Origin of the sequence: Sulfitobacter guttiformis, from assembly GCF_003610455.1 — a bacterium.
GTDB lineage: Bacteria > Pseudomonadota > Alphaproteobacteria > Rhodobacterales > Rhodobacteraceae > Sulfitobacter > Sulfitobacter guttiformis.
In genome coordinates, this window is sequence record NZ_RAQK01000002.1 from 747,732 (window position 1) to 863,074 (window position 115,343).

110 protein-coding genes, 2 tRNA genes and 3 pseudogenes (2 of these 115 cut by a window edge) are annotated in these 115,343 nt (G+C 55.7%); 71 read left to right on the forward strand and 44 right to left on the reverse strand.

Annotated elements, in window-relative coordinates:
- The 6 genes and pseudogenes from C8N30_RS16235 to C8N30_RS16260 all read left to right on the forward strand — a co-directional run.
- On the forward strand, positions 1-558 hold the final stretch of the coding sequence (locus C8N30_RS16235; RefSeq protein ID WP_025061743.1) for an ABC transporter substrate-binding protein. The gene continues 1,023 nt to the left of window position 1, outside the view; only the last 558 of its 1,581 coding nucleotides appear in the window; its start codon lies beyond the left edge, outside the window; its stop codon occupies positions 556-558.
- A gap of 87 nt (positions 559-645) precedes the next feature.
- Positions 646-2,211, forward strand: a pseudogene (locus C8N30_RS16240) (ABC transporter substrate-binding protein).
- Between the two features lie 65 nt (positions 2,212-2,276).
- Complete coding sequence (locus C8N30_RS16245; RefSeq protein WP_025061742.1) at positions 2,277-3,257, forward strand: ABC transporter permease; 981 nt, start codon at positions 2,277-2,279, stop codon at positions 3,255-3,257.
- Positions 3,257-4,201 carry an ABC transporter permease gene (locus tag C8N30_RS16250; RefSeq protein ID WP_025061741.1) on the forward strand — a complete coding sequence of 315 codons (945 nt, stop codon included), beginning with the start codon at positions 3,257-3,259 and terminating at the stop codon, positions 4,199-4,201. The genes C8N30_RS16245 and C8N30_RS16250 overlap by 1 nt, the downstream gene beginning before the upstream one ends.
- On the forward strand, positions 4,201-5,178 hold the full coding sequence (locus C8N30_RS16255; protein WP_025061740.1) for an ABC transporter ATP-binding protein: 978 nt from the start codon (positions 4,201-4,203) through the stop codon (positions 5,176-5,178). Before C8N30_RS16250 ends, C8N30_RS16255 begins: the two co-directional genes overlap by 1 nt.
- Positions 5,178-6,140 (forward strand): ABC transporter ATP-binding protein, encoded by a 963-nt coding sequence (locus tag C8N30_RS16260; RefSeq protein ID WP_025061739.1) that lies wholly within the window; start codon positions 5,178-5,180, stop codon positions 6,138-6,140. The genes C8N30_RS16255 and C8N30_RS16260 overlap by 1 nt, the downstream gene beginning before the upstream one ends.
- Positions 6,141-6,284: 144 nt before the next feature.
- Here C8N30_RS16260 and C8N30_RS16265 read toward each other — a convergent pair whose 3' ends face one another.
- The 4 genes from C8N30_RS16265 to C8N30_RS16280 form a co-directional block, all read right to left on the reverse strand.
- Positions 6,285-8,438, reverse strand: coding sequence for a calcium-binding protein (locus tag C8N30_RS16265; RefSeq protein ID WP_025061738.1), 2,154 nt, complete (start codon positions 8,436-8,438; stop codon positions 6,285-6,287).
- 288 nt (positions 8,439-8,726) lie between these two features.
- Positions 8,727-9,302 carry a TadE/TadG family type IV pilus assembly protein gene (locus C8N30_RS16270; RefSeq protein ID WP_025061737.1) on the reverse strand — a complete coding sequence of 192 codons (576 nt, stop codon included), beginning with the start codon at positions 9,300-9,302 and terminating at the stop codon, positions 8,727-8,729.
- The gene (locus tag C8N30_RS16275) at positions 9,302-9,829 is read right to left on the reverse strand and encodes a TadE/TadG family type IV pilus assembly protein (protein WP_232222799.1); all 528 of its coding nucleotides are present in this window, start codon (positions 9,827-9,829) and stop codon (positions 9,302-9,304) included. Before C8N30_RS16275 ends, C8N30_RS16270 begins: the two co-directional genes overlap by 1 nt.
- 8 nt (positions 9,830-9,837) lie before the next feature.
- On the reverse strand, positions 9,838-11,358 hold the full coding sequence (locus C8N30_RS16280) for a pilus assembly protein (protein WP_025061735.1): 1,521 nt from the start codon (positions 11,356-11,358) through the stop codon (positions 9,838-9,840).
- 609 nt (positions 11,359-11,967) lie between these two features.
- Between C8N30_RS16280 and C8N30_RS16285 the strand changes: the two genes are divergently transcribed.
- Entirely contained in the window at positions 11,968-14,343 is a 2,376-nt protein-coding gene (locus C8N30_RS16285; protein ID WP_025061734.1) for a 1-deoxy-D-xylulose-5-phosphate synthase N-terminal domain-containing protein, read from the forward strand.
- Positions 14,344-14,516: 173 nt separating this feature from the next.
- Positions 14,517-15,767 carry a GAF domain-containing sensor histidine kinase gene (locus C8N30_RS16290; RefSeq protein WP_025061733.1) on the forward strand — a complete coding sequence of 417 codons (1,251 nt, stop codon included), beginning with the start codon at positions 14,517-14,519 and terminating at the stop codon, positions 15,765-15,767.
- 38 nt (positions 15,768-15,805) lie between these two features.
- Here C8N30_RS16290 and C8N30_RS16295 read toward each other — a convergent pair whose 3' ends face one another.
- Together C8N30_RS16295 and C8N30_RS16300 are read right to left on the reverse strand one after the other, a co-directional pair.
- On the reverse strand, positions 15,806-16,387 hold the full coding sequence (locus C8N30_RS16295; protein ID WP_025061732.1) for a DUF1190 domain-containing protein: 582 nt from the start codon (positions 16,385-16,387) through the stop codon (positions 15,806-15,808).
- A 42-nt stretch (positions 16,388-16,429) separates the two neighbouring features.
- Positions 16,430-17,656 (reverse strand): glutathionylspermidine synthase family protein, encoded by a 1,227-nt coding sequence (locus C8N30_RS16300; RefSeq protein WP_025061731.1) that lies wholly within the window; start codon positions 17,654-17,656, stop codon positions 16,430-16,432.
- Positions 17,657-17,688: 32 nt separating this feature from the next.
- Between C8N30_RS16300 and C8N30_RS16305 the strand changes: the two genes are divergently transcribed.
- Together C8N30_RS16305 and C8N30_RS16310 are read left to right on the forward strand one after the other, a co-directional pair.
- Positions 17,689-18,060, forward strand: a complete 372-nt coding sequence (locus C8N30_RS16305) for a hypothetical protein (protein WP_025061730.1) — start codon at positions 17,689-17,691, stop codon at positions 18,058-18,060.
- 39 nt (positions 18,061-18,099) lie between these two features.
- Positions 18,100-19,743, forward strand: coding sequence for a BCCT family transporter (locus C8N30_RS16310; protein WP_025061729.1), 1,644 nt, complete (start codon positions 18,100-18,102; stop codon positions 19,741-19,743).
- Positions 19,744-19,902: 159 nt separating this feature from the next.
- On the opposite strand, the gene C8N30_RS16315 is transcribed toward C8N30_RS16310, so the two are convergent.
- On the reverse strand, positions 19,903-20,883 hold the full coding sequence (locus tag C8N30_RS16315; protein ID WP_232222798.1) for a YiiX/YebB-like N1pC/P60 family cysteine hydrolase: 981 nt from the start codon (positions 20,881-20,883) through the stop codon (positions 19,903-19,905).
- Between the two features lie 293 nt (positions 20,884-21,176).
- On the opposite strand from C8N30_RS16315, the gene C8N30_RS16320 reads away from it, so the two are divergent.
- The 4 genes from C8N30_RS16320 to C8N30_RS16335 all read left to right on the forward strand — a co-directional run bounded on the left by C8N30_RS16320 (position 21,177) and on the right by C8N30_RS16335 (position 27,183).
- Positions 21,177-23,678, forward strand: coding sequence for a cation:proton antiporter (locus C8N30_RS16320; RefSeq protein WP_025061727.1), 2,502 nt, complete (start codon positions 21,177-21,179; stop codon positions 23,676-23,678).
- A gap of 686 nt (positions 23,679-24,364) precedes the next feature.
- Complete coding sequence (locus tag C8N30_RS16325) at positions 24,365-25,348, forward strand: C4-dicarboxylate TRAP transporter substrate-binding protein (RefSeq protein ID WP_025061726.1); 984 nt, start codon at positions 24,365-24,367, stop codon at positions 25,346-25,348.
- 71 nt (positions 25,349-25,419) lie between these two features.
- On the forward strand, positions 25,420-25,884 hold the full coding sequence (locus tag C8N30_RS16330; protein WP_198021471.1) for a TRAP transporter small permease: 465 nt from the start codon (positions 25,420-25,422) through the stop codon (positions 25,882-25,884).
- A 15-nt stretch (positions 25,885-25,899) separates the two neighbouring features.
- Positions 25,900-27,183 (forward strand): TRAP transporter large permease, encoded by a 1,284-nt coding sequence (locus C8N30_RS16335; protein WP_025061724.1) that lies wholly within the window; start codon positions 25,900-25,902, stop codon positions 27,181-27,183.
- Positions 27,184-27,532: 349 nt separating this feature from the next.
- Here C8N30_RS16335 and C8N30_RS19865 read toward each other — a convergent pair whose 3' ends face one another.
- The 13 genes from C8N30_RS19865 to C8N30_RS16390 all read right to left on the reverse strand — a co-directional run bounded on the left by C8N30_RS19865 (position 27,533) and on the right by C8N30_RS16390 (position 38,167).
- The gene (locus tag C8N30_RS19865) at positions 27,533-27,658 is read right to left on the reverse strand and encodes a hypothetical protein (RefSeq protein ID WP_269667555.1); all 126 of its coding nucleotides are present in this window, start codon (positions 27,656-27,658) and stop codon (positions 27,533-27,535) included.
- Between the two features lie 36 nt (positions 27,659-27,694).
- Entirely contained in the window at positions 27,695-27,850 is a 156-nt protein-coding gene (locus C8N30_RS19435; protein ID WP_170151183.1) for a hypothetical protein, read from the reverse strand.
- A 3-nt stretch (positions 27,851-27,853) separates the two neighbouring features.
- Positions 27,854-28,957, reverse strand: a complete 1,104-nt coding sequence (locus tag C8N30_RS16340) for an Mrp/NBP35 family ATP-binding protein (protein WP_025061723.1) — start codon at positions 28,955-28,957, stop codon at positions 27,854-27,856.
- Positions 28,958-29,032: 75 nt separating this feature from the next.
- Positions 29,033-30,067: a formate dehydrogenase subunit gamma gene (locus tag C8N30_RS16345; RefSeq protein WP_025061722.1), complete on the reverse strand. Its 1,035-nt coding sequence runs from the start codon at positions 30,065-30,067 to the stop codon at positions 29,033-29,035.
- A gap of 21 nt (positions 30,068-30,088) precedes the next feature.
- Complete coding sequence (gene fdh3B, locus C8N30_RS16350) at positions 30,089-30,685, reverse strand: formate dehydrogenase FDH3 subunit beta (RefSeq protein WP_025061721.1); 597 nt, start codon at positions 30,683-30,685, stop codon at positions 30,089-30,091.
- Between the two features lie 14 nt (positions 30,686-30,699).
- A complete protein-coding gene (locus C8N30_RS16355; RefSeq protein ID WP_025061720.1) occupies positions 30,700-33,660 on the reverse strand; it encodes a formate dehydrogenase subunit alpha in 2,961 nt (986 codons plus the stop codon).
- A 3-nt stretch (positions 33,661-33,663) separates the two neighbouring features.
- Complete coding sequence (locus tag C8N30_RS16360; RefSeq protein WP_025061719.1) at positions 33,664-33,873, reverse strand: hypothetical protein; 210 nt, start codon at positions 33,871-33,873, stop codon at positions 33,664-33,666.
- A gap of 57 nt (positions 33,874-33,930) precedes the next feature.
- Positions 33,931-34,593 (reverse strand): TorD/DmsD family molecular chaperone, encoded by a 663-nt coding sequence (locus C8N30_RS16365; RefSeq protein ID WP_025061718.1) that lies wholly within the window; start codon positions 34,591-34,593, stop codon positions 33,931-33,933.
- A gap of 113 nt (positions 34,594-34,706) precedes the next feature.
- Positions 34,707-35,348 carry a DUF3306 domain-containing protein gene (locus C8N30_RS16370; RefSeq protein WP_025061717.1) on the reverse strand — a complete coding sequence of 214 codons (642 nt, stop codon included), beginning with the start codon at positions 35,346-35,348 and terminating at the stop codon, positions 34,707-34,709.
- Entirely contained in the window at positions 35,345-35,881 is a 537-nt protein-coding gene (locus C8N30_RS16375) for a DUF3305 domain-containing protein (RefSeq protein WP_025061716.1), read from the reverse strand. Before C8N30_RS16375 ends, C8N30_RS16370 begins: the two co-directional genes overlap by 4 nt.
- Positions 35,881-36,894 (reverse strand): DUF6352 family protein, encoded by a 1,014-nt coding sequence (locus tag C8N30_RS16380; RefSeq protein WP_025061715.1) that lies wholly within the window; start codon positions 36,892-36,894, stop codon positions 35,881-35,883. Before C8N30_RS16380 ends, C8N30_RS16375 begins: the two co-directional genes overlap by 1 nt.
- Positions 36,891-37,454, reverse strand: a complete 564-nt coding sequence (locus C8N30_RS16385) for a DUF6505 family protein (protein WP_025061714.1) — start codon at positions 37,452-37,454, stop codon at positions 36,891-36,893. Before C8N30_RS16385 ends, C8N30_RS16380 begins: the two co-directional genes overlap by 4 nt.
- Positions 37,451-38,167, reverse strand: coding sequence for a biotin/lipoate--protein ligase family protein (locus C8N30_RS16390; RefSeq protein ID WP_025061713.1), 717 nt, complete (start codon positions 38,165-38,167; stop codon positions 37,451-37,453). The genes C8N30_RS16385 and C8N30_RS16390 overlap by 4 nt, the downstream gene beginning before the upstream one ends.
- 110 nt (positions 38,168-38,277) lie before the next feature.
- Between C8N30_RS16390 and C8N30_RS16395 the strand changes: the two genes are divergently transcribed.
- Positions 38,278-40,281 carry a 4Fe-4S binding protein gene (locus C8N30_RS16395; protein ID WP_037967831.1) on the forward strand — a complete coding sequence of 668 codons (2,004 nt, stop codon included), beginning with the start codon at positions 38,278-38,280 and terminating at the stop codon, positions 40,279-40,281.
- A gap of 118 nt (positions 40,282-40,399) precedes the next feature.
- Here C8N30_RS16395 and C8N30_RS16400 read toward each other — a convergent pair whose 3' ends face one another.
- The gene (locus C8N30_RS16400; protein ID WP_170151184.1) at positions 40,400-40,738 is read right to left on the reverse strand and encodes a hypothetical protein; all 339 of its coding nucleotides are present in this window, start codon (positions 40,736-40,738) and stop codon (positions 40,400-40,402) included.
- 1,778 nt (positions 40,739-42,516) lie between these two features.
- Here C8N30_RS16400 and C8N30_RS16410 point away from each other — a divergent pair.
- Together C8N30_RS16410 and C8N30_RS16415 are read left to right on the forward strand one after the other, a co-directional pair.
- On the forward strand, positions 42,517-43,248 hold the full coding sequence (locus C8N30_RS16410) for a universal stress protein (protein ID WP_025061710.1): 732 nt from the start codon (positions 42,517-42,519) through the stop codon (positions 43,246-43,248).
- Positions 43,249-43,328: 80 nt separating this feature from the next.
- Positions 43,329-43,550, forward strand: coding sequence for a hypothetical protein (locus C8N30_RS16415; protein WP_025061709.1), 222 nt, complete (start codon positions 43,329-43,331; stop codon positions 43,548-43,550).
- A 540-nt stretch (positions 43,551-44,090) separates the two neighbouring features.
- Here C8N30_RS16415 and C8N30_RS16425 read toward each other — a convergent pair.
- The 5 genes from C8N30_RS16425 to C8N30_RS16445 all read right to left on the reverse strand — a co-directional run bounded on the left by C8N30_RS16425 (position 44,091) and on the right by C8N30_RS16445 (position 48,162).
- Positions 44,091-44,537 carry a universal stress protein gene (locus tag C8N30_RS16425; protein WP_025061707.1) on the reverse strand — a complete coding sequence of 149 codons (447 nt, stop codon included), beginning with the start codon at positions 44,535-44,537 and terminating at the stop codon, positions 44,091-44,093.
- A gap of 272 nt (positions 44,538-44,809) precedes the next feature.
- Positions 44,810-45,202 carry a DUF3775 domain-containing protein gene (locus C8N30_RS16430; protein WP_025061706.1) on the reverse strand — a complete coding sequence of 131 codons (393 nt, stop codon included), beginning with the start codon at positions 45,200-45,202 and terminating at the stop codon, positions 44,810-44,812.
- A gap of 218 nt (positions 45,203-45,420) precedes the next feature.
- On the reverse strand, positions 45,421-46,884 hold the full coding sequence (locus C8N30_RS16435) for a bifunctional ADP-dependent NAD(P)H-hydrate dehydratase/NAD(P)H-hydrate epimerase (RefSeq protein WP_025061705.1): 1,464 nt from the start codon (positions 46,882-46,884) through the stop codon (positions 45,421-45,423).
- A gap of 4 nt (positions 46,885-46,888) precedes the next feature.
- On the reverse strand, positions 46,889-47,218 hold the full coding sequence (locus tag C8N30_RS16440; RefSeq protein WP_025061704.1) for a chaperone modulator CbpM: 330 nt from the start codon (positions 47,216-47,218) through the stop codon (positions 46,889-46,891).
- Positions 47,215-48,162, reverse strand: coding sequence for a DnaJ C-terminal domain-containing protein (locus tag C8N30_RS16445; protein ID WP_025061703.1), 948 nt, complete (start codon positions 48,160-48,162; stop codon positions 47,215-47,217). Before C8N30_RS16445 ends, C8N30_RS16440 begins: the two co-directional genes overlap by 4 nt.
- Before the next feature lie 604 nt (positions 48,163-48,766).
- Here C8N30_RS16445 and C8N30_RS16455 point away from each other — a divergent pair.
- The 5 genes from C8N30_RS16455 to C8N30_RS16470 all read left to right on the forward strand — a co-directional run bounded on the left by C8N30_RS16455 (position 48,767) and on the right by C8N30_RS16470 (position 51,161).
- Positions 48,767-48,994, forward strand: coding sequence for a hypothetical protein (locus tag C8N30_RS16455; RefSeq protein ID WP_147419722.1), 228 nt, complete (start codon positions 48,767-48,769; stop codon positions 48,992-48,994).
- Positions 48,995-49,313: 319 nt separating this feature from the next.
- Positions 49,314-49,592 carry an ABC transporter permease family protein gene (locus C8N30_RS19740; protein WP_232222797.1) on the forward strand — a complete coding sequence of 93 codons (279 nt, stop codon included), beginning with the start codon at positions 49,314-49,316 and terminating at the stop codon, positions 49,590-49,592.
- Between the two features lie 69 nt (positions 49,593-49,661).
- Entirely contained in the window at positions 49,662-49,985 is a 324-nt protein-coding gene (locus tag C8N30_RS19745; protein WP_322787469.1) for an FtsX-like permease family protein, read from the forward strand.
- Positions 49,986-50,053: 68 nt separating this feature from the next.
- The gene (locus C8N30_RS16465; RefSeq protein WP_232222796.1) at positions 50,054-50,641 is read left to right on the forward strand and encodes an ABC transporter ATP-binding protein; all 588 of its coding nucleotides are present in this window, start codon (positions 50,054-50,056) and stop codon (positions 50,639-50,641) included.
- A gap of 340 nt (positions 50,642-50,981) precedes the next feature.
- Positions 50,982-51,161 (forward strand): hypothetical protein, encoded by a 180-nt coding sequence (locus tag C8N30_RS16470; protein WP_025061697.1) that lies wholly within the window; start codon positions 50,982-50,984, stop codon positions 51,159-51,161.
- Positions 51,162-51,653: 492 nt separating this feature from the next.
- Here C8N30_RS16470 and C8N30_RS16475 read toward each other — a convergent pair whose 3' ends face one another.
- A complete protein-coding gene (locus tag C8N30_RS16475) occupies positions 51,654-52,205 on the reverse strand; it encodes a CIA30 family protein (protein WP_025061696.1) in 552 nt (183 codons plus the stop codon).
- 222 nt (positions 52,206-52,427) lie between these two features.
- Here C8N30_RS16475 and C8N30_RS16480 point away from each other — a divergent pair, with 222 nt between their 5' ends.
- Together C8N30_RS16480 and cls are read left to right on the forward strand one after the other, a co-directional pair.
- The gene (locus tag C8N30_RS16480) at positions 52,428-53,015 is read left to right on the forward strand and encodes an HdeD family acid-resistance protein (protein ID WP_025061695.1); all 588 of its coding nucleotides are present in this window, start codon (positions 52,428-52,430) and stop codon (positions 53,013-53,015) included.
- Between the two features lie 624 nt (positions 53,016-53,639).
- Entirely contained in the window at positions 53,640-55,088 is a 1,449-nt protein-coding gene (cls, locus tag C8N30_RS16490; RefSeq protein ID WP_025061693.1) for a cardiolipin synthase, read from the forward strand.
- Here the strand turns inward: cls and C8N30_RS16495 are convergent.
- Complete coding sequence (locus C8N30_RS16495; RefSeq protein ID WP_025061692.1) at positions 55,085-55,783, reverse strand: endonuclease/exonuclease/phosphatase family protein; 699 nt, start codon at positions 55,781-55,783, stop codon at positions 55,085-55,087. The two genes, cls and C8N30_RS16495, sit on opposite strands and share 4 nt — an antisense overlap.
- 609 nt (positions 55,784-56,392) lie before the next feature.
- Positions 56,393-56,812 (reverse strand): cupin domain-containing protein, encoded by a 420-nt coding sequence (locus tag C8N30_RS16500; RefSeq protein ID WP_025061691.1) that lies wholly within the window; start codon positions 56,810-56,812, stop codon positions 56,393-56,395.
- 184 nt (positions 56,813-56,996) lie between these two features.
- On the opposite strand from C8N30_RS16500, the gene atpD reads away from it, so the two are divergent.
- From atpD to C8N30_RS16610, 22 genes are all read left to right on the forward strand, one after another.
- The gene (atpD, locus tag C8N30_RS16505; protein WP_025061690.1) at positions 56,997-58,460 is read left to right on the forward strand and encodes a F0F1 ATP synthase subunit beta; all 1,464 of its coding nucleotides are present in this window, start codon (positions 56,997-56,999) and stop codon (positions 58,458-58,460) included.
- On the forward strand, positions 58,457-58,864 hold the full coding sequence (locus tag C8N30_RS16510; protein ID WP_025061689.1) for an ATP synthase F0F1 subunit epsilon: 408 nt from the start codon (positions 58,457-58,459) through the stop codon (positions 58,862-58,864). Before atpD ends, C8N30_RS16510 begins: the two co-directional genes overlap by 4 nt.
- Positions 58,861-59,154, forward strand: coding sequence for an AtpZ/AtpI family protein (locus C8N30_RS16515; RefSeq protein ID WP_025061688.1), 294 nt, complete (start codon positions 58,861-58,863; stop codon positions 59,152-59,154). The genes C8N30_RS16510 and C8N30_RS16515 overlap by 4 nt, the downstream gene beginning before the upstream one ends.
- Complete coding sequence (locus C8N30_RS16520) at positions 59,130-59,441, forward strand: N-ATPase subunit AtpR (RefSeq protein ID WP_084273558.1); 312 nt, start codon at positions 59,130-59,132, stop codon at positions 59,439-59,441. The genes C8N30_RS16515 and C8N30_RS16520 overlap by 25 nt, the downstream gene beginning before the upstream one ends.
- On the forward strand, positions 59,438-60,142 hold the full coding sequence (locus C8N30_RS16525; protein ID WP_025061686.1) for a F0F1 ATP synthase subunit A: 705 nt from the start codon (positions 59,438-59,440) through the stop codon (positions 60,140-60,142). The genes C8N30_RS16520 and C8N30_RS16525 overlap by 4 nt, the downstream gene beginning before the upstream one ends.
- The gene (locus C8N30_RS16530; RefSeq protein ID WP_025061685.1) at positions 60,142-60,387 is read left to right on the forward strand and encodes a F0F1 ATP synthase subunit C; all 246 of its coding nucleotides are present in this window, start codon (positions 60,142-60,144) and stop codon (positions 60,385-60,387) included. The genes C8N30_RS16525 and C8N30_RS16530 overlap by 1 nt, the downstream gene beginning before the upstream one ends.
- A gap of 3 nt (positions 60,388-60,390) precedes the next feature.
- Positions 60,391-61,146 (forward strand): F0F1 ATP synthase subunit B family protein, encoded by a 756-nt coding sequence (locus C8N30_RS16535; RefSeq protein WP_025061684.1) that lies wholly within the window; start codon positions 60,391-60,393, stop codon positions 61,144-61,146.
- Positions 61,136-62,689, forward strand: coding sequence for a F0F1 ATP synthase subunit alpha (locus C8N30_RS16540; RefSeq protein WP_025061683.1), 1,554 nt, complete (start codon positions 61,136-61,138; stop codon positions 62,687-62,689). The genes C8N30_RS16535 and C8N30_RS16540 overlap by 11 nt, the downstream gene beginning before the upstream one ends.
- On the forward strand, positions 62,686-63,525 hold the full coding sequence (locus C8N30_RS16545) for a F0F1 ATP synthase subunit gamma (RefSeq protein ID WP_025061682.1): 840 nt from the start codon (positions 62,686-62,688) through the stop codon (positions 63,523-63,525). The genes C8N30_RS16540 and C8N30_RS16545 overlap by 4 nt, the downstream gene beginning before the upstream one ends.
- 296 nt (positions 63,526-63,821) lie before the next feature.
- Positions 63,822-65,513: a PHA/PHB synthase family protein gene (locus tag C8N30_RS16550; RefSeq protein ID WP_037968245.1), complete on the forward strand. Its 1,692-nt coding sequence runs from the start codon at positions 63,822-63,824 to the stop codon at positions 65,511-65,513.
- A complete protein-coding gene (fabI, locus tag C8N30_RS16555) occupies positions 65,510-66,274 on the forward strand; it encodes an enoyl-ACP reductase FabI (protein WP_025061680.1) in 765 nt (254 codons plus the stop codon). The genes C8N30_RS16550 and fabI overlap by 4 nt, the downstream gene beginning before the upstream one ends.
- Complete coding sequence (locus C8N30_RS16560) at positions 66,261-67,679, forward strand: bifunctional enoyl-CoA hydratase/phosphate acetyltransferase (RefSeq protein WP_025061679.1); 1,419 nt, start codon at positions 66,261-66,263, stop codon at positions 67,677-67,679. Before fabI ends, C8N30_RS16560 begins: the two co-directional genes overlap by 14 nt.
- Positions 67,676-68,899 carry an acetate/propionate family kinase gene (locus C8N30_RS16565; RefSeq protein WP_025061678.1) on the forward strand — a complete coding sequence of 408 codons (1,224 nt, stop codon included), beginning with the start codon at positions 67,676-67,678 and terminating at the stop codon, positions 68,897-68,899. The genes C8N30_RS16560 and C8N30_RS16565 overlap by 4 nt, the downstream gene beginning before the upstream one ends.
- Positions 68,900-69,103: 204 nt before the next feature.
- Positions 69,104-69,388: a hypothetical protein gene (locus C8N30_RS16570; protein WP_025061677.1), complete on the forward strand. Its 285-nt coding sequence runs from the start codon at positions 69,104-69,106 to the stop codon at positions 69,386-69,388.
- On the forward strand, positions 69,385-69,744 hold the full coding sequence (locus C8N30_RS16575; RefSeq protein WP_025061676.1) for a hypothetical protein: 360 nt from the start codon (positions 69,385-69,387) through the stop codon (positions 69,742-69,744). The genes C8N30_RS16570 and C8N30_RS16575 overlap by 4 nt, the downstream gene beginning before the upstream one ends.
- A 194-nt stretch (positions 69,745-69,938) precedes the next feature.
- On the forward strand, positions 69,939-71,387 hold the full coding sequence (locus C8N30_RS16580; RefSeq protein ID WP_025061675.1) for a YfcC family protein: 1,449 nt from the start codon (positions 69,939-69,941) through the stop codon (positions 71,385-71,387).
- Positions 71,384-72,607 (forward strand): arginine deiminase, encoded by a 1,224-nt coding sequence (locus C8N30_RS16585; RefSeq protein WP_025061674.1) that lies wholly within the window; start codon positions 71,384-71,386, stop codon positions 72,605-72,607. Before C8N30_RS16580 ends, C8N30_RS16585 begins: the two co-directional genes overlap by 4 nt.
- 10 nt (positions 72,608-72,617) lie before the next feature.
- A complete protein-coding gene (gene argF, locus C8N30_RS16590) occupies positions 72,618-73,619 on the forward strand; it encodes an ornithine carbamoyltransferase (protein WP_025061673.1) in 1,002 nt (333 codons plus the stop codon).
- Position 73,620: 1 nt separating this feature from the next.
- Positions 73,621-74,550, forward strand: coding sequence for a carbamate kinase (arcC, locus tag C8N30_RS16595; RefSeq protein ID WP_025061672.1), 930 nt, complete (start codon positions 73,621-73,623; stop codon positions 74,548-74,550).
- The gene (locus C8N30_RS16600; protein WP_025061671.1) at positions 74,547-75,212 is read left to right on the forward strand and encodes a GNAT family N-acetyltransferase; all 666 of its coding nucleotides are present in this window, start codon (positions 74,547-74,549) and stop codon (positions 75,210-75,212) included. Before arcC ends, C8N30_RS16600 begins: the two co-directional genes overlap by 4 nt.
- A gap of 129 nt (positions 75,213-75,341) precedes the next feature.
- Positions 75,342-75,539, forward strand: coding sequence for a hypothetical protein (locus tag C8N30_RS16605; protein WP_025061670.1), 198 nt, complete (start codon positions 75,342-75,344; stop codon positions 75,537-75,539).
- A 69-nt stretch (positions 75,540-75,608) separates the two neighbouring features.
- Positions 75,609-76,256 (forward strand): BON domain-containing protein, encoded by a 648-nt coding sequence (locus C8N30_RS16610; protein ID WP_025061669.1) that lies wholly within the window; start codon positions 75,609-75,611, stop codon positions 76,254-76,256.
- 74 nt (positions 76,257-76,330) lie between these two features.
- Here the strand turns inward: C8N30_RS16610 and C8N30_RS16615 are convergent, their stop codons facing one another.
- A complete protein-coding gene (locus C8N30_RS16615) occupies positions 76,331-77,047 on the reverse strand; it encodes a Crp/Fnr family transcriptional regulator (protein WP_025061668.1) in 717 nt (238 codons plus the stop codon).
- Positions 77,048-77,202: 155 nt separating this feature from the next.
- On the opposite strand from C8N30_RS16615, the gene C8N30_RS16620 reads away from it, so the two are divergent.
- Positions 77,203-77,451: a hypothetical protein gene (locus tag C8N30_RS16620; RefSeq protein WP_025061667.1), complete on the forward strand. Its 249-nt coding sequence runs from the start codon at positions 77,203-77,205 to the stop codon at positions 77,449-77,451.
- Between the two features lie 83 nt (positions 77,452-77,534).
- Entirely contained in the window at positions 77,535-77,672 is a 138-nt protein-coding gene (locus C8N30_RS19440; protein WP_170151186.1) for a hypothetical protein, read from the forward strand.
- 139 nt (positions 77,673-77,811) lie between these two features.
- Here C8N30_RS19440 and C8N30_RS16625 read toward each other — a convergent pair.
- Both C8N30_RS16625 and C8N30_RS16630 read right to left on the reverse strand, forming a co-directional pair.
- Positions 77,812-78,214, reverse strand: a pseudogene (locus C8N30_RS16625) (IS5/IS1182 family transposase); the annotation flags it as partial.
- 224 nt (positions 78,215-78,438) lie between these two features.
- On the reverse strand, positions 78,439-79,386 hold the full coding sequence (locus C8N30_RS16630) for a response regulator (protein ID WP_025061666.1): 948 nt from the start codon (positions 79,384-79,386) through the stop codon (positions 78,439-78,441).
- A gap of 522 nt (positions 79,387-79,908) precedes the next feature.
- Between C8N30_RS16630 and C8N30_RS16635 the strand changes: the two are divergent.
- From C8N30_RS16635 to C8N30_RS16655, 5 genes and pseudogenes are all read left to right on the forward strand, one after another.
- Positions 79,909-80,013, forward strand: a pseudogene (locus C8N30_RS16635) (DUF2924 domain-containing protein); the annotation flags it as partial.
- Entirely contained in the window at positions 80,010-81,332 is a 1,323-nt protein-coding gene (locus tag C8N30_RS16640) for a recombinase family protein (protein ID WP_025061665.1), read from the forward strand. The pseudogene C8N30_RS16635 and the gene C8N30_RS16640, both read left to right, overlap by 4 nt.
- A complete protein-coding gene (locus C8N30_RS16645) occupies positions 81,332-81,733 on the forward strand; it encodes a hypothetical protein (protein WP_025061664.1) in 402 nt (133 codons plus the stop codon). Before C8N30_RS16640 ends, C8N30_RS16645 begins: the two co-directional genes overlap by 1 nt.
- Positions 81,734-81,910: 177 nt before the next feature.
- Entirely contained in the window at positions 81,911-86,815 is a 4,905-nt protein-coding gene (locus C8N30_RS16650; protein WP_198021470.1) for an NACHT domain-containing protein, read from the forward strand.
- Positions 86,812-88,269: a hypothetical protein gene (locus C8N30_RS16655; RefSeq protein ID WP_025061662.1), complete on the forward strand. Its 1,458-nt coding sequence runs from the start codon at positions 86,812-86,814 to the stop codon at positions 88,267-88,269. Before C8N30_RS16650 ends, C8N30_RS16655 begins: the two co-directional genes overlap by 4 nt.
- Positions 88,270-88,668: 399 nt before the next feature.
- On the opposite strand, the gene C8N30_RS16660 is transcribed toward C8N30_RS16655, so the two are convergent.
- A tRNA-Ser gene (locus C8N30_RS16660) sits at positions 88,669-88,758 on the reverse strand.
- 211 nt (positions 88,759-88,969) lie between these two features.
- Between C8N30_RS16660 and C8N30_RS16665 the strand changes: the two genes are divergently transcribed.
- The 7 genes from C8N30_RS16665 to C8N30_RS16695 all read left to right on the forward strand — a co-directional run bounded on the left by C8N30_RS16665 (position 88,970) and on the right by C8N30_RS16695 (position 95,521).
- A complete protein-coding gene (locus tag C8N30_RS16665; RefSeq protein ID WP_232222795.1) occupies positions 88,970-89,860 on the forward strand; it encodes an SPOR domain-containing protein in 891 nt (296 codons plus the stop codon).
- Positions 89,861-89,877: 17 nt separating this feature from the next.
- Positions 89,878-91,038 (forward strand): D-alanyl-D-alanine carboxypeptidase family protein, encoded by a 1,161-nt coding sequence (locus tag C8N30_RS16670; protein WP_037967827.1) that lies wholly within the window; start codon positions 89,878-89,880, stop codon positions 91,036-91,038.
- The gene (gene tmk, locus C8N30_RS16675; RefSeq protein ID WP_025061659.1) at positions 91,035-91,676 is read left to right on the forward strand and encodes a dTMP kinase; all 642 of its coding nucleotides are present in this window, start codon (positions 91,035-91,037) and stop codon (positions 91,674-91,676) included. The genes C8N30_RS16670 and tmk overlap by 4 nt, the downstream gene beginning before the upstream one ends.
- Positions 91,677-91,792: 116 nt before the next feature.
- Positions 91,793-92,908 carry a DNA polymerase III subunit delta' gene (locus C8N30_RS16680; RefSeq protein WP_025061658.1) on the forward strand — a complete coding sequence of 372 codons (1,116 nt, stop codon included), beginning with the start codon at positions 91,793-91,795 and terminating at the stop codon, positions 92,906-92,908.
- Between the two features lie 28 nt (positions 92,909-92,936).
- On the forward strand, positions 92,937-93,743 hold the full coding sequence (locus C8N30_RS16685; protein WP_025061657.1) for a TatD family hydrolase: 807 nt from the start codon (positions 92,937-92,939) through the stop codon (positions 93,741-93,743).
- Positions 93,740-94,543, forward strand: coding sequence for an MBL fold metallo-hydrolase (locus tag C8N30_RS16690; RefSeq protein WP_025061656.1), 804 nt, complete (start codon positions 93,740-93,742; stop codon positions 94,541-94,543). Before C8N30_RS16685 ends, C8N30_RS16690 begins: the two co-directional genes overlap by 4 nt.
- Positions 94,544-94,591: 48 nt before the next feature.
- Positions 94,592-95,521 (forward strand): AEC family transporter, encoded by a 930-nt coding sequence (locus C8N30_RS16695; protein ID WP_025061655.1) that lies wholly within the window; start codon positions 94,592-94,594, stop codon positions 95,519-95,521.
- A gap of 132 nt (positions 95,522-95,653) precedes the next feature.
- On the opposite strand, the gene C8N30_RS16700 is transcribed toward C8N30_RS16695, so the two are convergent.
- Positions 95,654-95,737, reverse strand: a tRNA-Leu gene (locus C8N30_RS16700).
- Between the two features lie 152 nt (positions 95,738-95,889).
- On the opposite strand from C8N30_RS16700, the gene C8N30_RS16705 reads away from it, so the two are divergent.
- The 4 genes from C8N30_RS16705 (at position 95,890) to C8N30_RS16720 (ending at position 99,535) form a co-directional block, all read left to right on the forward strand.
- A complete protein-coding gene (locus C8N30_RS16705) occupies positions 95,890-96,411 on the forward strand; it encodes a Hint domain-containing protein (RefSeq protein WP_025061654.1) in 522 nt (173 codons plus the stop codon).
- A gap of 326 nt (positions 96,412-96,737) precedes the next feature.
- Complete coding sequence (locus C8N30_RS16710) at positions 96,738-97,076, forward strand: P-II family nitrogen regulator (protein WP_025061653.1); 339 nt, start codon at positions 96,738-96,740, stop codon at positions 97,074-97,076.
- A gap of 42 nt (positions 97,077-97,118) precedes the next feature.
- Complete coding sequence (glnA, locus tag C8N30_RS16715) at positions 97,119-98,528, forward strand: type I glutamate--ammonia ligase (protein ID WP_025061652.1); 1,410 nt, start codon at positions 97,119-97,121, stop codon at positions 98,526-98,528.
- A gap of 203 nt (positions 98,529-98,731) precedes the next feature.
- Positions 98,732-99,535 carry a lytic murein transglycosylase gene (locus C8N30_RS16720; RefSeq protein WP_025061651.1) on the forward strand — a complete coding sequence of 268 codons (804 nt, stop codon included), beginning with the start codon at positions 98,732-98,734 and terminating at the stop codon, positions 99,533-99,535.
- A 272-nt stretch (positions 99,536-99,807) separates the two neighbouring features.
- Here the strand turns inward: C8N30_RS16720 and C8N30_RS16725 are convergent, their stop codons facing one another.
- A complete protein-coding gene (locus tag C8N30_RS16725) occupies positions 99,808-100,962 on the reverse strand; it encodes a trans-sulfuration enzyme family protein (protein WP_025061650.1) in 1,155 nt (384 codons plus the stop codon).
- Positions 100,963-101,160: 198 nt separating this feature from the next.
- Here C8N30_RS16725 and C8N30_RS16730 point away from each other — a divergent pair, with 198 nt between their 5' ends.
- From C8N30_RS16730 to C8N30_RS16745, 5 genes are all read left to right on the forward strand, one after another.
- Positions 101,161-102,381: a bifunctional alpha/beta hydrolase/OsmC family protein gene (locus tag C8N30_RS16730; RefSeq protein ID WP_025061649.1), complete on the forward strand. Its 1,221-nt coding sequence runs from the start codon at positions 101,161-101,163 to the stop codon at positions 102,379-102,381.
- Between the two features lie 123 nt (positions 102,382-102,504).
- Positions 102,505-103,809, forward strand: coding sequence for an adenylosuccinate lyase (purB, locus tag C8N30_RS16735; RefSeq protein ID WP_025061648.1), 1,305 nt, complete (start codon positions 102,505-102,507; stop codon positions 103,807-103,809).
- A gap of 137 nt (positions 103,810-103,946) precedes the next feature.
- Positions 103,947-104,102, forward strand: coding sequence for a hypothetical protein (locus tag C8N30_RS19445; protein ID WP_156949537.1), 156 nt, complete (start codon positions 103,947-103,949; stop codon positions 104,100-104,102).
- 130 nt (positions 104,103-104,232) lie between these two features.
- Positions 104,233-104,751: a tetratricopeptide repeat protein gene (locus C8N30_RS16740; protein ID WP_025061647.1), complete on the forward strand. Its 519-nt coding sequence runs from the start codon at positions 104,233-104,235 to the stop codon at positions 104,749-104,751.
- 146 nt (positions 104,752-104,897) lie between these two features.
- The gene (locus C8N30_RS16745; protein WP_037968236.1) at positions 104,898-105,983 is read left to right on the forward strand and encodes a flagellar motor switch protein FliG; all 1,086 of its coding nucleotides are present in this window, start codon (positions 104,898-104,900) and stop codon (positions 105,981-105,983) included.
- 220 nt (positions 105,984-106,203) lie between these two features.
- On the opposite strand, the gene C8N30_RS16750 is transcribed toward C8N30_RS16745, so the two are convergent.
- Entirely contained in the window at positions 106,204-106,914 is a 711-nt protein-coding gene (locus tag C8N30_RS16750; protein ID WP_025061645.1) for a DUF1223 domain-containing protein, read from the reverse strand.
- A 271-nt stretch (positions 106,915-107,185) separates the two neighbouring features.
- Between C8N30_RS16750 and acnA the strand changes: the two genes are divergently transcribed.
- On the forward strand, positions 107,186-109,972 hold the full coding sequence (acnA, locus tag C8N30_RS16755) for an aconitate hydratase AcnA (protein ID WP_025061644.1): 2,787 nt from the start codon (positions 107,186-107,188) through the stop codon (positions 109,970-109,972).
- 155 nt (positions 109,973-110,127) lie between these two features.
- Positions 110,128-110,667, forward strand: a complete 540-nt coding sequence (locus tag C8N30_RS16760) for a CBS domain-containing protein (protein ID WP_025061643.1) — start codon at positions 110,128-110,130, stop codon at positions 110,665-110,667.
- A gap of 4 nt (positions 110,668-110,671) precedes the next feature.
- Here the strand turns inward: C8N30_RS16760 and C8N30_RS16765 are convergent, their stop codons facing one another.
- The 8 genes in view from C8N30_RS16765 to secF are tightly spaced (at most 50 nt apart) and all read right to left on the reverse strand, a layout consistent with a single transcriptional unit that may run on beyond the window.
- A complete protein-coding gene (locus tag C8N30_RS16765; protein WP_037967826.1) occupies positions 110,672-111,214 on the reverse strand; it encodes a DsbE family thiol:disulfide interchange protein in 543 nt (180 codons plus the stop codon).
- Positions 111,201-111,365: a heme exporter protein CcmD gene (gene ccmD, locus C8N30_RS16770; protein ID WP_037967825.1), complete on the reverse strand. Its 165-nt coding sequence runs from the start codon at positions 111,363-111,365 to the stop codon at positions 111,201-111,203. Before ccmD ends, C8N30_RS16765 begins: the two co-directional genes overlap by 14 nt.
- On the reverse strand, positions 111,362-112,093 hold the full coding sequence (locus C8N30_RS16775) for a heme ABC transporter permease (RefSeq protein WP_025061640.1): 732 nt from the start codon (positions 112,091-112,093) through the stop codon (positions 111,362-111,364). Before C8N30_RS16775 ends, ccmD begins: the two co-directional genes overlap by 4 nt.
- 50 nt (positions 112,094-112,143) lie before the next feature.
- Positions 112,144-112,800: a heme exporter protein CcmB gene (gene ccmB / locus C8N30_RS16780; protein WP_025061639.1), complete on the reverse strand. Its 657-nt coding sequence runs from the start codon at positions 112,798-112,800 to the stop codon at positions 112,144-112,146.
- Positions 112,797-113,414, reverse strand: coding sequence for a heme ABC exporter ATP-binding protein CcmA (gene ccmA, locus C8N30_RS16785; RefSeq protein WP_025061638.1), 618 nt, complete (start codon positions 113,412-113,414; stop codon positions 112,797-112,799). The genes ccmB and ccmA overlap by 4 nt, the downstream gene beginning before the upstream one ends.
- Before the next feature lie 5 nt (positions 113,415-113,419).
- Positions 113,420-113,773 (reverse strand): Mth938-like domain-containing protein, encoded by a 354-nt coding sequence (locus C8N30_RS16790; RefSeq protein ID WP_025061637.1) that lies wholly within the window; start codon positions 113,771-113,773, stop codon positions 113,420-113,422.
- A gap of 3 nt (positions 113,774-113,776) precedes the next feature.
- Complete coding sequence (locus C8N30_RS16795) at positions 113,777-114,532, reverse strand: sulfite exporter TauE/SafE family protein (RefSeq protein WP_025061636.1); 756 nt, start codon at positions 114,530-114,532, stop codon at positions 113,777-113,779.
- Positions 114,525-115,343, reverse strand: partial view of a protein translocase subunit SecF gene (gene secF, locus C8N30_RS16800; protein WP_025061635.1) — the 3' portion only. The gene runs 150 nt beyond the window's last position; the window shows 819 of its 969 coding nt (coding positions 151-969); its start codon lies beyond the right edge, outside the window; it ends in the stop codon at positions 114,525-114,527. Before secF ends, C8N30_RS16795 begins: the two co-directional genes overlap by 8 nt.

Consider the following 115,343-nt stretch of genomic DNA (forward strand, 5'->3'; position numbering starts at 1 on the left):
ATGGATGCGGAATCTGTCACGGATGTGGAAGGTGCCAAGGCGCTGATGGCTGAGGCAGGATACGCCGATGGCTTCTCGCTGCGCCTTGATTGCCCCAACGACCGTTATGTCAACGACGAAGGTATTTGTCAGGCGACAGTCGGCATGCTGGGTCAGATCGGAGTCAAAGTGAACCTCGATGCCAAGCCGAAGGCGCAGCACTTTCCGCTGATCACCGACGGCAAGACCGACTTTTACATGTTGGGCTGGGGCGTTCCGACCTACGATTCTGAATATGTATTCAACTTCCTTGTGCATGGCCGTGAAGCGGAAATCGGAACCTGGAACGGTACCGGCTATGACAACGACGAACTGGATGCAAAAATTCTGTCGCTAGCCTCCAACGTTGATCTGGAAGCACGTGATGCGGATATCGCTGACATCTGGCGCGTTGTGCAGGACGAACACCTGTATATCCCGATCCACCATCAGGTTCTGAACTGGGGCATGGCGGAAAATGTAGTCATGGAAGTCGATCCCGAGGACCAGCCCAAGGTCAAATACTTCACCATGAAGTAAACCCGTTTGCGGCGCGCCGGTTCGATACTGGCGCGCCGCGCTCAATGCCCCCTGCCCGTTTTCACCCTACCCAGCTTAGGAAATAGAATGTTACGCACATTAGGTTATGCCGCTGCTCTCGCTGCTTTTGCTTCTTCCGTTCACGCGGCTGAGTTTAAATGGGCCGTTACAACCGACCCCCAGACAATGGACCCGCATGCGGTAAACTCGACACCTGTCTTGGGTTTCCTCAACAACGTCTATGAGGGGCTCGTCCAGCGTGGTCAGGACATGACGATCCAGCCCTCCCTTGCCACCAGTTGGGAGCCAATAGAAAACGGGAGCGGCTGGCGCTTTAAACTGCGCGAAGGGGTTACGTTTCAGGACGGCGCGGCATTTACCGCGCAGGACGTCCTCTTCTCCTAACAGCGCGCATCGAGCCCCGAGGCCGACACCAGCAGCTGGTTTGCGCCAGTGTCCGAAGTCATCATTGTCGATGACTTCACTGTCGACATCATGACCAATGCGCCTGATCCGATTTTTCCAGACAGCATCGCCAACTGGATGATCATGGACAGCGGTTTGGCCGAGGCCAACGATGCCACCCGCCCCGACAAAGAAAGCGGTAATTACGCGACGCTCAACACAAACGGCACGGGCGCATTTGCAATCACAAGCCGCGAGCCGGGTCTGCGCACCGTGCTGGAGCCTTTTGCCGGATGGTGGGGCGAAGTCACCCATAACATCACCCGCGCCGAACTGACCCCGATCCAGAATGATGCCACCGCCTTGGCTGCGCTGCTAGCGGGCGATGTGGATTTCATCAATCCTGTGCCGGTGCAGGATGTGGCGCGCCTCAAGAATAACCCAGATGTAAAAATCATTCAGGGCGTTGAGGCGCGGGTCATCATGCTCGGCTTTGCGAATGATGCTGCGACCCTCAAATACTCGTCCGAGACAACTGATGCCAACCCCTTTGCCGATGCACGTGTGCGCCGTGCGGTGGCCCATGCGGTCAACGTTCCGGCAATTCTGCAAACGACGATGCGTGGCACGGCAGAGCAGGTGAACCAGTTGGTTGGCTCTGGCATACGCGGCTATACGGCTGGTCTGTCGAATGATGCGGCCTACGACCCAGATGCGGCGCGGGCCCTGCTGGCCGAGGCAGGATACCCCGAAGGGTTTTCCTTCGGGTTCAAATGCTCCAACGACCGGTATTTGAATGATGAGGCCGTCTGTCAGGCTATTACAGGGATGCTGGCACAGGTCGGCCTGCGCGCCACTTTGGATGCGATGCCGGTGCAAAACTACTGGCCCGAACTGCGCAGCGACAATTTCGACATGTTCCTGCTGGGTTGGTCCCCCGGAACGTTCGACGCGGAGCATCCGATTCGCTTCCTCGTTGCGACCCCGAACGAGGAAAAGCGTCTGGGCAGCTGGAACTTTGGCGGGTTCTCGAACGCCCGTATTGATGAACTGTTGCCTATGATCCAATCCGAGATTGACGATACAAAGCGCCAGTCGATGCTGGATGAAGTCGCACAGACGTTGCAGGACGAGATGGCATATGTGCCGCTTTATGTGCAGCCGCTAGTCTGGGGAGCGCGTGCAAATATAGATGTGGTTCAACGGACCGATGACTTCTTTATCTTGCGTTGGGTTACCGTTAACTAAGGCCTCTCGCGACAGGACCACGCGGGGGGCTGTACAGGCCCCCCGACCAATAGGAAATTCACCATATGCTTGCCTTTATCATCCGGCGCGTTTTGCAATCCGCGCTTGTTTTGCTCATTGTCGGCCTTACTGCGTTCTCTATGTTCCGCTTTGTCGGTGATCCGATTGACAACATGCTGGGGCAAGAACGCACTGCCATGGACATCGAGCGGCTGCGCGAGCAGCTTGGCCTCGACCAGTCATTTCCTGTGCAATACTATAAGTTCTTGCAAGAGGCCGCTCAGGGTAATTTCGGAGTGAGCTACCGTCAGGGGCGGCCTGTCGCAGAAATTTTGCTTGAACGGGCGCCTGCCACGCTTGAATTGGCGGCTGTGTCGGGGATTCTAGCCATTGCCTTCGGCATCGCTTTTGGCGTGTTCACTGCAATCAGGCGCGACGGATTTGTGGCCAATTTCATCATGTCGGCGTCGCTTATCGGGGTATCTTTGCCCACCTTTCTCATCGGAATTTTGCTGATCTATATCTTCTCGGTCGAGCTGGGATGGCTGCCCAGTTTTGGTCGTGGCGAGACGGTGAAAATCGGGAACTGGACCACAGGCCTGCTCACAGCATCCGGCCTGAAGGCGCTGATCCTGCCGTCTATTACGCTGGGGCTTTACCAGATGACGTTAATCATGCGACTGGTCCGTTCGGAAATGCTCGAAGTGTTGCGGCAGGACTATATCCGTTTTGCACGAGCCCGTGGCCTGCGCGACCGGACGATCAATTTCCGCCATGCGCTCAAAAACACAATGGTGCCAGTGATCACGGTGATTGGTTTACAAGTAGGCGCAATCATCGCATTCGCCATCATCACCGAGACGGTATTCCAGTGGCCCGGCGTTGGTCTGCTGTTTATCAACGCGGTTCAATTCGTCGACATTCCGGTCATGGCCGCCTATCTGATGCTGATCTCCGTCATGTTTGTCGGCATCAATCTGATCGTCGATATCCTTTACTTCTTTATTGATCCACGGTTGCGGGTTGACCGCACGGGAGGCCACTGATGACAGATATGCCTGTAAAACCAGCCGAGCAATCGCGCCTGCGCGTCTTCCTCGACAGTGATGTTTTCTACATGTTCAAGAAATCTCCAGTGGCAATCGTCTCGGCGGTTGTGTTCTCCGCGCTGGTCCTGTCTGCGGTGTTTGCGCCGCTCATCGCGCCGACGAATCCGTTCGATCCCGCCTCGCTCAATCTGATGAACGGGTTTACCGGGCCGATGACGCCGAATGCCTTCACGGGCGAAAGCTTCTTTCTTGGCACCGACGATCAGGGGCGCGATCTGTTCTCGACCATCCTTTATGGCATGCGCGTCTCACTGTTTGTGGGGGTGGCGGCGGTGATGCTGGCCATGCTGATCGGCATTACACTCGGCCTGATATCGGGCTACGTGGGCGGCTGGACCGAGACAATCATCATGCGTACGGCAGACGTGCAACTTACATTTCCCTCGATCCTTGTGGCGATGCTGATTTTTGGCGTGGCCAAGGGGATTACGCCGGTTGAATACCGTGACCAGATGGCGATCTGGGTGTTGATCCTCGCCATTGGTCTGAGCGATTGGGTACAGTTTGCACGCGTTGTGCGCGGGGCAACTATGGTCGAAAAGCGCAAAGAATACGTCGAGGCGGCGCGCCTGATTGGCCGTACGCCATTTTCGATTATGCTGCGTCATATCCTGCCCAATGTTTTGTCGCCTGTGTTGGTTATCGCAACCATCTCGCTGGCGCTCGCGATCATTGCAGAGGCCACGCTGAGCTTTCTGGGGGTCGGTGCGCCTGCAACACAACCCTCGCTTGGCACCCTCATCCGTATTGGCCAAGGGTTTCTCTTCTCCGGCGAATGGTGGATTTTATTATTCCCTGCTGTCACGCTTCTGACCCTAGCGCTCAGCGTCAACCTGCTCGGTGACTGGCTGCGCGATGCTCTGAACCCGAGGTTACGCTGATGTCCGATGTTGTTTTGTCAATCAGGGGGCTCTCTGTCGAGATCCCTACACGCGCAGGCATCGTGAAACCTGTGGACGGCGTGAGCTATGACATCCGCGCAGGCGAGATACTGGGCGTTGTAGGCGAAAGCGGTGCGGGCAAGTCGATGGCAGGCAATGCTGTCATCGGCCTGTTGACTGCGCCTGCGCATATCGCTGCAGGTGAAATCTGGCTCAACGGGACGCGGATTGACGCGCTCAAAGGCGAGCAGATGCGTCGCCTGCGGGGCAAGCAGATAGGCATGGTATTTCAGGATCCTTTGACCTCGCTCAATCCATTGCTGAGCATCGGCGACCAACTTACCGAAACGATGATGACCCATCTCGACATAAGCCGTGCACAGGCAAGAAAGCGGGCCATTGCAGCGCTCGAAGAGGTCGGCATACCCGGTGCATCCGAACGCATCGACAGCTTCCCCCACCAGTTCAGCGGGGGTATGCGCCAGCGGGTTGTTATCGCACTCGCGCTTTGCGCCGAGCCGTCGCTGATCATCGCGGACGAGCCCACGACCGCGCTGGACGTCTCTGTACAGGCGCAAATCATTGCACTGTTGAAGCGTCTGTGCCGCGACCGGGGCACTGCGGTTATGCTCATTACCCATGATATGGGCGTGATTGCAGAGGCCGCCGACCGTGTGGCGGTCATGTATGCAGGGCGTCTTGCAGAGTTGGGGGCGGTGCGTGATGTGCTCACGGCCCCTCGCCACCCCTATACGTTCGGTTTGATGGCCTCGACCCCGCTCGCCTCTGCGGGAAAAGCGCGTCTGCACCAGATCGAGGGTGCGATGCCACGCCTGAACAGAGTGCCCGAAGGCTGCCCCTTCAATCCCCGCTGCGCCTATGCGCAAGATAAATGTCGCATGGCCCCGAGCCCGCAGATCAATGAAGACGGCGATGCCGCCTGCTGGTTCCCCATCGACGCGCAAAAGGTATCGTAATGTCCCTAATTTCTGTTAAGTCCCTCACCCGCGTTTTTGACGTCTCTCGCCCGTGGCTCAACCGCGTACTGGAGCGTCGCGGAAAGTCTCTGCTGACCGCTGTTTCCGAAGTCGACTTTGAGGTGGCAGCGCGCAGCACCTATGCGCTGGTAGGAGAAAGCGGTTCGGGCAAATCCACAATCGGGCGGATGCTGGTCGGCCTGCTCACGCCGACATCTGGAACTGTAGAGATCAACGGCGTAAACCTCGCATCCGAGAAGGACGCAGCCAAAGTCGACGCTATCCGCTCTGATATCCAGATGATCTTTCAGGATCCGTTTGCCTCACTGAACCCGCGCTGGCGGGTGCGCGACATTATCGTGGAGCCGGTCGTTGCACGGGGCGGTGATGCGACTGGGCTGGCCGAAAAGCTGCTGGAGCAGGTCGGTCTGTCGGCACAGGACGCGGGAAAATTTCCGCATGAGTTTTCGGGTGGTCAGCGCCAGCGTATCTGCATCGCGCGCGCGCTGTCTTCGGAACCAAAGCTGATTGTCTGCGACGAGCCTACGTCCGCACTCGATGTCTCCGTGCAGGCGCAGGTTCTCAATTTGATGAGCGATCTTAAGGATAACTTCGGTCTGACCTATGTGCTGATCAGCCATGATCTTACTGTGGTTCAGCACATGGCTGACCGGATCGGCGTACTGTACCTAGGGCGTTTGGTCGAGGAGGCGAGCCCCGAGGATCTGTTTGCCAACACCAAACACCCCTACACAAAAATGCTGCTGGAAGCCGCACCACGGATGGATGGTTTCGGGCGTGAGGCGGTCCTGCCGGAAGGCGAGATCCCCGATCCGATCAATCCGCCTAGCGGCTGTGCGTTCCATCCGCGGTGCCCCGTTGCCGCAGACATCTGCAAGCGCGAGCGCCCTGTAATGCGCACGCTAAACGACACAAGAGTTGCCTGCCATCTGGCGGAATAAGCCTCCCCCCCCTCCGACGCACCGAATATTGTTTTCGCAGCACCGTTAAAAGCAGACAAAAGGGCCTGAACCGATGGTCTCAATAAAAAAGGGTGCACCCGTTAGCCGGATGCACCCTTTTTTTCTTATCGAAGGTTAATAGATCTAATCGAGCAAACTATCATTCACGATGAACAAGACATCATCGGCCAATGCATTTACATTCGTAAAGTTATTGAGCGTTAGCGACGTCTCGTCGCTAAAGGTCAAAACGAGATTGCCTTCAATTACCGCACTGACGGCGGCAAGATCATCAAAATTCGAGACCAGATCACTGTGGAAATGCAACGTATCAAGGTTGTTGCCAAAGTCGCGGATCACGTCGTGGCCGGCTTCCTGTGCAAAGACAAATACATCCGCACCCGAACCACCCCGCAGTAAATCATCGCCAACGCCACCAGCGAGATAATCATTGCCCGAATTGCCGTTAAGCTCGTCATCGCCGTCACCGCCGCGCAGTGTATCAAAACCGCTGTTACCGCTGAGGGTATCGTTCCCATCGCCCCCGAACAGCATATCAAAGGCCTGTCCGCCATTAATGACATCATCGCCGGCACCGCCGTAAATGTCGTCACCGCTTGCGTTGCCGTTAAGCGTGTCGTTGCCCTCGTCACCGAAAAGGGTATCGGCCCCGCCGAGACCGTCGAGAACATCGTTGTCCAAGCCACCATAAAGCAGGTCCGCGCCCTGGCCGCCGTTCAGCTCGTCATCGCCCTGCCCGCCATACAAGGTATCGTTACCTGCGTTCCCGGAAATAACGTCATCGCCGTCATCGCCATAAATCACGTCAAATCCCTGAAGACCGGTGATTGTATCGTTGCCGGCACCCGCAATAACGGTATCGAATCCGATGCCCCCGTTGATCATGTCGGCGCCGCGCCCGGCAGTGATCAGGTCACTGCCACCGCCCGCAGAAATAGTATCGGACCCATCTGTTCCGTCCAATGCATCGTTTGTTCCTGTGCCATTGACGATGGCACCGGGAACATCGGATTGCTCCTGCTCGAGATCGGATACCAGTTGAACATCCCCGCCGCGCAGATCACTTGCAAAAATGATCTCTTCTACTTCGAACAGGGTCGTTACAACCTCGCCTGTGGCATTGAACACGATGGTGTGGCTGCCATCATCCAGTGCGAATAACGAAAAGTAGTCATTGAACACTTCCAAAGTCAGTGCAGACGAGACCCCGCCCATCTCTGTAGCGGAAAAGTCAACTTCGACTCTGCTTACATCAAGCTGGTCCACGCCGCCGCCGCCAAAATACGTTAGCTGCGACCCGTCTTCTGAAGGTCTTACGATTTCGTCCGCGTCCGAGCCGATGAAAACAACTTCGGGCCGGTCAATGCTGATCAGATACTCCTCAAAACCGGCAAAACTAGTGGTGTATTCAGGTGTGTCATTAGCAAAACCATAGCCGGTGATCGTCCCAGCGGTGGTGTCGATCACAACCCGCCTGCTGTCCTCATCCTCAATATTGAGTGTGTCTTCATCCAGACCGCCGGTCACGTCTGAATTATCATTCCGGTTAATGGAAATATAATCCCTACCTTCGTCACCCTGAAGGGTCAGGTTTGCCAAACCTTCGGCGGCATAGATTTCGTCATTTTCGTCGCCACCCGAAACAGTAAGTTCGGCCTCAAGGTCATACCCGTCTGAGAAGACGTTGATCGTGTCATCACCCAATCCACCAAATACCGGCCTGTCGACGCTACCGGTTTCTATGTTGATTGTATCGTCCTCGTTGGAGAACTGGAAGCTGGCGGGGTCGGAGAAATCGATTTGCTGACCCGGTGCAAAAGGCCCTGATGTGATGGCCGTCAGATTTTGAACACTATCAACGAAGGCGGAGTATGCCGCAGGGGAGCTGAATTCGGGAATGGCACTCCCGCCCAGATACAGGATGAACAGTGTATTTCCATTGCCGTTATCGACTACGGAGTTGAACATTAAAACTTGTGTGGAACGCTGCTGGCCATTCTCGGCCCAAATCACATTGACGGCTGTCAAATAGGTTTCATCTGGATCAAGCGATACAACCAGATCGTTCATGGTTACCTGATAGGCATCGCTGTTAAGGTAGACTGTACCCACATCATCGTTTGGGCCTCCGGACGTATCTGTGACCAGCGAAAAGCTGGGAGAACCATCGGGCGCCACAACACTTAGAACACCAGCCTCGAGCGTGCGTTCTTCGGTATTCTCAACGTCGTTAAAGCTGACTGTTTCAAAAAGAACTTCATAATTATGGGTCGTCATTCGTAATTCCTGCCAAATATGTTTCGAAAAATTCTGGGCAAAGCACCTAAAAATACGTACTAAATCAGAGCATTAATAATCTAGTTGTTCTCGAAGTTTAGCAAGATAACCAAATTTGTAGCAAGGTTATTATTATTGGCAGACGCCGCGGGCCAACCCTCTCTGATCGCGGCGTCAGGTAAGCGCGCGAGGAGTGCCAACGGGCAAAGGCAGCCGGATCAAAGACGGAGAAAAAGTCAAAAGCGCCCGTAAGTTAAAACCTGCGGGCGCTTCTGCATTTGACCAAATTCAGGAATTCAGCTCATCCTGACCGTCATCGAATTCGATCTGTGGCGCATAGCGCGGACGGGTAAAAATGAAGTTTGTGACATCCTTTTCCCCCAAACCGATGCGGAAAGCAGGCGCATATCGGGACCAGGTCTCGACCACGATCATTTCCTCGCCGTCCACCATCTGCGGCAGCATTTCGATCCAGTCGGCAACCGAGGCGTTATCGCGGCTGGCCAGACCGCCGCGGCTCTCGGACCATTCGAGCACCATTTGGTTTTCTTCACCGTCAAAACGCACCACCGTAACGCGGACACTGCTTTGCTGGCGCGAGCGGGTCATCACCTCGAAAATCATTTGCGTGCCGTCGATATACGCATCATCAATCGCCATGGTTTCACGCGAGAGCATATCGCTGATCGTGTATGCCGCTTTCTGGTTCATCGCGTACTGGCGATAGGCGTCGAAGGTTGTGAACAGAGCCATGAAAGTCAAAAACATCAATGGCAGCATGATCATTGTTTCAATGGCGATAACCCCGTCTTCGCGGCGCACGAATTTTGACAGCAAAAGCTTTTGGAAGATGGACTTAAGCATTAGCTCGGCTCCTGTACAAAAGCGCTGATCGTCGACATTGCGGCTTTGCCATCGCTGTTTTTGGCATAGGCAAAGCCGAGCCCAGTTGTCGGAAAGATCGGGGAAAAGTTGTAGCAGGCACGCAGCATCATCAGGTTGTGGCGCTGTCCGGGGGTAAAGCCGCGGACGGGGCGAGGATCAAGCGCGGTATCAATGCAATCTGCACGCTCGGGCAGGCCTGCAAAATTGCGCGGATCCACGACGATCATTTCCAGACGTAATTGAGACGCACAATTCGTCAATCCGCCCGAGTTCTCGCAAATCATGTTTTTGATACTGTCGTGCGTGATATTTGCGCTGGTATTGATGCGGATTTCACGGGCTGTGCGGTCTACACTGCGGTCCAGCAGCATCTGGCGGATCGAATACATGCCCAGCTCCAGCGCCATAAAGAAAACTCCGAAGACAAGCGGCACCATAATCATGAATTCAAACACAATGGCCGAGCCGTCTTCTTTTTTGCCAAACTGACGCAGGGCTTTTTTCATTCGGGTGATCATTGTGTGAGCCTTAGCTGATTGATCTGGCGTGCAATGTTTCGGAACGTGTTGCTGATATTATTATTGTCGGCGTTAAAGAAATGGGCCGGTGATGAGGCACAATTCCGCATCTGGGTCTGGGCGGCGGAACTTGCACTGAATGCGATGGTAAACACGATGACTGGTCGCGGGGACTGCGCCTTTGCCAGCGCGCATTGGTCATAAAAGCTTTGAACATTTGTGGCAGCGTTCGTGATGGTCGTTTTGTCGGCAGCCCGCAGCGGGCTTACCAGATTTCGGGGTAAAAACGCGTTGATTGGACGGACCTGCTCGGTGATTGCACCATCAGTCATAAGGACGATGTATTTTGTCGTATCTTCGTCGTTGAAGGGCGCCGGACGATCCCTGAATGCTTCGGGTGCCACATTTGCGTCGATCATCGCATTCATCGCATCGACCGAGTTGGGGTCCAACAGCGCAAGCGCCCATTTCATTGCATAGTGGGTGCCAGTACCGTCATGCATCCGCATGTTCTGGATGGTGCTTTGCAGGGCATCCCGGTCGTTGGACATATATTTGATCGCATTGTGATCCTGTGGACACCAGCCCCATTCCATCTCTTCGCCGCCATGAAGATCATCAGCATTGCGGGAGATTTCCCAGTTCATGAAATGCGCGGTCTGCCCGAACAACCCTGCAGGCGGCAGACCCATGCCGCCAAAGTCACGCGGCGCGATATCCAGACACGAAGAGACATTGGGATATACATATGAGGCGGCGGGATTGGAGCCTGTGCCGCCTACAAAGCCTGCCGGCAAAGTGCCGTTGCTCTGACCGGAAGGTATTCCTCCTGCGCTTTGATCAAGTGCGGTAACATTCAAACGGGTGCCGCGCAGATAATGAAACATTTCGCGGCCGGGATTGGTTTGGCCTGCATAGGGGATGAAGTTGACTGAGGTCCGCTGTGCGGCCTCGCCTCGTAATACTGTCCCCACGAACTCCTGCGCCGCAGGCCGCAATTTGTCGATTTTCTCGTCAAATCGCATCGATCCTGAAATATCGAGCACAAGAGAAATTTCGATATTCGGCGCATCATCAATAGCAGCAGAGCGGGTCGGCACAGGCAAGGAACTGATGCCGATAAGCGGCATGAAATTGGTCGGTGTTGCGTTCATCAGATCAACCGATACCGTCCGCGAGCTGAGGCCAGGCGAGACGGTCACATCCTGCGCACTAATTAGATGCCCCAGCCCTGCCTTGTCGAAGTAATCAAGAACCACAGCAGTCTTGTCGCGCGACTGATCAAGATCAGTCGCCGCAAGCACGGCACGGTCGGCTGTGTTCTGTAACCGGACCCGTTCCATTTCGTTGCGCATCAGGTCCACACCGATCCCGCCCACAATCAACGAAAGCAGGATAACGGTAATCGCGAAAACGGTCATGGAGCCATCCTCGCGCCGGACGAACCTCTGTGGGAACAATGTTTCCGACTGGTCAGTGCAACGCACGCCCGGATGGGTCGAAACCATGATTTTCATCCCTGTCATCTTTCTGGCCTAAATGCGGCTACATCCAAATTTTACTAAATTCTTCATAATAATTGCTTCCAAATTAAGGCAAAAATAGGGCGCTGAATCCTAAAAATGACATAAATTACAATTACTTATCTACAATGTTCGCGATTTGACAGGAGTGTTTCCAAGCCCTCAACAGTGTCTTCGGGATGAAACGGTGCTTCGGGAGAAAGCGCATTGAAAAGCGGTCTACACAGGAAAAAACCGCATTTTGAGGTGGTGCCGATTCTCTTCCAGCAATCAGCAAACCGAGCCCGTGCCACGAGCAAATGTGGAAGGTCGCCCATTCAGGCGGGCACGTCTAAGAGAAGGTATTTCAAAGTTGGCGCTACGGATGCACCCTAAGCTGAAGCGCAAAGGCCAAATGGATTAAAGGTTTTATCACACGGCAACCCCGACGCACCCTGCCCTTCTTATCCAGATTTGCGTTGACCCCGCCGACCACCATCCACGGCAGCACCCAAAGCAATTTGCGATTGTCGATTGAGCTTGAAGGCCTGGCCGATGTGAATGCAAATACGGCACAAGCCCTGACCCAACTGTCTGCTCAGAACACGCCGAAGGAATAATGTCATGTCCACGCATCTCAAGTCGATCGAACAACGTCTTTTGTGGCTGTCCCATTGGATGATCCACAATGCCAACCACATTCGGCCCAAGGTGGACGGAATCAAGGTTGGCGGGCATCAGGCGTCCTCGGCCTCAATGGTGTCAATCATGACGGCGCTTTATTTTCAGGCGCTGAGACCCGAGGACCGTGTTGCGGTTAAACCCCACGCCTCGCCGATTTTTCATGCGATCCAATACCTGATGGGCAATCAGACGCGCGAAAAGATGGAGAACTTTCGTGGTTTTGGCGGCGTCCAGAGCTATCCGTCGCGGACCAAAGACATAGACGATGTGGATTTCTCGACGGGATCTGTTGGGCTTGGCGTCGCGGTGACCTCTTTTGCGTCCATCGTGCAGGATTATATTCAGGCCAAATCATGGGGCGCCGACCAAAAGATGGGCCGCATGATAGCGCTTGTTGGCGATGCGGAACTGGACGAGGGCAATATTTACGAAGCCTTGCAAGAAGGCTGGAAAAACGGGCTGCGCAATTGCTGGTGGATTATTGACTATAACCGCCAATCGCTGGACGGGGTTGTCAGGGAGGGTCTGTTCAAGCGTGTAGAGCAGATCTTCGACGCCTTCGGCTGGGATGTTGTGCGGGTGAAATATGGCCATTTGCAGCAGGCTGCGTTCGAAGAAGCTGGAGGGGAGAAGCTGCGCCAGTGGATCGACGACTGCCCGAACCAATTGTATTCGGCGCTGACCTTCATGGGTGGTGCTGTTTGGCGCAAACGCCTGATGGATGCGCTGGGGGATCAGGGCGATGTCACCGCGTTGATTGAAAGGCGTAGCGATGCAGAGCTTGCCGCGTTGATGGAAAACCTTGGCGGCAACTGCGTGCAGACAATGGCCGACACGTTTGCCGCGATCGACCACGACCGTCCCGTCTGCTTTCTTGCCTATACAATTAAAGGCTGGGGCACGCCAATTGCGGGTCATAAGGACAACCACGGAGGGTTGATGAACAAGACCCAGATGGGAGAATGGCAAGATTATATGGGCGTGCCACAAGGCGCGGAGTGGGACAAGTTCGCGACAATCGCTGATCCCGCTGCATTTGAGGCCAAACTTGCCAAGACACCCTTCTTCGCAAAAGGTGCGCGCCGCTACGGCGATGATGTCATCGATGTGCCAATGATTGAACTGACTTCCGATCGCGAGATCTCGACCCAGATGGCATTCGGGAAGATACTGGATAACCTGTCAAAAGGCGACAGCCCGTTGGCCGAGCGGATCGTGACCACATCGCCGGACGTAACCGGCACGACCAATCTTAGCCCTTGGGTGAACCGCCGCAAACTGTTCGCGCGCGACCAGCAAGAGGACACGTTCAAAACCGAGAATATTCCGTCCACCGCGAAATGGGAGTTTACACCCGAAGGTCAGCACATCGAGCTTGGTATTGCAGAAATGAACCTGTTCCTGCTTCTGGCCGCCGCTGGCCTGTCGCATTCGGTTTTCGGCAAGCGCCTTATCCCGATCGGCACCGTTTATGATCCGTTCGTGTCACGCGGTTTGGATGCATTGAATTATGCCTGCTATCAGGACGCGAGGTTCATGATCGTCGGCACCCCCTCGGGCGTGACATTATCCTATGAGGGCGGCGCGCATCAATCCATCGCGTCACCGCTCATCGGCATGTCGCAGGACGGGCTCGCCGCGTTTGAGCCCGCATTCGCTGACGAACTGGCTGTGATTATGGAGTGGTCATTTAAACACCTGCAAAAATCCGGCGAAAGCGATCCTGACGAGCGGACATGGTTGCGCGACGAGACCGGCGGCTCCGTCTATCTGCGTCTGACCACCAACCCCATCGAGCAACCCGGAAAACGTGTCGATGACGCCTTCCGCCAAGGTGCAATTGACGGCGCATACTGGCTTCGCGAGCCGGGGGCAAATTGTGAAGTCGTCATTGCATACCAGGGCGCAGTGGCACCCGAGGCGATCAAGGCGGCAGGTATGATTGGCCAGGGCCGCCGTGACGTTGGTGTTCTTGCTGTCACATCCGCAGATCGTTTGAACGCCGGCTGGACCGCTGCACAAAGGGCGCGGGCAAATGGCACGGAGGCCGCCAATTCGCATATCGAAACTCTGTTGCAGGGTCTGCCCCGCAATTGCGTCCTGATCACAGTCATCGACGGCCATCCCGCCACGCTGGCGTGGCTCGGCGGGGTATGGGGCCACCGGACGATCTCTCACGGAGTGGAGCATTTCGGGCAGACCGGCACCATCGCAGATCTGTATCGGCACTTCCGCATTGATGCCGAGGCGTTGGTACGGTCCGCAAGCGAGTTGTCCCAAGGCCGCAAAATCTCGCACATCAACGGCGCTGGATAGGCACGGCTGATGCAGCGATGACCTGCGCCACCGGATAGGTGTTGCAGTGCAAAGAGGTGTTGCATATTGGGCGGGAGTCAAAATATCGTATCCCCTAGCTGGGATATTGCCGTATTCTGTTCCCGAAACCAATTCCGACTTGGTGGTGCAGGGTCAACCTCGAGGAGACCAGAGTGAGTGATGTGACCGTGCAGCAAAGCAAAATGCAGAACCATGCTGCATTTCTAGAAGGAACACACGAGTTCCAGGCTGATATCGAGATGCTTTCGAACAGTGCTTTGATCGGAACAATTCTCGAGACAGTGATGCTCGCGACAAACATGCGGTTTGCGGCGGTGGCGCGGGTCACTGCGGATCGCTGGGTCGCGTGTCGCACGGTCGACGAAGTAAATTTCGGCCTTGAGTCAGGTGATGAAATCGAGATCGAGTCGACCTTTTGCCAGTCCGTCCGCGATACATCCCAACGCATTATGTTCAGCGATACAGCCACAGATGAGGTTTACGCAGGACACCCGATCGCCAGCAAGTTCGGCATTGTAAGTTACGCCTCGATGCCTATTCATCGAAGCGATGGCACATTCTTTGGTACACTTTGCGCCATCGACACAGAGGCCCGCGATGTACAGCACCCGCGTGCAACCGCCATGCTCGAGATGTTTGCCGAGATCATCGGGCAAAGCCTTGAGGCGGAGGAGCGGCTGGAAGCCCACGAGCAAATGGTTGCACACGAGCGCAACTTGAGCCGAATCCAAGAGGAATTTGTAGCTGTCCTCGGGCATGACCTGCGCAATCCTGTTGCCGCACTTGATGCCGGATTACGGCAATTGAGCAGCGAGCCCTTGACGGATAAATCAAAAATCCTCCTTCCTTTGATGCGCTCCTCACTGCGTCGGATGAACGATCTGATCGAAAATATCATGCTACATGCAAAGGAACGGTTGGGAGGCGGCATTCGCATCACCGCAGAACCCAATGCTCCTCTTGCAGAGGCTATCACCCAAGTTGTCGAGGAAGTGCGGGCTGCGTCACCAACGCATGAGATCACACTCGATCTGGGCTTTGACCGGGCTTTGAGCTGTGATGCCCCGCGCATCGCGCAGGCAATTTCCAATCTATTGTCAAACGCTGTCCGCTACGGAACAGACGGCGCAACAATTTGCGTCGAGGGCCAGATAGATGCGGACGGCGTATGTATCAGCGTTGCGAACAAGGGTGCGGATGTGCCTGCCGGTCTGCGTCAGGATTTGTTCAACCCGTTCAAACGCGGCGACCATGCAGCAGGCGAAGGTCTGGGCCTCGGACTGCACATCGCATCAACGATTGCTACGGCACATAACGGCCGGATCGAGGTCACCAGCGAGGGTGGCTTGACCACCTTCAGTTTCAGGTTTCCGCTGTTACCAGAAGCCATTCAAACGAGCTGAGGAAAGCGGGATAGGGCCGTAGGGCAGACAGCCCTGTCCTATCCGCCAAATCCGGTCCGTCCGCCACCTGACCCACCAAATCCGCCTCGCGAGCTTGCGGTTGCTCGTGTCATTGGCGTTTTCCCAACTGTCGCGGCAGGTCGGGTGAACTGGGATGTGTTAAGCTTTGCAGAACCACTGTTGGTCGAAAACGTGCTGCTCCGCGCCGCGTCGGTAAAACGACCACCGGAGGTTTTATAGAGTGGCTGGGCCGAAGACATGCCGGTCCGGCCGCCCAGCATATTACCGATGAGGTAGCCCGCCAGTAGCGGCATGAAAATGCCACCTGATCCTCCTTGGGTTGCTGCTGCTTCTGAGCCGCAGGCGCCCTCGCCGTGCTGCTCTTCGCACACTGCAAGGCTGTCATATCGCGGTGCTGCTTCTACGTGAAGTGTCTGGGCCTCGGCAAAGGACGTCTCGCAGTCCTGTGCAGTAAATATACCGCCACGTGATGCGTCGACCAGACAGCTTTGAAGGTCTGGAAATGCTGCGGCGTCCACCTGTTCTTCGCGGCACCCTGCGAGCGTAAACGCAGTGGCGCCAAGAATTGCGATGGCAACACGGTTCGAGCGTTTGATCATGACAAGCGTTCTTTCTGTCCAAGTGGCGTTAAGTCGAGTGCTTCATAGGGTAATATAGTGCGGTTTGAAACGGGACAAATCCTGTGTGATGCGCGACCTGTCTTCGCGGATGCCAATGCCCGCACACACCTGACCGACGACCCATGCGCCAATCACCGGACGGAACCCGTCGAACTGTGGCAGGGGCGCATAGGCCTGAATGATGTGAGGATGCTCCGCATAGTCGGAATTTTTCGACTGCTCGATCACTGAACCGGACTTGAGGATCGTGACCGAAGCCCCTTCCCGCGACAAGATAGGCTTGCGCACATGGCCGGCGCCAAGCTGCGCCTCGGCCCGCCCGAACGCCGTGGCGACAGCACCGGACGGCGCACCGCGCCCCGCCAATGCATCTCCGACATCCGCTTCAAAGAATGCGGGCAGCAGGTTGGGATGGCCCTCGAACATTTCCCATAAGACCGGCAACAGCCCTTTATTGGACAACAGGGCCTTCCATGCTGGCTCCAGAAACAGGCACCCCGATCCGTCAATATGGTTCGCGTAGTCGTCGCGCAACAAATCCTCCCATGGATAAAGCTTGAACAGGACCGCGATCCGGCGGTCTTCATCATCCAGAAACTGGCCGTCATCGCTGAGCGCTATCTTGTCGAGATCGCAGTAATGCGCGCCCAATCCGGCTTCGCGGGCGGCCCACCCAAGCATCTCAACGGTTCCATAGTCTTCCGGATTACCGGCAACGGCAGTGAAATGCAGATCGCTGTTGGCCTCGAACACTTCGCCAAACCGCGCCACCAGTGCCTCATGAATACCGTTGAACTGGTCGGTCCCTTCGGGCAACACACCCGCGGCCAGTTGATCTTCCAACCACTGCCACTGAAAGGCAGCGCTTTCGTACAGCGAGGTCGGTGTGTCCGCGTTGTATTCCAAAAGCTTGGCAGGCCCGCTTCCGTCATAGGCAAAATCAAACCGCCCGTAGATTTCCGGATCGCCACGTTTCCAACTCTCGGCAACGAGGTCGCGATGGGCTTGCGGTATCGCAAGCTTCTCCATCAGGCTTTCGCTGGTGATGATATGGGCGATAGCTTCACGGCACATGGCATGAAGTTCTGTCGCGGGGTCCTCAAGGTCCTTCTCGATCTGCTCAAGCGAAAAGGCATAGGCCGAAGTTTCGTCCCAATAGGGCTCGCCGTACATATCCGCGAAACTAAATCCGACCTCCTTGGCCTGTTCCCGCCAGTGAGGCCGTTCGGGCAAAGTGATTTTCTGCATCTGTCGCTCCTCAAGTTCCTGATCTCGTTTAAATGTTTTCGGTTGTAGCTACCAGCCATGGTTTTGCTGGCCTTAAGCTGGCGTGTGCGACAGATGGTGGCAGCACGTCGGCAGAACCGGTCTTCAGTTTCGTTCTGCTTTGCCTTCCTGCCTCAATCATGGCTGCCACAAATCCTGATTACGCCCGACACAGCATGACGATATTTACGTCCCTAAAAGCGGACCGCGCCGCGACCATTGGTGTTATCAGGTCTGGCGCTGTTCATCTGGGCAACAATTTGTTAGGTGCGAAGGCCAAGGTCGGGTTGGACGTGAACGCCGTGGTCACACAAATCCCGAATATCGTCGGTAAACTGCTGCCAAAGCGTGGCGGCGGTTCCGCCCTGCTTATCCGCGCGCATTGATGCGTAAGCCGGTTCAATAAAACTAACAGGAGGCATTTAATGTCAGATGAAACGATCAACCAGGGTATTCCAGTGCCCGAAGGTACTGCAGACATTATCGAGACCGACTATGAAATCGGTCAGGACAATGTCGACGGATCTGTCGGTCCGTTCGGGTACGACATCCACAATCCTGTATTCATGATTTCTGGCGCTGCTGTGGTGGCCTTTGTCTTTTTTACACTGGCCCTGCCTGAACAGGCCGGCGCAGTCTTTAGCGCTATGTTCAACTTCACCACGCAAAACTTTGACTGGTTCTTGATCGGATCGGCCAATATCGTTTTGGTTTTTGCCCTTTTTCTGGCGGTCTCGCCTTTCGGATCCATCCGGTTGGGCGGCTCGGGTGCGACGCCCGATTATACCTACGCCGGATGGTTTTCGATGCTCTTTGCCGCCGGCATGGGCATCGGCCTTATGTTTTATGGCGTGTCCGAGCCGCTCACCCATTTCTCGACGTCTGCGGGCGGAACCGCGCTCAACGGTGATTTGCGCACCGACTGGGCGCCTCTTGGAGGCGCGTTGGAAGATCAGGCTGCTGCCGTCCGGTTGGGCATGGCCGCGACGATCTTTCACTGGGGCCTGCACCCTTGGGCAATCTACGCTACAGTAGCCCTCGCCCTCGCGCTTTTTACGTACAACAAGGGTTTGCCCCTTACGATACGGTCGGCGTTTTATCCGATCTTCGGGGATCGTATCTGGGGGTGGCCAGGTCACATCATCGATATTCTGGCTGTGTTTGCCACCCTCTTCGGACTTGCGACATCGCTCGGCTTTGGGGCGACGCAGGCGAACGCAGGTCTCCATGAGCTGTTTGGCATCCCCATCGGCAACACCACGGAAGTAATCCTTATATCGGCCATCACAGCGATCGCATTGATATCCGTGATGCGAGGATTGGATGGCGGGGTCAAAATCCTGTCAGAGGTCAATATGGGGCTTGCCGGTTTGCTGGCCCTGTTTACCCTAGTTGTGGGGCCAACAGCGTTTTTGTTCGCCTTTTTCTGGGATAGCCTTAAGGCATATGTTGAATTCCTTCCCGCACTTGCCAATCCGTTCGGACGCGAAGACGTGAACTTTAGCCAAGGCTGGACCGCGTTCTATTGGGCATGGTGGATTAGTTGGTCACCATTCGTCGGTATGTTCATCGCCCGCGTCAGCCGTGGCCGTACAGTCCGTGAATTCATCATCTGCGTTTTACTGATCCCGAGCTTTGTCTGCATCATGTGGATGTCAATTTTCGGCGGTACAGCGATACATCAGGTGATTACGGACAACTTTACCGGCGCGCAGGATGCAGAACTTCCGCTCCAGTTGTTCAAAATGCTGGGTGAACTGCCCCTTGCGTCGATCACATCGTTCATCGGCATCGTGTTGGTTATTGTGTTTTTCGTGACGTCTTCGGACTCAGGCTCGCTGGTGATTGATACGATCACAGCGGGAGGCAAGGTCGACGCGCCTGCAACACAGCGAGTGTTCTGGTGCATCTTTGAAGGTGCTGTGGCGATCGCTCTTTTGATCGGTGGCGGATTGGCAGCTTTGCAATCCATGGTCATATCGACAGGACTTCTGTTTACCGTGGTGCTGCTTGTAATGTGCTATTGTATCTTCCGCGGATTACAGAGCGAACGCGCCGAAGGCAAATAGCCTCAAAGCCTCCTTAAAAATGACAGGCGCCCCTTAGGGGCGCCTGTCTCGTTAGTTGCTGGATCTTATAGACCGGACAAACTGCGACAGATTATTTTTTGACCAACATCCTAATAGACTGACGAAGAGCCTCCGAACCGGACACTGTATGAATTTTCATCAGTCGCCCCCACCCGACCCTGTCGAGCCGTGCCAATTCATTGATTTGTAATCAAAGCCCAGTTCGATCGTGGGCTTCACAACGCGAAAATAGGGCGACAGATCAAAGTCACGTGGCACAAACAGCGAATGGTGGCGAATATGAAATATTTCCTTTGCTTGAGGCCCAGCTACGATGCTTGGCAGGATGGGATAGCCGATTGACTGAAACCCCTCTGCAATCAGGGTAGAACAAATCGCGCGCGTTGGGTCGCCCGAACCCAAGGCAATCATACGTCTGCGAAACCGTGCTGGTACCGGGGGTTCCGGCAGCAGATAACGCATAAGATCCCAAATATGCTTGAGGTCATACACCCTCCCGATACTTCTTTTAACATAGTTTACGACCTTTCCAATTTCCTCATCCGACAAAGAGACGGGGCGGCAAATTCGTGTGTTAAAAGAAACGTATTTCGCTATGGGAACGCGAATTACGCCGTTTTCAAGGTGCGCTTCTATCAAGTCGCCGTCTGCGTGGTGATCGCCTACATAAAAAGCGGAATGTGACCATGTTGAGTGGGTCAGATATTTGATCGCTGTAGAAACGCGGGTGTTGCCTTCCACGAGCAAGATATCACCCGGCTGAAGAGTTCGGCACAACATGTCCTCCGTCGTGCTAGCGAATTGGAGGTAGTTTGATTTCGGCGCCTCCAGGTAGCTGGCGATTTGTGTGCCAATGCGGGTCTTGAGATTATCCATTCGCAAAGCGTAGCGATCAGTTGTTGAAATGTGTTTCACTTGCGCGTGATGTATCACTTGGTCCAGTCGGCTTTGCCAGATCCTTTCAGAACAAAGCATGCGGGACAGCAGTGCAGCAGTCTGTCGATGAACAAACACAACAGCGCCGGTTCGCAATTGCTCCTCACCACTCGACCTTTGATCGAAACAGCACCCAGACCGCGCAAGTTGAGCAGGCTTCGGCGGTAAGAGCAGTTTAGACATATTCCTATGCGCCGCTTTTACTTACCAACCGCCCCTATCCGATCGACAATCCCGCATTGCCCGGTAGTTCTATTATAAAACAGCTGCAGCCCTTGGATCTATGCCTAAGCTTCGAGTTTTAGCCAAAGCGCCAAGATACTTCGTTGTTGGCATCTTCTTATCGCAGAGCTTTTTTCCGTCGTCGCGAGAGCCTGTTTTCATGCGCACCAACATAAGCTACCGAATACATTAAGTCACGATAACGCCAATTCTTTACAGTTCCAGCGCGCGCCACTTTAGAGTACCCGTTTCCAATGGATATCATTCTCGTTTTAACAGTCATTGCATCGCTTTTCATCGTAATCGGCGCAGCAGAACCGCTGGCGGCAAAGCTGCGTCTGCCTTACAGCGTAATCCTTGCTCTACTGGGCATACTGATCGGGTCAGGCGCAATTTTCTTTTTGCAAACCGAGCTGACGGACGCCCTGAACCCTGTCGCCGAAGCCATCCTTGGCTTTCCGATCAGATCCAATGTCTTCCTCTATGTGTTTTTGCCGACCCTTTTGTTTCAAGCAACTCTCGGTATGAACCTTCGCCGTATGCTGGATGATTGGGTGCCGATAATGGTTCTCGCGGTTGTGGCGGTCGTCGTCGCGACACTCAGCGTCGGATATGCGCTGGCTTGGGCCAGTGCGCTGCCGCTCGCGGCATGCCTGTTGATCGGCGCGATTGTTTCGACAACGGATCCTTCCGCTGTCGTGTCCATCTTTCGCTCCCTTTCTGCCCCCCGCCGCCTTTCGCGGATCATTGAAGGCGAAAGCCTGCTGAACGATGCGGCGGCGATCGCGCTGTTCGGGTTGTTCATGGGCTTTGTCATGCTCGGCACACCGGACCCTGAACTGGGCAGTGCGTTGGCGCAGTTTCCGGTCTTGATTGCAGGCGGTGCTCTGACTGGGTGGCTGGCAGCACGTGTTGCGATCTGGATTATGTCGCTCTTTGGCGCACATGAACTGGCGCTGATCTCGGTTTCTGTCGCATTGCCCTATCTTGCCTACATCGGATCTGAACAGCTGGTCGGTGCATCAGGTGTGATCGCCGTTGTGGCCGCGGGTTTGACCTTGAACCTTATGGGACCGGGGCGATTGCCGCCACAGGCCTGGAAAAATTTGGGAGAGGTCTGGGGGTTGCTTGCCCATTGGGCTGGCGCGCTGATCTTTATTCTCGCCGCACTTTTGATCCCGCGCCTACTCGAAGGTGTCCGGTTCAGCGACTTTGCCTTGATCGGCGTAGTGATAGTTGCCGCCTTCGCTTCACGCGCTGTCGTCCTGTTCGGCCTTATGCCACTGCTCACATTTTTGAAAATCTCACCGGTTGTCGAGCGCCCTTACCGTGCAGCAATTCTTTGGGGCGGACTAAGAGGAGCCGTGACACTCGCGCTCGCCCTTGCTGTCACCGAAAGTCTGAGGGTGCCAATCGAGGTCAAGCGTTTGGTCGGCATTCTCGCCACCGGGTTTACCCTGTTCACCTTGCTGGTGCAGGGTACAACGCTGCGCGCTGTCATCGGCGGGCTTGGGCTTGACCGTCTTTCCCCGATTGACGAGGCAATGGCACGGCAGGTGGTCGCCGTTGCGCTGCAAACCGTCCGCGAAGATGTGGCCCGCACCAACGAAGATTACGCCTTGTCCCGTGATGTCGTGCGCTCCGAGGCGAAAGCGTTTGGTGACAGATTGGAAATCGCCGTAAAAACCGCTGAAGACAGCTATGATATTCAGGACAAGGACCGGATTACATTGGGGTTGATCGCGCTGGCCGGCTTTGAACGCGATACGATCCTCGTTCGCGTGCACGAGCGAACAATCTCTGCACGTATGGCAGAGCAGACTCTGCTGGATGCGGATCGATTAATCGAGGGAGCGCGCACCAGCGGGCGGAGCGGCTATCAACAGGCAGCACGCAAATCCGTCGCGTACGGGAAGACGTTTCGCGCGGCAGGCATGCTTCATGGCCGGTTTGGATTATCCAAACCACTGGTCCGTTTGACAGCGGACCGTTTCGAGCTTTTGCTATCGCAGCGCCTGACATTGCGCGATCTTGATACGTTCATCGAAGGGCGTATTCGACGCATTCACGGGCGGCGTGTGGCTGACCTGTTGCTTGAACTTTTGTCCCGCCGGGTCGTACTGGTCGAGACCGCGCTTGAGGGTCTTCGCTTACAATACCCCGGCTATGCGGAGGAGCTGGAACGCCGCTTCATCCGGCGCACGACATTGCGGCTTGAGGAACGTGAATACACCGCCATGCGCGAAGACGGCCTGATCGGCGCAGAGGTCTACACAACCTTAATGCAGGGTTTGACGTCGCGGCGGGCCGAAGCTGAAGAACGTCCCGCGCTTGACATCGCGGTGCAGCGCGCTGAATTGATAAAACAATTCCCACTGTTTGCTGACTTGGATGCGAAAGCCGTACGGCAGCTTGGGCGCGCCTTGAAAACACGATACGTTAATGCGGGTACGGTTGTTTTGCGGAAAGATAGCCCCCTCACCCACGTGTTTTTCATCGCATCAGGTGCCGTGGAGTTGGAAATTGCCGGACAGACATCGCGTTTGGGGCGGTCGGACATGTTCGGACAGGTTGCAATTTTGTTAACGAGCGCACCGCGCGCCGAGGTCCGTGCGATTGCCCCATCAACACTACTTGTCCTCGACGTTGCGCGTTTCCGGTCTTTGCTCACGCGGAGCGTGGCCTTGCAAGACGCCGTGCGAGCAAGTGCGAAACAGCGCGGTATCGACCCAAATTCGCTTTTGCCAAAGGAATAACACTCGAAGCCCACGATCAATCACGGCACCACCGCCTACCCCACATTGTTGCGATTGTTTGAGCCGTACATCTGATGAGGGGCCTGCCATCATCTGTCCAGTCTGCGGGCGTTGATGCTATAGCATCTGAAATGGCCTTGGCGCATCGCAAGACGACTGCGGAAACCAGAAGCTTTGCAGTGGCATACTCCAAAGTGCTTTTGCAAAGTTTGCCTCTAGTCCGGATGACAATGCCAACGCCTGCTTAAATATTATCGGCCTAGCAGGTCGTCAAAAGACCCCTCCCAAGACCTATGGAAAATCTACTTAATCTGCTTCCCTTCAGCCAGAAAAAGCGAGGCCACGCTTCTACGCCAATCTGCGCATCTCAGGCGCTCAGTATAACTACTGCCTGACCGACACCGGCAGCTGCTTAATCTATGGGCAGAAAAATAACATGTTGCGCATCTGTGTTAATCTGAAAGAAGGTGGCAGCCATGGGAGGAATGCGCCAAGAAGTTGAGCGCGATGCGGGCCGCATCAGGATTATTGTTGTGAACCAACAAGATCACGTCGGAGCCGAAGCGCGCAGCACTCACGCTAATGGTGAGTAAAAACTTGGCAGGTTCGTGCCAGGCAAACCAAAAACAACCACGGAACGCCTGCTTTTAGGTAGGCAAATTAAGACAGACAGAGAGGGAACTCGAATGATTAAACAATTTACGGCAGTCGTATTTGGGACGCTGCTCGGCGCTCAATCAGTTGCAGCCGACCAAATCGAAATCAACATGAGCTTGATTTTTCAGGAAACCGAGCTTCTGACGCAAGAGTTGATGAAGGTCACAGACAAGATCAGAGAGCGTACAGACGGCGACGTAGACATCAGGGTGTTTCCCGGCGGGCAACTACCAACATATAAGGATAATCTTGAGCAAGTCGTCAACGGTGCCGACTGGATTGCCGTGGAAGACCTGACGTATGTCGGCGACTATGTCCCCGATTTCGGCGCGCTGGCCGGGCCAATGCTTTATGATACCTACGACGAATATCTCGCTATGATGGACACCGACCTTGTCGCAGACCTCACAGCGCAGGCTGAAGAAAAGGGTATCAAGATACTCAATGCAGACTACATGTTCGGTTTTCGTCATATGATTACCAACAAGCCAATTGCGACCCCTGCCGACCTCGAGGGTATGAAAATCCGCGTACCCGGCAGCCAGATTTTCATCAGCACACTCGGTGCGATGGGCGCGTCCCCGCAGTCGTTGCCGTTCACAGAGACCTACTCCGGTGTTCAGCAGGGCGTCGTTGACGGGCTCGAAGGCTCGATCCTTACGATGTACTCGACCAAGATGTACGAAGTGGCAAAAGTCATGTCGATGACAAAGCACTTCCTCGGAACGGTTGGTATCTACATCTCCCCAAAGGTCTGGGACAAACTCACACCTGAGCAGCAAGTCATTGTTAATGAGGAATTCGCCGCGGGCGCTGTTTCCAATACAGAAAACCTTGTCAAACTTGATGAAGAATACCGCGGTAAGCTTGAGGAGCTCGGTGTGACCTTTGTCGAAGCTGACACGGCTGCGTTCAGCGAACTGACAGCGAGTGTTTATACAGAGTTCCCTGCTTGGACGAGTGACATCCGCACTGTAATCGGTGCCGAACTCGACAAGATTCGGGGCAACTAAGATCAAGACTCACGCAGCCTGGTTGACCGTGTTAACCGGGCTGCGTGAAGCGAAACATAGGCAAACAATACGTGATTAACGTCATCAAAAATCTGGAAGAAATTCTCGCTTCTATCGCGATTAGCATCACCGTAATTCTGGTGATCATCAACGTTGTTTTGCGTTACGGTTTTGGTTTCATTATGCCATGGGGCCAAGAGCTTGCTGTTCTGTGCTTTATCTGGGCGGTCTATCTGGGCATCAGTTCGTGCTACAAACACAACCTGCACATGGGTGTCGATGCAATCCTGTCGATCCTGCCGACAAGGCTGCTAGCCCCTTTCAAGCTTTTGATTTTATTTTTCTTACTCGGGCTGAACGTCCTGCTCACGTATCTGAGCTACGAGTATACAATGCTGTCCAACAAGACGACCCCGGTTATGGGAATCTCCTATTTTTGGGTGAACATCGTTTTGATTTTCTGCTTCGGTCTTATGGCACTTCACACAGTGCGCATGATCGTGAATGACATAAAAACACTCAAAGCCGAAGCATAGAAGGGCTCCAAAGGTATGGAAAACTACATTCCGATGATGCTGTTGTTTGTGATGTTTTTGCTAAACATTCCTGTAGCATTCTCGCTGATCGCATCGGCGCTGGTATATTTTCTTTTCATCAACAACTCGCTCCCAATTGCTCTTGTTATGCAGCGATTTATTACCTCCGCCGAATCCTTTCCCCTTCTTGCCATTCCGTTTTTTATTATGGTCGGTTCGGTCATGAATTACTCTGGGATCAGCCGAAGCTTGCTTGGATTTGCAGATTCCCTAATCGGACATAAGACCGGCGGTCTGGCGCACGTGAATGTACTGCTCAGCATGTTGATGGGCGGCATTTCCGGCTCTGCCAATGCCGATGCCGCAATGCAATCCAAGATACTTGCGCCCGAGATGATAAAACGTGGCTATGATCTGCCATTTACTGCCGCTGTCACGGCTGCGTCCTCGTGCATAAGCCCAGTGATCCCGCCAGGCATTAACCTTATTATCTTTGCACTGCTGGCAAATGTGTCGGTGCACAGCATGTTCATCGCGGGCTACGTTCCGGCGTTTTTGATGGCTCTGGCATTGATGGTTACCATTGCCGTCATTGCAAAGAAGCGCGACTACAAGCCGTCGCGCTCTGAACCCGCGTCGGCCAATGAGCGATTAAAATATTTTGCTAAGGCCATACCTGCTCTTTTTATCCCCTTCGGTGTTATTCTGGGGATGCGCTTTGGCCTGTTCACACCAACAGAGGCCGGAGCCGTTGCAGTCTCTCTTTGTGCGCTAATCGGCTTTTTCGTCTACAAGGAGCTAAAGGTTTCAGACTTTTCTTTGATCCTGAAAGAGACCGTGCAAGGGACAAGCACCGTAATGTTCATCATCATCGGGGCGTTACTGTTCGGATACTACATGACCCTCGAGCGGATTCCACACAGCATTGCATCCGCACTAATCGATTTGACGGATAGCAAGTTTGTCCTCTTGCTCCTCATCAATATGCTCCTGCTGTTTGTCGGCATGTTTATTGAGGGTGGCGCGGCAATGATCATCCTTACACCTTTATTGCTGCCAGCAGTGCTGAACCTTGGCATCAATCCGGTCCATTTTGGCGTAATCGTTATCGTAAATATCATGATAGGCGGCGTGACCCCGCCTTTTGGCTCGATGATGTTTACAGTGTGTTCGATCCTGAAAGTCAGAATTCTGGATTTCGTGCGCGAGGTTATTCCGCTTGTCCTTGCTCTCTTGGCCGTGCTTTTGTTGCTGACGTATTCCGAGGGGCTAGTGATGTTCTTACCGGGGCTTTTGTAAGTCTGCGAAAGAATACAAATTTCATTATTTGGGCTTGGTGCCCCCGAAGTTGCACACCAGGGGACACAAACCGCCACGTCATCACTAAGATGAAACTGATATATCGTGGCGAACTTAACCGGCGTACTGAGGACTAGCCCTAAATGACGAGACGAGATCCGTCATCCAGTCGATCTCGAGATAAGGGCGTTTCCGGTTGGGAAATGTGAAATCGATGAATTTTAATTCAATGGTCCCCATCGGTGTCGGGTCTGTGAGGAAAAATTTGATACTGCTGGGATTGCTGAATGCAAAAATCACTGTTTTGAAAGATGAGTAAAACACCTGACCCAGTGCATAAAGAATCGTATTAATAGCCTGCAAAAACGCGGGGCAGATCGTCGACAAAAAGTGCGCGCACAGTCTTACTGTGACCGCGCATATCCGGCGCAATCAGCCGTGCACTTGATAACAGCCCTGCGATCAGCAGCAGCACCGACCTTCCTATTTCTCCCAACCCCGCCGAGCCGCGTTAGTCACTGATAAGGTTTTGCTCACCGATTGTGGGCCGCGCACCTTCGGTTGCGAATGCGTTGATGCTGTTGGTTTGGAACGTCGCGTTCAGGATAGCGCCGGCCCCTACTGCGATCACAATGATGGCGATGCATGCGAGAAGAAATGATTTCATTATTCAGGCTCCTTGGAGTGTTTGAGTTGGTTTGATGTCTGGCTGCGGTTTTGTCAGTTGTGACCAGATACGGGTCGCCATATCGATGTAGAGACGCCCAAGCGGACCATCAGGATCGCGTGCAACAATCGGTTGCCCGCTGTCAGAGGCCACGCGTAGGTCCATTGTAAGCGGTATCGCACCCAGAAACGGCACGTTCAGGCGCTGTGCCTCTGCTTGGGCGCCGCCCGTTCCGAACAACGCGTGCTGGGTGCCGCATTGGGTGCAGGTGAAATGGGCCATATTCTCGATCACACCGAGGATGGGCACATCAACTTTGCGGAACATCGCAATACCGCGACGCGCGTCAATCAACGCCAGGTCCTGCGGCGTCGAGACGATAACAGCACCGGACAAGGTTGTGCCTTGGGCAATCGCCAACTGTGCGTCGCCCGTTCCAGGTGGCATATCCACAATCAGGACATCAAGAACGCCCCAGTCAACTTCGGCCAGCATCTGGGTAATCGCCGACATTACCATAGGACCGCGCCATACCATGGCTGTTTCTGCATCCACCATCATGCCCATGGACATGGCCGATAGTCCGTTGGATTGCATAGGCAACAAACGGCGATCTTTGCCCATACGTGGCTGGCCATGCAGCGCCAAAAGCGTTGGGATTGACGGTCCATGAATATCGGCGTCCAAGATACCAACCTTCAGCCCGTTGGCCCGCAACCCCAATGCAAGATTGACAGCGGTGGTTGATTTCCCCACGCCGCCTTTACCAGAGGCCACAGCGATCACATGTCGGACGTCGGGTAGCACTTTGGCAGCTGCGGGCTTTGGCGGGCTGACTAAACGCGGCGGGGGGGTGGCTTGGTCATTGGTCAGGACAACAAAAGCCGACTGAACCAGTGGAATGGCGCGCAATGCGACTTCCGCCTGCGTTCTGACATCTGTCAGCGCAATCGCGGCCTGAGATGTCGTCGTAATCGAAACTGTAACGCGGCCCTCTAAAACCACAGGACCTGAGACCGCTGACGCATCCAGAAACGGCGAACCATCGGGCATTTTCAGCCCTGACAACACCTGCCGTGCCGCCTGCAGGATCTGATCATCGGACATGTAGTACAGGACTTTCTTTGGGAAGCAGTAGATTGGCGCATCCGGTAATTCGTTATATCCGGATGCGCCATTACTTTATTCAGCGGGCTGTGTGCCTTTGGCAGGAGTGATCTTTTCAATCTGGTTGGCCTGCACTTCGTCTACCCAGAGCGAGTGGTGCTCTTTCGCCCAGTTCAGATCGACGTCGCCTTTGCCCATGGCATCAAACGCACCTTCCATCCCGATCGAGCCGATATAGATGTGGGCGATGATGATGAAAGTAAGGCCCGCAGCGACGAGCCCGTGCACGAGCTGATAGAAATGCCAATCCGCCTGTTCCGCACCCAGACCGAGGATTTGAACACCGGGAAACAACAACAGCAAACCTGTGAGAGACAGGATCGCCCCACCCGCCATTGTCGACCAAAAGATAATCTTTTGGCCCGCATTGAATTTTTTCGCAGGCGGGTGAACACCTTTTTTGAACAACCCACCGCCTTGCTTGAGCCATTCCACATCAAGCTTTTCCGGAATATTATGCGCCACCCAGAACACGAACGCCAGCGCCAGACCCAGCATGAAGGCCCAGCCCACATAGTTGTGCGAAACCTTGCCCCAATGCGTCAGCGTAGAAAACGCCCCTTCGCCAAGCCACGGCAGGATAATAATCCGGCCGAACACGAGATTGAGACCTGTCAGCGCCAGAACGACGAATGACCCCGACATAAGCCAGTGCGCAAAGCGTTCAATCGCGCTAAAGCGCAGGATGCGCATGCCGGAAAACTTTCCGTCAATCCGGATTCTGCCGCGGATCATATAGAACAGCGCGAGCCCTATAACGGCGCCGAGGATCGCAACAATCGTCAACGTGCGGACAAGGCCGTTATGGGTTCCAGCCCACGACTTGTTGCCCGGTTTGATCAAACCAGCGGCCTGTTTGTCGGGGATAGACACGCGACCGGAAACTGCCTCTTCGTCCTTTAATGTATTGAACAATTGCTCTTCGGTGACAGATTGTTCCGTCGGGTTAACTTGCTGCGCTTGGGCCGTTGTGGGCGCGGCGATGCCGCTAAAAGCGAGAAGTGTGAGGACCGCGATAAAAGCGGAAAGGCGTTGTGAAAGGTTTTTCATTTTTCTGTTCCTATTTCCCGCTTACACCGAGACCGTATCGCTATAGGCTGTACGCCAGCCCCATGCGCCAGAGCCGTAGCCCCGCGTCACAACGCGCTCTTTGTAGATTTCAGCAATGATATCACCGTCGCCCGCCAACAAAGCCTTGGTTGAACACATCTCGGCGCAGAGCGGCAATTTGCCCTCAGCCAAACGGTTCGCACCGTATTTGACGTATTCGGCCTCGCTCAAGTCCTCCTCTGGACCGCCAGAGCAATAGGTGCATTTATCCATTTTACCGCGGGAGCCAAAGTTGCCCACTTTAGGATATTGTGGTGCGCCGAACGGACATGCGTAAAAGCAATAGCCGCAACCGATGCATGTATCCTTGGAGTGCAGAACCACGCCATCGTCGGTGGTATAGAAGCAATCCACCGGGCAGACCGAAGCACAAGGCGCGTCGGTGCAATGCATACAAGCCATAGAAACCGAACGCTCGCCTGGCAGACCATCGTTGATTGTCACAACACGGCGGCGGTTGATGCCCCAAGGCACCTCATGCTCGTTCTTACAAGCAGTCACGCAAGCGTTACACTCGATACAACGATCCGCATCACACAGGAATTTCATTCGTGCCATTTGTCTGTCCTCCCTTACGCTGCTGAGATCTGGCAAAGTGTCACTTTGCCTTCATGCATGCCTGTTACCGGATCGTATCCGTATGATGTGACTGTGTTTACGCTTTCGCCCAGCACAATCGGGTCAGTTCCTTCGGGATAATTGCCCCGCTGGTCTACCCCCTCGAACCAGCCCGCAAAGTGGAATGGCATAAACGCAACCCCCGCCGCCACGCGCTCGGTCACCAGTGCTTTTACTTTTGCCTTGCTGTCATTTTCGGGGCCGTTAACCCAGACCCACCCACCATCACTGATGCCACGCGCCGTTGCATCCGCGGGATTGATCTCGACGAACATATCCTGCTGAAGCTCGGCCAGCCACGGGTTGGAACGGGTCTCTTCGCCGCCGCCTTCGTATTCCACCAGACGTCCCGATGTCAGGACGATCGGGAAGCTCTCTGAAAGTTTCCGCTCAACCGCAGAGGACTGCATAGAGAAACCCACGTTTGGCATACGGAACTGGCGACCGTTTTCTGCAGTCGGGTAGTCCGCGACCAGATCGGGACGCGGCGAATAGATCGGCTCGCGGTGCACCGGAATCGGATCGGGCAGGTTCCACGCGACTGCGCGGGCCTTTCCGTTGCCGAAGGGCACACACCCATGCTCGATCGCGACGCGTTGGATACCGCCAGAAAGGTCCAGCGACCAGCTAACCTCCGCCATTGTCTCGGGGTCATTGCCGCCGATACGCTGGATCACCGCGAGTTCGTCCGCCGTCAAATCTACGTCCCACCCAAGCGACTGGAGGATACCGTAGGTGAACTGCGGATAACCATCCGTGATCTCGGACCCGACGGGATAGCTGCCTTCGGCCAACAGTGTCTCGCCTTCGCGGTCCACGCCAAAACGTGGACGGAACGCGCCGCCGCCGTCTTTGACAGCGATGTTCGGGTTGTAAAGGATGTGGGTTCCGGGGTGATTGAACTCCGGCGTGCCCCAGCACGGCCATGGCAGACCGTAGTAGTCCCCGCCCACATCCGCTGCATCCGCAGGCGCACGCAGGGTGACCAGGTCAAACTTGTCCTGATTGGCCATATGCGCCTTGAGGCGTTCAGGGCTCTGACCGGTATAGCCTGTCGACCAACCTCCACGGTTGATTTCGCGCAGGATGGATTCTGCGGTAGGCTCCATCGAGAATTTGCCCTGCACCATCTCGTAAGGTTTGAACATATCGTCAGCAAAGCCGAGCTTTTGTGACAGGCGGAAAATCACCGCATAATCGTTATCGCTCTCAAAGATTGGCTCGACGACTTTCTCACCCCACTGGACGGATCGGTTAGAGGCGGTACGGCTGCCGTTGCATTCGAACTGCGTCGAAATTGGCAGAAGATAGGTGTTGTCGGGACGGTCGTGCAGCGCTGCGAATGTGGTGGGGTGCGGGTCTGCGACCACGAGGAGGTCCAGTGCGTTCATGCCCTTAAGACTATCACCCAAACGCGGCACAGTGTTACCACCATGACCGAACACAATCATCGCCTTGATGTTGTCGCGCTGGTCAACCTCTTCCACATCCAGCGTTGTCGCATCGAACCAACGGGTTGACGGGATACCCGCCATTTCCATGTTCGCCTTGCGGTCTCGAGGGTCGCGGCCCCCTTTTGCTGGTACTTCGTCGAAACGCGACTGGAGATAGTCGTATGGTACGTCCCAGACACGAGCCCAATGCTTCCATCCACCTTCCGCCAAACCATAGTAACAAGGCAACGAACCGATATCGAGGCCGAAGTCAGTGGCCCCCTGTACGTTACAATGGCCGCGGAAAATGTTGGCACCAGTTCCTACCGAGCCTACGTTTCCTGTTGCGAGCAAGAGGTTGCAATAAGTCCGCACGTTTGCAGTGCCGACAGTGTGCTGCGTACCGCCCATGCACCAGATGAAAGTCGCAGGTCCTTTGGTGGCAAAGGTTTGCGCGACGCGGCGCAGTTCCGCGCCCGCAATACCGGTAATACGCTCGACTTCTTCGGGGTCGTACTTTTTAACTTCTTCGCGAACCTGATCCATCCCCCAGACGCGCTGGTCAATGTACTCCTGGTTCTGCCAGTTGTTCTCGAAGATGTGCCACATGATACCCCAAATAATTGCGATATCGGTACCGGGACGCATGCGAATATAATCGGTTGCGTGCGCTGCTGTACGGGTGAAACGCGGGTCAATCACGATGACATTGGCGCGGTTCGTCTCTTTACCAGTCAGGATATGCTGAAGGGATACAGGATGTGCTTCGGCCGCGTTTGATCCCATAAAGATGATGGTTTTCGAGTTGCGGATGTCATTGTAGCTGTTGGTCATGGCGCCATAGCCCCACGTGTTCGCAACGCCTGCAACAGTGGTGGAATGGCAGATGCGCGCCTGATGGTCGACGTTGTTTGTCCCCCAGAAAGCTGCGAATTTGCGGAACAGATACGCCCCTTCGTTCGACATCTTCGCCGACCCAAGCAGATACGCGCTGTCGGCGCCGCTCTTCTCGCGGATCGCGAGCATTTTGTCGCCAATTTCGTCGATGGCCTGATCCCAAGAGAGGCGGACCCATTTGCCGCCTTCTTTTTTCATCGGGTATTTCAGGCGGCGGTCACCGTGAACAATTTCGCGGACCGATGCGCCTTTGGCGCAGTGGGTGCCACGGTTGATCGGGCTTTTCCACGCCGGTTCCTGTCCGACCCAAACACCATTCTGAACTTCGGCTTTGACCGTGCAACCGACCGAACAGTGGGTACAGATGTTGGTTTTGACCTCAATTGGCTGGCTGAAATTGGTTGGACCAGCTTCAGCGCGGCGTACTGTTGTGGCACCCAGCGTACCGATGGCGGCTAACCCGCCCACAGCGAGGCCGGAGGCGCGCAAAAAGCTGCGGCGATCAACGGGCTTGGCTGCAACATTCTGAGCCAATGCGGCAAGACCGCTGCGTGTGGCGTCTTTTGATCTGCGTTTGACCAGCATGGATTATGCCCCCTTATAGTAACGGTTGGTGCGGTAGTAGGCTTTGACGTGATCGGTCTCTTTGTACCGCGCCTTTGTGCGTTCATCTCCGGTTTCATCGGCAAAGGCCGGCCGCGCGCCCCCAGCAACAACACTTGTCGTCGCCGCAGCTGCTGCTACGCCAAAAAATCCGCGACGACCGATTACGTTCTTTTTATTGGTGCTGTCAGTCATGCCAGTCTCCCTCTGGATTTCAGTATCGGAGCCCGAAAAATGCCGGGCCGATTGTTATTATTGTTTATGTCCACGTGCGCCCGTGCCGCGGTGCGCCGCGGCTTCGAGCGCGAAAGCGCGGGTTTCTATATCGATGAAAACACGCCCGACCTCTGCCAATGCACGGTAGAAACGCGCACTCTGGGCCACGGCCAGATCATCAAAGAATTGCCCTGCCCAAGGCTCCACGTGACGGGCGAAAAATCCGGCCTCGCCCGCTGCGCCACAGCCAAGAACCCGTGCATCAAACGTGCCCACCGCAAGGCCCGCCATCACTTCGGCAAGGCTTGCGATGTGATCTTCCGGCTCGAATCTCCCGGCTGCCCGCTCCACACCCATCAGCTGGAGGTCGCGCCGCAGCTCGGCCAGAGGCCGCTCGTTCAGGAACCCAGTCAGGTAAAACGATGCATAAGGCAGCAATTCACCACGCCCAACCCCCACAAAAACCTCGAAAAATTCGGCGGCCACCTCTTCAGGTTTGGTCTGTGCGGATATCTGGGCCAATACAGTATACGCCTGCCCCAATGCAGTATCGTCACCGGTTAGAGACTTGAGACTATCGAGCATATCTTGATCAGGAGGAGAAACCAGCAAAGCAGAAATAAGGCTCCATTGCTGGGCCCTCAACGCTTCGTGCTCTGAAATGGCTGGCGCGGCAGGTGCCGGGCTGGCTGAAGTCATGATGTCACCTCGATAAATGGGGTGTGGGTGGTGTCTAACCCGCCGCTCATAATTCCACATTCGTGCAGACTTAGCAACAATTTACGGCGGGGTCTTAACTGATTTTGATAATACTACTCTGGCGCAGCCCCGCCATGTCGGCGCGGTGTGGCCTGCGGTGCCTCCCGTCGTTCGGCCTTTGGTTCCGGCGACGTCGGAGTTACGGACAGCCGCACCGGATCGGGAGACAAATCGGCAACCTGCTCGACCAGCGCTGGTACTGCTTCCTCCTCGGCAGGCTCCGGCAACTCTTCATCAGGTGCCGGCTCGTCCAAAGCGGGTTCCGCCTCGGGCTTTTTGCCCCCGATCAGGTCTTTTACCATTTTCGCCACGCTTTGCTCGGAGAGGATGCCACCACCGCCCGGAACACCACCCGGCGCATTCCAATCCCACGCATAGTCCATCGCAGGATCGACGTAATCGCGGACCGACGGGCTTGCCAGCCAAAGCTTTCGCATGGCTGCGTTCTTAATGCTGGCAGGCACGCCTTTGACCAAAAACGGTTTGATGTCGAACCCTGCGGTGATGTCGTCCAATGAAGGAAGTGACGCGATCAATTCCGCAATCTCCGCCTCGTCCGGCAAAGCCTCTTGAGCAGCGTTTTCCAGTTCGGGATCCTGCGGTAGCAGAGGTGCAACTTCCGGCTGCTTGGCGGCAAGTTTGCGCCGCGACCATCCGCGTAGAAATCCGCCGCTGTCGTCTTCGGGATCGCTCATGTCTGCCCCTTGGGCGGCATGCCCGCCTTGCCGCGCGACTGCACCCATTTCTGTGCGTCTGTCAGGATGCGGGGCGCGCGCGGGTCTTGGTCAGAAGTTGCCGGCACACGCTTGCGTTTGTAAAAAACCTCATCCACATGATGAGCGGCAATAAACGCCTGCATCTGGCGCGCAATTGATACAGGCAGCGGCAACGCCTCGACAAGCTTTTCGGGATCGCTCGCCATCGCTTCCCCCTCATAGGGGTCGGCAGTTACAAGGCTTACTTCGCCGTTATCACAGGACACCCACAGAGAAGGCTGCGCAGCGCGCAAATTATTAATATAATGCGCTGTCTCGCCCGAGTGCAGGACAACCGCGTGATCGCCCATATAATAGGTCCGCACCTCACCCTGCTCGGCCATCAGCGATCCCTTCGCCAGATCGGGAATATCCGCCATTAGCGCCTTTGGAACCACACGTCGCGTCGCCCATTTATTGGCGGGCGGATGCGAGACGCCCAAAACCGCTACGCGCACAACTTCGCGGGGCATCAGGCCCGCCCCATGGCGGGGGGCAGTGCGTCTGTTAGCTCTGCTAACGGCAAACCTGTCACAAGGTTCTGCGGCTTAAAACGGATCACATTGCTGCCGTCCAACCCCATTAACAGGTAAACGGGCGTTGTCCGGACCTGTGGCGCCACCCCTTCGGGGCGCAAAAACGTCAATGCAAACAGCCCCGCAAGTGATGCGTCTGGCGCCTCACCCTTCCACAAAGCATTACCGATTTCGGTGCCGGCCTGATCCAGCCCGACATACCATTGCAGGTCTACATCCTCCGCGACCTGCAACGCGGTCACGGCAACAGGCACATCCATAAGATGGCTCACAAAACGCGACAGCGCGCTTGCCATACCCGCCCGCGCCAAGGGATCCGCACCAAAAGGCAGTACCATCGTATGCGCATCAGAGCGACTCCAATAGGTCCAGGCATTCGCCCCGTTCAATACGTCCAACTGATCCACTCCGCCGTTGAGCATTGCAAACAACGGATTGCTGTGGATTTCGCCCTCCAACTCGCTCACCAGCTCATCATCGGCAAGCATCAGGGCTCCCTCGTTCAGATAGGCACGCTGCGGACGAAACAGCATCTCGGCGGCGCGCAGAGTATGCACATCTTCACAGCCCTCCAGCGCATTGCGCAAAATCAGCTGTACCAATTGGTCGTAGAACAGATGCGGCAGGCGCACGCGGCCTCGCACCAATGCCAGATACCCCTCTTCGACGGAACCCGCTGCAAGCAGCGTATCGCGTAAGGTCATGAGAAATTGCCAGTTCTCCCGCGCATCGGGGTCTTCCATATTGGCAAGCTCCATCACCGATACCGCAGCCTGTGGTGCTTTCAACAGCCGCACATGCAGAGCGCGCTCGGCAGCACATGCCTCTGGCGGGGGAATGATCTCTGGGCGCGCCAACCAAGCAAGGATCAATGCATCGGTGACCTGCATGCGGCCAGACACATCAAGCGTTGTCAAATGGTGGCCCGAAGCGACCCAAAATTCCCTCATGATGTTTTTTTCCCTTCCATAAATGCCGCCAGATCAAAATGCTCCTCCGCCTCCTCATCCGTTTCGACCATATGAAACGCCTTGTCATGGCCACCCAGATACGCAGCAGAGAAAGCAGTGGTATCACGCGGCTTGAGGGTGCGAAACTGCTCACGGATGCCATCTTCTGCGGTGGTTCGGTGCAGCGCGATTAACGTCCCCTCCGCATGGCCCTGACACAGCTCCTCGGCCAGCGCCATTTCCTCACTGGCAGCAGGAAGGGCTGCCGCCATATCAGGCGCTCCGAACCTGTCCACCAGCTGTTGCGCAAGAATTTGTGTAGCATCATCGCGGTCCTGCGGGCGCACCAATGTAACAGTAACCAGCGTAGACCAACCGAAACTCTCTATTCCCAAAAATCCGGAGCGAAAGGCGATCTGCTCTTTGCGATTGAGGCTGTCAGACTCACGGCCCGCAAACACAAAGGTTCCCGTGACCGCCCATTCCCCCGGAACGGCCGCAGGCGCAAAGATCACGTTGTCCGAGCGGTCCAGCTGTATCGTGCGGGGGAGACGGATCACATCGCAGGCCCGTTTGCATCGCGCCATGCGGATTGGCCAAGCGCATCTTTCAGGCGCAAAAGACCCTCGGGTCTTTCCAGATCTCCTTGTGCTGTAAGCTGCCCGCCGGAGGCCAATTGACCGCTGTACCGCGCGGCAAGCGGTTGAAATCCGCCATGGTTCATCCGGTCGATATTGAGCATCAGATATGCCGCAAAACTCTCGAGTATGGCGGGATGGTCGGCAAAATCTTCCTCGGCCAAGGATACAGATGCGGGATATGTTCCCGGATCGGTGACATGATCGCGGTCGGCAATCAGCTCGACCCCCAGCACGATCCAATCGGGAACCGCATCCTCGGCGGTATCAGGCGCGACACACATCCGCATACCGCCAAGTCGCCCCCCATCCAGCAAAACCTCGGAGGGCCAGCCGAAAGTCACCGCACGCTCGGGCGGGCAATGCGCCGCCAAAGCGTCACCAAGCGCCAGCATCCCCAATATGAACGCGCTGCGCGCTTCCGCCAAGGGCGTCTCAGGCTCAAGGACAACAGCGAAATCAAACCGCCCGGCCCCGTTTTCAACACCCGATCCGCTATGCCAGACCAAAGTGCCTGCTCCATGCACCTCTGCAAGCGCACAGGCATGCGCAAACGCATCTCCGCGCTCAAGCCAATGAGGGGTAAAGGGAGGAGGTAACAGTAACGCACGCGGCGTGGAAAGGTCGTCGGGCACGTTGTCTTCTCCTTGCAAGAGGTTGTCTTTCATTAGATTGTAACGCACTGGACGCCCGCCGCAAGTGCAGCCATACCGCAACCATGCCACCTTGATCGGACATTATGCCCATGACCCACGCCCTTTCCAACCGAACTATTCTGACCTGCACTTGCGAGAGCACGATGGCACTCGACACAGGGGCGTTGAAGCGGGCGGGTTGTGGCGGCAGCGGCGCTGTAAACCAGCTGTGCCGTGCAAATCTCGATCACTTCCGCGCGGCACTCGCCGAAGGCTTGCCCGTCACTGTAACCTGCACACAGGAAGCGCCATTGTTTTCTGAAATCGGCGCGGATGAGGCGCCCGATGTGCCGCTCGCTTTTGTGAATATTCGCGAAACGGCCGGCTGGACGGCGCAGGCAGACGTCAGTGGGCCGAAAATGGCTGCGATGATTGCCACCGCGGCGGTCGCCCCGGCACCGTTCGGAATTACCACACTGGAAAGCAATGGCGTGGCGCTGATACTTGGTCGGGACGCGGTAGCGGTTGATGCCGCGACCAAGCTGTCTGAGCATCTGGACATCACAGTTTTGTTGCTGCCGGACGCGCAAGTGATGCCACCACAGCAGACCCGTTTTCCGGTGCTTCAGGGCCGCATTCGCAACGCTACGGGTCACTTGGGTGATTTTTCGCTGACTGTTGATGAATACGCCGTCCCCGCGCCATCATCGCGCAATCTGCTGGCATTCAACGCAGGACGAAATGGCGCCGTGTCCCGCGCGGATCTGGTCATCGATCTGACTGGCGGTCAGCCATTGTTCGCATCGCCTGATCTGCGCCCCGGTTATTTGCGCGCCGATCCGCGCAATCCCGCCGCTGTGGAAGCCCTTATTGCGAAAGCCGGTCAGATGGTCGGGGAGTTCGACAAACCGGTTTATATCGATTTTCTGGCAGACCTCTGCGCACATTCGCGCAATGGCATCACAGGATGCACGCGCTGCCTCTCGCTTTGCCCCACCGGTGCAATTGTTCCTGATGGCGACACCGTGCAGATTGACGCCGCAATTTGTGCAGGGTGCGGACAGTGTGCAGCAGCCTGCCCCACAGGCGCGGCCAGCTATGCCCTACCAGCTGTTTCTACTGTCGCGGACCAACTGCGCGCCGCGCTGCGCGCATGGTATTCTGCGGGCGGGACGTCGGCGCCCGTAATTTTGCTGCATGACACGGATCACGGCACCGACCTGATCAACGCTTGCGGGCGTTTCGGTAGTGGCCTGCCCTTTGATGTTATCCCGATCGGCCTCAATGAGATTACCCAGGCTGGCCCCGAGGTGATGGCCGCCGCACTTGCATATGGTGCTGGCGCTGTTGCCCTTCTTGGAAGGGCAAAGCCGCTGCACGACCTTGACGGCCTGCACGCCAGCATCGACTTGGTCAGCAGGACAGCGGCTGCCATGGGCTCTGGTCCGGTTTCTCTGATCGAAACGGATGATCCCGATACGCTAGAGGCGGCACTCGCTGCCTTGCCCCGGACCGCTGTCTCGCCATCGCGATCTGGTTTCCTTGCCCCTGCTGATAAACGGGGGCTGCTTGTGATGGCATTCTCCGAGATGAACCGTATTTCCCCGACACCCGCCACCACGCTCGCGTTGTCCGCAGGGGCGCCCTTCGGGCAGGTGGTCGTCGACGGCGATGCTTGCACTCTATGTCAAGCGTGTACGGGCGTTTGCCCGACTGGCGCATTAGTGGACAACCCAGAAACACCATTGCTGCGCTTTACCGAAAGTGCGTGCGTGCAATGCGGGCTGTGTGCTGCAACATGCCCTGAGGACGCGATCATACTTAACCCAAGAATTGATTTCGACGCATGGCAGACACCTCGACAGATCCTACACGAAGAGCCACCGTTCTGCTGCATAAGTTGCGGAACTGCATTTGCCACAAAATCCGGCATAGCACGGGTACAAGAAAAGCTCGCGGATCATTGGATGTTCAACGGCGCCGAAGGCGCACAGCGGTTGAGAGTATTGGAAATGTGCGAGGATTGCCGTGTGACGGAGATTGTCAACCAAGGCTTCGATCCACATGACGCAACATCACGTAGGGTAAGAACACGCGATGATTACAAAGACTAAACGGGCAAGACGAGTTAGTCCTTACTCCCATCTCGTTAGCAATTAGGGGCGCAGGCGGGCTTCTTTTTCACGCCCGCACTTTCGCGTTAATGATCGCCTGAATCGGTAAGCCTGAGCTTCATTCGGTTGGCGTATCGTCGACCGGCGCGGGCGGAATTACAGCGTCCTGCGGAACAACAGGATTAGGATTGGCATCCTCGACGGGCACAGCCGCCTCATCGGTCACGGTATCGACATCATTGGTCTCACCGTTAATTTCACCCGTTGTTTCATTCGCCTGTTCCCCGACAACCTCAGCGGAAGGGACAGTACCTGCCTCGCCCACAGGGTCGGAGGAGACAAAGGCCCAAATCGCCAATGCGAGAACAACGGCAGCGAGAACGGCAATCAACGTTATATTTGTATTTTTGCGAGGAGGCTGTTCGCCAGTCCTCAAGTCGGGTTTTGTAGAATTCATCATTTCCTCAATCTGCTCCAGCGAGCCATTGTCCTTTACGCACCTTACAAGGTTGGCGTGGACACTTACCGTTTCCGCAGATTCAACGATTGCCTCTCAAAATGGTTCAATTTTATTTCCATACCGTGAATAAATTGTCATGGCGGCTGTTACGGCGACCGCTTTGCTGAATTAGTCCTGCTTTAGTGGCAGTTTTGCGGCTCAGCGAAGATGCAGGAAAAAGCAGGTAGCGGCTTCCTTCAATCCAGTTGTATTGTGACAGGAGCTTCGGTCGAATTGACGGTATAGGCAGCACCAATAAGCTGTGATGCGTGCGCCCCCTCCTCGGCAAGCTTTTAAGCGGCCGTATCCCCAAAGGGAGTATTCATGATCTCTGGCGCGCCGTATTTAACGATAACCTCTTTCAAGCTCTCAACATAAAAACTGGCGTCTAGTGTGTTGGGCAGCCGCCACCCTTCTCATGCATTTACAATGCGTCAACGGGCAGTGGATTAATCTCATTCATCAATTCCGGCGCCTCCCCATTCGCACTACTGTCACTACATGCAGGAATGACCGTTTAACCTGAGCAGCTGACATTGCCCGGTAAGACCTGAATGGATCTCTGTAGATCATCATTTTGCTGCCACCGGCGCGCATCGCCTCTCGAAACGTTGCTGCGCAATACAGTGCCGATAATAGTTCTGATCTTGTGATAAAAAATCATTCTTGGCTACCAAGTTTGTGAACCTTCGCGTGAAGCTCTTTGACCTCAATTTCGTAGTATTCAACGCAGCTGACCTTATCGGAAAACGTGCCTGTCTACCCATCAATCGCTTGCCTTTCCACGTCCTCTCCAGCGCCGGGTCAGCCTTGTGCTGGTATGAAACCCCTTGCGCTATGCGGTCTCCGCGCAGCGCCTCAATTGCCAACATAGCTTTAAACTTGTCTGCAAAGCAGCGCCTCCTTGTCGTTTGTGCATGCTATCGTCATGGTTGGATCCATCTTAACGCGCTGTCTGTTTACACAGGACCACTTCATTCAGACGCTGCAAGACTTTGTCCGTCAGGGAGCGTGCGATTGCTGCCAATCACTACGGATATTTGAGCTTGTTGCAGATCAGCTTGGAAAAGGCGCCATGCTAGCACCGCTGGGAGTTACCATTAAGCACAAGTTCACCCGCCGAAATGAACCATAACTCCCAATTCGGTCCAATTCACAATGGCAAGCGGTGGGCCCCGACATGCACAAAAACTACTAATATATCTATAAACTTAGTATGAACTGGCGGAGGTTCAGTCCACCCCATTGCTGTGAGAAAATAATGTTGTGAGAAACTAAAAATACCTCATTAAATCTGATGCCTATACTATGAAATATAAAAAATTGAGTAGCAAAACGGGCAGGTCCTAGTATCCTAATTTACTAGCTTGAAGACCTAGATTGCGCGCTCTTTTCCTGCATTTCCAAATATTCAATTTGAACCATCGTTTATTCCATGGAAGTGTAGCCATGTGGAGTAGCGCCCTTAAAATAGTCAATGAGGGGTTTAAAGGCCGATAATAGTGTCTTTGATTGTAAGCGACTGATCTGAATCAGGAGCATTCGGCTTCATGTCCGGTATTATTTGGCAGTATCGGTTTACTCACTTTATAATTCTGGGCTCATATATGAGCCGGAGCAAACCATCGAACTGATCCGCCAGTGTCAATTTGACCGAACCAACGCAGGCAGTCGAACACGCATAATCCAACGACGACGACTCGATTGACATTCAATCGCGTCAAAAAAGGAGATCCATGACCATATACGCAAAAATGAGAATATCGAACCCCGCTCCCTACTTCGACACACCAGATCAAGTGCTTTGTGACGACAAGCTCAGCAGTTTCGACAAGGAAAAGGTCCTGAGATCCATGGCACTTGATGCTGATCAGATGGTAGAGGCGACGGCTGAGGGGATGGCTGTTGGCAAACTAGCGTACAATGCCAAGGATCTTCAGTCAGCCCTAATCCAGCTCGAAAAAGTGAAAGCACTTGAGGCTGCTGACGCCTCGGCTCTGAAAACCGCCCGTTTTCAGCGAGTTATTGTCGTAACGACGGTGGATCAGGATTTGAACCGCGAAATCGCAGATGTCGCTTATGGTATGGCAGAAGATGTTGGCGGGAAAGTATATTTGCTTAATGTTGTCCCGTCAGATTTCGACGGAACCGGATTGGCAGCTGCAGGACCAATGGTTACCGCCATACCGAATGTCACCTCCGATACCACTCAGATCATCGACGACCGCAGGCTACAACTCTCAGCGTTAAATCTTGAATGTGGCTCAAGCGTAGAGACCGAGATCGAGGTACGCTGCGGTCAAATCGAACAGGTGATCGTCGACTATGCTGCCGAGTGCAACGCAGATGTCATTATAGTTGGCTCGCCTAACCGGTCTTGGCTCGAAGCATTGCTCGACCCTTCTGTTGCCCGCAAAGTCACCAAATCAGCACCATGTCCTGTTTTGGTTGTTCCTGAACCGGCATAGCCCCTTTGCTTTCCACTTTACCCAAGGTTTGCCTGACCGCAGTGCAGCCTTGTAACCATATACATTAAGGAGACTGATCGATGGCCAGATTGGCAAAGGCAACTATTCAAGCAACGAAAACACCTCAAAAAGAGACCCCGCTGGAAAAAACGACGCGCATATCAAGGAGAATGAACAATGACGAAGCGGAGGTACGTCACGTCAAAACTGCGCGGCTACGAAAAGCCCGTTTTGAAAGTGCCGCGGCTACCCCGGATGAGCTTATTGCGGGAACATCGAACGCAGAGGGTAAAAAGCGATAGTTAAATCTGTGCTTTACCTGAACTCTTACGCCAAGGTCCGCTTGGCGTAAGGCTCACTGAGTTTCTTCAGTTCGCTTATTGAGTTGGTCAAGTTTTTCAAACGCACCTTTGAGTATTCGTCTCAGCTTTTTAATCCCGCCCAAAGCATCATTCGCAAACAAGGGCCGCTCAAAAATGTCGGCACATGGCGCGCTGCTTTCCTTTCGCCACCAATAAACCAGACAATCGATGCATTCAGCAAACCTGCGGGAATTAGGATGTAGTCGGCTGGGGATATCACAATCTGTATCTCAGATTTCATCTGTGTTGACCCCGACAACAGACTTTTCGGCAAAACCGCCTACAGTTAGAGCGTCAGCATTTTATGCTGGTGAAATCCGATCAGCAAACGTGGTAACGGTTTCGGCAGGGCAATCACTTTTCTCGAGCGTTGTGGCCCACATAAGGTCTTCATTCAGTCTTCTTGATAGTATTAATTCCTCTCGTAGGGTCCAAAACGGAAGCAAAAACTACAAAGCCAGCGTTGCTCTATTTTCCGTTTCAGATCACCGAGAGGCAGGCACATTCAGCATGATGGTTGATCCGCTGAGACGTGCTTCCCGCCACAAGCGCACCGACAACACCCAAACCGCGACGCCCCGTTACGATCAGATCAGCACTACCGTTCTTCGCGTAGTGCATAATGTTATCAGCAGGATCACCTTGACCAAGGTGCGCTCCCGTAACGGTACACTTCAACTTCTCGACAATCGATGTACCGGAATTTAATATCATTTCGCCTGCTGTCTTTACCTCTTCGGCAGACGGCATTGTTGTGACAGCGTGATACCCGGCAACAGCACCCATTGCAAAGGCAACAGGTTGGGGTTGCGGTGTGTGTACAAGATGTAATTCCGAACCGTATTTCAGGGCCAAGTCACAGGCGACCCGAAGCGCCTTTTCAGATGTGTCCGAGCCATCGAGGCCAACTACAATTCTTTTAAACATACCGTTTCCCTACGCGTTTGAGCTGGAAAAACAGTATCAGCAAGCTGGCGGACGACACTAACATGCATCAGGATTATGCGGCTACTCCCTATCGCTCAGTGAATTACTGGTAGAAATGCGTGTCAGAAATCCGCCAATGCGGCTTTTTGAGTTCTTGTCCGGAAAGGAGCGGGCTATTCATTCTGCGCGAGGTACTGAATATGGTTTGCGCTCCTCGGGCAGACAGGGCGACCATGTCGCGGCTTGCTCAAAATTGCGTGGGATCGACGCATTTAGTCCACGCCATATTCCAGCATCTTCTCGAGCCCTTCGGTCAAAAACTCTCCCACCTCTGGCTGTCCAAGAAAATAGCGGCTCACAGAGCCCGCATGCTGTTGCCGGGCGAGAGCCTTGGTCTGCTCCCATGCCTCGGGTTCCGCATCGCCACGGCCGATCCAGAACAACGCAACAAGACCGTCCTGTTGCTCGTCATTCATACTCTCGATCTCTTGGCGGATTTCATTGCGACTGAGGTCCCCAGCAGTCTCTTGCAGGATTGCGGCAATTGGGTCGTCCGACGCATTGCCGCCAAGGTCAGAAATATCCGTTCCTTCCTTGGCCATCACGGCGTTGAACCGCAACACCAGTTGTTCGATCTCACTACTGTCAAAGGGAAGGGCAGCCATTGGCATCTCCTGTATATATAATCTTCTCGATAGCAGGTCCGTCCCGCATCAGGCTGATTTCGATCAACAAGGGGCACATATTTCTAATAATGATCCCGTTAGTTCGGCCAGCTCCTATAGCTCTCATGAGGCCGCTCACTTGTTCAGACCGGCCAAGTCGGCAAATTATTCCAAACCCATGGGATATTTTTGCTATCCGCCAACTCCAAGCCACAAGTTTATATCTGGCTGAAAAGGGTACCAAGCACCTTCGGCAAAAGATCCGGCAAATCCTCGGCTATAAGGCCCGGGCCGAAAGTCCGCGCTGCTTCACCATGCAACCAAACTGCGGCGGCAGCGGCCAGAAAGGGCTCCATCCCCTGTGCAAGGAGGCCCAGAATAATTCCGGCAAGGACATCGCCAGACCCTGCGGTTGCCAGAGTCGGCGGCGCATTGGAGTTAATAATGGCGCGTCCATCAGGGGCCGCAATGACCGTATCCGCACCTTTCAGCACAATGACCGCGCCGCTTCGCCTTGCTGCTGCACGCGTACGCAGAAGCTTGTCACCGCAAGGGTCGAACAGGCGCGCGAACTCTCCGTTATGAGGTGTCAGTACGCAGGGGCCGGAGATAGAAGCCATCAGCGTCTCCGGGTCGCTCTGAAACGAGGTGAGCGCATCGGCGTCCAGCACTGTCGGGCGGCCAGTCGCGAGCATTGCAAGCACGCTTTCGCGGGTCTGCTCCCCAACTCCGGCACCCGGCCCGATCAGCAGACCTGTGATGCGTTCGTCAGCGAGCAGTTTTACAAAACTAGCTTGATCACCAAGTGGCTGCACCATGATGCTGGTAAGCGCAGTTGCGTAGACCCCCAGCGCGACCTCGGGACACGTGACAGTGGTCAGTCCGGCACCCGCCCGCGCCGCGCCCCGCGCGGCGAGGCGGGCGGCACCGGTCATCCGGTAGCCACCCCAGACCAGCGCATGCCCACGGGTGAACTTGTTGCCGTCACCCGACAGTATTGGAAAATGACCCCGCCACAGGATCGGATCATTTTCAAAGGTCTGAGGCGAAATCATGTCCAGAACCGAAGGCGGTATGCCAATGTCCGCAACCACCACCTTGCCGCAGAAATGGCGAGCAGGCAAAAGAAGATGCCCCGGCTTTTTGCGGAAAAAGGTAACGGTGAGCTTGGCTGCAACTGCCCCTGACGCCTCTCCGCTGTCCGCAATCACACCGCTTGGCACGTCGATGGCGATGATCGGCGCAGTCCGGGCCGCAATGGCCAGCAATTCCGCTACTGGCCCGTCAAGCGCGCGGCTCAACCCCGCGCCAAAGATCGCGTCCACAATCAGGTCCGCACTGTCCAGAACAGCAGGCGTCAGAGGCGCTGTTAGACCGGACCACAACCGCGCATGATGCGCCGCCGCTCCCTTCAGACGGTCGCGAGGCCCCAGCACACCAACCTGCACATCCCACCCTGCGTCAGCCAGATGGCGCGCTACAACAAAACCGTCACCGCCATTGTTGCCCGGTCCACACAAAACCGCCACGCGGCACGGCGGCCACGCCTTGATGATCTCACGGGCAACCGATGCCCCTGCCCTTTCCATCAAGACCTCTTCCGCCGTGCCCGCAGCAATCGTCAGCCTGTCGGCCTCGGTCATTTGGTTTACAGTCAACAGAGCGCTTTGCGTGTCCAGCATGGGATCATGCCTGCTTCATAGCGGCACTGATCCGGCTTTGCAGATCGGCAGGCAGCGCGTCTATGGCGCGGGCCATAATGGCTGCATCCTGCCGCGCTGCGTGAAGCTGGTCAATCAATGAGACCACGATGCCCATCGCTGTTTCGTCCAGATCGAAATCTTCGGAAAGGTCGCACAGAAGCTCCAGCCGCGCGATGTCGATGCTGCGAAACACATAGCCGCGAGGCGCAGGCTCTGGCCTGACCAGATCTATTTCTATGAACCGGACAAGTCGGCTGCGGGTGAGGCGCGTCACCGTGGTGATGACGTCGTCTTCGGAATACCGGTCGGTCATGTTGCCGCTCCCTTCATCAGATCGGCGCGCGGATCAAAGGCGTGGCTTTTGCGCCAGTCCGTCAAGAACTCCTTCAGGCCCACATCGGTTTCCTTTGGCACCATGATTTTCAGTTCAACCTTTTGATCGCCTTTGGTCTTGCGCCCAGCGCGCCCGACACCGCGACCACGAAGGCGCAGAACCCTGCCAGAGCTTGCACCCGCAGGGATCATCAGCCCGACGGGACCATCGATGGTGGGCACCGTCACCTTGCCCCCTAGAATAGCCTCATCGAAAGTGATTGGCAGCACCAGCTCAATGTCGTCACCCACCCGCCGGAATAGGCCATGCGAATGAACCATCACTGTCACCAAAGCATCCCCCGCTGGCCCGCCGCCATATCCAGGGCCGCCCTTGCCCCGCAGCCGAAGGGTCTGACCGTCCTCAAGACCCTGCGGGATTTTGACCGCAAGATTTGCACCATCTGGCAAAGTGATGCGCGTCTCACCTCCACGCACCGCATCGAGAAACGATACTTGAAGTGTATAGCGCGCATCGGGACCTGCAGCTGAGAAGCCCCTGCTGCCATATTCTGATCCCGCCCCACCTCGCGTGCGGTTGCGCAGAATTTCGGCAAAGATATCCGCAGGATCACCGCCGCCCTCAAACCCGCGCCGCTGCTGGTAGGAATTGTCGGGGGCATCCGCAAAATCGCGGTAATACTGCCGCTGGGGCCGCTCCGCGCCCAGCCCATCAATCTCGCCCGCGTCATATCGCGCGCGGGTTTCGGGATCCTTCAATATCTCGTAGGCAGCAGAAATAGCCTTGAACCGGTCTTCCGCTGCCCGATCATCAGGGTGCAAATCGGGATGAGAGCTACGCACCAGCTTGCGGTATGCCTTCTTGATCTCGTCTGCCTTAGCGGATTTGGTCAGGCCAAGGGCCTCATAGGGATCGCTGTTCATATCGGGCCTTTTTGCATTTATCGGTTCGAGCCTTTTCGAAATAGCCCCATAAACCTCGGTGTAATACTCTACCTTTTTCCGGTCGTTGTCGCTGATCTATATCAATTTAAAGCGTAACTCAGTGGTCCAGTTTGCAGTGAAAGCCTAAATTTATCCAGATTCCCCGCTTGGTCTCACCAGGAACCTCTGCAGTTCAAACACTGTTCGCAAGAAAAAGGTGACTGCCAGACGGACAAAACCAGCAAAGATGCGGGAATATCCAAAAACTGGGTCGAAGGGCCCAATGCAGCCAGGCATCCCGCTCCGGCATTGGGAGCCACACCTGCAATGGCCATCCAAGCGCATGCAAAGCCACCCATCGGCTATGGATCTGGAGCCTAGGCGGATTGCTGGCGCGCGATCAGGCGCTTGGGGCGAATATCCCCTGCAACCTACTGGAGAGCGTTGCGCACGTTGTGCAGTCTGCAGCCGAAGAGGTGACGCAAATGACAGCCCTGCTAAATGCTTCGCAGATAAAGTTGGGCGATTATAAACTTAGTGCAACGATGGAAGGCACTATTATGACGCTGTACGTCGATCCGGCCAAAGTGTCGGGCCTTCGAACGTGTTGATGACCCTCGCCGATCTGTCGCATCTGGAAGTGGAGACAGATTGGGACGAGGCCTTTGTCACGCAGATCCGCTTGGGCCAGCACGCAGTGCTGCAACTGGCAGGCAAGACGACCCTGCGGGATAGCCGCTTCAGCAGTGTATCCCAGCGGGTGGACAAAAGATCGGAGTGCTGGCAGGAAAGCTGGCGTTTGATGCGCCTGTTACTGCGCCTGTTGGTATGACAGTCAGCGCAAACATCATCGTCGACAGCCTAACCCTGCCCCGCACAGCCACGTTGGCAGTTTCTTGGACATGTGCGCCGTTGATCGAGGCGGTGCCAGGTGTCAAAGGCGTTTCACCCCAGATCACCGGGGACCGGGTTTGTGATGCGCGGCGCGCAGGTTGCACAGGTCGCCATCACGGGGGTGGAGGCAGGGCGTGAATCCACAATCCTCGATCTGGAGGGATATATGGCCGAGGGGCCTGCGCGGATAGGCTCGGGGCTGGTGGTGTCGGGGGCAATCGCTGGCGGAAGAACTGTCGCGGCGGCTGGGGCAGACGGTGCGGGTACAATCCTCCGCAGGTGTGTCGATGGTGCTGACGCACACCGGGATATTCAAGACAGGCAATGGCATGCTGGACGCCAGCAGCCTTTATGTCGGTCTTGCAACTGCCCGCACACTTTTCGCTCTGCCCCAAGGTGTGCCGCGGATCGAGATCAATCTGACCGATCTGAACGCCGCCGATGCGACCACCCTGCGCATACAGGCGCTGACTGGCTTTGATACTGTTCCGTGGACAGACGGAGCCGAGCAGTTGATGGATGCCTTGAACGCGTAGGCGCAGACCGGATATTTCCTCAAGACCTTTGCTCTCATTACCATCATAATCGGTGTCACCTCTGCGCTTTTGCTTTCCGCCTACCGCCACCGACCGGAGATTGGGATCATGCGGGCAATGGGCGCGGGGCGCGGCTTCGTCATCTTTGTCTTTTTGACCCAAGGCGCGTTGATCGGTCTGATGGGCGGGCTCACAGGTGCCGGTCTGGGCAATCTGGCACTGCTGCCGTTCCCGTCGCGCGCCGCGTTTGTGTCCGGCACCCTGCCTCTGGAGATCGCCCAAGGGTCGTACGGGCTTGCGATAATCCTGACCGTGATCGGCGCGATACCGGCGTCCATCCTAACAGCACGACCGAAAGCGAGGGTAGATCCTGTGGCGGCGATCGGGCAATGAGCAGCCGTCTGTTGCAGGTTACTGATCTGGTCAAGACTTACGGGAAGGGCTAAGCTGCGAAACGGGTGATGCGCGATCTGTCTCTGAACCTTGAAACTGGAGAGATAGCCGCTCTGCTGGGCCTGTCAGGTTCGGGCAAAAGCACGCTGATGCAGCCGACTTCGGGCAGCTACATGATGCCGGGGCAGGATCTGGTCGCCGCAACGGATGCAGAGCTGACCGAGTTTCGCAGCCTGCACATCAGTTTTGTGTTCCAGTTCCACAATCTTCTGCCGGATCTCACAGCCCTTGAAAACGTGATCTTTCCCACTGCGGTGAAAGAAGGACGCGAGACCGCCGCTACCCGCGCACGAGGGCGCGACCTGCTCACCCGAATGGGGTTGGCCGAGCGGATCGATTGTCCTTTCACCAACCTGTCGGGCGGCCAAAAGCAGCGCATCGCGGTGGCACGCACACTCATAAACCGCCCCGAATTGGTCCTTGCGGACGAGCCTACCGCCAACCTCGACCGCGCCTCCGCCATGCAGGTGATGGAGCTGATCGGGCAGATCAACCGCGATGAAGGCACGGCTTTCCTTATCTCGACCCATGACAAAAAAATCGCAAGCCTGTGTCAGCGCCAGATCGTGTTAGTCGATGGCGTCGCGTCTGGATGACGCGCACAGTGTCTTGTCTGGTTGACGCGCAAAGGGTCGTGACGGGGTAGCGAGCGCCCGAATTTTGCGTGTCGACGGTCAGGGATGTTCCCACGTCGTGCGAAAAGATGCCTAGTCTAATCTAGGTTAGTGACCGCCTGCCTTCATGGCCCTATTATCTACATGTGATCTGGGCCTCGTACCGCAGATGCCCCTTCATATCCGCTGCCGGACCTGATCCGGCAAGTGACTAGTAGCCTTTTTCAAAATATTTTCACGGCTTAGGCCTTTGCTTGATCTCTAGCGAAATCTGCATTTGTCCACGGGCCTCATAAATAGATCTTCAGAAAAGGAGTTTGTCATGACTGACGATAAAGTTGAAAAACCGACCGTCGCCAATGAAACCGTCGCACCGTTTAACTGTGCTGACACCACGAACAATGTTTTTAGGAAACCGCGTCAAATGACGTATATACGGCCTGTGAAAACCTATCTGACAGACGATGAGTACGATGAGATGTTCAACAATGTCCCTGTTTAACAAGGTGCCTGTTTGAAAACACTATGCTAAACGACATACCCGAAACCGTAAAGCATCTGAGCACTTACGGGCTCCAAGCTTCATTCCATTAACTGGGTATGGCGGGCTTCAGCCGCTATGGCATCAGCCTGACCGCATACCCGGAAGTGCCGGAAGAAAAGCTGAAGCATGGTTCCAAGCGTGTAACCAATCTACAGGATGATCCCGATGCACCACGCGCCGCCTTTGTATAGAGGAAGCGATTTTGGGCGACGCTCTTTTAGTAGCGTCCGCCGTTGTTCTTTTAGTAGCGTCCGCAGTTGTGGTGACACCGAGGTTCATAGCCGCAAGTTCTGCAGCGGTCTCCATCGCAGTTTTTTTCAATCGCGGTATCTTGCTGTGGGTACGGCTATTACCGAAACGATCAGGATCCGCCTGCCATAAAAATCATGACGAGTCACTCGGGACGCAATGTGCATGTTCACCCGTGAAGTGAATGAGGCTGACAACAACTCAATAGAAGCCGACGGCCCGAATGAACAGATCGGCACTGTGATCCCGCCCGAACGCAGCAATCGCCAAACTACGCACTGATCTCGCGTCGAACCTCTGCCTCAAAAACCGCCCGTAAGGTGCAAACGCCTCGAAGGGTATCCGCACTTCTGTCCAAATGGCTGACGCCTCGAAGGACGCCTGGTAGAATTGCCACGGCAGCAGCGTCTGGGTCGTCCGCAAGTGGACGAAATAGGTTTGATCGTTGCCGCGTACACTCAATATTACCCCCTGCGCAGTCGGAGCCAAAGGCGTTTCAAGCTTGGCGCGGGCCTGAATGAATCCGCCCCGATTGGCGGTGCTCACCTCACCTGCCAGACGCAGTACAGGCTGGTTGTCCATCTGTTCAAAACTGGCACGGCCCTCAGAGACACCGCCCATCACCTGGTCACTGAAATACTCCCAGCGGGATTGGTCCGACACAGAAATCGCGATCATGCCATCCCCGGCATGGGATTGCGCTGGCACGATCAAGATAGCGGCCAACATCCAACGGCGCAGTTTTTTCAGCATCAAGAGGTTCTCCTTATTTTACAAAATTAGGCGGGACAAAACCAAATTCAAATTTCCCGATGCTGGCCAGAAACATCTCACTTACGTGGCTACACTTTAAAACGGCCCACGGGACTGCTGCAGATCAATCCAGCAGCACCTCTATCCTGCTACTTCGGAGACAACCGCTGGAGACCCCTAAAGCCCGATGAACTTTTCCCTAGTCAAATACTGGAGACACTCATGACCACAAGCACCGACAAACATCCGTTCGCACCCGGTATCCGGCGCGACCACAACGTGATGGTCGCCCTTGGTATCTTGATGATCGTTGCGGGGTTCGCGGCCATTGCATTTCCCTTCTTCAGCAGCCTTGGTGTTGTCTGGGTGGCAGGTGTAATGCTGATCATTGCCGGTATCGCGCAAGGCTTCAGCGCATTCAGTTTCCCGAAAGGGGGCGGTGTTTTTCTCGGGCTCGTCGTCGCATCCCTATGGCTGATTGCAGGCTTCTATCTCCTGATGCAACCGCTGGAAGGGGTGTTCATCCTGACCGTGGTCGTCGCCGTCGTCTTTGTCTCCGAAGGGTTCATCAAGACCATCCTTTCTTTGCAGATGCGTCCCCTTGCAGGATCAGGATGGCTGCTTTTCAATGGCGTTGTCTCTGTCCTCTTTGGCCTGATGCTCTGGGCACAACTGCCGTCATCCGCCCTTTGGGCGCTCGGCACACTTACGGGAATGAGCATCATGATTTCGGGCTGGACGCTTGTGATGATTCCCATCGCCCTGAGCAAAATGAGACGAAACCAGACATCGCAAGAACAACCTCTTTAAAACGAAAATCTGATCTGAATATCGCACTCCAGATTTGGAGGCAGTCGTTTTTCAGGCAAAGACAAAGCCCGAGCACGACACTGATGTCAAAGCGTGGAGCACCTTAGATTCGGACCTCGGTGCTGAATGGCAGGGAATTAAGTACGCCGTTGAGACCTATTGGAAAGCTGCCGGTGATAAATCCAACGACAAGTCGGTGCCCTATGCGGAAAGCTTCATGGCTCGGGCTGACGCACGACAAAAAGTACCGGCAGAAAAGGCAAGCCAGATCACGTAGACCGCCCAGATATTCCAGAAAGACCCCAAGACAGAGGGTGTAGCAGTGGTTGCACAGGCCGAACTTATCACTCTGGGTGCCGGCGCAAAATTGGACGGCATCAACACTGCGGGCGAGAGGCCCTAGTCAGTGACCCGGTCGGTTTTGATGGAATCCCGCGCTGCCTTGGATACCACAAAGCCGAAAGCGCAGGCGGCGTTTTAGCTGCGGTGCAGAACGGCAAACCGACCTAGCGTCCGCTGACTATATTGACCCTCAAATGCTTCCACCAAGCAAACGATTGATTGATGTGCTATAGTAGTATGGTCGGATTCCCGTGGTGTAGGCCGTCCGTCAGAGTGAGGCTTATGTCCATCGAAATCATTTTTCAAATCCTGTTCAGCGCGTATCTCGTCCTCGTGACGGTCTTTTTGATCTCGGAAAACCGCGCGCCAAAATCAACTTTTGCGTGGATGCTGCTATTTATCATTTTGCCGATTTTCGGATTGGTCATCTATCTGTTCGTAGGCCGCGGTTACCAAACGTTTGCGCGCCACCTTCATCTCAAACAGCAAGGTTCCACAGCAGATATTCGCGCCGTATTACAGGACGCAAGCGCCCAGCATGACGCGGCCCTTGCTCTGATGGAAAAGGAACAGTCTTTGGCAGCAAGGGTGGCGACACTGGTTAATTCAAACGCGAGCTCACGTATTACCACATCTAACCGGATCGCCGTTCTTCAGGATGCTGAGGCGACATATCCGGTGCTTGTCGCGGCGATGGAGCAGGCCAAATCGTCAATCCATTTGAGTTTCTACATCTTGAACGATGACGTGTTCGGTAACGAGGTACTGACAGTGCTGATCAGGAAGGCATCCCAAGGGTTACACGTCCGTATTCTCTTCGACCCGATCGGCAGCTTCAGAGGTCTGAGCCAGCGATACCTGCGCAACGCACGTGCCGCAGGTATCGAGATACACCCCTCTCCGTCGCTGTGGCAGGTGCAAGCGATTTCCTACCGCAACCACCGCAAGATTGCCGTGATCGACGGCAGCATAGGCTTTACCGGCGGCCTGAACATCGGAGACGAATACCTTGATCCCCCGAAAGGATTCGACCGCTGGCGCGACACACATGTCCGGCTGACCGGCAGCGCCGTGTGGTCGCTGCAGGCGATATTCCTGACCGAATGGGAAAATGCTACGGGCGAAATCCTTGATCCAGCCCACCTTTTCCCTGCAGTCTCACCACCTGATCGCACGGCCAACTTGCCCGTCCAGATCTGCCTGTCCGGCCCCGATACCTCATCTGCAGCAATCCGCCAGCTGTATTTCGAGCTGATCGTATCTGCCAAGTCGCAGGTACTGATCCAGTCGCCCTTCTTTATTCTGGACGAGACTTTGGCCGAAGCACTCAAACTCAAGGCGCTCTCGGGGGTCGATGTACAGGTAATGATTTCTCCCAACGGCCCAAGACAGTTTTTACCGTTCTGGGCGGCGAACACTTATGCCCTTGATGTCGCGCGAGCAGGGGTAAAAGTGCACCATTACACCGCAGGGTTTATGCACGCCAAGACAGTTTGTGTAGACGGTGAAATCAGCTCGATCGGATCGGCAAATTGGGACATCCGGTCCTTCAGCATCAACTATGAGTTAACGGCTGTAATCTATGACGGCGACGTATCACAACAGCTCGTCGAGGCCTTCGGGCGTGATCTGGTAGACTGCAGGCCTTTTGACGTAGAGCGGTATCAGTCTCTTGGGCACCTACTGCGGTTCCGCGACAGCGTTGCCAGGCTGGCGTCACCTTTGCTCTAAAGGAATGTAAATGTCGCGCTGACTGGCAAATGGTCCGATGCCTGCCGCGCTAAAGCGGTGCTATAGACCTGTGCGTCCAGCAGCTTCAATCCGCGCGTATGAAAAATTCGGTCAAACCGGATCATCGGCCAGCGCGTTGGAAATGTGGGGCCGCAGACGACTTCGTCTAGATGCGCATGGAGGGGAGAAAGGCTTGGTGGTGCCGAGCCCGCCGCGTTTAAATCCCCTGCCAACACGGTGGGACAAGCGGGATTGACGCAACCGGCCAGAAGCTGCGCCTGCCGCTTGCGCTGTGCAGGAACGAGGCCCAGGTGCGACTGGATCAAATCAAGCTTGCGGTGGCCCAAGCTGAGACGGGAGACGACCGCACCGCGTGGCTCCAACCCCGGCAGGGTGATTGGCTCTACTGAGTTCACCTCGACTCCAGCGCGCACCAGTAGCATGTTCCCATGCCAGCCCAGCCCGGGATCTTGGGGAGCAACGTCTATGACAGTGAGGCCTGTCTGATCAAATAGATCCGCAGAGGAGAAGATGGCGCGGCGGCCTTTGAACCTCAGATCGCCTTCTTGCAGTATAACTATGTCCGCCGACAATGCATTGAGCACTTCGACGATACGTTGGGGATTGCGTTTGCCATCGCGCCCGATTGCTTTGCGGATATTGTAGCTGGCAAAAGTGAATTGATCATTCAACATGGCGAAAGGTCTTGTCTGTCTTGCACAAAAATAAAAGGCTGGTGTTGGTTCTGCTGGCCACCAGTCAAATAAGAGCCAAGAAGAAAGGCTGCACCAGAGGGGCCCCTGCTTGATGCCCGCGGCGTGAGTTTAGATGCCGTATGAGCGACATCGACGGAAAAATATGTCCTTTTATCGACACCAACAAGCTGACTGCCAGAAGCGCAAACCCATTCCAGAGGACAGTAACGCCAGCGCTGTCCCGCCCCCCTTTCAGAGAGTCAAAAAAGCATAAGCAGTAAGGAACCTCAAACCCCGACGACTGTCTATACAACCGGTCAAACCAAAGAGCGCCTGCATCAATCACATAGACGCGGCGTCCAACGCGCCCTTTTCAAGTGCGCGCTGTTTATCTTGGTGGAACGAACTCAACACCGCGACATCGCAGCAAAGGCTTCGCCAAGTCGCGGCATATCTATCCGCAACGCGGCCAGTCGCTGACATACGATTTCGAACTCATTTGTAGTCGCACCGCTGGTGGTTTTTACTGATCCCTGCCATTGAAAGCTCCGCATTATTTAACTGAAAAAATTGGCACCTTGGCTGTGTAGCGGGCGTGAGCGCCAAAACCTATACGCGTACCGCGTCCGAGATCTTCTCGGTGGTATGGCCATCGAAAGCCTCGTCTGAGGCGTCCGCTTCGGTCTTGGTTTTCTGGACCAACTTATCACGGTGATGGGAGGGGCCGTAGATCGTATAGACCTTGAGCGGCTGATGGCCTGTGCAAATCAGATTGTGATGCGACCCTGCAGGTACCACAATTCCGCTGCCTGACTTTATTTTGTGCGCCTTACCGTCGATCACGACCCGCCCTTCCCCGTCCTCAATGCGAAAGAACTGGTCGGTGTCGGCATGGATTTCACCACCGATCTCCTGTCCGGGCTCAAGTGACATCAAAACCAGTTGAAGCTTTGACCCTGAATAGAGAACGCGGCGGAAATCCGTGTTTTCTTCCGTCAGTTCCTCAATATCTGCGACAAATCCGATCATAATAACCCCCTGAAACAGCTTCGCCTCCGTTGGCGATATACTGGCATCTGACGCTAAAATCACCGCGCGCGCATTGATCTATGTCAGCACGAGGGGCTGACATAGATCAATACATGCTCTTTCTTCGCAGCGTAGGACAGGATCAGGACATCGCCAAATCATCCGCCCGGAGGATCATCAAACCATGCGAACTACAGACACCCCGCTGCACGATGAACCTAAGGCAGTTGGGTTTATCCACGCCGTAAGGGGTGCGGTGGTGGATATTGTGTTCCCAGACGCCGACCTGCCACCGATCAATTCCGCATTGACTGTGGAATGGGATCTTCCAACACCTCTGATCCTTGAGGTTCACAGCCATCTTGACCTTACCACACTGCGCGCTGTGGCATTCCAGTCCACCGTTGGGCTTGCGCGCGGTGTTACCGTGCGCGCTACAGGCGGGCCGGTCTGTGTTCCGGTGGGCAAGGCAGTACTGGGCCGCCTTCTGGATGTTGTAGGCGATACGCAGGACAATGGCCCACCGCTGCCCAGCGATACGCCGCGCAGATCAATTCATGCCACACCACCCCCACTGAAGGACCAGACCCGCACCACAGATGTTTTCGAGACGGGTATCAAAGTGATTGATCTGCTGACGCCCATGGCCCAGGGCGGCAAGGCCGCGATGTTCGGCGGTGCCGGTGTGGGCAAGACTGTTCTGGTGATGGAGTTGATTCGCGCCATGGTAGAGAAATACGATGGCATCTCGGTCTTTGCCGGCGTCGGAGAACGTTCCCGCGAGGGGCATGAGCTTTTGACCGAAATGCAAAGTTCAGGCGTGCTGCCGCGCACAGTGCTGGTCTACGGCCAGATGAACGAGCCGCCCGGCGCACGGTGGCGCGCTCCGCTGACAGCCCTCACCATTTCCGAATATTTCCGCGACCAGAAGCATCAAAATGTGCTGCTGTTGATGGACAATGTCTTCCGCTTTGTACAGGCGGGCGCGGAAGTCTCGAGCTTGCTTGGCCGTCTGCCCTCTCGTGTCGGGTACCAGCCGACATTGGCAACAGAGGTCGCGGGGCTCCAAGAACGCATCGCCTCCGTTGCAGGATCGGCGGTAACAGCAATTCAGGCGGTCTATGTCCCCGCCGATGATTTCACCGATCCGGCCGTTACAACGATCTCCAGCCATATGGACTGCGTCATTGTTCTGAGCCGCGCACAAGCTGCCGAAGGTTTCTATCCCGCGATTGACCCGCTCGGCTCGTCGTCCATGCTCCTTGATCCTCTTGTCGTGGGGGAAGATCATTACAAAACTGCCGAGGCTGTCCGGCAAGCTTTGGCGCGGTTCCGCGAATTGACGGACATCATCTCGCTTCTGGGCGTGGAAGAACTTGGCGCTGCCGACCGAGTTATCGTTAAACGCGCGCGACGGTTGCAGCGGTTCCTCACTCAACCATTTATGGTCACTGAAGCCTTTACCGGCATGGCTGGTGCCAGTGTGCCGGTGGCCGATACACTGGCAGGATGCCGCGCCATACTGGACGGTGAGGCCGACGATTGGTCGGAAAGCTCCCTCTATATGGTGGGCACGTTAGAGGATGCGCGCAAGAAAGAGGCGGCTGCAAAAACCGCTACCGCCTCGGAAAAAGAGGCAGCAACATGAGGCTCAGCATCGTGACACCGCTTGATATTATCGTGGATGAGACGATCCATAGTCTTCGTGCAGAAGATGCCAGCGGCAGTTTCGGCATCCTGCCCTACCATGCGCCGTTCCTGACAGCACTTGCGATTTCCATAGTCAGTTGGCGTAGCGAAACGGTGGAACGGTTCTGCGCCGTGCGGGGCGGCGCGTTGACCGTGACGGGCGGCAACATAGCGATTGCAACACGCGAAGCTGTGGTAGGTGACGATCTGGCTAAATTGGACACCGAAGTGCTCGCGCAATTTCAAGCGGATGCAGATGCCGAGCGGGTCGAGCATGTGGAGACATTGCAGCTTCAAATGAACGTTATCCGCCGCATGGTCAGCCAGTTGAGCACCGGTGCAGACGCGGGGAAGTTCAGGTGAGGTCAAAGAACAACCCCGAACCCGAAGATGACCCGCTGATCACCCAGATCCGCCTGCGTCGCGAACGGCGCGATCGCTGGCTGCGGGAGGGCGATATGTCCGTTGGTCGTCGCCTCGCCCAGATTGGCGTTCTAGGCTGGATATTTGTTGCACCAACATTGGCGGGCCTGTTTCTTGGCCGCTGGATCGATGCGCGCTTGGGCAGCGGTATATTCTGGAGCGCCCCGCTCATGGCAATAGGGCTTTGCCTTGGCGGCTGGACAGCATGGAAATGGATGAACGCGCGATGATTGATCTGGCATCCCTTCCACTATTCATTACCCTCACCGCCTGTTTTCTTAGCGGATGGCTCATCGGGTACGCGTATTTCCGCGCCCTGCGAGAGACCACAAGACTGATCGTGAACGAGGGTAAGCCGCTTTTAGCCCTCGCTCTAACCTTGGGCCGGATTTCTCTCCTAATTGCAGGGTTTTATATCGCAGTTCTTGTCGGAGCGCTTGCCTTGCTCGCAACTCTTGGCGGGCTGCTTTGTGCCAAGACGTTGATGCTGCACCGGACGCAGAGGGGCACAATATGAATTCCCCATTGGATTCCATCCCACTGTTTTACCTTGGCCCCGTACCAATCACGCAGGCCGTTCTAACGACATGGGCGATTATGGTGATCCTTGTCACAGGGTCCTATCTACTCACGCGGCGGCTGACCTTTGTTCCGGGCAGGCGGCAGGCCACACTGGAACTCATTGTCGCTACGATGGACACCCAAATCCGCGAGACAAGCGGTGCAGCACCTGCCCCCTACCGCGGCTTTATCGGCACGCTGTTCTTGTTCATCCTCGTGGCCAACTGGGCTTCGCTGATCCCTGGGATCGAGCCGCCAACAGCACAATTGGAGACCGACGCCGCACTTGCCGTACTCGTGTTTCTGTCTGTGATCTGGTTCGGCGTACGTGGCGCAGGTGTGGGCGGCTACCTCAGATCATTTGCTGCGCCTAATGTGATAATGATTCCGCTCAACATGCTTGAGAGCGTCACCCGCGTTTTTTCAATGTTCGTGCGCCTTTTCGGCAATGTTATGAGCGGCGTTTTCATTATTGGCATTGTCGCCTCACTGGCGGGTCTGCTGGTACCGATCCCGCTCATGGCGCTCGATCTGCTGACCGGGCTGGTACAGGCCTATATTTTTGCTGTTCTCGCGATGGTGTTCATATCCTCCACGATCGAGGACGGTCTGCCAGAAGCCAGCGATACCAAACCCAAACCTAAAAAGGATTCCTGATGGATTACGTCCCCCTTGCCAGCATTTTTTGTGCGGCCTTCGCAGTTGCCTTTGGCGCCATCGGCCCCGCCCTCGCCGAAGGCCGTGCTGTTGCGGCTGCAATGGATGCCATCGCACGCCAGCCAGAGGCAGCAAACACAATCTCGCGCACGCTTTTCGTGGGCCTCGCAATGATCGAGACAACTGCGATCTATTGTCTGGTAATCGCGTTGCTGCTGCTGTTCGCCAACCCGATGTTGGGCTGAATTATGACTATCGACTTCTGGGGCATTGGTCTGCAAGCGATAAATGTAGTGATCTTGGTTTGGCTCCTGTCACGTGTCTTCTGGCGGCCTGTCGCGGCAGCTATTACAAGCCGTCAAGACGCCGCCAAAGCGATAATTGACACGGCAACGGCAACACAGGCCAAAGCGGAGGCCGCACTTAAAGAAGCCACGGATGCCCGCGCCGGTATAGCAGATGAACGCAATGCAAAACTTGAGGCAGCGAGGGCGGAAGCGCAGGCCGCATCAAAGGAGGTGCTGGCGGATGCACGCACTAAGGCTGATGCCCTTTTGGCGACAGCAAAGACCACCCTCAACCATAACGCGAAAGCCGCAGAGGAGGCCAATGCGGCAAAGGCGTCTTGTCTGTCGCTAAAGATTGCAGCCAAGCTTTTGGAAAGATTAAACAGCTCTTCCGTGCAATCCGATTTCCTGTCGCAACTTGTCAAAGCCATCAAGAAGCTGCCCGCCAAGGATCGGGGAGCTCTTTGCACCACTCCGACGGGCGTCGAAGTTGTCACAGCCCTTGAGCCGGAGACAGATGCAAAGCGCAAGGAAATCGTACAGGCCGTTAACGCAGCCCTCGGTGGTAACGCACAAATACGCATTGTTGTGGATCCCGATCTGATTGCCGGTGTAGAGTTGCGCAGCCCGCATTTCGTGTTGCGCAACAGCTGGCAGGCGGATCTTGTCCAGATTCAGAAGGCGATCACGCCAGAGGCGGCGAAAGATGCCGCCTGATATTTTCGACTGGGTCGCTACGACCAACGATGCGTTACAGCGCGCAACACTCGGACCACGCGCCGAGCATCGCGGCCGCGTCGAGGAGATTGGTGACGGTGTCGCGATGGTCTCGGGCCTGCAAAATGTCCGGCTCGACGAGGTGCTGCGCTTTGAAGGCGGTCAGGTCGGCTTTGCACGTGTGCTAGATCCCGATCTGATCGGGTGTGTGCTGCTGGATGCCGCCAAGGATGTTGAGGCGGGCGACGCGGTTTTCGGCACCGGCGAGGTCATCAACGTCCCCGTAGGCGAGGCACTGCTGGGGCGTGTCCTTGATCCGCTTGGTCGTCCCATTGACGGCAAAGGGTCTGTGGATACGCAGGAATATCTGCCTATCGAGCGCCCAGCGCCTTCGATTATCGAACGTGATTTGGTGACTGAGCCGGTACAAACCGGCATCGTGGTAGTCGATACCCTTTTCGCGCTTGGGCGCGGCCAACGAGAATTGATCGTGGGTGATCATTCGACAGGCAAGACGACCTTGGCCATCGACGCTATGATAGCACAGCGAGACAGTGACATGATCTGCATTTATGTCGCGGTGGGGCAAAAAACCTCCAGTGTGCGTCGGGCCATAGACGCGTTGCAGGCGCAAGGGAACTTCGCGCGTTGCATCGTGATCGTGGCCGGATCATCAGAGGCTCCGGGGCTGCAATGGATCGCCCCCTATGCAGGCATGACCATGGCAGAGTATTTCCGCGACAAGGGCCAGCATGCGCTGATCGTCATCGACGATCTGTCCAAACACGCCGCCACCCACCGCGAAATTGCCCTGCTCACCCGGCAGTCGCCGGGGCGCGAGGCCTATCCCGGCGATGTGTTCTACATCCATGCGCGGCTGCTGGAGCGTGCAGCCAAGTTGTCCAAAGAACGCGGCGGTGGCTCACTCACGGCGCTGCCTATCGCGGAGACTGATTCAGGCAACCTATCAGCCTACATTCCGACCAATCTGATCTCGATCACTGACGGGCAGATCGTGCTGGATGCAGCACTCTTCCACCAAGGCCAGAAGCCTGCGGTAGATGTGGGATTAAGCGTCAGCCGCGTGGGCGGCAAGACGCAGGCGCCTGTCCTGCGCAAAGCGGTGGGTACGCTGCGGCTCGACTATGCGCAATTTTTGGAGCTTGAGGTCTTCACCCGATTTGGCGGTATGCCCGATGGCCGCGTACGCGAACAACTCACACGCGGCGCGCGGATCAGGGAAGCGCTGCGGCAGTCCCAGCATATGCCGTTCCGACTGGCCGACGAGGTGGCACTAATGCTCGCTGTGCAGGAAGGTCTGCTTGATGCTTTGCCACTCACAGCCTTGCCGACATTTCGTGCACAGCTGGCGAAAGCATTGGACACTGACGCCGCCGCGACCCTGCGCGGCCTTACGCAAACCGGAGAGCTTGACGAGGCCATGCGCAAGGAGTTGATAGCGGCCGTCACCCGTCTTGCAAAGTCAATTGCTGGCGACACCAAGGCGTCAGATGGAAGCAACACCGCACCGGACAGCACATGACCGAACGGCTGGCCGATATCAGTGCGCGGATTGACGGCATCCGCCAGTTGGGCACGGTGGTGAATGCCATGAAAGGTATCGCTGCCGCCCGGGCGCATATCGCCCGCACGCAGCTGGCTGCGGTCGATAGCTATGCCGCGACCATTACATCAGCAATGTCACAGGTTCTGGGCCCCAACATTGGCCCGATGGAAGAGCAAGGCAAAAAGGTCGAACGCAAAACCGGCCTGCTCGTATTTTGTGCCGAACAAGGATTTGCAGGTGCGTTCAGTGAACGGGTCCTCGAAAGCGTCTATGCACAAGCCGGCACGGCTTCCCTGTTCCTTGTGGGCACAAGGGGGCTGTCGGTAGCTGTGGCGCGCGGGTTGGCACCGTATTGGTCGGCGCCCCTCCCCTCCCATACTTCAGGCATCCCCAAACTTGCCGATGAGGTAACATCAACCATCTATGGTGCCATAGCGCAGGGCCGCATCGACGCGTTGGATGTTGTTTTCACCGAGCGCACATCGGGGCGTCCGGACATAGTGAGACAGCGGCTGTTTCCGATCGATTTGGCCAATCTTCCGCCTACAAGCGCAGACCGTCCCCTGATGCAGTTGCCCGATGACATTCTGATCGCAGCGCTTAGCCAGGACTACTTTAATGCAGAAGTCTGCAAGGCCGCACTCCATGCTTTTGCCGCCGAAAACGAGGCACGGATGGAAGCAATGACATCTGCAGGCAGCCAGATCACGCGCGAACTGAAAACGTTTCAGGCCATCCTGCGCCGTGTCCGGCAAGAAGCCATTACCGCTGAGATTATCGAATTGAGTACCGGTGCGCAGGTTGCAAGGTAGTCACAAGACACCCCGACTGTCGTGATGACCCATAGTAAGGAATTTATTTGGCTGGCGCAGCGTGCGGCTGATCCAGATCAACGTTTCAAAGCGGCATGGAGATTATGACATTGGAAAAGGGTGCGCGTTTCGCGGTGTCCGGTGGAGAACATATCATGGCTGAGCAACTTAAGCTGATCGCATCAAAATCACACAAAGCTGTTGCATCCGCGCCCAAGACTGGGCCACAGGAAAGATCACAGGCACCAGAGCAGCTCGAGGCGCGTCCAACGCAAGCATACGAGACGTTGGACCGCATGGCACATTCAAGCATTGCCAGGGCCACCTCCGGTCTATCACCGTCTGTACTGGGCGAGGCGTGGATGGATTGGGCTGTCCATCTGGCCACATCCCCCGGCAAGCAGATGCATCTTATGGAACAGGCAACTCGAAACGCACACACCCTCTTGGCAACAAGCCTTGGTGCCAGCACTTCAGGCACTGCGCAGGGTGTCGCTGCTACAGCAAAGCCTGACCGGCGCTTTACCAGTGAAGGCTGGCAAAAATATCCGTTTAACGTCTGGGCGCAGGCACACCAGCAGAACTGGCAATGGTGGCAGGACGTCATGACAGACGTCCATGGCATGTCGCCAGCCCATGAGGACCTGATGGCTTTTGTGGCGGGCACGCTGGTCGATACGACCGCACCGTCGAATTTCGCCATGACGAATCCTGATGTGATTGCTGCGACGATTGCCGAGAAGGGTCAGAATTTGATGCGCGGGGCGCAGAACCTCTCGGAGGACATCAGGCGCAGGGCGGGTGTGACACAGCCGGTGGGACCGCAGCCTTTCGAGGTCGGGCGCACCCTCGCCACCACCCCCGGCAAAGTGGTGTTCCGCAATGACCTTATCGAGTTGATCCAATACACACCTACCACTGCTAAAGTACGGCCAGAGCCGATCCTGATCGTGCCTGCATGGATCATGAAATACTATATCCTCGATCTGTCCGCACAGAATTCACTGGTTCGTTTTCTGGTGGCGCAGGGGTTCACTGTCTTTATGATTTCATGGAAAAATCCTGATGCGTCGGACCGCGATCTGGGCATGGAAGACTACCGCAAGCTTGGTGTAATGGCTGCAACAGACGCAGTGTTAAGCATCACCGGCGCGCCAAAACTGCACACCGTCGGATATTGTCTTGGCGGCACACTGCTCTCCATTGCAGCGGCGGCGATGGGGCGTAACGAGGACACGCGCCTTGCCTCTGTACCACTGCTCGCGGCTCAGGTTGATTTCACCGAGGCCGGTCCGCTGCGCCTGTTCATCAACGACAGCGAAGTGACGATGATCGAGGACATGATGGCCAAGGAAGGATATCTGTCTTCCGACCAGATGGCAGGTGCATTCGCTCTGCTGCGTGCCCGCGATCTGATCTGGGCACCCGCAATCCGTGATTACCTGCTGGGCCAGCGAGGCGAGTCGTTTGATCTGATGGCATGGAACGCGGACCCCACGCGCATGCCCGCACGCATGCATTCGGAATATTTGCGCAAGTTGTTTCTCGACAATGATCTGGCCGAAGGACGCTACCTTGTTGATGGAAAAGCCATTGCCGTCTCGGATATCCGCGCCCCGATCTTTGCGGTTGGGACCGAAGACGATCATGTGGCACCGTGGCAATCAGTCTATAAATTGCATCTGTTTGCCGATACGGATCTGACCTTTGTACTGACCAGCGGCGGGCATAATGCAGGCATCGTCTCGGAGCCCGGTCACCCGCATCGTCACTACCGTATTGCAGACACTGCAGCTGATGCGGCCTTCCGCGATCCGGCAGAATGGATGGCGGATAATGCTGCCGAAGACGGCTCGTGGTGGATCGATTTTGCAAGCTGGCTTGCAGCGCGCTCTGGTTCCGCGGTCAAACCACCGCCCATGGGAGCCGCTTCGGGTAAATATGCTGCCCTGTGCAACGCCCCCGGCACCTATGTGATGCAACGATGACGGCGCTGAAAGGCAAGGTCGTGCTGGTCGTAGGTGTGGCGAATGCTGATTCAATCGCAGCGGGGTGCGCACAAGCGTGCTCGGATGCAGGTGCCGAGGTTGTAGTGACCTATGTGAACGACACGGCGAAACCCTATGTGCAACCAGTCGCCGATACTGTCGGGGCAAAGCTGTTTTTGCCTCTCGATGTCGAGGTCAGTGGTGAAATGGAGGCAGTTTTTGATGCGGTCAGAGACCGCTGGGGGAAGCTCGATACCGTCGTCCACTCCATCGCTTACTGCCCTGCCAGCGATCTGCACGGGCGGGTCACGGATTGCTCGGCCAAGGGCTTTGCACAGGCTATGGATGTCTCGGTCCACTCGCTGATCCGTATGGCGCGGCTGGCTGAGCCCTTGATGACCAATGGCGGCACGATCCTGACAATGACATATTATGGCGGCGAAAAAGTGGTGGATCATTACAATATCATGGGGCCGGTCAAGGCCGCCCTCGAGGGCACCATGCGCGCGCTTGCGGTTGAGTCGGGGCCAAAAAACATCCGCGTCAATGCGATCTCGCCGGGGCCGTTGCAGACCCGCGCAGGCTCGGGCATCGCGCATTTCGATACGCTCATCAACGCGGCCCGCCTGCGCGCCCCTGGTCAATGCCTGATCACGGTGGCGGACGTCGGCAATGTCGCAGTAATGCTCGCCAGTGATGGCGCGCGCAGCATTTCGGGCGACATTGCCTATGTTGATGGGGGTCTGCATGTCCGCGCCTGACACGACACCAGATGTAGAATACATCGAAAACCTGACATACGACGAGATTTCAATTGGCGATTGTGCTGTGTTGACACGCACACTCAAGCAGCGCGACATTGATTTGTTCGCGGTCATGTCGGGTGATGTAAACCCCGCGCACGTCGATGCGGAATATGCTAGAACCGATATGTTCCACGGGATCATTGCCCATGGCATGTGGGGTGGCGCGCTGATCTCAACCGTGCTGGGCACACAACTGCCGGGCCCTGGCACCATTTTTGTGAACCAAAGCATCGACTTTATGGCACCTGTAACCTTGGGCGATACGATCACCGTGCGTGTGGAGGTGACAGAAAAGCAGGCAAAAGGGCGATTGCTGCTGGCCTGCACCTGCCTGAACCAGAACGACAAAACCGTGATTGAAGGCGTGGCACGCGTTATCGCCCCGCGCGAGAAAATCCGCCGCCCCCGCGTTATCCTGCCCGATGTGCTGATGCATGTCCCGGGCGCGCAATATGCCCGCCTGATCGCCGCCACTGACGCGCTGGTACCGGTGCGCACCGCCGTGGTGCATCCCTGTGATCCGCTGTCCTTGACAGGCGCACTTGATGCCGCATTACAAGGAATGATCACCCCTGTTCTGGTAGGACCACAGGCAAAAATCGCTGCCGCTGCGGCGCAGGCAGGACGCAGTCTTGACGGGATCCAGATCATCGACGCCCCCCACAGCCATGCCGCTGCTGCCGCTGCTGTCGCGCTTGCCCGCGCCGGTGAAGTGGATGCCCTCATGAAAGGCTCTCTGCACACTGATGAGCTGATGGAGGCCGTGGTCGATACAGCACTGGGCCTGCGCACAGAACGGCGGATGAGCCATATCTATGTGCTTGACGTGCCGACCTACCCCAAACCGCTGCTGATTACCGATGCGGCCATCAACATTTATCCCGACCTCGCGATCAAGCGCGATATCGTCCAGAACGCCATTAATCTCGCACTTGCCCTTGGCATTGACGTACCCAAAGTTGCGATCCTCTCGGCGGTCGAAACGGTGAACCCCCGCATCACCTCGACACTGGACGCGGCGGCGTTATGCAAAATGGCGGACAGGGGTCAGATCACCGGTGGGCTTCTGGATGGACCGCTGGCCTTCGACAATGCAATTTCTCCCGATGCCGTGGCGGCCAAGGGTATTGTTTCGAACGTCGCAGGCATCGCAGACATCCTTATTGCTCCCGACCTAGAGGCCGCAAACATGATCGCAAAACAGCTGATCTATCTGGCGCAGGCGGATGCGGCCGGGATCGTTCTGGGCGCCAGCGTGCCGATCATCCTCACCAGCCGCGCCGACAGCGCTACGTCGCGGCTCGCGTCCTGCGCACTTGCCCAACTTTTCATAAACTACCGGACATCGCCCCACCCATGACAGATGCAATTCTCGTCCTTAACGCTGGCTCCTCCAGCCTCAAATTCGCACTCTATTCTGATATTATAGTTGGTCACGATGAAGCTGTCATGCAAACGCCCCTCCTGCGCGGCAAAATTGCAAACATCGGGAACGCTGCGATATTTTCGGCTTATGACGCCAAGGGAAATGTCGTGCCGCCCCAAGACCACATGATATGCGAGCCATCGGCGACGCACGACACCCTCATCCCTGCGCTTCTCGAATGGCTGCAAAACCATGGCGGCGGTGCGACCATCAAGGCCGCAGGTCACCGTGTGGTACATGGCGGGCGCGCACATGCCGGCCCCGCGCGGATCACAAATACACTGATGGCAGAACTGGAAGACCTTGTGCCGCTGGCCCCGCTGCACCAGCCCCATAATCTGGCAGCGATCCGTCACGTTGCAGCCTTCACACCCGACCTTCCCCAGATCGCCTGTTTCGACACCAGTTTTCACAGGACCCAAGACAGACTTGCCCAGATCTTCGCCCTGCCCCGCGCCCTGACTGATCAGGGGATTTTGCGCTATGGCTTTCACGGCCTATCGTATGAATACATCGCGGGAAGGCTACCATCATATCTTGGGCAACACGGAGGTGGTCGTGTGATTGTCGCGCACCTTGGCAATGGAGCCAGCATGTGCGCGCTGAAAAACCGGCAAAGTGTGGCTACAAGTATGGGTTTCACTGCGCTCGACGGCCTGATGATGGGGCGGCGCTGTGGGGCGCTTGACCCCGGTGTCGTTTTGCATCTGTTGGAGCAAAAGAGGATGTCACCGGACGAGATCACGCAGCTTTTGTATCGGGAGTCGGGCCTGTTAGGTGTGTCGGGAATTAGCAACGACATGGCCTCCCTGGAGGCCAGCACCGCACCGGAAGCGCGTGAGGCAATCGAGCTGTTTTGCTACCGTGCGGCCTGCGAACTGGCGGCACTTTGCGCGGCCATCGGCGGGCTTGACGCAATCGTCTTCACCGCCGGTATCGGCGAAAAATCGGCCCTCGTCCGCAGTATGATTATTGATCGCCTCGCATGGATGGGCGTAGCCCTTGATCCAACGGCGAACGAGGGCAACCAGACGCGCATAAACTCAGACGCATCAAAAATCGTCGTTCTAGTCATTCCAACGGACGAAGAATCCGTCATTGCCCGCGCCACACGGCAGTTGCTCCATGTAGGGAATGCGACACCTGCACATTAGCGGCGCATAGAATACAGCCTAATCTCCCGACACCTTCTGTGCGCCGTCACTATGCCAAACGGTGGGCGCAGGTCAAAAAACTGCGTTTCGCTGACCTGCATCAATACGACAGCCTGAAACCTGATTTACGCTTAGACCCAATTCGGGTCTGCCGCGATATTGGTCAGCTCGTTAGATGCAGCCACTTCACGAAGGGAAAAAACGATGGCATTTTCGATTAAAGAAATGGGGCAAGATCCCGTTTATGAACGTTTTCTTGGTGCAACGGTCGGGGAGGATAGTCGCGAGACGAACGTTTCTGTTTTGTCGATGCTCGCAAGGCTTGATATAGATCCATGGCTTGAAGCCGCGAAACTGGCCGAAATGTCGGGCGGCGCTGCACGCAAGCGGCTGGATGCTTTGATAGCGCGGTTTACAGACGTGCAAACGCCTGCATCCGGTCGGGGGAAAGTGGTTTCTAATCTGCTCGACCTGCTCCCAAAAACATGAGCAGTGCTGCCGAGCTTTGGGATATGGAAGAGCGCTTTTGGACGCAAGGTGCCGACAGTGCGCGACATATGACATCACCTGATGCCGTATTTGTGTTCCCCTACCCTGCGGGAATACTCACAGGGGATGCCGTCTGGAGAGAAGCCGACGTTGCCCAGCGATGGCGGTCTGTCGTGATGAGCGAGCGGTATTTATCGCGCAAGGATGACATTTCAATTCTGGCCTACCGCGTATCTGCCGAGCGCGGCGACGAGCCAATTTATAAAGCCCTCTGCACCTCGACCTACATTCACGACGACAGCAAATGGCTTCGCCTGCACCACCAGCAGACACCCGTGGCATCGGCAAAATTATGAGCTTCGTTGGGACGCAGAGCGATCTCCAGTCTTACATGTTTTGCCGACCGCGCTGCACTCATTTGCCTGCCCCTAACTTCGATCAGCCCGACAGCCACAAAGCGAGGCTAGCCTAGAATCAATGCTGTTGGCTTTCCTCAACCTGAGCGAAACCTGCCAGCCAAGATCAACGAGTTCGCAACAAGGACGCCCCCATGCCTTTATCAGACACAACTGCCCCCAAGCGTAAAAAGCAGTTCCCGTTTCCTTCGGCATATACAATTCTTTTTGCGCTGATCATCATCGTAGCTGCCCTGACTTGGGTGATTCCGGCAGGTCAGTACGAGCGTGTGGCGTCCCAAGCGCTTGGCAAAGACCTCCCCGTTGCGGGTACCTACGCCACCACCGAGGCCAATCCGCAGGGCTTCTTTGATGTCATCCTCGCGCCAATCGCTGGCTTCTATGATCCGGGCAGCTACAGCGCAAATGCCATCGATGTGGCCCTTTTTGTGCTGATGATCGGTGGCTTTATCGGCGTAGTCACGGCCACAGGTGCCATTGATGCAGGCATCAAACGCGCCATGACAAGGCTCAAAGGACGCGAAAAATGGATGATTCCAATCCTGATGGGCCTTTTTGCGCTGGGGGGCACAACCGAAGGCATGGCGGAGGAGACGCTTGCTTTCTATGTGTTGCTCACCCCCGTGATGATCGCAGCTGGATACGATGCGCTGACGGCAGTGGCGGTGATCCTGCTGGGTGCGGGCGTAGGTGTTCTGGGATCAACCGTAAACGCATTTTCGACCGTCATCGCATCGGATGCTGCGGGCGTAGCCTTCACCGAGGGGCTGATGTTGCGGTTAGTAATCCTTGTAGTCTGCTTCGTGGCAACCACAGCTTACGTCATGTGGTACGCCGCACGGGTAAAGGCCGATCCGTCGAAATCACTGGTGTTTGACCGCAAAGCCGAGAACGAGGCGCATTTCAAAAGCACCACAGACATCGCCACCGATTTTACTGGTCTGCACAAGATCGTCCTGCTGCTGTTCGGCACGACTTTTGCAGTGATGATCTGGGGTGTGTCTCTGGGCGGCTGGTGGATGGCCGAAATGAGCGGGCTGTTCCTGTTTGCGGGCATCGGCATCGGGCTGATCGGGCGTCTGGGCGAAAAGGGTCTGGTCGATGCATTCGTTGGTGGCGCACGCGATCTGCTGGGTGTGGCGCTTATCATCGGCCTTGCACGCGGTATCGTCGTAGTGATGGACGCAGGGCATATGACCGACACCATCCTCTTCTGGGCCGAAGAAAGCATCGCGGGTCTCAACAGTGTCCTCTTCATTATCGTAATGTACTGGATCGAGGTAGCGCTGTCCTTTTTCGTGCCCTCGACCTCCGGCCTTGCCGTCCTGTCCATGCCGATCCTGGCGCCGGTTGGGGATTTTGCCGGGGTCGCGCGCAGCCTGATCGTCACCGCCTTCCAATCGGCGGCCGGTGTCGTCAACCTGATCACCCCCACCTCAGCAGTCGTTATGGGCGGCCTGGCCATCGCCCGCGTCCCTTATGAGCGTTGGCTACGCTTTGTCTGGCCCGTACTTCTGGGCCTCACGATCATCATCATGGTCGCCCTCAGCCTTGGCGTCCTCATGCAAGGAACCCCCACATGACTTTGACTTACGGCGTTCATTCCGAAGCGGGCAAGTTGCGCCGCGTAATGGTTCACAAGCCGGGCGCGGCCATGGCGCGGCTGACCCCTGCAAACTGCGCGGAGTTGCTGTTCGACGATGTGATCTGGGTCAAGCAGGCCCGGATCGAGCATATGACCTTCGTGGATGCGATGCGCAATCGCGGGGTCGAGGTGGTATTTCTGCGGCAAATGCTAACCGAGACATTGGGTGATATGGAAGCACGCCGCTGGCTGCTGGAGGCGCGGATCAACGATAATACTGTAGGGGTCGGTCTAGCAGATGATTTGCTGGCACATCTGATGGAAGTGAAGGCAGATCTGCTCTCTACCATCCTGATCGGGGGCATGAGCCGGGCGGAACTGCCTATTGCGGCAGCTGGTGTGCTGGCCCCCATGCTGGAGCCTGCCGACTTCGTTCTGCCCCCCTTGCCCAACCACATCTTCACCCGTGATACGACCTGCTGGATTTACGGCGGTGTTACACTGAATCCGATGCATTGGCCCGCACGACGGCTGGAGACGCTGAATCTTGCTGCAATCTACCGCTTTCACCCCGATTTCAAGGATGCAGGCTTTCCTGTCTGGTGGGGCGATCCGAAGCAGGACCATGGTCCTGCCACAGTCGAGGGTGGTGATGTCATGCCCATCGGAAATGGCACGGTCCTGATCGGCATGGGAGAGCGGACAACGCCGCAGGCCGTGGGTCAGATCGCGCGCGGGCTGTTTGCGGGCGGTGGTGCAACGCGGGTCATTGCCTGCCAGTTTCCACGCTCGCGCGGTGCTATGCACCTTGATACTGTATTCACCTTCTGCGACCGCGATCTGGTTACTGTCTTTACCGAAGTGACCGATGCCATACGCTGTTACAGCCTGCGCCCGGGTGAGGGTGATGCAGTCATCGTCGAGACAGAGACAAAGCCGTTTCTGGAGGTCGTCGCTAGCGCCTTGGGCCTCAAGAAACTGCGAACCGTACCCACAGGCGGCGACGCCTACGAATCCGCGCGCGAGCAGTGGGACGATGCCAATAATCTGCTGTGCCTCGAGCCCGGTGTCGTCGTGGGCTACGAGCGCAACGTCGATTCCAACACGCTCCTGCGCAAGGCAGGTGTCGAGGTCATCACCATCCCCGGATCGGAACTCGGACGCGGGCGCGGCGGATCACACTGTATGACCTGCCCACTCATCCGCGACGAAATTTAAGGAATATCCCATGCCACAGAACCTACGCGGACGCAGCTTTCTCACCTTGCTGGACTTTTCACCTGACGAAATCCGCCATCTGCTACGATTGGCAGGATCGTTGAAGATGGCCAAGACCGGTGGATACGAGCAACAGCACCTGGAAGGCAAGAACATCGCGCTGATCTTCGAGAAGGATAGCACCCGTACCCGCAGCGGATTTGAAGTAGCCGCTTACGACCAAGGCGCGCATGTCACTTATCTCGGCCCCTCGGGCAGCCACATCGGCCACAAGGAAACGATGAAAGACACCGCCCGTGTGCTGGGCCGGTTCTATGACGGCATCGAATATCGCGGCTTTGGCCAACGGGATGCAGAGGTGCTGGCAGAGTTCTCCGGTGTGCCAGTTTTCAATGGTCTGACGGATGATTTTCACCCGACACAGATCCTCGCAGATCTGCTGACGATGAGGGAATTTACGCACAAACACCTCTCCGATATCGCCTTTTGCTTCATGGGTGACGCTGGCAACAACATGGGCGCATCCCTGATGATCGGTGGCGCCTTGATTGGGATGGATGTGCGCCTGTGCGGCCCAAAATCTTGCTGGCCAGATGCAGATCTCGTCACACAGTGCCGCACCATAGCCGAGACGTCGGGCGCGCGTATCACTCTGACCGAAAAGCACGCGGAAGGGTTAGAAGGCGCAGACTTCGTTTACACGGATGTCTGGGTCTCAATGGGTGAGCCGGATAGTGTGTGGGAGGAGCGAATAGAACTACTGTCGCCCTACCAGGTCACATCGGAAATCATGGAGAAGACAGGCAATCACTATGCCAAATTCATGCACTGCCTGCCCGCCTTCCACAATCGCGACACCGAAGTGGGCGAAGCCACGTTCCAAAAATTTGGCATTGATTGCATGGAGGTGACGGAGGAAGTCTTCGAATCCGCCGCCTCTGTGGTCTTCGATCAGGCGGAAAACCGGATGCACACAATCAAGGCGGTTCTTGTCGCCACGATGGGGTCTTAAGATGCGTATCGTCGTAGCCCTTGGCGGTAATGCCCTACTGCGGCGGGACGAGCCAATGACACCCAGCGCCCAGCGGACAAATGTCCGAATTGCCGCTGTCGCATTGGCCGATCTTGCCCTTGAGCACCAGATCATCGTGGCGCACGGCAATGGCCCGCAGGTGGGACTGTTGGCGCTGCACGGGGCCGCCTATGATCCGGCCAAACCCTGGCCACTTGATGTCTTGGGGGCAGAGACCGAAGGCATGATCGGGTATTTGATAGAGCAAGAGTTGATGAATGCGCTGCCCGACGGGTCGCTCTGTGCCACATTGCTGAGCCGCGTTGAGGTCGACCCTGATGATCCGGCCTTCAGCGCACCCAGCAAACCCATCGGACCGGCTTATTCAGCAGATGAAGCAAAACTTGTGGCCGCCGACCATGGCTGGGAGATGGCAAAGGAGGCCAGCGGTGATTTGCGCCGTGTTGTGCCCTCTCCGCTTCCCCAAAGGATTGTGGGTCTTGAGGCGATCAAGACACTGCTGGACGCGCAGCATATTGTAATCTGTGCAGGCGGCGGCGGCATTCCAGTTCTGCGCAATAATAGTGGCGATATGGAAGGCGTGGAGGCCGTGATCGACAAGGATCGCACCTCCGCGCTGCTGGCGTCTGATCTGGGTGCGGATGCGCTCCTGCTGCTTACCGATGTGGCGGCCGTTTTCAAAGATTTCGGTGGTCCGGATGAAGCTGCAATCCACCATATAACCCCTGAAGCGTTGGAAGCGCTTGACCTAGCTGCGGGTTCCATGGGTCCCAAAGGTGCAGCAGCGGCGGCTTTCGTACGCAGCAGCGGGAAGTTTGCGGGCATCGGCCAACTCAGCGATGCACGGGCGATCCTTGAGGGGCGCGCCGGAACTCGCATCGCGCCAAACCCCGAACCCATTAAAAAATGAAGTTCACACCATTCAGAACAATACTTAAAGACGGGCAGTCCATCCTGTTGAGGGAGGTTACACCCGCAGACCGGCATCTACTGGAGATCGGTTATGCACAGCTCTCCAGCCGGTCGCGGTATTTTCGCTTTCTCGCGGCGCGGCATGATCTGACGCCCTCCGAGTTGGATAAGTTCACGGCCCGTAACGGCGATGATCACGTCGCGATTGGCGCTCTTACCCAAGGCACGTTTATCCCACGACCTATTGGCATTGCGCGCTATGTCCGCTTTCCGGATCAACCCCATATGGCTGAAATAGCGATCACAATTTTGGATGCAGTGCAAAGGCAGGGGCTGGGCAGCCTTCTTCTCAAAGCACTCTCGACACACGCGGCGTGCTGTGGAATTTCGGAATTCTACGCGTTGGTCCACCGGGACAATGTGGGAATGCTGGGTCTGTTGGAGCGTTTCGGCGGCAGTGTTAGCACGCCTGACGAAGAGGAAATCGAAATAAGTTTGCCAGTCTCAAACCGCAGCCTTCAACTCACACAATCCGCAGGGGACGCAACAGCTTCGGCCGAAACCCGCCACGACTTGAAATCCCGCCTGAAAACCTCTGGTTTCGTCGGCGCAGACCAATCCATATCAGTCTGGCTTGATGACGGCGGTGCGATAGTCTGATCAGTTCACTTGAATTCGGTGAACCATTACCCGTTCAGGGTAATCCAAGAGATACGCGGGGCGGTCTGCCATTATCCCCTGCGCGCCCCGTGTATTTTCTGTTTGAAACTTTCAAGAAAGGATCAGCCGATGACACCCGAAGCCGACAAGCCAACAGCCATTGCCGACAAGATGAAAACTGTCAAAACCGCGTGGGACAAAGCGCCCTCCGGCCCGAAAAAGCACGAGGCGCTCAAGCACTATCAAGCAGCCGAGCGTGCGCATACGGCAAAGAATGATGCGGATACGCACAAGGCACTTGATGCTGTGACAAACGCGCTCGCCTGACACGGCAATATGCCGATGTTCGGTCACGACCAGCACGGCACAATTTGAGTTAGAATAATGGAGAATATCATGAACAATGACCATAAACTGAAAGAAGCGGTCCTCGCCGAACTCGACTGGGAACCAAGTGTGACCGCAGATCATATAGGGGTGACGGCGGAAGGCGGGGTGATAACGCTCACTGGTCATGTGAACAGCTATTGGCAAAAGTCGGCGGCAGAGCGGGCTGTCGGGCGGGTGCAAGGCGTCCGCGCCATCGCCGAAGAAATCGAAGTCAGCCTGTCCGGCAGCGTCCTCCACACCGACGAGGATATTGCGAAGGCAGCACTGCACCGGCTTGCGTGGGATGCCTCAATCCCCAAAGATGTGGTCAAGATCAAGGTCGAAAAAGGCTTTGTTACGCTGACGGGGGAAGTGCCGTGGCACTACCAACATGATGAGGCCGCCCGCACATTGCGCACGCTTGAGGGCGTGACCGGCGTTACCAACCAGATCAAGGTCAAACACCAGCCCGACACGGGCAGGATCGAGAGCGAGATCAACAAGGCCTTGCACCGCTCGATGTGGGCGTATGATCACGTCGAAGTCTCGGCCAATGAGGGTAAGGTTCATCTCACGGGCAAGGTAGAATCCTGGCAGGACCGCCGTATGGCATGGGCTACCGCTTGGCGCGCGTCTGGCACCACTTCGGTCAAGAACGACATCCGCGTGAAATGATGACAGATAACCCCCGCCCGCATCATTCCTTGCGGACGGGGGATATGCCCGAAATCGCAACAACCCGACAATCCTCAGGCAAGCAGTGGTCCGATCTGATCCAGATAAGCCGCATCAAACTGGGCAAACTCAACCAAACGGTCATAATCGTCAAAGCGGACTATGCCATCGCGGAACGTCAGCAGCCCTTTTTCGCGCAGTTGTCGCAGAACACGGTTTACATGCACCGCGCTGAGGCCGATCGCATCGGCCACGAAATACTGCGTCAGCGGACAGGCAAAGCCGGCTTTATCCCCCATACCCACCAACGAGAGGCGCGCACCAAGTTCAAGCAGGAAATGCGCCACACGCACCGCCGCGTCGCGACGGCCGATGCCCACCAGATGTTCGACTACCATCGCCTCGTCACGCGATGCGGCCCAAAAAATCGCGAGGGCAAGGCGCGGGGTCTGCGCGAAGGCTTCCAGCAGGTCGGATTTGAGAACCTCCGTTACCTCGATATCGGTGACAGGCTCCACGCTGTGATCCGACATGTGTAACAGAACGCTCCGCAGTGCCAGAAAATCACCCGGAATTTGAAAATCTATGATCTGGCGCTGCCCGTCTGCAAGGATTTTGTAGGAACACGCCCAACCCGACATGAGGATGTAGGCCGTCTGATCCGATTGCCCCTGATGGACCAGATCGCGCCCCGCAACAAAAGTGCGCCGCCGCTTGCGCAAGCTCTCTAGGACGGAAATCTCCTCCGCCGATAAGGCGACAAAAGCACTGAGTTTGCGAACCAGAGGCATATTTTCGATGAGAGCATTCCTTGAGTTGACGAATATCAGATATTTAGCAGGGTAATCACGGGGTCACCTGATGTCGATCAGTCCAAAAGGAATGCTTTGCTGCAAGGGTTGATGGACCACAGCGTAAATCCATATGTCCTGAAAGGTCTGATTGAATGGCTAATAAAGAAGTTGACCATAACACACATTCGGGGATTGCAGCGCTCTCCATTTGCGAAAGCCTCCTACTGGCGCTGAACGATGCAAATATTCTGCCAGAGCGCGAAATTATGGGCATCCTCGAGGATGCTGCAAGCGCGCATGAAAACGAAGGTGGCTCCTACACCGAGATCGAAAGCCACAAGGCGGTTGCTGCCCTGATCAAAAGTATCATTTCCAGCGGAAATTCAGTCCGCAGGAAGTGATCCTTCGACTGGCCCCGTACCACACAATACAACCAATCTGTCCCACTCAGGCACAATGCACTTGCAACATGTAAGGAAGACAAATGGCCAAAGGCAAAAATAGCGAGCGCGGCAACAAGGAAACTAAAAAGCCGAAACAGGAAAAGCCCAAAGCCCCGGCTACGGCGAACTCACTGGCGGGTAAGATCCCTCTGTCAATTGCTGGCAAAAAGGCGAAGTAGGGCCGAACGCCTTTCTGGCTGATCGTCAGTCCTGACGACCGAACAATCGCTGGTATATATTTGCGTCACATTTCGGGGTCTCCGCGGCTTTCTTGCACAGATCGCGCATAGATCAGACCTCCCCTGACACCAGATGGCTTCAGCCTACTGGCACGGTACGATGTATGCCGAGAACTGCGAAGCCGTTTAGAATTGCAGCCCGGATCTGGATCTCCGTAACGTGGCGGTTGAAATCCAACGCCGATAGGTACTGACAGAGCAGTTTCAGACAATACGTCCAGTGACCGGCAGGGTTATGCATAGCATGTTCCCCAAAGGTTTCGTATCGACACGGCTACGGCGGTGGTATCCAGTCAGGCTCCCCACAGGGCACGGCTCAGATACTTCGAGGACCGCACCGCTTCGTTGCGAGCACATGCTCCTGCCGTGTCAGGCTTCCAGAGCTCGGCGTTCTTGCGGTGCGGGATAATGGCATGTTCGTTTCAGGCTGCAATCGCGTCATGGCATTTGCGCGTGTCGTCAGCGCCGTGCAAACATGTGCTGTCGGCCAAGGGATCGATAACGATCTTCGTTGCTTGAGCGAAAAGTTGTAATCAGCCTAGTTCCGGCTCGCGTACTTCGTCGGCGTCCAGCTGCTCATAGCGGCATTCTACCTTACTGGATTTACACTGTGAAACCTACAAGTCGCGATTTGTGCAATAAAGCCATTTGGTGCGCGGACATAGTGTTTACCGATGCGATGTTCGCCCGAATGAATTAGCTAAGTCTACCATGCAAGCTCGGTGAACAAGTTGTCCTCTACACGAGAGGTTGGCTTAAAAGCATCTTCGGAAATCGGTGCAAACTCTCGCAACTTGTTTGCGATGGATAATCCGGACCAGAAACGCTGATCAGATCCCAATCTAATTTTGCCTGTCGGGGGGTGCAGCATGCCTGTCGCCGTGCAATCCCAAAGCATAGAAAGCTCCTGATTGAAGCGGTTGGTCAGCTCTAGAATGTTAATTCGGTTGCGCCCAGAATTTACGCCGACAAAATATCCTTTTCCTACATAAGCTATTTTTGCAGCATCCGGTCCCATCACTGCAGCCATCGCTTGTGCAGAGTGCCGGAGCCCCTCAAGGAATATTGACGGTTCTTTCGGATTAAAAATGTCGTGCAATGCGTCGATATGTAAATTGATGAGCGACATCGCGTAACACCCCGGCCGAAATCGCAAAAAATAGTTCTCCAGATCTCGAATGTCATAGACGCCTTCTACGTCTAGATTTGGGATGTCATCAAACCGCATCTTCCTTAGCTTGTTCAGCTCTTGTTGGGTATCGTTTGCAGTTGCAATGCTTTGGTTGAGCATGCCTGCACTGATAACTCGTGCTCTTAATTCGATTGCATTAAGCGGCTTTGGAAGGAAGTCCGTGGCGCCAGCGTCGAAGGCACGCTGCATAAGACCTGGTTCACGGTTGGAGGTAATCATCAGGATCGGGGTAGAGCTATACTTTTTCATCCGCCGTAAAACTTGACAGAACTCAATCCCGTTGGTGCCGGGCAACATGATGTCCAGCAGAATACAGTCATACGTTAGCTGCGCCTCGTTCAAGGACGCAAGCGCACTCTCTGCCGAAGCGTGGCATTCCAGCGCATAGTTGAGATCTCCACTTAGGTAGTGACTAATAGTGTCAAGAATTATTGGATCATCATCAATCGCAAGTATCCGCATGTATAACTCACTTTCACTGTGTGTCGCTGCGCTGACACGCGATTCTAAAAGTATCTACCTATGCGGGCAATTTTGTGAAGCAATCATGGAGAATATGAGGCATTTTAACATGTAGCTCATATTATCGGCTGAATGTCCTTGCCCAGTGAGCCAGGACGCCCTCTGAAGCCCAGTGGAGTGGCTAGCACATCCTCGTTGTCGAGATCATCGTAGAACCGCGACAGCGTACCAGACATATATTGAAAGAGTTTGTTCGCCGTATCGGCTGACTTCCCTTCGCGTTTGATGCGAGAATAGCACCATTTCTTGTGTATCCGTGCCTCAGCCGAACCAGCAGAGGCTCATTCGATATTCTTACCCACCACCGAAATCAAATTTTTCACTACACGCATTCGGGTCAAGCGCCACAAGCGCACTTGTTCCCTGTTCTTGAAACGGTTGTCCGGCGCAGCGAACTCCTCCACATGCTTGACCACAGCGGAAAGCCGCAATTTCGGAGCCTCAACCGCCCACCGGGACAGCCGATGCTACAAATCGCTCTCAGCGGTGGCACGCACCATCACCGGCACACGCTGGAATGGCTATCGCTTCTTTGGCCTACGCGAGCGGAAACGGAGTGAAGCATGAAGGACGTTCCCACAAAACTCGCCCGTCGCCTACGCTGCGCAATCTATACACGCAAATCCAGCGAGGAAGGCCTCGAGCAAGAGTTCAACAGCCTTCATGCGCAGCGGGAATCCTGCGAGGCGTATATCACCAGTCAAAAATCTGAAGGCTGGGCACTGGTGCGCGATCAATACGACGATGGCGGCATCTCAGGTGGCACTTTAGAGCGCCCTGCCCTGCAACAACTTCTGGCCGATATCGAGGACGGCTTGATCGACGTCGTTGTCGTTTACAAGATCGACCGCCTGTCGCGCGCACTGATGGACTTTTCCAAGCTGGTCGAGGTCTTTGACCGAAACGGCGTTACCTTTGTCTCTGTCACGCAGTCGTTCAACACAACCACGTCAATGGGGCGGTTGACGCTGAACATCCTTCTGTCGTTTGCCCAGTTCGAACGGGAGGTCACAGCCGAACGCATCCGCGACAAGGTGAAAGCGTCCCGCATGAAGGGGATGTGGATGGGCGGTAACATACCCCTCGGTTATGACGTGCGCGACCGTAAACTGGTCATCAACACCGAGGAAGCCGCCAAGGTTGGTGAAATCTTCACACGCTTTGTTGAAGTTGGTTCGGCAACCGTTCTGGCGCGGGAACTACGCGGCGAAGGGACCCTCAACAAAAAGGGCAAGTTGATTGACAAGGGGTATCTCTATCGCCTGCTGAACAACCGCGTCTATCGCGGCGAAGCTGTGCACAAGGGCACGGCCTATCCTGGTGAACACAAGGCCATCATCGACACGCGGCTCTGGGAGCAGGTGCATGACATCATGACTGAGAGCCCTCGCAAGCGGGCCAACAACAGCCGCTCGCAAACACCTGCTCTGCTGAAAGGGCTTTTCTTCACGGCGACCGGCGCGGCGATGACGCCGTCAAGCACGAAAAAGGGCACGCGCCGGTATCGGTATTACGTGTCGATGGATCTTCTGAAGAACCGCGAGACGCCCGACGATGGCATCCCCCGACGCCTGCCAGCGGATATAGCCGAGGGTGCTGTCATTACCGAGATCCGCCGCGTTCTGCGCACACCAGAAACCACGGCACAGGTCATTGCCAAATTGGACAGGGATGACATTCCGGAGGCAGATGCCATTGCAGCCTTGCAGCAGTTTCCGCAGCTTTGGGACCAGCTGTTTCCGGCAGAGCAAGCCCGTATCATTCAGCTACTAGTCCGGCGCGTCACAGTAACCGCTGAAGGGCTCATTATCGACCTGCGCACCGATGGCATCGCAGGTGTCATGCGTGAAATGATGGCCCCGCGCACACTCGAGGCCGCGGAATAATGCCCGCGCCCGATACGATCCAGATCTTCGTGCCGCTCAAGGTGCGTAAGAAAAACGGGCGGCCCAAGATCCTGCCGCCCGCCGATTACCTGCCCAGCGAGGATCAAACCCAAGACCCGCATATCCTGCGTGCCATCGGCCGCGCGTGGGCCTGGCGGCGGCGCATGGAGGCTGGCGAGTTCGGAACCGTCCGCGATCTCGCAATCGCCGTGAAGCTCGCAGAGCGCCATGTCAGCCGCCAATTGCGGTTGGCATACTTGGCGCCGGATGTGCTGAAGCGGCTGGTGTTCGGTCGAGAGGTCACGGCCATCACCGTCATGCATCTGACTGAGAGCGCTGCTTTGCCTTGGGGGGAGCAGGCGAAGGTGGTCTTTGATGAGGCCGAAAAGGGTGGCGTCTGAAGAACACTAACGGCCCCAGAGCGGACATTGATTATGAGTAGGTTTGCTACATTGCAGCTTTCCGTAAGCTGACATTGCCAACACCCAGCTACTTTCTTTAATGATTGGCGTACTTCGCATGGAGACGTGGATACCAGATTCAATTGATGGCATAAGTATTTTCTAAGACCCCAAAATGTGGAAAGTATCAAAGATGGCGGTAAAGGCATGATCAAAAAGCCAGAAAAATCACGCGTTGGCGGTGGTGGAGCAGCAACTAGCTCCGGTATTTTTTTCCAACAACGGTTGGGTTCCGTCATCGGGGCATGGATGCTTTCTGATCAGAGTTTTGATCGTGTGTTCAATTTGGGCGACGCAAGACCCTCTTGGATGCGTTTTGAGACCGAAGCCCCAGTAGATGACATTCTCGTTGCAACCGATGCAGGGGGCTTCGTTGCCATTCAAGCAAAGACTTCCGCGTCGCTTTCAGCCGAACTCAAAAGTCCTTTTGGCAAGACAATCTCCCAATTTGTAAAGCACTGGCTGGTTTGCCGAGATGGTGATGGACAACAGGAATGGAACCGCCCTCTTTCAGTTGAATTAGATCGCCTTGTACTTGCTGTGGGGCCTGAATCGCCTGCCAGTATTAGGGAAGATTTACCTCGCGCGCTTCGCCTAAAATCCCAGCCAGGTGGCGGCGAACTTACAGTTGCTCAACAGAGAGCCTTTGATATTTTTTCAACTTGCGTCGAGAACGCCTGGTTAGCCGCGACTGTTGAACCATTCGACACTGCACTCCCAAGTCATCTCGCGTCACTCATTGTCATTTTTGTCTTCAACCCCGAAGAAGCTGGCCAGCAGGCGATAGTTCAGAATCTACGGCAAATCGTTGTCGCTGAGACTGAAGCAGAAATTGTGCTGACAACACTCGAGTCTTTAAGCGCCGAGATGATGTCGCAGCGAGGCGGCGCAGATAGTTCAAAACTGAGGCAAGCGCTGATTAGTCGCGGCGTAGCATTGTCCGTGCCTCCAAATTACGCAGACGATATCGCGAAACTGCGTGCTCATAGCGAGGCCACTGCTGAAGCCTTAAGCCGTTATGAGGTAATTGAAGCGGCTGAGGGAAACAGTGTGTCACTTGTGCGCGAGTGCCAGCCTCAAATCGAAGCTGCCGCACGTGAAGGGTCATTGTTGATAATCGGAGAACCAGGGTCTGGTAAGAGCGGCGTCCTGAATTCGCTTGCCAGAACTCTGCGAGACGAGGGAAACGATGTCTTGGAGCTTGCGGTGGATCGATTTTCGGTCGAGACACTCGAAGGATTGGGCCGGGAACTAGAGATCAAACATGCACTTCTAGATGTTATCGGTTCATGGGACGGAGAGAAGCCTGCCTGGCTGGTTATTGACGCTCTTGATGCAACACGTGGTGGCGTTGGCGAAGGGGTATTTCGCAACCTAATCGAGCAAGTTCTGCAACGAAACGGGCGATGGCGAGTTGTTGCCTCGATCCGGACGTTTGACTTGCGAATGGGCCAGAAGTTTCGTTCACTCTTTGCTGGGGAACCACCTATTGAAGACCTAATGGAACATGGGTTTTCGAACGTCAGGCATGTACGTGTTCCCGAGTGGTCTGACACAGAATTTCAGCGGCTGTTAGATGCAGCACCAGCATTGGACGCCGCGCTTCAAAACGCTCCCCGCACGTTAAGAGATATTGCTTCTGTCCCCTTTAATACGAGACTCTTAAGTGACCTTGTAAAGGATGGCTTAGTAGCCACGGATTTGTCGCACGTTTCGTCCCAAGCTCAACTGCTGCAGCTCTATTGGAGCAATCGCATTGAGAGCCATGGAAATCGAGCTCGATCCTGCATTTCGCGTATTGCAAAGGCAATGGTCTCGGCGCGTGCCTTACGGGCTCCAGTTGAGGATGCAGAGGGGGCAGACCCTGAAATCATTGACACTCTCACTAGTGAAGGCGTCATAATTTCGGTCGAAAATGGCCGTTGGATACAGTTTCGACATCATCTACTTTTTGACTTTGCTGCAGCTCGTGTACTCATTGACCCCGCAGCTTTAGTTGACGGAAGTTTGCGATTTCCAAAAGATCAGGCACAGGGCCTCATGCTCGCGCCCGCCCTTTCTTTCGTTTTGAGAGAGATTTGGGAAAGCGATGAAAGTCGGTCACGCTTTTGGAGCGCTGCCGCAAAGATACTGGCTGACAATGAAGCTGACCCAGTAATACGAGGTGCAACTGGTCGGATATGTGCCGAATACCCCGAAAAACTAGCGGACACAGCTGTTCTTGCTATGCGCATCGTGGCAGACGACACAAATGCTGCTCAAGCATTTTCCCATACCTGCGGAGCCTTTGCTGTACGGCTCGAGGACTATCCCAATGCTCCGACAGCACCTTGGACAGGCCTGCTCAGGGACATATCTGAAAATTTGGAGCCGGTTGCCGGTACTGTTCGCTTTCTTTTATTCAATCTTGTTAAACTCGACCTAGATCAAAATGGGCAGGATCGTTTGGGCATCTCCGCACGTGCTCTGCTACGTCATGCATTGACGTTAGACGTCCCGCACAACTTGGCAACATCGGCTATTGATCTTGTTGCGGCAACTTTCATCACAGATCCGGTGGAATCACACCGGCTGCTTTTGAGACTGTTCGAGCCTCAAAGGTTGCAAGCACATGGTTGGGAAGAAGTTCCGGCGTTGTGTCGCAAAATTGAAAAAATTGCCCCTGCCGACCCAGACCTCGCAATAGTCGTTTATAGAGAAACGTTCGGATTTGCGGTGACAGAAGAGCGTGAAACTCGAATGGGTGACAGTCAGATAATGCCGCTAACATCTACCGCTCGGCAAGACTACGACATCGCCCGCTATTCGCTGACAGAATTTGCGCCGAAATTTCTAGCAATGCATCCCAAGGAAGCAGTTGTCGCAATTGTGGCAGCGACAGAAGGCTTTATTGCACGTGAGCATCCAATTTCACCTAACCAGCAAAAATTTGAGTCGCATATCAGCGGCCGAACAGTCCGTCTGCAAGAAGACTGGAGCTATGTTTGGGCACACAGTCCTGACAAAACTTATGGTCATGATGCAGACGCTTTGATCCTAGAGTTGCTCAAGTTTCTCCGTTCAGCCGAGCAAAGTATGGCAAGAAATGTCGTTGAACAAATCATTGCAGATGCCAGTTTTGCAATATTCTGGTCACGTATTTTTCTAGCCGCCGCTGAGCGCAACGATGGTCTGGTTGACCTGTTGTTACCAATTGCAATGTCAGAGCCATTCTTAATGGTCTCTGACACAAGGAAAGACGCGATAGACCTCGTTGCGGTTGGTTACGACCGCCTGTCTGTGGACGAACGAATCGGCTTTGAGACAGCCATAGGGGTATTCGAGTTCAGTCGTTTTGATGAGCCAGAAGCTGCGCGTGCACATTTTCTCCATCGAGTCTTTAGTGCAATTGGAAGAAGCCGGTTAGCAACAGAAGCAGCTAAAAGCACTGTGGTTGAAAACAAGGGAGCAGACCTCAGCGATCAAGGCAACAATAGACGTTTGTTTACGCTAACCACCACAACGGGCGAACCCGAGCCTTTTCACTGGATTGAGGACTTGGATCTGGACTCTTCAGTGGATCAAGTGCTGATGTGGGCAATCAATGACGCAAAGAAAGCACTTGGGCTAGAGGCGTCCTCCGAAGACGCCACCAAACTTACAATGTCCAAAGCTATTGCGGCACTCACGGGCTTAGAAACAGCTATCGACCGAACTCGCCAAAACACAGGACTTGTCGCTTACGCCGAAGGTGTCATTGGGCAAGGCATAGCGAAAATAATTTCACTCAAGATCACTCCAAGTGTGAACGCTCAACAAGAAAGCAGCCGCTTTCTCGGACTGATGTCGACAGCTTTAGAATCCCTTAACCCGGCTGTGGATGACGATACGGAAGCGAACTTCGAACGCTCCGCTTCGTGGGGCTCTCCAGCCGCGCGGGTAGAAATTGCTAGTGCAGTCCTAGACCTCACGCTTCAGAGACCTGATCTGTACCCTGAACTAGCAAGCTCAATCGACGGACTGATCTCCGATCCTCATCCTGCGGTCAGGTTGCAGTCTGGTCTTCACCTTGTTCGCATCTGGGACCTAGACCGAACAGGATTTTGGACCAGATTAGAAAGTCGTCTTGAAAGAGAGACCAACCTCAGTATTCTTAAGAGCCTCATCAACAGCGTTTTAGGACGCCTTCTACATTCTGATCCAGATCGAATAACGGCTCTCGCCGTCTCAATGAACGAGCGGTTTTCCGAACATCCAAAACGCCAAGCGGAACTCGATGAAGCGCTGTCTAGCATTTATGTCGTTCTTTGGATCACTCACGAAAAGGCGGCAGCGTATGAGATCATCTCGAGTTGGATCAACAATCGAGAGAGCAGAGGTGAGGAGTTAACCCAGATCCTTCAAACGATGAGAGGAGCACTTGTCTTAGGATTGAAAGAAGACTCGAAGAACAGCGACAACCAAATTCGCCATCGAGCTATTGACCTTACTTCGCAGATTGTCAGAAAATCGAGCGAAGGATTGAAGGCGTACGTTGCAACTGAGGAGCCAACTTTAGAGCAAATTGAAGTCGTGCGTGAAGACGCAAAGCTGCTCGACACGGCGTGTATGCAGATCTATTTTTCGGTCGGCGCATCGGATAGCAAGACGGCGCAAGATCAGACCATCAGTAAAAATAAATTGGGGCTCTTTTTCGAAGAAATTACACCGGTTCTTGAACAAATTGGCGACCACGCGACGCCGCACACGATCTACTATTTGTTACAGCTCCTAGAGTATTTACTACCGGTCGATCCAGCCCGTTCATTCGATCTAATCGCGCGTGCCCTAAAGGGTGGAGGACGACAAAGTGGCTATCAATATGAATCCATGGGCGCGGACCTACTGGTTCGCCTACTTGGGATTTTTCTTGCCGATCACAAAGAACTATTCGAAAGCGACGTCCGTCGAGCCGCGCTTATCGACTGTCTGGAAATATTTATGGATGCAGGTTGGCCCTCTGCGCGTCGTCTTCTCTATCGCCTGCCTGAACTTATCCAATGAACGCTGGTGTCGACGAAAACGATTTTCGTGGGGGCTTGCAGGGACTCCTAGAAGGAGTCGCTAGGGCTCAGGCACCGGATGCGCCCAATCCTTATGGTGGCACCGGAGAACAGGGCGTGCATGAGCATGATACCCGAATTTTTTTCTTTGATGGTTTTTTATCTCTGCTTGGTTGGCGTCTTGGTCCTGATGGGGACGTTGCTGAAGAGGCACGTATCAAAGCGGACACCACAAGATTCATCGATTATTTGGGAATTAACGCCGAGACGAATGCGCCCCTCTTAATATTTGAGGCAAAGGCTTGGGGTAAGCCATTCATTAGCGGCAACGGCGCAAGCCGGAGAAAGGCACCTGCTGAGGTTCTAGTTGAAGCAATTCGCCACGTGAACGAAGGAGGCAGTAGAGAAACGGCCCCTGTTGTAGGTGATTGGCACGATTATCTAACCCAATTGGCCGGCTACGTGAAAACGTCCCTGTCAAATTACGGACACCGCGTAAATCGCGCTGTTCTAGCAAGCGGAAGCTGGCTAATAATCTTCACTGACCCAACCGCAGTTTTCTGCGATGACACGGTTGACAGCGGTCAGTTTCAAATATTCTTAGAAAAGCAGTATGTCTCTGACGCGCATCTCATCTACAGTCTTCTGGCGCGAAAGCATCTTGGCACCGATACCCCTGTAAGCCTTCGGCCAACGCAGTTGGGACATTATGTTGCAAGGGCCAACTTGGTGGCAGCGTTCCACTCAGTCTTAGTTAACTACGAAAGATCGGGTATTGAAATCTTTTCGCCAAGACCTCGAATTCAAATCTACCCAGCGCTTCTAGTTTTGCGAGATGATGGTGCATTATTTACTGTCATTGACCAAGAAGACCCGGTCGAGATGAATTTGATTGAGGACAATGCCGGTAATAAAAGTCTCATTGCACACATTACGGAAGTTACAGAAATCTCTCATGAGTTGCTCCGCCGATGTTCTGATGAATTAGGTGAGGATCTGGTGGCCTTCGGCCTCGACTATTTTCCAGGCTTTCCGAATTTACGCATTGCCGAGAATGCGACGAACACAATCCCGCTCGGAAGGCCAACAACACAGTTTGTTAAGCCTTTTAGAACCAGAGCTGATCAGTGGTTGGTCGCTACCGGTGAACTTGCGCACTTTCTGCTGCATCAGCCTCGGGTTGCATGCGGTTTTCATACTTGGTCGGCATGCCATGCTGTTGGTCGACAAATTGGGGATTCCTCAATAAACACACGGATAACTGAAACGCCACGTTCTTTTTTTACCGACGAACAAGTTTATCACTGTGCACATCAAACGGTGCAAGATCGGAGACAAACTCGCTGTCACATTGCGCCGATTGATATGAGAATCTGTTGCCGCGCTTGCGGTTTTCAAGATATTTGCTGGCCTGCACACGAACTGGAGAAATTACCTTGTGGTGGTGGCGAGTAACCACCCACAATGCTAGCCAATAGAAATAACGTTGGCGTCTGAAGTGAATGGCCGCTTATTGAGGAGTTTTCTCTCGACTTTGCACCTGCAGCGAAGGTTGGCTTCCCGCCCAAAACGACCGCCCTAAGACCCGTCCCACGGTTTCGGAATGCATTATGCTGCCAGTTGAAACTTCGAAAAGGGCGCTCGCGTCAAAAATGCAAACCACTGAAATATCTACACTTTTTTAAAGCGCCCTACTGAAGGCCTAGGGCGGTCGGTTAGAGACAAAGCGGGTTCAGAGACCAATTTTGCGCATTTAGCCAGTCTCTGAAGGGCGGTCGCAATTGCTAAACCCCTTTGAAACAAAAAGAAAAAAGGCCCCGTCAGGGACCTCGTTATAGGTTCGCGAATGGTTTTTGGCGGAGGCTCAGGGATTCGAACCCTGGGGACGCTCTCACGCCCGTCGGTTTTCAAGACCGGTGCAATCGACCACTCTGCCAAACCTCCGCTATGGGTGCTTCCTAAAACGCTGGAAACGATTCTGCAATTAGACAAACCGCTGGTGTGCGATTGTTGCATTCAGGGGAAATTTGCCGATGCGGCGATGCTTCTCTTGTCGCGCAGGGCCTGCCCGCGCTACAACAGCGCCAATGCCCCGAAACAGGGGCGGTCAAGCGCGCGATAAAAACGGTGCGCGTGCAGGCAAGGACGAGGGAAAATGGGCAGTTATTTCAAACAATTACCAAGCGGACGTTGCTTTGGGCGGGCGCAAACACTTGCGGGTGTGGTCATGATAACCGGCATACTTGCCGGCTGCGATGATCAAGGTAATTTCGCTTTTCCAACCGCAAACGCTCCGTCAGGACAGGCCGCCGCTGCGACTGGCCCTGTGGTAGAGCGCGATGTCGAGGCTCCCGAAATTTTTTCGGTCACCGATGATGGTCTGTGGGATGGACGCCCCAGTCTTGGCGGTGTTTGGGTGGCCCACCCCGATGTGAGTGATCCCGAGCGGGTGATTATCCGCAACCAAACCAATGGCAAATTCGTTGTAGGTGCCCTGTTCCGCCGCGAACGCGACATTCCCGGGCCCAGCCTGCAAATATCCTCTGACGCTGCGGCGGCACTTGGTATTCTGGCGGGCGCGCCGGCCAAACTCAACGTGACCGCGCTTACCAAAGTGCAGGAGGCCACTCCCGCAGCCGAAGCACCAGAAAACGCCCCTTCGGTCGACGCTGCTCCTGCCATTACTTCTGCGCCGCTCGATCCGGTCAACACAACGGCAAGTTCAGCGATCAATGGGGCGGCGCCAACACCGGTGCCCGCAGCCACGCCTGCTCCGGCGCCAAAACCGGCACAGCCCACACAATCATCCAGTCTGGCAAAACCCTTTATCCAGATCGGTATTTTCAGCATGGAAGCGAACGCTAACCGTGCGGCCAAACAGATGAGCGGTGCAGGTCTTATGCCCAGCGTCAAACCCAGCGAGATCAACGGCAAAACTTTCTGGCGCGTTGTCGTAGGTCCTGCCGCGACGAGCAGCGAGTTGTCGAAAATCCTTTCCACCATAAAATCGGAAGGCTTCACCGATGCCTATGCCGTTTCCAGCTGATACTTAGAGGTCCTGATATGCGCGGAATAAAACTTGCTCTTGGCGCTCTGGCGCTTTTGGTGTCGTCAGTCAGCGCCCAGGCATTCGAGACTGGCGCATCTGCCGCCTATGTTATGGATTTCAACACCGGCACCGTGTTGATGTCAAAGAATGCCGACCAGCCCCTGCCCCCCGCTTCGATGTCCAAGCTTATGACGCTTTATATGGCGTTCGAGGCCGTAGATAACAATGTGCTGCAACTGGATCAGGAGCTGCCGGTATCCGCAGCGGCGATGGCCTACGGTGGCTCGACGATGTTTCTCAAGGCAGGCGAGCGGGTCAAGGTGGAAGATCTCATTCGTGGCATCATCGTGCTATCCGGTAACGATGCCTGTGTCGTGATCGCAGAAGCGCTTTCGGGAACCGAAAGTAAATTCGCCCAGCAAATGACAATGCGCGCCCAGCAATTGGGCATGACAAATTCGAGCTTCTCAAATTCTAACGGATGGCCACAAGCGGGCCATCGGATGTCCATGCGCGATCTAGGCCTGATTGCGGCAAAACTGATCAAAGATTACCCTCAGTATTACCCAATGTTCTCACAAGAAGAATTTCTGTTCGATGCCACTGAATCGTCCAACCGTTTCAATCGCAACCCTTTGTTGGGACTTGGTATCGGGGCGGACGGTCTGAAAACCGGCCACACACAAGAGGCCGGCTACGGCCTCGTAGGCTCTGCGCTGCAAGGGGACCGCCGCATCATCTTTGTCCTGTCCGGTCTGCCATCCGCACAAGAGCGTGCCCGCGAAGCAGAGGCCGTGACAAACTGGGCCTTCCGCCAGTTCTCCCAGACGGAGTTGGGGAAAGCCGGTACTAAAATAGCTGAGGCCGATGTATCGATTGGTGCCGAGCAGATGGTTGGGATGGAACTAGCCGAAGATATATCCCTGTTGTTGCCCGTCACCCCGATTGCGCCGCTGAAAACCGAAATTGTGTATAGCAGCCCGATCAAGGCGCCCATTGCAAAAGGCCAGCAGATTGGCGAACTGGTAATCAGTCCCGAAGGACTGCCGGAGCACCGTGTCCCGCTGGTGGCGGATCGCGACATTGCCCCGCACGGCTTTGTCGGTCGAATGATGGCCGCGGCGCAGCACCTTGCCCAGCGGATCAGTGCCCCACCTACGCCGGAGGCGTCGTGACCCTGGCAACCTGCGAATCAGGACTGTTTATAAGTTTTGAAGGCATCGACGGATCAGGTAAATCAACACAAGTGTCATTGCTGGCAGATTATTTGCGCAAAACGGGCCGCGAAGTCGTTGTCACCCGCGAGCCGGGAGGCTCGGCCGGGGCTGAGGAAATTCGCGCATTGGTACTGCAGGGCGATCCTGACCGCTGGTCCGCCGAAACAGAAATACTATTGTTTACAGCAGCACGCCGCGACCATCTGGAAAGGCTGATCCGCCCTTCCCTTGCCGCAGGCAAGGTTGTCATTTGTGACCGCTTTGCCGATAGCACACGGATGTATCAGGGGCTTAGTCGCGGCGATCTGCGTGAAACGGTTGATACGCTTCATAATCTGATGATCGGCGTCGAACCGGACCTGACAGTGCTCATTGATATGGATCCGGTCGAAGGGCTTAAACGCGCAAAAGGACGGATGGGCACAGAAGAGCGGTTCGAGGATTTCGGTGCGGATTTGCAAGCTGCCATGCGCGCAGGCTTTTTGGCACTGGCAGCACAATTCGAAGACCGGTTTCGCGTGATTGATGGTGCGCAGAGCGTCAAAGACGTCAGCACAGCGATTAGACATGCTGTTGACACCGTGCTTAGCATATAATGATGAACAGCTGATTTTACGAAGAAATCCGCGATTTTTGACAAATTTTACGCTGTCCTCCTTCAAACCACAGCGCGCCCATTTCCAACCTGCACAATCCCCGATAAACCGCCACCATGAGTGATGAAACCGCCCCCCAGCCAGAGCGCCTTGAAGGTGCTCCCCATCCGCGCGATACGGTGCAGTTGCTGGGGCAGGATGCCGCGCAAACAGCGTTTCTAGATGCATTCAACACAGGCCGCCTGCACCACGCATGGATGCTCACAGGCCCGCGGGGTGTCGGAAAGGCAACGCTTGCATGGCGCATTGCCCGATTTTTGCTGGCGACACCACAACCGGATGCGGGGGCCATGTTCGCGCCCGAGCCCCCCACCACACTCGAGATCGGCGCGGATCATCCCGTCGCCCTGCGCGTGGCGTCGGGAGGCGAAGGGCGCATCCGCAATGTTACCCGCACGATAAATCCGACGACCAAAAAGCTGCGCGGCGAGATTGTGGCCGACGACATCCGCTCATTGAACGGATTTTTCCAGATGTCCGCGCCCGATGGCGGCTACCGCGTTGTGATCATCGATGATGCCGATCTAATGAATGTCACAGCCGCAAATGCGCTGCTGAAAATGCTCGAAGAGCCCCCTGCGCGCGCTTTGCTGATTTTGATATCCCACCAGCCTTCGGGCCTTTTGCCCACAATCCGATCGCGTTGTCGGACACTGCCCCTGCGCACTCTGGACACTGCAGAAGTGGCACAGGCCATGGCACAAGCGGGCGTGCAATCTGCCAACACCGATGCCCTTGCGGCACTGTCGGGGGGATCTGTCGGCGGGGCGATGCGCCTGTCACTACTGGGGGGTGCGGCACTTTATTCAGAACTTGTAGGCCTCATCGGGACGATGCCAAACATGGACCGTCCTCGCGCGCTCAAACTCGCCGAAATGGCTGCGGCACGTGGCGGCGAGGCAAAGCGCGATTTGCTGTTTGTGTTGATTGATCTACTGCTGAGCCGCCTTGCTCGCACAGGCGCAACCGGCACGCCTCCCACACCCCAAGCAGCAGGCGGCGAGGCGGATATTCTTGCACGCCTGTCCCCGCATCCGCATCAGGCCCGCATCTGGGCCGATCTTGCAGCCCAGATCGGGGCACGCGCCCGCCACGGCATCGCGGTCAACCTTGACCCTGCTGCACTGGTCCTAGATACCTTTACCAAAATGGCACAGGCCGCACCGCGCTGACCCGCCTACCCCAAGTTACCGGAGCGTTATGACCGACATCCCCGCCATTACCGACAGCCATTGCCACCTCGATTTCCCCGAGCTGATCGCCGAATTGCCCGATGTGGTATCGCGCGCACATGCCGCTGGCGTGGCGCGAATGGTGACGATCTGTACCAAGCTCAGAAACGAGCCTGCTGTACGCGCCATTGCCGAAGAACACACTTCGGTATTCTATGCCGCAGGAACCCATCCGATGAGTGTCGCCTCCGAGCCGATGGCAACCATGAAACAGCTTATCGAGATTGCGGAGCATCCAAAAATGGTCGGCATCGGCGAAACGGGCCTTGATTATCATTATACCGCCGAGAGCGCACAGATTCAGCAAGAGAGCCTGCGCCTGCACATTGGCGCTGCACGCGAGACCGGTCTGCCCTTAATAATCCACAGCCGCGACGCCGATGATGATATGGCCGCGATCCTGCGCGAGGAACATCAATGCGGCGCCTATACCTGCGTTATGCATTGCTTTTCTTCGTCCGAAACGCTGGCGCGTGCCGCCCTTGATCTGGGATTCTATCTTAGCATGTCCGGCATCACCGCCTTTCCGAAAAGCCAGCCCTTGCGTGACATATTTGCCGCCGCTCCGCTGGAGCGTATTCTGGTCGAAACCGACAGCCCGTATCTTGCGCCACCACCCCATCGTGGCCGCCGGAACGAGCCTGCGTTTACCGCACATACCGCGCGCAAGGCGGCTGAGACATTCGGCATCGACTATGCCACTTTCGCCGCCCAGTCAGAGGCGAATTTCGAGCGGTTGTTCCGCAAGGCAGCAGACTACAAGGCCACCTCATGACCGACACAATGCGCATTACGATCCTTGGCTGTGGCTCATCGGGCGGTGTTCCGCGGCTCGGGGGGGTGTGGGGATCTTGTGATCCGTACGAGCCACGTAATGTGCGCAGGCGCTGCTCCATATTGGTCGAGCGGATGACGGACGCGGGCACAACAACGGTTCTGATCGATACCTCGCCAGACATGCGCAGCCAGCTTCTTGATGCCGGTGTTGGACGCCTTGACGCTGTGCTCTATACCCATGCCCATGCCGATCATGTTCACGGGATGGACGATTTGCGGATGATTGTGATCAACATGCGCGCGCGCCTGCCCGTCTGGGCCGACCAGCCAACGCACGATGCCCTGATGGACCGCTTTGGCTATGCGTTTATCCAGCCCGAAGGTTCTATGTACCCGCCAATTCTGGACATGAACCTTATGAACGGCGATGTTGTGATTGACGGCCCGGGAGGCAAGCTGCGCTTTACGCCTTTCCTCGTGCCGCACGGCGGGATGGATGCTCTGGGCTTTCGCGTGAACAATGTGGCCTACCTGCCGGATGTGGCAAGCATCCCCGACAATGTCTGGCCACACCTTGAGGACCTACGCTGCTGGATCGTAGACGCCTTGCGCCGCGAGCCGCACCCGACCCACAGCCACCTGTCCCAAACACTCGAGTGGATCGCAAAGGTTCGCCCCCATTCCGCCGTCCTCACCAACATGCATACCGATCTGGACTATGCGACTGTGATGGCCGAGACCCCCGACCATATCCGACCGGCTTTTGACGGCATGCAGCTTGATTTTGATCTAGCCTGACACTCCCATCCGAGGCACATTTGCCCCCCCTATCCGAGGCCGTGCCATATGCAGCTGCTCCTTGATGTTATCATGCCGGTTTTTCTGGTAATTGGTTTCGGCTATGTCGCTGTGTGGCGCGGTCTGTTTCCGGTATCAGGGGTCGATGGCGTCCTGCGCTTTGCCCAGAGTTTCGCGGTACCTTGCCTGCTGTTTCAGGCGATTGCGAATCTGGATCTGGGCGCGGCTTTTGACGCAGGTCTGCTGGTCAGTTTTTATACCGGTGCCGCCATCTGTTTCGCTGCGGGCATGTTCGGGGCACGCCTGTTTTTCAAACGCGACTGGGAGGACTGCGTCGCCATCGGTTTTTGCTGCCTGTTCTCAAATTCGGTTCTGCTGGGCCTTCCCATATCCGAGCGGGCGTATGGCGCAGACCAGCTAACGGGCAATTACATGATTATCGCCATACACTCGCCCTTTTGCTACGGCCTCGGGATTACAGTGATGGAATTTGTGCGTAATCGCGGCCAAAGCGGCGCCACGCTTGCCCGCTCGATCAGTCGTGCAATGTTCCACAATCCTCTGGTGATCGGTATTCTGGCGGGGTTCACGGTCAACCTCACAGGATTCGTAATCCCGCCGGTAGTTGACGATGCGCTGTCGCTGATTGTACGCGCAGCCCTGCCTGCCGCGCTCTTTGCGCTGGGTGGCGTGTTGATTCAATATAAACCCGAAGGCGATATGAAGGCGATCGCGATGGTCTGTGTCATCGGCCTTGTGATGCATCCCGCGATTGTCTGGCTTATGGGCTCAGCGCTTTCGGTTCCGCCGGACCTGTTCCGCTCGGGCGTACTGACAGCAGCAATGGCACCTGGGTTCAATGCATATATTTTTGCAAATATGTACGGACGCGGGCGGCGCGTAGCCGCCTCTTCGGTGCTTATTGCAACGGCATCATCAATATTTACTGTCTGGATCTGGCTAACCGTTCTTGGGTGATTCCAGTTTTATCCAAATGCGCAAAACACGTCCGGCAACAGTTTCGTACGAAAGCCACAGACGTAAATAATTGGCCCACCCGTCTCTGGATTCGCACATAAATTCTTAAGGTATTGTCTTGTAAGAATAAAATGGTGCGGGTGAAGGGACTCGAACCCCCACGCCATAGGCGCCAGAACCTAAATCTGGTGCGTCTACCAATTCCGCCACACCCGCACTTGCAACAAGATCGCGTTGACCAGTGCTGCAGATGTGTCCCTAACAAAACCCAATCACCATGGCGAGCCTAAAAAAACACGCGACATCAACATTTTCTTGTCTTATTGTTGAGACAACCTGAGGCAGGTTAGACAAGAAAGAGAGACGCCATGAAACCGAAAACGGTCGGGCGCATAGGTGGAGACACTCCACAAGCGCGCCAATTCGCGCCTTACGCATCCCGCGACACCGGGTTGTTGCAAGGCACAACACTTCTTACGCTCGAAGGCGAGATGCCCGTTGAGTTTGTAAGTGTTGGAGACAAACTCATTACACGTGACAGCGGCATCGCCCGTATCGAGCATATTCAGCGTACAACGCGGATGGTTCAGACCATCGCTGTTGCTGCGGGATCGCTCGGGCATAAGCGGCCGGAACGGGACGCAATGCTGGCAGGCGATCAAATGTGTCTGATACGCGACTGGCGTGCACAGGCGATGTTCAGTGCCGATCGTGCCCTTGTCGCGGCGCGTACCCTTGTCGATGGCGAATTCATCCGCGATTTGGGCATGCAAGAACAAACACTGATCCAGATATTCTGTGACGGCCCGCATATTCTTTATGCAGAAGGCCTCGAAGTGAGCACCGCAGACGGCGCACGCGCACGCGGTCAGGTTTTGCACGCCGCATAAGCCGCCACCAGCTTCTTGTTTGACCACAAGGCCTCGGATCAGTCCGGGGCCTAAGCTGTTTACGGTAGCAGTTCGCGCACGTATCATGACCTGAGCGACCTATTTTGGCCGTGTGCTTTTGCCCCGTGCATGCGCATATCCGCACCGATGTAAAACGATCCGGCGGAAGTTTCAATTTTGCCTAAAATTTAGACCTATAGGCTATTTTATGTGCATCTTGGTGAAAATCACAGTGCCTTCCCCGCCTGCTGTCAGGCACGATCTGGATTCCCCCCGATCACAGTGAAATGTCTGACCGCAGAATTCGGCTTTAGGGAGGCTTATCGGTGAAAAAGATCGAAGCGATCATCAAACCATTCAAGCTCGACGAGGTGAAGGAAGCCCTTCAGGACGTCGGCGTACAAGGCCTCTCGGTCATCGAGGTAAAGGGTTTTGGCCGTCAGAAGGGCCATACCGAACTCTACCGCGGTGCCGAATATGTCGTGGATTTTCTGCCCAAGGTCAAAGTAGAGATTGTATTGGACGACGATCAGGTCGATGCCGCGATCGAGGCCATTGTGAATGCTGCAAAGACGGAAAAAATCGGCGACGGCAAAATCTTTGTCTCCCCCGTTGAACAAACAATCCGCATCCGCACCGGTGAGTCCGGCTCGGACGCGCTGTAAACCCACACCATCACGACAAGAAATCAGTAAAAGGACATCGCAATGAGCGCTAACGCAGATCTGATCAAACGTATTCAGGACGAGGATATCGAATACATCGATATCCGTTTCACCGACACACGCGGCAGGTTGCAGCATGTAACGATTGTGAACGACCTCGTCGATGAGGACTTCCTCGAGGAGGGCTTCATGTTTGACGGCTCTTCCATCGCTGGCTGGAAATCCATCGAGGCATCAGACATGAAACTGATGCCAGATGTATCGACAGCATACATTGACCCGTTTTATGCCGAGAAAACCCTGTGTATCCATTGCTCCATCGTTGAGCCAGACACAGGCGAATCATACGAGCGCGACCCCCGTGGTACCGCCGAGAAGGCAGAAGCATATCTCAAATCGTCAGGTATCGGCGACACAGCATATTTCGGACCCGAGGCGGAATTCTTCCTGTTCGACAATGTGAAATACTCCAACACGATCAACAAAGTGTCCTACGAAGTCGACGCATCCGACGGCTCATGGAACACCGATACCGATTACGAGATGGGCAACATGGGCCACCGCCCGGGCCTCAAGGGCGGCTACTTCCCCGTGAACCCGACCGACGAAGCGCAGGATTTGCGCGGCGAGATGCTCTCGACGATGAAGCGTCTTGGCATGAAGGTCGACAAACACCACCACGAAGTGGCGTCTTGCCAGCACGAGCTTGGCTTGATCTTCGGCACGCTCACCCATCAGGCCGACGAGATCCAGAAGTACAAATATGTGATCCACAACGTCGCCCATGCTTATGGCAAATCCGCGACCTTCATGCCAAAGCCGATCTATGGTGATAACGGCTCGGGTATGCATGTGAACATGTCGATCTGGAAAGATGGCAAGCCTTTGTTCGCAGGCGACAAATACGCTGATCTGTCGCAGGAAGCGCTATATTTCATCGGTGGCATCCTGACCCACGCGAAATCGCTCAACGCCTTCACCAACCCCGGCACAAACAGCTACAAGCGGCTCATCCCAGGCTTTGAAGCACCCGTTCTGCGCGCCTATTCCGCACGCAACCGCTCTGGCTGCGTTCGCATTCCATGGACAGAATCCCCCAAAGCAAAGCGCGTCGAGGCACGTTTCCCCGATCCATCCGCAAACCCCTACCTCTGCTTCTCGGCTCTGCTTATGGCCGGCCTCGACGGGATCAAGAACAAGATCGATCCGGGCGAAGCAATGGACAAGAACCTCTATGACCTGCCCGCCGAAGAGCTGGCCGGCATCCCGACTGTCTGTGGCTCCCTGCGCGAAGCGCTGGACGAGTTGAGCAAAGACATGGATTATCTGCTGGCCGGTGACGTGTTCACCCGCGACCAGATCGAAGGCTATATTGGCCTCAAGATGGAAGAAGTGCACAAGTACGAGCACACACCCCATCCGGTCGAGTTTGGCATGTACTACAGCTGCTAAACGCTGCAAGTAGCCGAATATTCTAAAAGAAGGCGCTCTGGTTCAGGGCGCCTTTTTTGGTATGGAAAATTTAAAGCGCATGGAGCATGCTTCCCCCCCCCCGTCGGTGGCCGCACCCATAATAAGCGGCGGAAACAACGAAGGGTTTGCAAGCCCGTGGAGGTTCGTTAATCTAGTGCGAAACATTATTCAGAGGTAAGCCCATGCGCTCCATCAAGACCATAGCGATATCTTTCGCCCTATCGGCGGCTTTGGCCGCGCCTGCGGTTGCAGCACAATGCGGCAATGACGCCGGCGGCTTCAACACGTGGAAAGCTGCATTTGCAGGCGAAGCTCAAAAGGCAGGCGTAGGGCAGCGCGGCCTCGCAGCCCTTGCCAGCGCACAATATGCGTCTGACACCATTCAGGCTGACCGCAACCAGAAGTCGTTCAAATATACCCTCGATAAATTCATGCAGGTGCGCGGTGCCCCGACAATCGTAAGTCAAGGACGCAAGCGCAAAGGCCAGAATGCAAATTTCTACGCCTCGCTGGAGCGTCAATACGGCGTGCCCGCAGGTGTTTTGCTGGCCATCCACGGGATGGAAACCGCCTTTGGCGGGTTCATGGGCAGCAGCCGCGTGGTTTCTGCAATCACAACACTGGCCTATGATTGCCGCCGGTCTGACTTTTTTGCGCCACATGCGATTGGTGCGCTCCTGCTGGTGGATCAAGGTACAATCGACAGCAACACAAAGGGCGCCAAGCATGGCGAGTTGGGGCATACACAATTCCTGCCCGGGAACGCAAAACGCTACGGCGTAGACGGTAACGGCGACGGCCGTGTCGATCTGTACAACCAGACCGACGCGCTTGCCTCCACCGCTAACTTTCTACGCTCAAAGGGCTGGAAGGCAGGTCAGGGATATCAGGAAGGCCAACCCAACTTTTCCGTGATCAAGCAGTGGAATGCGGCGACAGTTTACCAGCAGGCCATCGCGATCATGGGTGCCCAGATCGACGGCTAACCCGTCATTTGGATTACGTAAAGCAACTAAACAAACCCCGATGCCTACCGGCTTCGGGGTCTGTTTATTTTGAGCGCCGCGTAGCAATGCGTGATTAAGCGTCAGACCCCGGCCGTATCTGTACCGGCGACGTCCTGTCCAAAAACCATACGCCCTCTCCCAAAATAGAGCGCGGGTGGATACCAATCCTGTAACTGCTGGCACCGGCAACCGGGTTGATGGGACGATGGTACAAATGCCTTTTCGTTACTTAACGAGGCTGATGCGTGGTTCTATTGACCCAGCGCCTGCCCCAGATCATCGGCCAGATCGCCTGCATCTTCGATCCCCACGGACAACCGCAGCAGACCCTCGGGGATGCCTGTGTGAGGCTCGATTGTATGGCGGTGTTCCACAAGGCTTTCTACCCCGCCCAGAGACGTAGCGCGGTGAAACAGTTTGAGCCGCGCGACAGCCCCAAGTGCGGCCGGGGCTGCCCCTTTGACCACAAACGACAACAGGGGGCCAAAGCCGCCTTTCATCTGGGCGCAAGCCAAGGTGTGGCCCTTATGGGTCGGCAAGCCGGGATAGAGGACGGTCTCGACGGCCGGATGATCGCTCAGATATTCTGCGAGTTTCTGGGCGTTCGACGACATCCGCTCGACCCGCAGAGGCAATGTGCGCATGCCCCGCAGCAACAGCCATGCCTCGAATGGTCCAAGGACGGCCCCTGCCATATCGCGGTCGCTGCGGATCGCCTGCCAAACGGCGCTGCTCGCATCCGCCACCGCCAGCGCACCGGCCAGCACATCGGAATGACCGTTGAGCCCTTTTGTGGCCGAATGCATCACGATATCGGCCCCGAACGAAAGCGCGGGCGTCAGCACAGGTGTGGCAGTGGTCATATCGGCGACCAGCAGACCGCCGTTCGCATGCACCGCCTCGGCACAAGGCGCGATATCAACGATGCGCAACCATGGGTTCGATGGTGTTTCAATCCACGCCAGTGCGGGCTTGTGTGCCGTGCAAGTCGCAGTGAAAGCGTCGGTATCTGCGGCCTCGACTTCAATTAATGTGATGTCGCGGCGGGTACAAAAGGCGCGGATCCACGCCGTAGTACCCCAGTAGATCTGGCTTTGCACCAGAACTGTTGCGCCAGCAGGCAGCGTGCGGAACACCGCAGCCACCGCAGCCATGCCCGAAGGGAACACCATCGCATCAGCCGCCCCTTCCAGACGCGCGAGGACGCCCTCGACCATCCGGCCGTTGGGCGCATGGCTGCGCGAATAGACGTTGCCGTCTACTGCGGGCACGTAATCCTCGTCGCGCACGAATGTCGTCGCTGGATGGATCGACGGGACAACACCGCCCGTTGCATCATCCAGAAGCCCGCCGGCCTGTGCCGCGATGGTTGCCGGTTTAAGAGTATCGAGGTTTTTGGGGGCCATTGTGCGCTCCGCTGAGGTGGCTGTGGATTCTGTCAGCCGCAGGTGTAGGGCGCGCAGAGCACCTGTGCAAACCTGAAGTATCACCGATGCCGCAAGTTACGGTGCCTCCCGAAGCGTCACGGTGACGTGAGGCGCGTGTCAGCCTCTTGTACCTCACCGCCCGCCGGTCCAGTTTATGAAGGTCACAGGAGACAACAGATGGCGACAAAGCACATAACCTTTACCGGCCATGACGGCTCAGCGCTGTCAGCGCGGCTTGACATGCCGACAGGGCCGCATCTGGCCACTGCGATATTTGCCCATTGTTTTACATGTGGAAAGGATATCCCCGCTGCCCGCCGCATTTCGGCCCGTCTGGCCGCGATGGGTATTGCAGTGCTCCGGTTTGATTTCACAGGCCTTGGCCATTCGGAGGGCGAGTTCCAGAACACCTCCTTCTCGAGCAACGTCGATGATATTATTGCCGCAGCCGAATGGTGTACAGCGCAGGGTATGGCCCCCAGTCTACTGGTCGGGCACTCTCTGGGTGGTGCAGCAGTGATAAAAGCGGCAGGCCTGATGCAGGGGATCAAGGCGGTGGCAACGATTGGAGCCCCCTTTGACCCAGCACATGTGACCCACCATTTCGCCGCTGCACTGCCGGATATCGAAACGAACGGATCGGCGGAGGTCACTTTGGGTGGACGTCCCTTTACGATCGGAAAATCATTCATCGAGGACACGGGCAATGGCGTTCTGGGCGATGTGCTATCGCACCTGGGGGCCGCGTTGCTGGTGATGCACGCACCGCGTGACAAGATTGTTGGCGTGGAAAGCGCCTCACAGATTTTTACCGCTGCCAGACATCCTAAAAGCTTTGTCTCGCTGGATGATGCCGACCATCTGGTAAGCAATCCGAAAGATGCAGAATATGTAGCGGATGTGATTGCGACGTGGGCTGCGAGATACATCAACCGTCCCCTGCCCGCTCCGCCCATCGGCGCACCAGAGGGGGTGGTGCGGGTGTCCGAGGCCAATCCCCATGGCTTTTTGCAAGACATCACATCGGGCAGTCACATGCATATGCTTGCCGATGAGCCGTTGGCCTATGGCGGAACAAATATGGGCATGTCGCCCTACGGGTTTCTGGCTGCCAGTCTGGGGGCCTGTACCTCCATGACCGTGCGAATGTATGCGCAGCGAAAAGGCTGGCCACTTGAGCATGTTAATGTGGATGTGAGCCACAACAAGGTACATGCGCAGGACGCCGCATTGGGCACCGGCGAGAAGATCGACGTGTTCAAGCGGTGCATAACGCTCACCGGAGGCGAGCTTACCCATGAGCAGCGGATGCGCCTGCTGGAGATCGCAGACCGCTGCCCCGTGCATCGCACACTTGAGCGGACTTCGGTGGTCGAAACTGATCTGGTCGCCGCCTGACCTTTACTCTCGTCGTCCCGCTCCTCGGGGCCGGGCATTGAATAATCCGCGCTCCAGCCTTGTCCTTGGGCGGGTCAGGGGATATTGCGCGATTATCCCGCAGTCTCACAGATAGGTGTCCCTATGATCCCCCGCTATTCCCGCCCCGAAATGGTATCAATCTGGTCACCGGAAACAAAATTCCGCATCTGGTACGAAATCGAGGCACATGCCTGTGATGCAATGGCCGATATTGGCGTCATCCCCCGCGCCAATGCAGACGCGGTTTGGAAAGCAAAAGACGTAGAATTCGACGTGGCCCGCATCGACGAGATCGAAGCCGTGACCAAGCATGACGTAATCGCATTCCTCACCCATCTGGCCGAGCATGTAGGCGCGGACGAGGCACGGTTTGTGCATCAGGGCATGACCAGTTCGGACGTGCTCGATACCGCGTTTAACGTACAGTTGACCCGCGCTGCCGATATTCTTATCGCTGATATGGAGGCGCTTCTGGCCGCTCTCAAGCGCCGAGCGATCGAACACAAAGACACCCTGCGTGTGGGTCGCAGCCATGGTATCCATGCGGAACCTACAACGATGGGCCTGACCTTTGCGCGGTTTTATGCAGAGATGGACCGCAACCTGAAGCGTCTACACACAGCCCGCGAAGAGATCGCAACAGGCGCGATCTCTGGTGCAGTCGGAACCTTCGCCAACATCGATCCGCGCGTGGAAGAACATGTCTGTGCCAAACTGGGCCTCACCCCCGAGCCGATCAGCACACAGGTTATTCCGCGTGACCGTCACGCCGCATTCTTTGCCTGCCTCGGTGTGATCGCCAGTTCGATCGAGAATGTCGCCACCGAAGTGCGCCACATGCAGCGCACTGAAGTGCTAGAAGGAGCGGAGTTTTTCTCTGCGGGGCAAAAAGGCTCCTCTGCGATGCCACATAAAAAAAACCCCGTGCTCACCGAAAATCTTACTGGTCTGGCGCGTACCATCCGGATGGCGGTGATCCCTGCGATGGAGAATGTGACGCTCTGGCACGAGCGTGATATTTCCCACTCTTCCGTCGAGCGCGCGATTGGCCCCGATACGACCATCACCCTTGATTTTGCGCTACACCGGCTCACCGGCGTGATCGACAAAATGCTGATTTACCCCGACAATATGCTGGCCAACATGAATAAGTTCAGCGGCCTCGTGATGTCACAGCGCGTCTTGCTTGCGTTGACACAGGCAGGCGTGAGCCGTGAAGACAGCTATAAGCTGGTGCAGCGCAACGCCATGAAGGTTTGGGATCACGGCAAGGACTTCAAAACCGAGCTTTTGGGCGACGATGAAGTTCTGGCCGCACTGAGTGTTGCCGAGATCGAAGAAAAGTTCGACATGGGCTACCACACAAAGCATGTTGATACGATTTTCAAGCGCGTCTTTGGCGACTGATTATTGCCGAATCCTTGGGCAGTTACGCAATAAAGCATGCGTCAGCTTGACACAGAACACATAAACGGTGCGATTTCTTTTGAAATTGCACCGTTTCTCGTTAACGTAGGGTCATGTCACGAAAAGGAGTAATGGACATGAAAATGAAGATTGCACTTGCCACTGCCACCCTGCTGCTTTTGCCAACGCTGAGCATGGCTGCGGGCTGCAACTATGACAAACAGGCGATGTCATGCGCCCAAGGCTCGGTTTATGACAGTGCGAGCAAGAGTTGCGTCGCAACAACCACCTAAAACACAAGACCGCATCGAACATCGGTTACACGCTGGTGTGATAGCGCGCGGGCTAAATTTTGTTTACCGCGCGCTGTCGAGTGCTACCTTTTAAGCTAACTTAATTAATATTTTTTTATGGAGCATCTCGATGCGTATATTTTTAGCTGCCACACTCGCTCTCGCTGTTCCTTTTGCCGCATCGGCAGCTGGCGACGAGAGAGCTCCGCCGAAAAAGCCGAAATGCGAAAGCGGCTTTGTCTACGATAAAACTACCAAGAAATGCGTAAGCAGCACGGGCCACACCTTCGATGTGGATACACTCTATCAGGAAGTGCGCGCCCTTTCACATCATGGACGGTACGGCGATGCGCAGACCTTGTTGGCGATGATGCCCGCCGAGGATGATCGCACGCTCACCTACCTTGGCTTTACCAACCGGAAGATGGGCAATACCGAAGCCGGGATGGCCTATTACAATCGCGCCCTCACTGTGAACCCCGCCAACGTTCTTGCCCGGTCCTACATGGGACAGGGTTTTGTCGAAGAAGGCAATGTGACCGCGGCGATTGAACAGCTTCGCCAAATCCGTGCACATGGGGGCGCTGGCACATGGGCAGAGGCATCCCTGCGCACCGCGATTGCCACCGGCGAAACATTCAACTGGTAAAAATGCTACTGTGAAAAGGGCTGGCGCGATCCTCTGCAGCGATCGCGCCGTTTTTTGTATGGCATGATCCCTCACTGAGAGGTTTCAGGATCTTTTTACTTTTAACATGCATACCTGTGACATACCCTATTTCGAGATTGGCACAGATGAACGAATTAGCATTCAAAACATCCCATCCGTCCCCCATCGCGCGGCACGGCGATGACGGGCACATCGTCCCTGCCACACTTAGCAAACGAGCGAAGGCAGCAATCGTTGTGCGGTTGCTGATTAACGAAGGTGCCGATATCGCCCTTGAGGAGTTACCCCCCGAACTTCAGGCGCAGCTCACGCAGCAAATGGGTGCGATGCGGGTCGTTGATCGTGTGACCCTCGCCTCTGTTATCGAGGAATTCACCCAAGAGCTTGAGGCGATTGGCCTATCGTTCCCCGGCGGAATTGCCGGTGCACTCGATGCACTGGAAGGACGTATCGGGCGCGAGACAGCGGCGCGGCTGCGCAAAGAGGCCGGCGTGCGGGCCTCTGGAGATCCATGGCAGCGTATCCGTAACCTTCCAGCCGATGCGCTGCAAAAGATTGTCGAACTGGAAAGTGTCGAAGTAGCAGCTGTTTTGCTGTCGAAGCTTGAAGTCCCGGTCGCGGCTGCGTTGCTTGGCCGTCTGCCTGGCCCGATGGCACGACGTATCACTTATGCCGTTTCCCTGACCAGTGACATATTGCCGGACGCGGTGGACCGGATCGGTCTATCGCTTGCCGCACAGCAGGACGAGCAGAAAGTTCCTGCCTTCGCCTCGGGAGCTGCCGAAAGGCTAGGTGCAATTCTCAATTCATCGTCTACCCCCACGCGCGACGATATGCTTGCAGGTCTCGACGAAAGTGATCAGAGATTGGCCAGTGAGGTGCGCAAGGCAATCTTTACCTTCGCTAACATCCCCAGCCGTATTCTACCCCGTGATGTGCCGCGACTGCTTCGTAACGTCGATGGCGGTGTGTTGCTTATCGCGATGGCAGGTGCGGAGACAGCAGGTTTTGCTGCACCACGAGATTTTATCCTAGAGAATATGTCTGGCCGCATGGCCGACCAAATGCGTGAGGACATATCCGAAGCGCCAAAAGCCAAACCCGCCGAAGTGGACGAGGCGATGGCAGCCGTTGTTGCAGCGATCCGCGAAATGGAGCAAAGCGGAGATCTTGTATTGATTGAGCAGGATACAGAGGGGGAGACGGGCTGAGCGAACGCCACTCAAAAATAGCTTGCGACGGTCATGGAACGGTGGCTCTGCTTATTTGCCGCTGGCATCTCTTTGCGGATAACAGACACTCAGATCGGCTGACATAAAAGCACAGGGCAAGGTTTTCACCCTATGCACGCATTGAGCAAGATCGGCTATGGTAAGCCAAAAAGATAGGAGAATGCGCTAGATCCACAGCCATAGTCGCGTCCGGAAATAATTAATCAAGGCGTGCCGAAGCAATGATCGGGCCCGCGCCCGCCTCCTGAACCAAAACGACAACCGGATCAGTGCCGTCAATAGCCACCGACATATCAAGCGGGGCTGTTCCATCCCACGCACCGGCCACCGTCCAGCTGTGCGCGATGTTTTTATATGTATAGATCCGGCCACGATTTTCGCCGCGGGTAATTTCGCTGTTTTTGGCAGGAAACAGGCGCAGGACGTGGATTTCCATCGGCACCACCGAACCTGTTGGCACCTGCGCCTGAATGCGCAAGGCTGTCTCGTTGCGCTGCGCCAAGAGTGCGGTACGCAACGGTTTGGCCTGATGCTCGGCGATCGCCTTTGACAGCGCCATAGGTTTTGCGCCCACAATATCCGTCGTACCGTTTACAATCATTTCGGGGGTGTAGATCGAATTGCGCCCCGCCTTAGCCGCGTATGCGCGCTGGCGAACCGCATGAGCGGGTTGACCGAATTCATCCTTCCAACCGATATAATCCCAATAATCCACGTGAAGGGCGATTGCGATCACGTCATCGCGGTCGTCAAGTTCGGAGAAAATTTCATCCGCCGGAGGGCAGCTAGAGCATCCTTGCGAGGTGTAAAGCTCAACCACTACTGGACTCTGCTCTGCGCCTGCCGGAACTGCAAGACAGATGTTAAGCACCAATGCGACAGTGGAGAGGGTGCGAGATGCGCGGGACATGTGATTCCAATCGGTACTGCTTTGATCTGCCTTTATTAGTGGCCGCTGCCTGAAATAACCAATCAAGGTTTCGCGAGAGGATAAGCGCGCCGGCCTTCCGTCACCCTCATACAACAGGCAGCTTTGGCGAAACTCAAAAATCGGAAGAAATTGCGGCACTTTTGGTGTACAATGGTATACAATACGCATGTTTTCTGTTGAAAACCTGCGCTGAATGAGCCATCTAGACAGTAATTTCGCCCCGTAGCCATTCCCAGATTTGGAGCCAAACATGACAATCATCGTCGGTCAGGATACTGCACGCGCCCGCAAGACAATCACCGCGGGCAAACAGTCCGTTGCCTTTTATTCGATCCCCGCCGCACAGGCCGCAGGTCTGGGCGACTTCTCAAAACTGCCCGCCGCATTGAAGGTCGTACTTGAAAACATGCTGCGGTTCGAAGACGGCAAAACCGTCACCGTCGACGATATCAAGGCTTTTGCCGACTGGGGCGCACAAGGCGGCCAGAACCCGCGCGAGATCGCCTACCGCCCTGCCCGCGTACTGATGCAGGATTTCACCGGCGTGCCTGCCGTTGTCGACCTTGCCGCGATGCGCGACGGGATTGTGGCCCTTGGCGGCGACGCAGCACAGATCAACCCGCTCAACCCTGTTGACCTCGTCATCGACCACTCCGTGATGATTGACGAATTCGGCAACCCACGCGCCTTCCAGATGAACGTGGACCGCGAATACGAGCGTAACATGGAACGCTACACCTTTCTGAAATGGGGTCAGAATGCGTTTAATAATTTCCGCGTTGTACCGCCCGGCACCGGCATCTGCCATCAGGTGAACCTTGAATATCTGGCGCAAACCGTCTGGACCGATAAGGATCAGAATGGCGATGAAGTGGCGTATCCCGACACGCTGGTAGGCACCGACAGCCATACCACCATGGTCAACGGTATGGCCGTTCTGGGCTGGGGTGTCGGCGGGATCGAGGCAGAGGCCGCAATGCTGGGCCAGCCGATTTCCATGCTAATCCCCGAAGTTATCGGCTTTGAGCTTACCGGCCGCATGATGGAAGGCACTACCGGCACCGATCTGGTCCTCAAAGTGGTCGAACTGTTGCGCGCCAAAGGCGTGGTCAGCAAGTTTGTTGAATTCTACGGTGAGGGTCTCGACCACCTGCCCCTTGCTGACCGTGCGACAATCGCCAACATGGCACCTGAATACGGTGCCACCTGCGGCTTCTTCCCGATCGACGGCGAGACGCTCCGCTATATGCGCACAACCGGCCGTGACGAAGACCGGATTGCACTGGTCGAAGCGTATGCAAAAGAAAATGGCATGTGGCGTGGCGACGACTATGCGCCGATCTACACCGATACGCTCTCGCTTGATATGGGTACAATCGTGCCTGCGATCTCGGGGCCAAAGCGTCCGCAGGATTACATCGCGCTTACCTCTGCACACACCGCCTTTGGCGATTACGTGAAGGGTGTGCGCGCGGGCAAAGATGCCTCGAAAGCGCAAGAAATCACTTGGGAAGGTGAAGGCGGCCAGCCCGAGCCACGCGACATTCCAGGTGATACAGGCAGCCACAACCGCGGCTATGTCGCAACAAAAGATGGCAACTACCAGCTGCACGACGGATCGATTGTGATTGCTTCGATCACATCGTGCACCAATACATCCAACCCTTATGTAATGATTGGTGCGGGCCTTGTGGCACGCAAGGCGCGTGCCCTTGGCCTGACCCGCAAACCTTGGGTCAAGACATCGCTTGCGCCTGGCTCACAGGTTGTTTCCGCCTATCTGGAAGCTGCCGAGCTGCAGGAAGATCTGGACGCAATCGGATTTAACCTTGTTGGTTACGGCTGCACCACCTGTATCGGCAACTCAGGTCCGCTGGAGCCCGCGATCAGCAAAGCCATCAATGACTATGATCTGATCGGCACCTCGATCCTGTCGGGTAACCGTAACTTTGAAGGCCGCATTTCGCCTGATGTGCGCGCCAACTATCTTGCGTCGCCGCCGCTTGTCGTCGCTTATGCGCTGGTCGGTGACATGAACCACGATCTGACCAATTCCCCCTTGGGTCAGGACCAGAACGGCAATGACGTCTATCTGCGCGACATCTGGCCCACCTCTGCCGAAGTGGCAGAGCTGGTCGAGAAGACAGTTACACGCGAAGCGTTCCAGACCAAATACGCGGACGTTTTCAAGGGCGACGAAAAATGGCAGGGCGTCGAGACCACAGATGCCATGACGTATGACTGGCCACCGCAATCCACCTATGTTCAGAACCCACCCTATTTTCAGGGCATGAGCAAGGATCCCGGCGTGATCACGAACATCGAGAATGCTAAGGTTCTGGCCGTTCTGGGCGATATGATCACCACCGACCACATCAGCCCCGCAGGTTCGTTCAAGGAAACGACTCCTGCCGGTCAGTATCTGGTCGACCGTCAGGTGCCCGTGCGGGAGTTCAACTCCTATGGCTCGCGCCGCGGCAATCACGAGGTCATGATGCGCGGTACTTTTGCCAACATCCGTATCAAAAACGAGATGCTCGATGGTGTCGAGGGCGGGTATACAAAAGGCCCTGATGGCCAACAGACCTCGATCTTTGACGCTGCTATGGCCCATCAGGCTGCCGGCACCCCGCTGGTGATTTTCGGGGGCGAGCAGTATGGCGCGGGCTCTTCGCGCGACTGGGCTGCAAAAGGGACCGCACTTCTGGGCGTCAAGGCCGTGATTGCAGAGAACTTCGAGCGTATCCACCGCTCAAACCTTGTTGGTATGGGCGTCATCCCGTTTGAGTTCACCAATGGCGATACGCGCAAATCGTTGGGCCTCACCGGTGACGAGACAGTTAGTATTTCTGGCCTCGACACGATCAAACCGCTTCAGGAAGTGCCTTGTGTGATCACTATGGCAAATGGCGATGTAAAAGAAATCATGATCAAATGCCGGATCGATACGGCGATCGAGATCGAATACATCGAACACGGCGGGGTGCTGCACTATGTGCTGCGCGATCTGGCAAATAAAAGTGTCGCAGCCGAGTAAACCACCGCCAAACAGTTTCAAAGGGCCCCCTGTACCTACAGGGGGCCCTTTTTTTTGTGGACGCCCCTCAAGTAGAACCCCCACCCCTTGTTCGGGTGGAGAAATGGCCCTGCAGCGCTACGTCCAGTGTCACACCTAATAGGAAGGATCGCACCATGACACAAACAGCACAGCGTCCCGGAAACCGCCTGATGGACCGCCCCGAATATAAAACGAAGATGAAGCCCCTGACCCGCTCCCCCGCGACAAGCGTTTTTGACGCTGTATCGGCAATGTCGGAAAAGAACTACGGCTCGGTTATCATCGTCGACGCCCAAGAAAAAGTGATCGGAGTGGTCACAGAACGCGATGTGATGAATAAGCTGGTCGGCAAAGGGCTGGACGCCAAAACGACAAGTTTGTCAGAAATTATGACAGAAAACCCGCGTCTGGCGCAGGAGACGGATGATATGCTTGATTGGCTCCGCATTATGTCGAACGAGCGTTTTCGCCGCCTGCCCGTCGTAGACGCAGAGGGGCGCATAAAGGCCGTGTTCACACAGGGCGATTTTGTTTCATACACTTGGCCAGACCTCATCTATCAAATGAAATCAATCGCCACTGCAACAATTACGAAAAACTGGGCGCCATTCCTGATTGGCGGCGGTATCGCCCTTTATTCCATCGTAATGGTCGTTGTCGTCGGGATGATGTAACTGCTCATTGCTCCGCTTGCGCGGCTTGTAGCACGGGCAAAAACCGCTGCTCGTAGTCGCTGCCGATCAACGGGCCTGCGAAACGGAACAAGACAGTCCCGTCCCCATCCAGAATAAATGTCTCGGGTGGGGCCGTGACACCCCAATCGATTGCCTTGCGCCCCTGTGGGTCAAAGCCGACACCGGCAAAGGGATTGTCGTCGTTTATAAGATATTGGGTAGCAGCGCGTTCGGTATCTTTGAAATTAATCCCGATGATGTTCACGCCTTGCGATTTCATCTCCAGCAACTTGGGGTGCTCGGCACGACAAGGCGGGCACCAACTGGCCCAGAAATTAACCAAAGTCACCTCACCCGTTGCTAACATCGCGTTAGTCGCGGGCGGAAACCCGACCAAATCACGCTCGGGCACGCCAGGTGCCATCTGCCCGACCAAGGTGGAGGGAATGCCATTAGGATCGTCACGGAACATCCCGAAAAACGCCAAAGCTACGAAAGCAGCAAAAATAAGCGGTGGCGCGACCATAAGCGGGCTAATTTTTGACATCGCGCGCTGTCTCCTGTTCCATCTTTTTGAGCGCAGCACGTGCCTTTCGGCCCCGCCGCAACGTCACAATAACTAACCCCGCCAGAAGAAGAAGAGTGACGCCGTAGGCGCCCAATACCTCGGCGGCGTATTTTCCCAGATCCGGCATCATGCACTCCGCTCCAGCCGGACGGCCAGCGCACGCGTGCGGCGCAGGGCGATTTCAGTACCCGTGCGGTAGAGGACCAGAGCGATAAACAACAGCGAGAACCCCGCGATCGAAATAACCAGCGGCTGCCAGAACACGTCGGAAATATTCTCTTCCTTGTCGAGGCTGAGAGTAGCCCCCTGATGTAGACCCTGACTCCAGAACAAAACAGCATAGCGAGACATCAGCGCAAAGACCGACCCGACGAGGCATAATACAGACGTCAGATCGGCCGCCGTGTCAGGATCATCGACAGCCTCCCACAATGCGATATATCCTAGATAGAATAAAAACAGGATCAGGAACGATGTCAGCCGCGGGTCCCACGCCCACCATGTTCCCCACATCGGTTGGCCCCAGATCGCACCGGTCAGCAGGCCGATCACCGTCATTACCAACCCAACGGGGGCCGCAGCACGCGCGGCCAGTGCGCTCACGTGATGGCGGCGCACCAACCAGACAAGCGATGCAATCAGCATCATAATCCATGCGTTGATCGCGATCCATGCGGAGGGCACGTGGATATAGATGATTTTCACAGTGGATCCCTGACGGAAGTCATCGGGCGTTGCAAAGAAACCCCAGATCAAACCCACGCTGATACCAATTGCCGCAGCGCCCCAAGCAAAGGGCTGCACGCGCGCACTCAGCGCCAAGAACTTTACCGGATTTGCGTATTCCCATAATGACATAGCAGGTACCTAATACTCCGTTTGGGTAAGCTCAATGGATAAGGGAATTCTCACCGGATTGTCATCCGCAAAGCAGCCGCAGCGGCAAAGGGCAGCAACGCCACCGAACCGAGACTGATCCCTGCGAGCAAAAGCAGCGGAGTTTCCGCCGCCATTCCGATTGCGCCACGCCGCGCCGCCTCTGCCCCGAAAATCAGCGTTGGCACATAAAGCGGCAGCACCAGCAACGACATGAGAAGACCACCGCGTTTGATGCCCACCGTCAGCGCCGCGCCAAAAGTGCCGATCATCGACAGGGCCGGCGTACCCAACAACAGCGAAAGCACAAGCCATCCGAACCCCTGTGTCGGCAGATTCAGAAGAATGCCCAAAAAAGGTGCCGCCAGAACAAGCGGCAATCCGGTCGTGATCCAATGGGCAAGCGCCTTGACCGCCAATGCAGCCTCGAGCGGCAGCGGCGCGGTGGCCAGAACATCCAGTGTGCCATCCTCGAAATCAAGCGCCAGCAACCGGTCAAGCGAGAGCAGGCAGGCCAGCAACGCGCCCAGCCACAAAATACCGGGTGCAATGGAGGACAACAGCGCGCTTTGCGGCCCCACGCTGAAAGGCACGAGCACCGTTAATATCAGAAAAAAAGCAAGTCCAAGGCCAAAACCTCCGCCCGCACGCAGCGCAAGACGTAGATCGCGTATGAGAAGAGCAATCACAAAAAGGCCTCGTCACTAGCACCGTGGACCGCCGAAGGCGCTGCACGAAAGCCGCTCACGTCAAAAATCTTTGCTTCCAACCCCAAATCAATATGGGTCGCCAACAGTGCCATGCCGCCTGCCCTGAGATGGCCGCGCACCGCTGCCGCAAACATCCCTACGGCACCCAGATCAAGCGAGACTGTCGGCTCATCGAGTACCCAGATAGGCCGTCCCGTGACCATCAGCCGGGCCAGCCCCGCCCGCCGCTTTTGCCCCGCCGACAATGTACCTGTCAGCCGGTCCGCCAGTGGCTCCAACCCATATGCCCCCAGTGCGATTGCAATATCGCGCTGCCCGTACACTGCCGCCCAGAACTGTAAATTCTCCGCTACGCTGAGCATGGATTTCAAGCCGTCGGCATGGCCCGCATAGGCAACGGCGTCGGCGGCACCCTCCAGCGTTCCAGACAGCGGCGGCTGTAGGCCTGCAATGGTGCGCAGCAGAGTTGTCTTGCCCGAACCATTAGGCCCACGCAGGATCAGCGCCTCTCCGCCTTCCAGCGTGAATGATACACCGCCGAGAACCGGCACACCACCGCGCGCGACGGCAACATCTGTCAGGCGTAGTGCCACCGACGCTAGATCGGGAGCATGGCAAGGGCCACACGACGCCCCTCGCTCAGCAAAACATTGTAGGTTCGCGCCGCAGCGGGGGAAGACATGGCCTCTACGCCTACCCCAGCGTCTTCAAGACGCGAGCGAAGACCTTGTGGCAAATGCGCTATCTCGCCTCCAGTGCCGATGAAAATAACATCCGCTTCGGTGACCAGTGCCTCAAGTGCTGCGACATCCTCAAAACCGCCCCACGTACGCGTGCCGGACGGCGCGGCGATTACCGGCCCTTGCACAACCTGCCCGCCGATGCGGAAAAAGCCGGGACCATACCCTTCGACAGGCTTGGCATCGTTAAAGACAATCTCGTTTAATCGCATGATTTATCCTTTCCACAGCGGCAGCCCGACAATAGCCGATACAGCAATCACGATATAGGCCACATTACGAAAAAGACGCTCGGCAGAGGGGTCAAAAAGACGCGCCCCGATAATATTCGCAATGAGGTTCGGCACACCGACAAGAACACCGAGAAATGCAATCGACCAGTTCATTAGCCCGAAGGCCCAAAGAATCGGAAAAAGTAGTAGATCAAGCGCGACGAGATAAAGCAGAAAATTGGCGCGGATCACAGCAGCGGGCAGTGTGCTGGCCATGTAGAGCATGATCACCGGCGGTCCGGGAATGCCTGCAAAACCTGTCATGAAACCGCCGGCCGCACCTGCCGCCACCACCAAACGCTGAGTCAGCGCCCCTTTCAGCCGCCAGCCTGCGATCGTGAGCGCCAGTAGGGCAAAGACGGATATCGAGACGACCCAGCCAAAGGCGGCCGGATCCATGCTGGTCAATGCCCATAGGCCCAGCGGTAGGGCGAGAAGCGCACCGAGGACAAGCAGACCCACCTCCCGTGGCTCACCGTCACGCCATGCGGCGCGTGCATTGGGCAAGGGCCCAATTAATTCGGCACAAATAAGGAATGTCACGGCTTCAACAGGCGGCAAAACCGTGCTTGCAACCGGCATGATAATCATCGCGGATCCAAAGCCCGCAAATCCGCGCACCAAGCCCGCGATAAATACTGCGACGACCAACCAGACCAGCCCTTGCGTTGCGAGGGCCGAGGTCAGGATTTCAGGCATCAATGTTTGCGAATTGATTCCCGGAGTTCGCGTCAGGCTTGGAGAAGTCGCGTGTCACCCCGAAATAAAGAAGCGCTGCCGTGGCCACGAAAATCGATGAATATGTACCGACAATCACGCCCCAGATCATCGCGAAAACGAATCCGCGGATAACGTCACCACCCAATACAAATAACGCAATCAGCGCCAGAAGCGTGGTGAAAGAAGTCATGAAGGTCCGGCTCAACGTCTCGTTGATGGACATGTTCAACACTTCCTTGAGGGGCCTGCTTTTGTATTTGCGCAGGTTCTCGCGCACACGGTCAAACACCACCACTGTGTCGTTCAGAGAATACCCCACGATCGTGAGCAGCGCTGCAATAATCGCGAGATCAAACCGGATTTGAACCTCCGAGAAGACACCTATGGTAAGCACCACATCATGGACAAGCGCCAGAACGGCACCTGCAGCAAACTGCCATTCGAACCGGAGCCAGATGTAGATCAGAACCGCCCCCATCGCTAATATAATTGCGATAATCGCAGTATTAATCAACTCACCCGAAACTTTTGGCCCCACCGATTCCACCGAGATGAACTTGATGTCGGGACGCACTTCCTTCAGCGCGCCCTCGACCGCTTGAATCAATTCTGCGGTGACGGCCTCTTGCTCGTCTTGTGCCTGAATCCGAACCATTGCTACGTTCTGATCAGGGCCGAACGAGGGATCGAACACTTCCGTGATAGTGATATCGCCCAGATCCAGCGTTGTCATCGCATCGCGGTATTCTGATATGATTACGGGGCGCGGGCTCTCGGTGCGGATTGTTGT

Bases quoted from the DNA above. Each gene is read 5' to 3' on its own strand.
- C8N30_RS16245 (WP_025061742.1), top strand. From the start codon at position 2,277: ATGCTTGCCTTTATCATCCGGCGCGTTTTGCAATCCGCGCTTGTTTTG.
- C8N30_RS16250 (WP_025061741.1), top strand. From the start codon at position 3,257: ATGACAGATATGCCTGTAAAACCAGCCGAGCAATCGCGCCTGCGCGTC.
- C8N30_RS16255 (WP_025061740.1), top strand. From the start codon at position 4,201: ATGTCCGATGTTGTTTTGTCAATCAGGGGGCTCTCTGTCGAGATCCCT.
- C8N30_RS16260 (WP_025061739.1), top strand. From the start codon at position 5,178: ATGTCCCTAATTTCTGTTAAGTCCCTCACCCGCGTTTTTGACGTCTCT.
- C8N30_RS16265 (WP_025061738.1), bottom strand. From the start codon at position 8,438: ATGACGACCCATAATTATGAAGTTCTTTTTGAAACAGTCAGCTTTAAC.
- C8N30_RS16270 (WP_025061737.1), bottom strand. From the start codon at position 9,302: ATGCTTAAGTCCATCTTCCAAAAGCTTTTGCTGTCAAAATTCGTGCGC.
- C8N30_RS16275 (WP_232222799.1), bottom strand. From the start codon at position 9,829: ATGAAAAAAGCCCTGCGTCAGTTTGGCAAAAAAGAAGACGGCTCGGCC.
- C8N30_RS16280 (WP_025061735.1), bottom strand. From the start codon at position 11,358: ATGAAAATCATGGTTTCGACCCATCCGGGCGTGCGTTGCACTGACCAG.
- C8N30_RS16285 (WP_025061734.1), top strand. From the start codon at position 11,968: ATGTCCACGCATCTCAAGTCGATCGAACAACGTCTTTTGTGGCTGTCC.
- C8N30_RS16295 (WP_025061732.1), bottom strand. From the start codon at position 16,387: ATGATCAAACGCTCGAACCGTGTTGCCATCGCAATTCTTGGCGCCACT.
- C8N30_RS16300 (WP_025061731.1), bottom strand. From the start codon at position 17,656: ATGCAGAAAATCACTTTGCCCGAACGGCCTCACTGGCGGGAACAGGCC.
- C8N30_RS16305 (WP_025061730.1), top strand. From the start codon at position 17,689: ATGTTTTCGGTTGTAGCTACCAGCCATGGTTTTGCTGGCCTTAAGCTG.
- C8N30_RS16310 (WP_025061729.1), top strand. From the start codon at position 18,100: ATGTCAGATGAAACGATCAACCAGGGTATTCCAGTGCCCGAAGGTACT.
- C8N30_RS16315 (WP_232222798.1), bottom strand. From the start codon at position 20,883: ATGTCTAAACTGCTCTTACCGCCGAAGCCTGCTCAACTTGCGCGGTCT.
- C8N30_RS16320 (WP_025061727.1), top strand. From the start codon at position 21,177: ATGGATATCATTCTCGTTTTAACAGTCATTGCATCGCTTTTCATCGTA.
- C8N30_RS16325 (WP_025061726.1), top strand. From the start codon at position 24,365: ATGATTAAACAATTTACGGCAGTCGTATTTGGGACGCTGCTCGGCGCT.
- C8N30_RS16335 (WP_025061724.1), top strand. From the start codon at position 25,900: ATGGAAAACTACATTCCGATGATGCTGTTGTTTGTGATGTTTTTGCTA.
- C8N30_RS19435 (WP_170151183.1), bottom strand. From the start codon at position 27,850: ATGAAATCATTTCTTCTCGCATGCATCGCCATCATTGTGATCGCAGTA.
- C8N30_RS16340 (WP_025061723.1), bottom strand. From the start codon at position 28,957: ATGTCCGATGATCAGATCCTGCAGGCGGCACGGCAGGTGTTGTCAGGG.
- C8N30_RS16345 (WP_025061722.1), bottom strand. From the start codon at position 30,067: ATGAAAAACCTTTCACAACGCCTTTCCGCTTTTATCGCGGTCCTCACA.
- fdh3B (WP_025061721.1), bottom strand. From the start codon at position 30,685: ATGGCACGAATGAAATTCCTGTGTGATGCGGATCGTTGTATCGAGTGT.
- C8N30_RS16355 (WP_025061720.1), bottom strand. From the start codon at position 33,660: ATGCTGGTCAAACGCAGATCAAAAGACGCCACACGCAGCGGTCTTGCC.
- C8N30_RS16360 (WP_025061719.1), bottom strand. From the start codon at position 33,873: ATGACTGACAGCACCAATAAAAAGAACGTAATCGGTCGTCGCGGATTT.
- C8N30_RS16365 (WP_025061718.1), bottom strand. From the start codon at position 34,593: ATGACTTCAGCCAGCCCGGCACCTGCCGCGCCAGCCATTTCAGAGCAC.
- C8N30_RS16370 (WP_025061717.1), bottom strand. From the start codon at position 35,348: ATGAGCGATCCCGAAGACGACAGCGGCGGATTTCTACGCGGATGGTCG.
- C8N30_RS16375 (WP_025061716.1), bottom strand. From the start codon at position 35,881: ATGCCCCGCGAAGTTGTGCGCGTAGCGGTTTTGGGCGTCTCGCATCCG.
- C8N30_RS16380 (WP_025061715.1), bottom strand. From the start codon at position 36,894: ATGAGGGAATTTTGGGTCGCTTCGGGCCACCATTTGACAACGCTTGAT.
- C8N30_RS16395 (WP_037967831.1), top strand. From the start codon at position 38,278: ATGACCCACGCCCTTTCCAACCGAACTATTCTGACCTGCACTTGCGAG.
- C8N30_RS16400 (WP_170151184.1), bottom strand. From the start codon at position 40,738: ATGAATTCTACAAAACCCGACTTGAGGACTGGCGAACAGCCTCCTCGC.
- C8N30_RS16410 (WP_025061710.1), top strand. From the start codon at position 42,517: ATGACCATATACGCAAAAATGAGAATATCGAACCCCGCTCCCTACTTC.
- C8N30_RS16415 (WP_025061709.1), top strand. From the start codon at position 43,329: ATGGCCAGATTGGCAAAGGCAACTATTCAAGCAACGAAAACACCTCAA.
- C8N30_RS16425 (WP_025061707.1), bottom strand. From the start codon at position 44,537: ATGTTTAAAAGAATTGTAGTTGGCCTCGATGGCTCGGACACATCTGAA.
- C8N30_RS16430 (WP_025061706.1), bottom strand. From the start codon at position 45,202: ATGGCTGCCCTTCCCTTTGACAGTAGTGAGATCGAACAACTGGTGTTG.
- C8N30_RS16435 (WP_025061705.1), bottom strand. From the start codon at position 46,884: ATGCTGGACACGCAAAGCGCTCTGTTGACTGTAAACCAAATGACCGAG.
- C8N30_RS16440 (WP_025061704.1), bottom strand. From the start codon at position 47,218: ATGACCGACCGGTATTCCGAAGACGACGTCATCACCACGGTGACGCGC.
- C8N30_RS16445 (WP_025061703.1), bottom strand. From the start codon at position 48,162: ATGAACAGCGATCCCTATGAGGCCCTTGGCCTGACCAAATCCGCTAAG.
- C8N30_RS16465 (WP_232222796.1), top strand. From the start codon at position 50,054: ATGCGCGATCTGTCTCTGAACCTTGAAACTGGAGAGATAGCCGCTCTG.
- C8N30_RS16470 (WP_025061697.1), top strand. From the start codon at position 50,982: ATGACTGACGATAAAGTTGAAAAACCGACCGTCGCCAATGAAACCGTC.
- C8N30_RS16475 (WP_025061696.1), bottom strand. From the start codon at position 52,205: ATGCTGAAAAAACTGCGCCGTTGGATGTTGGCCGCTATCTTGATCGTG.
- C8N30_RS16480 (WP_025061695.1), top strand. From the start codon at position 52,428: ATGACCACAAGCACCGACAAACATCCGTTCGCACCCGGTATCCGGCGC.
- cls (WP_025061693.1), top strand. From the start codon at position 53,640: ATGTCCATCGAAATCATTTTTCAAATCCTGTTCAGCGCGTATCTCGTC.
- C8N30_RS16495 (WP_025061692.1), bottom strand. From the start codon at position 55,783: ATGTTGAATGATCAATTCACTTTTGCCAGCTACAATATCCGCAAAGCA.
- C8N30_RS16500 (WP_025061691.1), bottom strand. From the start codon at position 56,812: ATGATCGGATTTGTCGCAGATATTGAGGAACTGACGGAAGAAAACACG.
- atpD (WP_025061690.1), top strand. From the start codon at position 56,997: ATGCGAACTACAGACACCCCGCTGCACGATGAACCTAAGGCAGTTGGG.
- C8N30_RS16510 (WP_025061689.1), top strand. From the start codon at position 58,457: ATGAGGCTCAGCATCGTGACACCGCTTGATATTATCGTGGATGAGACG.
- C8N30_RS16520 (WP_084273558.1), top strand. From the start codon at position 59,130: ATGGAAATGGATGAACGCGCGATGATTGATCTGGCATCCCTTCCACTA.
- C8N30_RS16525 (WP_025061686.1), top strand. From the start codon at position 59,438: ATGAATTCCCCATTGGATTCCATCCCACTGTTTTACCTTGGCCCCGTA.
- C8N30_RS16530 (WP_025061685.1), top strand. From the start codon at position 60,142: ATGGATTACGTCCCCCTTGCCAGCATTTTTTGTGCGGCCTTCGCAGTT.
- C8N30_RS16535 (WP_025061684.1), top strand. From the start codon at position 60,391: ATGACTATCGACTTCTGGGGCATTGGTCTGCAAGCGATAAATGTAGTG.
- C8N30_RS16540 (WP_025061683.1), top strand. From the start codon at position 61,136: ATGCCGCCTGATATTTTCGACTGGGTCGCTACGACCAACGATGCGTTA.
- C8N30_RS16545 (WP_025061682.1), top strand. From the start codon at position 62,686: ATGACCGAACGGCTGGCCGATATCAGTGCGCGGATTGACGGCATCCGC.
- C8N30_RS16550 (WP_037968245.1), top strand. From the start codon at position 63,822: ATGGCACATTCAAGCATTGCCAGGGCCACCTCCGGTCTATCACCGTCT.
- fabI (WP_025061680.1), top strand. From the start codon at position 65,510: ATGACGGCGCTGAAAGGCAAGGTCGTGCTGGTCGTAGGTGTGGCGAAT.
- C8N30_RS16560 (WP_025061679.1), top strand. From the start codon at position 66,261: ATGTCCGCGCCTGACACGACACCAGATGTAGAATACATCGAAAACCTG.
- C8N30_RS16565 (WP_025061678.1), top strand. From the start codon at position 67,676: ATGACAGATGCAATTCTCGTCCTTAACGCTGGCTCCTCCAGCCTCAAA.
- C8N30_RS16570 (WP_025061677.1), top strand. From the start codon at position 69,104: ATGGCATTTTCGATTAAAGAAATGGGGCAAGATCCCGTTTATGAACGT.
- C8N30_RS16575 (WP_025061676.1), top strand. From the start codon at position 69,385: ATGAGCAGTGCTGCCGAGCTTTGGGATATGGAAGAGCGCTTTTGGACG.
- C8N30_RS16580 (WP_025061675.1), top strand. From the start codon at position 69,939: ATGCCTTTATCAGACACAACTGCCCCCAAGCGTAAAAAGCAGTTCCCG.
- C8N30_RS16585 (WP_025061674.1), top strand. From the start codon at position 71,384: ATGACTTTGACTTACGGCGTTCATTCCGAAGCGGGCAAGTTGCGCCGC.
- argF (WP_025061673.1), top strand. From the start codon at position 72,618: ATGCCACAGAACCTACGCGGACGCAGCTTTCTCACCTTGCTGGACTTT.
- arcC (WP_025061672.1), top strand. From the start codon at position 73,621: ATGCGTATCGTCGTAGCCCTTGGCGGTAATGCCCTACTGCGGCGGGAC.
- C8N30_RS16600 (WP_025061671.1), top strand. From the start codon at position 74,547: ATGAAGTTCACACCATTCAGAACAATACTTAAAGACGGGCAGTCCATC.
- C8N30_RS16605 (WP_025061670.1), top strand. From the start codon at position 75,342: ATGACACCCGAAGCCGACAAGCCAACAGCCATTGCCGACAAGATGAAA.
- C8N30_RS16610 (WP_025061669.1), top strand. From the start codon at position 75,609: ATGAACAATGACCATAAACTGAAAGAAGCGGTCCTCGCCGAACTCGAC.
- C8N30_RS16615 (WP_025061668.1), bottom strand. From the start codon at position 77,047: ATGCCTCTGGTTCGCAAACTCAGTGCTTTTGTCGCCTTATCGGCGGAG.
- C8N30_RS16620 (WP_025061667.1), top strand. From the start codon at position 77,203: ATGGCTAATAAAGAAGTTGACCATAACACACATTCGGGGATTGCAGCG.
- C8N30_RS19440 (WP_170151186.1), top strand. From the start codon at position 77,535: ATGGCCAAAGGCAAAAATAGCGAGCGCGGCAACAAGGAAACTAAAAAG.
- C8N30_RS16630 (WP_025061666.1), bottom strand. From the start codon at position 79,386: ATGCGGATACTTGCGATTGATGATGATCCAATAATTCTTGACACTATT.
- C8N30_RS16640 (WP_025061665.1), top strand. From the start codon at position 80,010: ATGAAGGACGTTCCCACAAAACTCGCCCGTCGCCTACGCTGCGCAATC.
- C8N30_RS16645 (WP_025061664.1), top strand. From the start codon at position 81,332: ATGCCCGCGCCCGATACGATCCAGATCTTCGTGCCGCTCAAGGTGCGT.
- C8N30_RS16655 (WP_025061662.1), top strand. From the start codon at position 86,812: ATGAACGCTGGTGTCGACGAAAACGATTTTCGTGGGGGCTTGCAGGGA.
- C8N30_RS16665 (WP_232222795.1), top strand. From the start codon at position 88,970: ATGGGCAGTTATTTCAAACAATTACCAAGCGGACGTTGCTTTGGGCGG.
- C8N30_RS16670 (WP_037967827.1), top strand. From the start codon at position 89,878: ATGCGCGGAATAAAACTTGCTCTTGGCGCTCTGGCGCTTTTGGTGTCG.
- C8N30_RS16680 (WP_025061658.1), top strand. From the start codon at position 91,793: ATGAGTGATGAAACCGCCCCCCAGCCAGAGCGCCTTGAAGGTGCTCCC.
- C8N30_RS16685 (WP_025061657.1), top strand. From the start codon at position 92,937: ATGACCGACATCCCCGCCATTACCGACAGCCATTGCCACCTCGATTTC.
- C8N30_RS16690 (WP_025061656.1), top strand. From the start codon at position 93,740: ATGACCGACACAATGCGCATTACGATCCTTGGCTGTGGCTCATCGGGC.
- C8N30_RS16695 (WP_025061655.1), top strand. From the start codon at position 94,592: ATGCAGCTGCTCCTTGATGTTATCATGCCGGTTTTTCTGGTAATTGGT.
- C8N30_RS16705 (WP_025061654.1), top strand. From the start codon at position 95,890: ATGAAACCGAAAACGGTCGGGCGCATAGGTGGAGACACTCCACAAGCG.
- glnA (WP_025061652.1), top strand. From the start codon at position 97,119: ATGAGCGCTAACGCAGATCTGATCAAACGTATTCAGGACGAGGATATC.
- C8N30_RS16720 (WP_025061651.1), top strand. From the start codon at position 98,732: ATGCGCTCCATCAAGACCATAGCGATATCTTTCGCCCTATCGGCGGCT.
- C8N30_RS16725 (WP_025061650.1), bottom strand. From the start codon at position 100,962: ATGGCCCCCAAAAACCTCGATACTCTTAAACCGGCAACCATCGCGGCA.
- C8N30_RS16730 (WP_025061649.1), top strand. From the start codon at position 101,161: ATGGCGACAAAGCACATAACCTTTACCGGCCATGACGGCTCAGCGCTG.
- purB (WP_025061648.1), top strand. From the start codon at position 102,505: ATGATCCCCCGCTATTCCCGCCCCGAAATGGTATCAATCTGGTCACCG.
- C8N30_RS19445 (WP_156949537.1), top strand. From the start codon at position 103,947: ATGAAAATGAAGATTGCACTTGCCACTGCCACCCTGCTGCTTTTGCCA.
- C8N30_RS16740 (WP_025061647.1), top strand. From the start codon at position 104,233: ATGCGTATATTTTTAGCTGCCACACTCGCTCTCGCTGTTCCTTTTGCC.
- C8N30_RS16745 (WP_037968236.1), top strand. From the start codon at position 104,898: ATGAACGAATTAGCATTCAAAACATCCCATCCGTCCCCCATCGCGCGG.
- C8N30_RS16750 (WP_025061645.1), bottom strand. From the start codon at position 106,914: ATGTCCCGCGCATCTCGCACCCTCTCCACTGTCGCATTGGTGCTTAAC.
- acnA (WP_025061644.1), top strand. From the start codon at position 107,186: ATGACAATCATCGTCGGTCAGGATACTGCACGCGCCCGCAAGACAATC.
- C8N30_RS16760 (WP_025061643.1), top strand. From the start codon at position 110,128: ATGACACAAACAGCACAGCGTCCCGGAAACCGCCTGATGGACCGCCCC.
- C8N30_RS16765 (WP_037967826.1), bottom strand. From the start codon at position 111,214: ATGTCAAAAATTAGCCCGCTTATGGTCGCGCCACCGCTTATTTTTGCT.
- ccmD (WP_037967825.1), bottom strand. From the start codon at position 111,365: ATGATGCCGGATCTGGGAAAATACGCCGCCGAGGTATTGGGCGCCTAC.
- C8N30_RS16775 (WP_025061640.1), bottom strand. From the start codon at position 112,093: ATGTCATTATGGGAATACGCAAATCCGGTAAAGTTCTTGGCGCTGAGT.
- C8N30_RS16790 (WP_025061637.1), bottom strand. From the start codon at position 113,773: ATGCGATTAAACGAGATTGTCTTTAACGATGCCAAGCCTGTCGAAGGG.
- C8N30_RS16795 (WP_025061636.1), bottom strand. From the start codon at position 114,532: ATGCCTGAAATCCTGACCTCGGCCCTCGCAACGCAAGGGCTGGTCTGG.